The 111,444-nt window shown below is 73.2% G+C and carries 112 protein-coding genes and 1 rRNA gene (1 of these 113 only partly in view); 31 read left to right on the top strand and 82 right to left on the bottom strand.

Annotated features, from left to right (window positions below):
• The 8 genes from pheT to infC form a co-directional block, all read right to left on the bottom strand.
• Window positions 1-195: the start of a phenylalanine--tRNA ligase subunit beta gene (gene pheT / locus CHC11_RS35810; protein ID WP_089316326.1), read on the bottom strand. Its footprint begins 2,283 nt before the window's first position; the window shows 195 of its 2,478 coding nt (coding positions 1-195); the start codon lies at window positions 193-195; the stop codon falls past the left edge of the window.
• The gene (gene pheS / locus CHC11_RS35805; RefSeq protein WP_089316325.1) at window positions 195-1,304 is read right to left on the bottom strand and encodes a phenylalanine--tRNA ligase subunit alpha; all 1,110 of its coding nucleotides are present in this window, start codon (window positions 1,302-1,304) and stop codon (window positions 195-197) included. Before pheS ends, pheT begins: the two co-directional genes overlap by 1 nt.
• A 132-nt stretch (window positions 1,305-1,436) precedes the next feature.
• A complete protein-coding gene (locus tag CHC11_RS35800) occupies window positions 1,437-2,525 on the bottom strand; it encodes a PAS domain-containing sensor histidine kinase (protein WP_281258419.1) in 1,089 nt (362 codons plus the stop codon).
• 188 nt (window positions 2,526-2,713) lie between these two features.
• Window positions 2,714-3,220, bottom strand: a complete 507-nt coding sequence (locus CHC11_RS35795; RefSeq protein ID WP_089316323.1) for an STAS domain-containing protein — start codon at window positions 3,218-3,220, stop codon at window positions 2,714-2,716.
• Window positions 3,221-3,489: 269 nt separating this feature from the next.
• Entirely contained in the window at window positions 3,490-4,329 is an 840-nt protein-coding gene (locus CHC11_RS35790; RefSeq protein ID WP_089316322.1) for a TrmH family RNA methyltransferase, read from the bottom strand.
• Between the two features lie 34 nt (window positions 4,330-4,363).
• Window positions 4,364-4,741, bottom strand: coding sequence for a 50S ribosomal protein L20 (rplT, locus tag CHC11_RS35785; protein ID WP_089316321.1), 378 nt, complete (start codon window positions 4,739-4,741; stop codon window positions 4,364-4,366).
• A gap of 69 nt (window positions 4,742-4,810) precedes the next feature.
• Entirely contained in the window at window positions 4,811-5,005 is a 195-nt protein-coding gene (gene rpmI, locus CHC11_RS35780; RefSeq protein ID WP_067894345.1) for a 50S ribosomal protein L35, read from the bottom strand.
• A gap of 181 nt (window positions 5,006-5,186) precedes the next feature.
• Window positions 5,187-5,717, bottom strand: a complete 531-nt coding sequence (gene infC, locus CHC11_RS35775; RefSeq protein WP_258943360.1) for a translation initiation factor IF-3 — start codon at window positions 5,715-5,717, stop codon at window positions 5,187-5,189.
• Window positions 5,718-6,252: 535 nt separating this feature from the next.
• On the opposite strand from infC, the gene CHC11_RS35770 reads away from it, so the two are divergent.
• Window positions 6,253-6,744: an NUDIX domain-containing protein gene (locus tag CHC11_RS35770; protein ID WP_089316319.1), complete on the top strand. Its 492-nt coding sequence runs from the start codon at window positions 6,253-6,255 to the stop codon at window positions 6,742-6,744.
• A 9-nt stretch (window positions 6,745-6,753) separates the two neighbouring features.
• Window positions 6,754-7,692 carry a carbohydrate kinase family protein gene (locus tag CHC11_RS35765; RefSeq protein ID WP_089316318.1) on the top strand — a complete coding sequence of 313 codons (939 nt, stop codon included), beginning with the start codon at window positions 6,754-6,756 and terminating at the stop codon, window positions 7,690-7,692.
• On the opposite strand, the gene CHC11_RS35760 is transcribed toward CHC11_RS35765, so the two are convergent.
• Window positions 7,668-8,372, bottom strand: a complete 705-nt coding sequence (locus CHC11_RS35760) for an HIT family protein (protein ID WP_089316317.1) — start codon at window positions 8,370-8,372, stop codon at window positions 7,668-7,670. The genes CHC11_RS35765 and CHC11_RS35760 overlap by 25 nt on opposite strands.
• Window positions 8,373-8,524: 152 nt before the next feature.
• On the opposite strand from CHC11_RS35760, the gene CHC11_RS35755 reads away from it, so the two are divergent.
• Window positions 8,525-9,913, top strand: coding sequence for a prenyltransferase/squalene oxidase repeat-containing protein (locus CHC11_RS35755; RefSeq protein ID WP_089316316.1), 1,389 nt, complete (start codon window positions 8,525-8,527; stop codon window positions 9,911-9,913).
• A gap of 6 nt (window positions 9,914-9,919) precedes the next feature.
• Here CHC11_RS35755 and CHC11_RS35750 read toward each other — a convergent pair whose 3' ends face one another.
• The 7 genes from CHC11_RS35750 to CHC11_RS35720 form a co-directional block, all read right to left on the bottom strand.
• Complete coding sequence (locus CHC11_RS35750; RefSeq protein ID WP_089316315.1) at window positions 9,920-10,753, bottom strand: shikimate dehydrogenase; 834 nt, start codon at window positions 10,751-10,753, stop codon at window positions 9,920-9,922.
• Window positions 10,750-11,910, bottom strand: coding sequence for an endolytic transglycosylase MltG (gene mltG, locus CHC11_RS35745; protein WP_089316314.1), 1,161 nt, complete (start codon window positions 11,908-11,910; stop codon window positions 10,750-10,752). Before mltG ends, CHC11_RS35750 begins: the two co-directional genes overlap by 4 nt.
• The gene (gene ruvX / locus CHC11_RS35740) at window positions 11,907-12,365 is read right to left on the bottom strand and encodes a Holliday junction resolvase RuvX (RefSeq protein ID WP_089316313.1); all 459 of its coding nucleotides are present in this window, start codon (window positions 12,363-12,365) and stop codon (window positions 11,907-11,909) included. The genes mltG and ruvX overlap by 4 nt, the downstream gene beginning before the upstream one ends.
• A gap of 58 nt (window positions 12,366-12,423) precedes the next feature.
• Entirely contained in the window at window positions 12,424-15,093 is a 2,670-nt protein-coding gene (alaS, locus tag CHC11_RS35735; protein WP_089316312.1) for an alanine--tRNA ligase, read from the bottom strand.
• Window position 15,094: 1 nt separating this feature from the next.
• A complete protein-coding gene (locus CHC11_RS35730) occupies window positions 15,095-15,415 on the bottom strand; it encodes a hypothetical protein (protein WP_089316311.1) in 321 nt (106 codons plus the stop codon).
• A complete protein-coding gene (locus CHC11_RS35725; protein WP_425427372.1) occupies window positions 15,412-15,795 on the bottom strand; it encodes a DUF948 domain-containing protein in 384 nt (127 codons plus the stop codon). Before CHC11_RS35725 ends, CHC11_RS35730 begins: the two co-directional genes overlap by 4 nt.
• Window positions 15,796-15,933: 138 nt before the next feature.
• A complete protein-coding gene (locus tag CHC11_RS35720; protein WP_245920200.1) occupies window positions 15,934-17,196 on the bottom strand; it encodes a replication-associated recombination protein A in 1,263 nt (420 codons plus the stop codon).
• Between the two features lie 326 nt (window positions 17,197-17,522).
• Between CHC11_RS35720 and CHC11_RS35715 the strand changes: the two genes are divergently transcribed.
• The 4 genes from CHC11_RS35715 to CHC11_RS35700 all read left to right on the top strand — a co-directional run bounded on the left by CHC11_RS35715 (window position 17,523) and on the right by CHC11_RS35700 (window position 19,978).
• Entirely contained in the window at window positions 17,523-17,972 is a 450-nt protein-coding gene (locus tag CHC11_RS35715; RefSeq protein ID WP_143227434.1) for a hypothetical protein, read from the top strand.
• A 103-nt stretch (window positions 17,973-18,075) separates the two neighbouring features.
• Window positions 18,076-18,726: a thioredoxin-like domain-containing protein gene (locus tag CHC11_RS35710; protein ID WP_089316307.1), complete on the top strand. Its 651-nt coding sequence runs from the start codon at window positions 18,076-18,078 to the stop codon at window positions 18,724-18,726.
• Window positions 18,723-19,349: a DUF305 domain-containing protein gene (locus CHC11_RS35705; RefSeq protein WP_089316306.1), complete on the top strand. Its 627-nt coding sequence runs from the start codon at window positions 18,723-18,725 to the stop codon at window positions 19,347-19,349. The genes CHC11_RS35710 and CHC11_RS35705 overlap by 4 nt, the downstream gene beginning before the upstream one ends.
• Window positions 19,350-19,414: 65 nt before the next feature.
• Window positions 19,415-19,978 carry a TIGR03086 family metal-binding protein gene (locus tag CHC11_RS35700; RefSeq protein ID WP_089316305.1) on the top strand — a complete coding sequence of 188 codons (564 nt, stop codon included), beginning with the start codon at window positions 19,415-19,417 and terminating at the stop codon, window positions 19,976-19,978.
• 13 nt (window positions 19,979-19,991) lie between these two features.
• Here the strand turns inward: CHC11_RS35700 and CHC11_RS35695 are convergent, their stop codons facing one another.
• Complete coding sequence (locus CHC11_RS35695; protein WP_089316304.1) at window positions 19,992-21,227, bottom strand: DUF349 domain-containing protein; 1,236 nt, start codon at window positions 21,225-21,227, stop codon at window positions 19,992-19,994.
• Window positions 21,228-21,300: 73 nt separating this feature from the next.
• Window positions 21,301-22,050 (bottom strand): peptidylprolyl isomerase, encoded by a 750-nt coding sequence (locus tag CHC11_RS35690; RefSeq protein ID WP_089316303.1) that lies wholly within the window; start codon window positions 22,048-22,050, stop codon window positions 21,301-21,303.
• 221 nt (window positions 22,051-22,271) lie between these two features.
• Between CHC11_RS35690 and CHC11_RS35685 the strand changes: the two genes are divergently transcribed.
• Genes CHC11_RS35685 through aspS form a run of 3 tightly spaced genes read left to right on the top strand, consistent with a single transcriptional unit; the run spans window position 22,272 to window position 26,061 of the window.
• Window positions 22,272-23,012 (top strand): MBL fold metallo-hydrolase, encoded by a 741-nt coding sequence (locus CHC11_RS35685; protein ID WP_089316302.1) that lies wholly within the window; start codon window positions 22,272-22,274, stop codon window positions 23,010-23,012.
• An 11-nt stretch (window positions 23,013-23,023) separates the two neighbouring features.
• Window positions 23,024-24,304: a histidine--tRNA ligase gene (gene hisS, locus CHC11_RS35680; protein WP_089316301.1), complete on the top strand. Its 1,281-nt coding sequence runs from the start codon at window positions 23,024-23,026 to the stop codon at window positions 24,302-24,304.
• Entirely contained in the window at window positions 24,301-26,061 is a 1,761-nt protein-coding gene (gene aspS, locus CHC11_RS35675) for an aspartate--tRNA ligase (RefSeq protein ID WP_089316300.1), read from the top strand. Before hisS ends, aspS begins: the two co-directional genes overlap by 4 nt.
• Window positions 26,062-26,114: 53 nt before the next feature.
• On the opposite strand, the gene CHC11_RS35670 is transcribed toward aspS, so the two are convergent.
• The 18 genes from CHC11_RS35670 to pgsA form a co-directional block, all read right to left on the bottom strand.
• Window positions 26,115-28,598, bottom strand: coding sequence for a RelA/SpoT family protein (locus CHC11_RS35670; RefSeq protein WP_089316299.1), 2,484 nt, complete (start codon window positions 28,596-28,598; stop codon window positions 26,115-26,117).
• 104 nt (window positions 28,599-28,702) lie between these two features.
• Window positions 28,703-29,227: an adenine phosphoribosyltransferase gene (locus CHC11_RS35665; RefSeq protein WP_089316298.1), complete on the bottom strand. Its 525-nt coding sequence runs from the start codon at window positions 29,225-29,227 to the stop codon at window positions 28,703-28,705.
• Window positions 29,228-29,239: 12 nt separating this feature from the next.
• A complete protein-coding gene (gene secF / locus CHC11_RS35660; RefSeq protein WP_089316297.1) occupies window positions 29,240-30,409 on the bottom strand; it encodes a protein translocase subunit SecF in 1,170 nt (389 codons plus the stop codon).
• Window positions 30,410-30,411: 2 nt separating this feature from the next.
• Window positions 30,412-32,220, bottom strand: a complete 1,809-nt coding sequence (gene secD / locus CHC11_RS35655; RefSeq protein WP_342750032.1) for a protein translocase subunit SecD — start codon at window positions 32,218-32,220, stop codon at window positions 30,412-30,414.
• Between the two features lie 41 nt (window positions 32,221-32,261).
• Window positions 32,262-32,774: a preprotein translocase subunit YajC gene (gene yajC, locus CHC11_RS35650; RefSeq protein WP_179279169.1), complete on the bottom strand. Its 513-nt coding sequence runs from the start codon at window positions 32,772-32,774 to the stop codon at window positions 32,262-32,264.
• A gap of 177 nt (window positions 32,775-32,951) precedes the next feature.
• Window positions 32,952-34,025 (bottom strand): Holliday junction branch migration DNA helicase RuvB, encoded by a 1,074-nt coding sequence (gene ruvB, locus CHC11_RS35645; protein ID WP_089316296.1) that lies wholly within the window; start codon window positions 34,023-34,025, stop codon window positions 32,952-32,954.
• Window positions 34,026-34,168: 143 nt separating this feature from the next.
• A complete protein-coding gene (ruvA, locus tag CHC11_RS35640; protein WP_089316295.1) occupies window positions 34,169-34,777 on the bottom strand; it encodes a Holliday junction branch migration protein RuvA in 609 nt (202 codons plus the stop codon).
• Window positions 34,774-35,367, bottom strand: coding sequence for a crossover junction endodeoxyribonuclease RuvC (gene ruvC, locus CHC11_RS35635; RefSeq protein ID WP_245920190.1), 594 nt, complete (start codon window positions 35,365-35,367; stop codon window positions 34,774-34,776). Before ruvC ends, ruvA begins: the two co-directional genes overlap by 4 nt.
• Before the next feature lie 37 nt (window positions 35,368-35,404).
• The gene (locus CHC11_RS35630; protein ID WP_089316294.1) at window positions 35,405-36,556 is read right to left on the bottom strand and encodes a GNAT family N-acetyltransferase; all 1,152 of its coding nucleotides are present in this window, start codon (window positions 36,554-36,556) and stop codon (window positions 35,405-35,407) included.
• Between the two features lie 79 nt (window positions 36,557-36,635).
• On the bottom strand, window positions 36,636-37,391 hold the full coding sequence (locus CHC11_RS35625) for a YebC/PmpR family DNA-binding transcriptional regulator (protein ID WP_089316293.1): 756 nt from the start codon (window positions 37,389-37,391) through the stop codon (window positions 36,636-36,638).
• Between the two features lie 3 nt (window positions 37,392-37,394).
• Window positions 37,395-38,012: a pyridoxal 5'-phosphate synthase glutaminase subunit PdxT gene (pdxT, locus tag CHC11_RS35620; protein WP_089316292.1), complete on the bottom strand. Its 618-nt coding sequence runs from the start codon at window positions 38,010-38,012 to the stop codon at window positions 37,395-37,397.
• Window positions 38,013-38,191: 179 nt separating this feature from the next.
• Entirely contained in the window at window positions 38,192-38,806 is a 615-nt protein-coding gene (locus CHC11_RS35615) for a DUF6928 family protein (protein ID WP_089316291.1), read from the bottom strand.
• A gap of 140 nt (window positions 38,807-38,946) precedes the next feature.
• A complete protein-coding gene (gene pdxS, locus CHC11_RS35610; protein ID WP_089316290.1) occupies window positions 38,947-39,870 on the bottom strand; it encodes a pyridoxal 5'-phosphate synthase lyase subunit PdxS in 924 nt (307 codons plus the stop codon).
• Window positions 39,871-40,006: 136 nt separating this feature from the next.
• A complete protein-coding gene (locus CHC11_RS35605) occupies window positions 40,007-41,047 on the bottom strand; it encodes a DUF3048 domain-containing protein (RefSeq protein ID WP_245920187.1) in 1,041 nt (346 codons plus the stop codon).
• 122 nt (window positions 41,048-41,169) lie between these two features.
• Window positions 41,170-41,709, bottom strand: coding sequence for a LemA family protein (locus CHC11_RS35600; RefSeq protein WP_089316288.1), 540 nt, complete (start codon window positions 41,707-41,709; stop codon window positions 41,170-41,172).
• 8 nt (window positions 41,710-41,717) lie between these two features.
• A complete protein-coding gene (locus CHC11_RS35595) occupies window positions 41,718-42,881 on the bottom strand; it encodes a glycosyltransferase family 4 protein (protein WP_089316287.1) in 1,164 nt (387 codons plus the stop codon).
• Between the two features lie 10 nt (window positions 42,882-42,891).
• The gene (locus tag CHC11_RS35590) at window positions 42,892-43,833 is read right to left on the bottom strand and encodes a phosphatidylinositol mannoside acyltransferase (protein ID WP_089316286.1); all 942 of its coding nucleotides are present in this window, start codon (window positions 43,831-43,833) and stop codon (window positions 42,892-42,894) included.
• Entirely contained in the window at window positions 43,830-44,486 is a 657-nt protein-coding gene (gene pgsA, locus CHC11_RS35585) for a phosphatidylinositol phosphate synthase (protein WP_089316285.1), read from the bottom strand. The genes CHC11_RS35590 and pgsA overlap by 4 nt, the downstream gene beginning before the upstream one ends.
• 354 nt (window positions 44,487-44,840) lie before the next feature.
• On the opposite strand from pgsA, the gene CHC11_RS35580 reads away from it, so the two are divergent.
• Together CHC11_RS35580 and CHC11_RS35575 are read left to right on the top strand one after the other, a co-directional pair.
• Window positions 44,841-47,006: an elongation factor G-like protein EF-G2 gene (locus CHC11_RS35580; RefSeq protein ID WP_089316284.1), complete on the top strand. Its 2,166-nt coding sequence runs from the start codon at window positions 44,841-44,843 to the stop codon at window positions 47,004-47,006.
• Between the two features lie 193 nt (window positions 47,007-47,199).
• Window positions 47,200-48,057, top strand: a complete 858-nt coding sequence (locus tag CHC11_RS35575; protein ID WP_179279168.1) for a polysaccharide deacetylase family protein — start codon at window positions 47,200-47,202, stop codon at window positions 48,055-48,057.
• Window positions 48,058-48,079: 22 nt separating this feature from the next.
• Here CHC11_RS35575 and CHC11_RS35570 read toward each other — a convergent pair whose 3' ends face one another.
• Window positions 48,080-48,709: an HIT family protein gene (locus tag CHC11_RS35570; RefSeq protein WP_245920185.1), complete on the bottom strand. Its 630-nt coding sequence runs from the start codon at window positions 48,707-48,709 to the stop codon at window positions 48,080-48,082.
• Between the two features lie 365 nt (window positions 48,710-49,074).
• On the opposite strand from CHC11_RS35570, the gene CHC11_RS35565 reads away from it, so the two are divergent.
• Window positions 49,075-49,524 (top strand): Asp23/Gls24 family envelope stress response protein, encoded by a 450-nt coding sequence (locus CHC11_RS35565; RefSeq protein ID WP_179279167.1) that lies wholly within the window; start codon window positions 49,075-49,077, stop codon window positions 49,522-49,524.
• On the opposite strand, the gene CHC11_RS41785 is transcribed toward CHC11_RS35565, so the two are convergent.
• The 6 genes from CHC11_RS41785 to CHC11_RS43995 all read right to left on the bottom strand — a co-directional run bounded on the left by CHC11_RS41785 (window position 49,506) and on the right by CHC11_RS43995 (window position 55,322).
• Window positions 49,506-50,111, bottom strand: a complete 606-nt coding sequence (locus tag CHC11_RS41785) for a hypothetical protein (RefSeq protein WP_089316281.1) — start codon at window positions 50,109-50,111, stop codon at window positions 49,506-49,508. The genes CHC11_RS35565 and CHC11_RS41785 overlap by 19 nt on opposite strands.
• Before the next feature lie 106 nt (window positions 50,112-50,217).
• Window positions 50,218-52,197 carry a threonine--tRNA ligase gene (gene thrS, locus CHC11_RS35555; protein ID WP_089316280.1) on the bottom strand — a complete coding sequence of 660 codons (1,980 nt, stop codon included), beginning with the start codon at window positions 52,195-52,197 and terminating at the stop codon, window positions 50,218-50,220.
• 285 nt (window positions 52,198-52,482) lie between these two features.
• The gene (locus tag CHC11_RS35550) at window positions 52,483-53,946 is read right to left on the bottom strand and encodes a sugar porter family MFS transporter (protein WP_089316279.1); all 1,464 of its coding nucleotides are present in this window, start codon (window positions 53,944-53,946) and stop codon (window positions 52,483-52,485) included.
• A gap of 49 nt (window positions 53,947-53,995) precedes the next feature.
• A complete protein-coding gene (locus CHC11_RS35545; protein WP_089316278.1) occupies window positions 53,996-54,628 on the bottom strand; it encodes a class I SAM-dependent methyltransferase in 633 nt (210 codons plus the stop codon).
• Between the two features lie 61 nt (window positions 54,629-54,689).
• Entirely contained in the window at window positions 54,690-55,193 is a 504-nt protein-coding gene (locus CHC11_RS35540) for a cysteine dioxygenase (RefSeq protein WP_089316277.1), read from the bottom strand.
• Between the two features lie 42 nt (window positions 55,194-55,235).
• On the bottom strand, window positions 55,236-55,322 hold the full coding sequence (locus tag CHC11_RS43995) for a putative leader peptide (protein WP_360616493.1): 87 nt from the start codon (window positions 55,320-55,322) through the stop codon (window positions 55,236-55,238).
• 167 nt (window positions 55,323-55,489) lie between these two features.
• Here CHC11_RS43995 and CHC11_RS35535 point away from each other — a divergent pair, with 167 nt between their 5' ends.
• Complete coding sequence (locus CHC11_RS35535; RefSeq protein ID WP_089316276.1) at window positions 55,490-56,743, top strand: sensor histidine kinase; 1,254 nt, start codon at window positions 55,490-55,492, stop codon at window positions 56,741-56,743.
• Between the two features lie 39 nt (window positions 56,744-56,782).
• Window positions 56,783-57,457: a response regulator gene (locus CHC11_RS35530; protein ID WP_089316275.1), complete on the top strand. Its 675-nt coding sequence runs from the start codon at window positions 56,783-56,785 to the stop codon at window positions 57,455-57,457.
• 14 nt (window positions 57,458-57,471) lie between these two features.
• Here the strand turns inward: CHC11_RS35530 and CHC11_RS35525 are convergent, their stop codons facing one another.
• Both CHC11_RS35525 and CHC11_RS35520 read right to left on the bottom strand, forming a co-directional pair.
• On the bottom strand, window positions 57,472-58,428 hold the full coding sequence (locus tag CHC11_RS35525) for a quinone oxidoreductase family protein (protein WP_089316274.1): 957 nt from the start codon (window positions 58,426-58,428) through the stop codon (window positions 57,472-57,474).
• Window positions 58,429-58,454: 26 nt separating this feature from the next.
• Window positions 58,455-59,201 carry an SDR family oxidoreductase gene (locus CHC11_RS35520; RefSeq protein WP_089316273.1) on the bottom strand — a complete coding sequence of 249 codons (747 nt, stop codon included), beginning with the start codon at window positions 59,199-59,201 and terminating at the stop codon, window positions 58,455-58,457.
• A 45-nt stretch (window positions 59,202-59,246) separates the two neighbouring features.
• Here CHC11_RS35520 and CHC11_RS35515 point away from each other — a divergent pair, with 45 nt between their 5' ends.
• Together CHC11_RS35515 and CHC11_RS35510 are read left to right on the top strand one after the other, a co-directional pair.
• Window positions 59,247-60,470 (top strand): acyl-CoA dehydrogenase family protein, encoded by a 1,224-nt coding sequence (locus CHC11_RS35515; protein ID WP_089316272.1) that lies wholly within the window; start codon window positions 59,247-59,249, stop codon window positions 60,468-60,470.
• Window positions 60,467-61,132, top strand: coding sequence for a TetR/AcrR family transcriptional regulator (locus CHC11_RS35510; protein ID WP_089316271.1), 666 nt, complete (start codon window positions 60,467-60,469; stop codon window positions 61,130-61,132). The genes CHC11_RS35515 and CHC11_RS35510 overlap by 4 nt, the downstream gene beginning before the upstream one ends.
• Before the next feature lie 37 nt (window positions 61,133-61,169).
• On the opposite strand, the gene CHC11_RS35505 is transcribed toward CHC11_RS35510, so the two are convergent.
• Window positions 61,170-62,189: an ROK family transcriptional regulator gene (locus CHC11_RS35505; RefSeq protein WP_218826388.1), complete on the bottom strand. Its 1,020-nt coding sequence runs from the start codon at window positions 62,187-62,189 to the stop codon at window positions 61,170-61,172.
• 76 nt (window positions 62,190-62,265) lie between these two features.
• Here CHC11_RS35505 and CHC11_RS35500 point away from each other — a divergent pair, with 76 nt between their 5' ends.
• Entirely contained in the window at window positions 62,266-63,453 is a 1,188-nt protein-coding gene (locus tag CHC11_RS35500) for an MFS transporter (RefSeq protein WP_089316269.1), read from the top strand.
• 88 nt (window positions 63,454-63,541) lie between these two features.
• Here CHC11_RS35500 and CHC11_RS35495 read toward each other — a convergent pair whose 3' ends face one another.
• The 8 genes from CHC11_RS35495 to CHC11_RS35460 form a co-directional block, all read right to left on the bottom strand.
• Complete coding sequence (locus tag CHC11_RS35495) at window positions 63,542-63,745, bottom strand: cold-shock protein (RefSeq protein WP_067639228.1); 204 nt, start codon at window positions 63,743-63,745, stop codon at window positions 63,542-63,544.
• 193 nt (window positions 63,746-63,938) lie between these two features.
• Window positions 63,939-65,189, bottom strand: a complete 1,251-nt coding sequence (gene kynU / locus CHC11_RS35490) for a kynureninase (protein ID WP_089316268.1) — start codon at window positions 65,187-65,189, stop codon at window positions 63,939-63,941.
• Window positions 65,186-66,232, bottom strand: coding sequence for an amidohydrolase family protein (locus tag CHC11_RS35485; protein ID WP_245920183.1), 1,047 nt, complete (start codon window positions 66,230-66,232; stop codon window positions 65,186-65,188). Before CHC11_RS35485 ends, kynU begins: the two co-directional genes overlap by 4 nt.
• On the bottom strand, window positions 66,225-66,797 hold the full coding sequence (locus CHC11_RS35480; RefSeq protein WP_089316266.1) for a 3-hydroxyanthranilate 3,4-dioxygenase: 573 nt from the start codon (window positions 66,795-66,797) through the stop codon (window positions 66,225-66,227). Before CHC11_RS35480 ends, CHC11_RS35485 begins: the two co-directional genes overlap by 8 nt.
• Window positions 66,794-67,237, bottom strand: coding sequence for a RidA family protein (locus tag CHC11_RS35475; protein ID WP_089316265.1), 444 nt, complete (start codon window positions 67,235-67,237; stop codon window positions 66,794-66,796). Before CHC11_RS35475 ends, CHC11_RS35480 begins: the two co-directional genes overlap by 4 nt.
• The gene (locus CHC11_RS35470) at window positions 67,237-67,980 is read right to left on the bottom strand and encodes a 2-keto-4-pentenoate hydratase (RefSeq protein ID WP_089316264.1); all 744 of its coding nucleotides are present in this window, start codon (window positions 67,978-67,980) and stop codon (window positions 67,237-67,239) included. Before CHC11_RS35470 ends, CHC11_RS35475 begins: the two co-directional genes overlap by 1 nt.
• Complete coding sequence (locus CHC11_RS35465) at window positions 67,980-68,765, bottom strand: 2-keto-4-pentenoate hydratase (RefSeq protein ID WP_281258417.1); 786 nt, start codon at window positions 68,763-68,765, stop codon at window positions 67,980-67,982. Before CHC11_RS35465 ends, CHC11_RS35470 begins: the two co-directional genes overlap by 1 nt.
• 11 nt (window positions 68,766-68,776) lie before the next feature.
• Window positions 68,777-70,213, bottom strand: a complete 1,437-nt coding sequence (locus CHC11_RS35460; protein WP_089316263.1) for a 2-hydroxymuconic semialdehyde dehydrogenase — start codon at window positions 70,211-70,213, stop codon at window positions 68,777-68,779.
• 207 nt (window positions 70,214-70,420) lie between these two features.
• Between CHC11_RS35460 and CHC11_RS35455 the strand changes: the two genes are divergently transcribed.
• On the top strand, window positions 70,421-71,350 hold the full coding sequence (locus tag CHC11_RS35455) for a LysR substrate-binding domain-containing protein (RefSeq protein WP_089316262.1): 930 nt from the start codon (window positions 70,421-70,423) through the stop codon (window positions 71,348-71,350).
• Here the strand turns inward: CHC11_RS35455 and CHC11_RS35450 are convergent, their stop codons facing one another.
• From CHC11_RS35450 to CHC11_RS35425, 6 genes are all read right to left on the bottom strand, one after another.
• The gene (locus CHC11_RS35450; RefSeq protein WP_245920181.1) at window positions 71,351-72,220 is read right to left on the bottom strand and encodes an alpha/beta hydrolase; all 870 of its coding nucleotides are present in this window, start codon (window positions 72,218-72,220) and stop codon (window positions 71,351-71,353) included.
• 132 nt (window positions 72,221-72,352) lie between these two features.
• Window positions 72,353-73,105, bottom strand: a complete 753-nt coding sequence (locus CHC11_RS35445; RefSeq protein WP_089316342.1) for an amino acid ABC transporter ATP-binding protein — start codon at window positions 73,103-73,105, stop codon at window positions 72,353-72,355.
• Between the two features lie 38 nt (window positions 73,106-73,143).
• A complete protein-coding gene (locus CHC11_RS35440) occupies window positions 73,144-74,076 on the bottom strand; it encodes an amino acid ABC transporter permease (RefSeq protein WP_089316341.1) in 933 nt (310 codons plus the stop codon).
• A gap of 13 nt (window positions 74,077-74,089) precedes the next feature.
• Window positions 74,090-75,031, bottom strand: coding sequence for an ABC transporter substrate-binding protein (locus CHC11_RS35435; RefSeq protein WP_089316261.1), 942 nt, complete (start codon window positions 75,029-75,031; stop codon window positions 74,090-74,092).
• Window positions 75,028-75,837 (bottom strand): nitrilase-related carbon-nitrogen hydrolase, encoded by an 810-nt coding sequence (locus CHC11_RS35430; RefSeq protein WP_089316260.1) that lies wholly within the window; start codon window positions 75,835-75,837, stop codon window positions 75,028-75,030. The genes CHC11_RS35435 and CHC11_RS35430 overlap by 4 nt, the downstream gene beginning before the upstream one ends.
• On the bottom strand, window positions 75,834-76,772 hold the full coding sequence (locus CHC11_RS35425) for a periplasmic binding family protein (protein ID WP_089316259.1): 939 nt from the start codon (window positions 76,770-76,772) through the stop codon (window positions 75,834-75,836). The genes CHC11_RS35430 and CHC11_RS35425 overlap by 4 nt, the downstream gene beginning before the upstream one ends.
• A 130-nt stretch (window positions 76,773-76,902) precedes the next feature.
• On the opposite strand from CHC11_RS35425, the gene CHC11_RS35420 reads away from it, so the two are divergent.
• Window positions 76,903-78,237 (top strand): aminotransferase class I/II-fold pyridoxal phosphate-dependent enzyme, encoded by a 1,335-nt coding sequence (locus CHC11_RS35420; RefSeq protein ID WP_218826387.1) that lies wholly within the window; start codon window positions 76,903-76,905, stop codon window positions 78,235-78,237.
• On the opposite strand, the gene CHC11_RS35415 is transcribed toward CHC11_RS35420, so the two are convergent.
• Together CHC11_RS35415 and CHC11_RS35410 are read right to left on the bottom strand one after the other, a co-directional pair.
• A complete protein-coding gene (locus tag CHC11_RS35415) occupies window positions 78,234-78,677 on the bottom strand; it encodes an NUDIX domain-containing protein (RefSeq protein WP_089316257.1) in 444 nt (147 codons plus the stop codon). The genes CHC11_RS35420 and CHC11_RS35415 overlap by 4 nt on opposite strands.
• Entirely contained in the window at window positions 78,674-78,907 is a 234-nt protein-coding gene (locus CHC11_RS35410; RefSeq protein ID WP_245920179.1) for a hypothetical protein, read from the bottom strand. Before CHC11_RS35410 ends, CHC11_RS35415 begins: the two co-directional genes overlap by 4 nt.
• A gap of 512 nt (window positions 78,908-79,419) precedes the next feature.
• Here CHC11_RS35410 and CHC11_RS35405 point away from each other — a divergent pair.
• Together CHC11_RS35405 and CHC11_RS35400 are read left to right on the top strand one after the other, a co-directional pair.
• On the top strand, window positions 79,420-80,259 hold the full coding sequence (locus CHC11_RS35405) for a DUF4253 domain-containing protein (RefSeq protein ID WP_089316256.1): 840 nt from the start codon (window positions 79,420-79,422) through the stop codon (window positions 80,257-80,259).
• Window positions 80,260-80,288: 29 nt separating this feature from the next.
• On the top strand, window positions 80,289-81,428 hold the full coding sequence (locus tag CHC11_RS35400; protein WP_089316340.1) for a VldE C-terminal domain-containing protein: 1,140 nt from the start codon (window positions 80,289-80,291) through the stop codon (window positions 81,426-81,428).
• A 7-nt stretch (window positions 81,429-81,435) separates the two neighbouring features.
• On the opposite strand, the gene CHC11_RS35395 is transcribed toward CHC11_RS35400, so the two are convergent.
• From CHC11_RS35395 to CHC11_RS35360, 8 genes are all read right to left on the bottom strand, one after another.
• The gene (locus CHC11_RS35395) at window positions 81,436-83,403 is read right to left on the bottom strand and encodes an ATP-binding SpoIIE family protein phosphatase (RefSeq protein WP_089316255.1); all 1,968 of its coding nucleotides are present in this window, start codon (window positions 83,401-83,403) and stop codon (window positions 81,436-81,438) included.
• Window positions 83,404-83,496: 93 nt separating this feature from the next.
• A complete protein-coding gene (locus CHC11_RS35390; RefSeq protein WP_089316254.1) occupies window positions 83,497-84,270 on the bottom strand; it encodes an SDR family oxidoreductase in 774 nt (257 codons plus the stop codon).
• A 44-nt stretch (window positions 84,271-84,314) separates the two neighbouring features.
• Window positions 84,315-85,175, bottom strand: coding sequence for a spermidine synthase (locus CHC11_RS35385; RefSeq protein ID WP_089316253.1), 861 nt, complete (start codon window positions 85,173-85,175; stop codon window positions 84,315-84,317).
• A 43-nt stretch (window positions 85,176-85,218) separates the two neighbouring features.
• Window positions 85,219-86,247 (bottom strand): ABC transporter ATP-binding protein, encoded by a 1,029-nt coding sequence (locus CHC11_RS35380; RefSeq protein ID WP_089316252.1) that lies wholly within the window; start codon window positions 86,245-86,247, stop codon window positions 85,219-85,221.
• Window positions 86,231-87,265, bottom strand: coding sequence for an ABC transporter ATP-binding protein (locus tag CHC11_RS35375; RefSeq protein WP_089316251.1), 1,035 nt, complete (start codon window positions 87,263-87,265; stop codon window positions 86,231-86,233). Before CHC11_RS35375 ends, CHC11_RS35380 begins: the two co-directional genes overlap by 17 nt.
• Window positions 87,266-87,273: 8 nt before the next feature.
• Window positions 87,274-88,230 carry an ABC transporter permease gene (locus CHC11_RS35370; protein WP_089316250.1) on the bottom strand — a complete coding sequence of 319 codons (957 nt, stop codon included), beginning with the start codon at window positions 88,228-88,230 and terminating at the stop codon, window positions 87,274-87,276.
• A 7-nt stretch (window positions 88,231-88,237) separates the two neighbouring features.
• A complete protein-coding gene (locus CHC11_RS35365; protein ID WP_089316249.1) occupies window positions 88,238-89,164 on the bottom strand; it encodes an ABC transporter permease in 927 nt (308 codons plus the stop codon).
• 6 nt (window positions 89,165-89,170) lie between these two features.
• Window positions 89,171-90,754 (bottom strand): peptide ABC transporter substrate-binding protein, encoded by a 1,584-nt coding sequence (locus CHC11_RS35360; protein ID WP_179279166.1) that lies wholly within the window; start codon window positions 90,752-90,754, stop codon window positions 89,171-89,173.
• 248 nt (window positions 90,755-91,002) lie between these two features.
• Here CHC11_RS35360 and CHC11_RS35355 point away from each other — a divergent pair, with 248 nt between their 5' ends.
• Entirely contained in the window at window positions 91,003-92,352 is a 1,350-nt protein-coding gene (locus CHC11_RS35355; protein WP_425427373.1) for a M20/M25/M40 family metallo-hydrolase, read from the top strand.
• Window positions 92,353-92,505: 153 nt separating this feature from the next.
• Here CHC11_RS35355 and CHC11_RS35350 read toward each other — a convergent pair whose 3' ends face one another.
• The 3 genes from CHC11_RS35350 to CHC11_RS35340 all read right to left on the bottom strand — a co-directional run bounded on the left by CHC11_RS35350 (window position 92,506) and on the right by CHC11_RS35340 (window position 95,070).
• Entirely contained in the window at window positions 92,506-93,282 is a 777-nt protein-coding gene (locus CHC11_RS35350; RefSeq protein WP_089316247.1) for an ABC transporter permease, read from the bottom strand.
• Window positions 93,279-94,274 carry an ATP-binding cassette domain-containing protein gene (locus CHC11_RS35345; protein ID WP_089316246.1) on the bottom strand — a complete coding sequence of 332 codons (996 nt, stop codon included), beginning with the start codon at window positions 94,272-94,274 and terminating at the stop codon, window positions 93,279-93,281. The genes CHC11_RS35350 and CHC11_RS35345 overlap by 4 nt, the downstream gene beginning before the upstream one ends.
• A gap of 151 nt (window positions 94,275-94,425) precedes the next feature.
• Window positions 94,426-95,070 carry a PadR family transcriptional regulator gene (locus CHC11_RS35340; RefSeq protein WP_089316245.1) on the bottom strand — a complete coding sequence of 215 codons (645 nt, stop codon included), beginning with the start codon at window positions 95,068-95,070 and terminating at the stop codon, window positions 94,426-94,428.
• A gap of 101 nt (window positions 95,071-95,171) precedes the next feature.
• Here CHC11_RS35340 and CHC11_RS35335 point away from each other — a divergent pair, with 101 nt between their 5' ends.
• The 3 genes from CHC11_RS35335 (at window position 95,172) to CHC11_RS35325 (ending at window position 98,125) form a co-directional block, all read left to right on the top strand.
• Window positions 95,172-96,107 carry a hypothetical protein gene (locus CHC11_RS35335; protein WP_089316244.1) on the top strand — a complete coding sequence of 312 codons (936 nt, stop codon included), beginning with the start codon at window positions 95,172-95,174 and terminating at the stop codon, window positions 96,105-96,107.
• A 63-nt stretch (window positions 96,108-96,170) separates the two neighbouring features.
• Entirely contained in the window at window positions 96,171-97,208 is a 1,038-nt protein-coding gene (locus CHC11_RS35330) for an MBL fold metallo-hydrolase (protein WP_089316243.1), read from the top strand.
• A 278-nt stretch (window positions 97,209-97,486) separates the two neighbouring features.
• Window positions 97,487-98,125 (top strand): pyridoxamine 5'-phosphate oxidase family protein, encoded by a 639-nt coding sequence (locus CHC11_RS35325; protein ID WP_089316242.1) that lies wholly within the window; start codon window positions 97,487-97,489, stop codon window positions 98,123-98,125.
• Window positions 98,126-98,303: 178 nt separating this feature from the next.
• Here CHC11_RS35325 and CHC11_RS35320 read toward each other — a convergent pair whose 3' ends face one another.
• The gene (locus tag CHC11_RS35320; protein WP_089316241.1) at window positions 98,304-98,492 is read right to left on the bottom strand and encodes a DUF5302 domain-containing protein; all 189 of its coding nucleotides are present in this window, start codon (window positions 98,490-98,492) and stop codon (window positions 98,304-98,306) included.
• 142 nt (window positions 98,493-98,634) lie between these two features.
• Between CHC11_RS35320 and CHC11_RS35315 the strand changes: the two genes are divergently transcribed.
• Window positions 98,635-100,041, top strand: coding sequence for a cytochrome P450 family protein (locus CHC11_RS35315; RefSeq protein ID WP_089316338.1), 1,407 nt, complete (start codon window positions 98,635-98,637; stop codon window positions 100,039-100,041).
• 16 nt (window positions 100,042-100,057) lie between these two features.
• On the opposite strand, the gene CHC11_RS35310 is transcribed toward CHC11_RS35315, so the two are convergent.
• Entirely contained in the window at window positions 100,058-100,417 is a 360-nt protein-coding gene (locus tag CHC11_RS35310; RefSeq protein ID WP_143227432.1) for a DUF7668 domain-containing protein, read from the bottom strand.
• Between the two features lie 96 nt (window positions 100,418-100,513).
• On the opposite strand from CHC11_RS35310, the gene CHC11_RS35305 reads away from it, so the two are divergent.
• Window positions 100,514-100,921: a DUF2795 domain-containing protein gene (locus CHC11_RS35305; protein WP_089316239.1), complete on the top strand. Its 408-nt coding sequence runs from the start codon at window positions 100,514-100,516 to the stop codon at window positions 100,919-100,921.
• Between the two features lie 148 nt (window positions 100,922-101,069).
• On the opposite strand, the gene CHC11_RS35300 is transcribed toward CHC11_RS35305, so the two are convergent.
• The 3 genes from CHC11_RS35300 to CHC11_RS35290 all read right to left on the bottom strand — a co-directional run bounded on the left by CHC11_RS35300 (window position 101,070) and on the right by CHC11_RS35290 (window position 104,815).
• Window positions 101,070-102,671 (bottom strand): long-chain-fatty-acid--CoA ligase, encoded by a 1,602-nt coding sequence (locus CHC11_RS35300; RefSeq protein WP_089316238.1) that lies wholly within the window; start codon window positions 102,669-102,671, stop codon window positions 101,070-101,072.
• Window positions 102,672-102,747: 76 nt separating this feature from the next.
• Entirely contained in the window at window positions 102,748-103,611 is an 864-nt protein-coding gene (locus CHC11_RS35295) for a hypothetical protein (protein WP_089316237.1), read from the bottom strand.
• 49 nt (window positions 103,612-103,660) lie between these two features.
• A complete protein-coding gene (locus CHC11_RS35290) occupies window positions 103,661-104,815 on the bottom strand; it encodes a cytochrome P450 (RefSeq protein WP_089316236.1) in 1,155 nt (384 codons plus the stop codon).
• A 78-nt stretch (window positions 104,816-104,893) separates the two neighbouring features.
• Here CHC11_RS35290 and CHC11_RS35285 point away from each other — a divergent pair, with 78 nt between their 5' ends.
• Complete coding sequence (locus CHC11_RS35285; RefSeq protein WP_089316235.1) at window positions 104,894-105,433, top strand: hypothetical protein; 540 nt, start codon at window positions 104,894-104,896, stop codon at window positions 105,431-105,433.
• On the opposite strand, the gene murA is transcribed toward CHC11_RS35285, so the two are convergent.
• From murA to CHC11_RS35270, 3 genes are all read right to left on the bottom strand, one after another.
• Complete coding sequence (gene murA / locus CHC11_RS35280) at window positions 105,430-106,731, bottom strand: UDP-N-acetylglucosamine 1-carboxyvinyltransferase (protein WP_089316234.1); 1,302 nt, start codon at window positions 106,729-106,731, stop codon at window positions 105,430-105,432. The genes CHC11_RS35285 and murA overlap by 4 nt on opposite strands.
• A gap of 85 nt (window positions 106,732-106,816) precedes the next feature.
• A complete protein-coding gene (locus tag CHC11_RS35275) occupies window positions 106,817-107,440 on the bottom strand; it encodes a LysE family translocator (RefSeq protein WP_089316233.1) in 624 nt (207 codons plus the stop codon).
• Between the two features lie 56 nt (window positions 107,441-107,496).
• On the bottom strand, window positions 107,497-108,522 hold the full coding sequence (locus CHC11_RS35270) for a M4 family metallopeptidase (protein WP_089316232.1): 1,026 nt from the start codon (window positions 108,520-108,522) through the stop codon (window positions 107,497-107,499).
• A 518-nt stretch (window positions 108,523-109,040) separates the two neighbouring features.
• On the opposite strand from CHC11_RS35270, the gene CHC11_RS35265 reads away from it, so the two are divergent.
• Both CHC11_RS35265 and CHC11_RS35260 read left to right on the top strand, forming a co-directional pair.
• Window positions 109,041-110,309, top strand: a complete 1,269-nt coding sequence (locus tag CHC11_RS35265; protein ID WP_179279165.1) for a cytochrome P450 — start codon at window positions 109,041-109,043, stop codon at window positions 110,307-110,309.
• Window positions 110,310-110,314: 5 nt separating this feature from the next.
• Window positions 110,315-110,818, top strand: a complete 504-nt coding sequence (locus CHC11_RS35260; RefSeq protein ID WP_089316337.1) for a tetratricopeptide repeat protein — start codon at window positions 110,315-110,317, stop codon at window positions 110,816-110,818.
• Window positions 110,819-111,350: 532 nt separating this feature from the next.
• On the opposite strand, the gene rrf is transcribed toward CHC11_RS35260, so the two are convergent.
• Window positions 111,351-111,444: ribosomal RNA gene (gene rrf / locus CHC11_RS35255) — 5S ribosomal RNA — on the bottom strand; the annotation flags it as partial.

Genomic DNA, 111,444 nt, shown 5'->3' with positions numbered 1-111,444 from the left:
CGGCTTCTTGAAGCCGGTCAGCTCCTCGATCTCCAGAACCTCGCCGACCACGAGCGGGCCGGCGATGTCGGCGCCGGCCCGCTCGACCGTCTCGACCTCCAGGCCCGCCGCGATCAGCTCGGCGGCCAGCGCGCGGCCCGTGACGCCGGCCGGGAGCTCGACGTACTCGCGCAGCCAGGAAAGCGGGGCCCGCATCAGATCTCCGTCCCGAACGGGAGGGTGAACCGGACGTCACCCTCCACCATGTCGTACATGTCCTCCACGCCGTGCCGGAACATCAGCGTCCGCTCGACGCCCAGCCCGAACGCCCAGCCGCTGTAGCGGTCCGGGTCGACCCCGCAGGCCACCAGCACCCGCGGGTTGACCATGCCGCAGCCGCCGAGCTCGATCCAGCCCTCCGAGCCGCAGGTGCGGCACGGGTCGCCGCCCGGCTCCGCGGACGCGCCCCGGCACACGAAGCACTGCATGTCCACCTCGGCGGACGGCTCGGTGAACGGGAAGAACGACGGCCTGAACCGCGTCCTCAGCCCCTCGCCGAACATCCCGGTGACGAACGCGTCGATGCCGCCGCGCAGGTCGGCCATCGTCAGGCCCTCGTCGACGGCGAGGCCCTCCAGCTGGTGGAACACCGGGCTGTGCGTGGCGTCCAGCTCGTCGGTGCGGAACGTGCGGCCGGGCGCCACCACGTACACCGGCAGCGGCCGCGACAGCAGCGACCTGATCTGCATCGGCGAGGTGTGGGTGCGCATCACCAGCCCGGAGTCCTCCGACTCGACGAAGAAGGTGTCCTGCATGGTGCGGGCCGGGTGGTCGGGCAGGAAGTTCAGGGCGTCGAAGTTGAACCACTCCGCCTCGACCTCGGGGCCTTCGGAGACCTCGAAGCCCATCGAGACGAAGACGTCGGCCATCCGCTCCTGCATCGTGGTCAGCGGGTGCCGGGCGCCGCGCGGCGCGCGGTCCCACGGGAGGGTGACGTCGACGGTCTCCTCGACGAGGACGCGGCGGTCGCGCTCCTCCTCCAACTCGGCCTGGCGCTCCTTGAGCGCCTTGGCCACCGCGCCCCGGGCGGCGCCGATGCGCTTGCCGGCCTCGGCGCGGGCCGCGGGCGGCAGCGCGCCGATCTCGCGGTTGGCGAGGGCCAGCGGGGAACGGTCGCCGGCGTGCGCCAGCCGGACCTGCTTCAGGGCGTCGAGGTCGGCGGCCGCGGCGATCGCCGCGAGCGCCTCGGTGCGGGCCCGCTCCAGCGCCTCGGGCTGCAGGGCGGACACCTCGACGGGGTCATAGGACTTGTTCGGTGCAGACATGGTGGTGTGATCGACTCCGGTCGGCGTGGGACGCCCGCAGTCTAGTGCGCGGGCGGAGAACATCCGGAAAGCGTGCGCGTGACGCGCTGGCCCGCCCGGGGACCCGTTGCCGTGCCGCGGTGTGGGCCGCGGTCAGCCGGCGTAGTCGGGGGCCCCTGCGGGCACGGTAAATCGGAACTCGGCGCCACCGCCGGGCGCCCGCCGCACGGTGATCACGCCGCCGTGCGCCTCGACCAGCCCCTTGACGATGTAGAGCCCGAGCCCCGTGCCGCCGCGGCGGCTGCCGCCGGGGCCGCGCCAGAACTGCCGGAAGACGCGCGGGACGGCCTCGGGCGGAATGCCCTCGCCCTCGTCGCGTACCGACACGGCCGCCCCCTCCTTGTGCGCGTCCGGCTCCACCACAATGGTGACAGTGCCCGCACCGTGGCGCACCGCGTTTTCGACGAGGTTGCCGAGGATTTGATCCATCTTGTCGGGATCGAGCCACATCTCGGGCAGATCGCCGCGCGTCTCGAAGCGGAAGCGGTCCTCCGGCTCCCCCGCCGCGACCCGGCCCGCGATGACCTTGCGGACCTCCTCGGGAAGGTCGACGACCTGGCGGCGCATCTCCAGCCGGCCCGACTCGATCCGGGACACGTCCAGCAGCTCGGTGATCAGCCGGGTGACGCGGTCGGCGTCGGCGTTGACGGTCTCCAGCATCACCCGCTTCTGGTCGTCGTTGAAGCGGTGCCACTTGGCCAGCAGCGTCGCGGTGAACCCCTTGACGCTGGTGAGCGGGGAGCGCAGCTCGTGGGCGACGGTGGAGACGAGGTCGGCGCGGTCGCGCTCCTGGCGGGCGCGGTGCAGGGCGTCGCGCAGGCACACGGTGAACCGTTCCACACGGCGTTCGGCGTCGCGCCGGTAGGCCGCGGTGACGAGCACCTCGGTGCCGCCGGGCAGGAACAGCACGCGCTCGGGATGACGGGTGCGGGTGGACAGGCCGTCATAGGGGGCCAGGCACTTCCACCAGTCGCGGCCCTCGGCGTCGTGCAGGGGCAGCACGTCGCGGAAGTCGCGGCCCACGGCCGACCCGGCCGTGATCCCGGTGATCCGCGCGGCGGCCGCGTTGAACACGATCACGCGGGCATCCCGGCCGGCGACCATCAGCCCGTCGGGCAGATCGTCCGGGCCGCCCCCCTCGGGGCCCGGCCCGGACCCCGCCTCGGGCCCGCGCGCGGCCACGAGAGGGGATTCCTCTCCGCCCACAGCGGCCTCCAGAACACCGATGGGAACGCGGCCTGTCGGAAAGAGACTCTAGCCGGAGTCGGGCCCCTAACGGGACCCGGAAACCGCCTCGCGGCAAGGCATGTGTAGCCTCCGTGCGGGGTGTCGCCGCCACCCGCGGACGGCCTCATCAGGGGTTCGCGCCCTCATCCGGACCTCGTGGGCGAGTCCTGGCCGGACAGCGCGGCCTCGACATCGCGATGGATCGCGAACAGCCGGTGCAGGCCAGTGATCATCAGCAGCCGCAGCTGGGCGGGCCGCACCCCGGCGAGGGCGATCTCGCCGCCGTCGGCGGAGATCTGGTTGTGCGCGGCGACCAGCGCGCCGAGCCCGGCCGCGTCGCAGAACGGGACGGCGGCGAAGTCGGCCACCAGACGGCGCGGCCCCGCCCCGGGCAGCCGGCCGTGCATCTCGACGAGCCGGTCGCGCAGCGGCCCGGCGGTGCGCAGGTCGATCTCCCCGGCCACCGCGACGACGGCCGTGCCGACCCCGACCCTGGCGGTCTCGATGCGCAGCCCGTCGCAGGCGTGCGCACCGGAGGCGGCGCCCGGAGCGGCGTCCGGGACGGCGGCGGCCTGGACCGCGCCGGCCCGGCACCGCACCTCCGGGGGACGCCGACCCGGCCTTCCCGGCCGCCTGGTCTCCTCGGTCATCACGCTCGCCCCCACTCTGTGCGGCCTGGTCGCCGCCCTGGTCAACCCATTGATCAACACGTTAGGCGCGGTACCGCGACGACGTGATCCCCCGCCGGTCGCGGTTCTCGCTCCTGCCCGCGGACGAGCCCCGCGCGGTGGCAGGCCCCCTGCCCCGCGTCCACGCGGAGACCATCTTCCCAGCTCACCTGTCGCAAGGCGGCGCCAATGGCGACCGCATGCGGCCATTCGATCACGGAATGCAGTGGAACACGCGACCGCACCGTGCCTCACATACGGCTCGGGCGCTCTCCTTGCGAGCCGCGCTGCGCGCGGGCGGACGCATACAGGCATACGGCGGCGGCCGTCGCCAGGTTCAGGCTCTCGGCCCGCCCGTAGATGGGCACGCGGACGACCTCGTCCACATGCCGCAGGATCTCTTCGGGCAGCCCCCACGCCTCGTTCCCGAACACCCAGGCCGTGGGGCGCGCGAGCACCCCCTCGTCGATCGCCTCGTCGAGGGTGCGGTCGCCCGCGCCGTCGGCGGCGAGGACGGTCAGGCCCGCGCCCTTCAACTCCGGGATCAGCGCGTCGAACCGGGGGCCGACGACGACCGGCAGGTGGAACAGGCTTCCCGCGGAAGCGCGGACGCACTTGCCGTTGTAGGGGTCGACGGAGGCGTCGGTGAAGACGACCGTCTCCGACCCCGCGGCGTCGGCGGTGCGCAGGACGGTCCCCGCGTTGCCGGGGTCGCGGACGTGCGCGAGCACGGTCACCAGCCGGGGACCGTTTTCCAGCGCCCTGTCCAGCGGGACGTCGACGAACTCGCAGACCGCCAGCAGCCCCTGCGGGGTGACGGTCTGGGCCAGCTCGGCCATGACCTCGCCGCTGACGCGCAGCACCGGCGCGCCGGCGCGCTCGGCGGCGAGCACCAGCTCGGGGTGGCGTGCCTCCGCCTCGGCCGTGGTGAACAGCTCGGCGAGCCCGCCGGGGATCTCCAGCGCCTCCCGCACCGCCTGCGGCCCCTCGGCGAGGAACCGGTTCTCACGACGCCGGAACGCGCGTTTGGCGAGCCGCCGAGCGGCCTTCACCCGTGGTGATCGGAGAGAGGTCAGCTCGCGGCCCGCCATGTCGCTGTGATCGCCCGTGTGCCGGTCACCCGGCTCAGGCGGCCTCCGAACCCTCGGCCGGCAGCGCGTCCTTGGCGATCGTGACCAGGGCGGCGAACGCCGGGGCGTCGTTGACGGCGAGCTCGGCGAGCATGCGCCGGTCGACCTCGACCTCGGCGGCCTTCAGGCCCTGGATGAACCGGTTGTAGGTGATGCCGTTGGCGCGGGCGGCGGCGTTGATCCGCTGGATCCACAGCCGGCGGAACTGGCCCTTGCGGTCCTTGCGGTCCCGGAAGGCGTAGGTCATCGAGTGGAGCTGCTGCTCCTTGGCCTTGCGGTACAGGCGCGAACGCTGCCCGCGGTAGCCGCTCGACCGCTCCAGGACGACCCGACGCTTCTTGGCGGCGTTGACCGCCCGCTTCACGCGTGCCACGTGCTGACTCCTTCGTGGGGGCCGGGGCCATGCTGGCCTCGGCCGGTCGGCGATGTTCCCGGTCGAGCGCTACTTGCGCAGCAGCTTCTTGATGTTCTTGGCGTCGGCGTCGGCCACCACGGCGGGGCCGTCGAGGCGCCGGGTCCGCTTGGACGGCTTGTGCTCGAGCAGGTGGTTGCGGTTGGCGCGGCGGCGCATCACCTTGCCGGTGCCGGTCAGCTTGAAGCGCTTCTTGGCACCGCTGTGGGTCTTGGTCTTCGGCATGGTCGCCGTCGTCTCCCTCTTTCCCGGCCTTCGTGCCGACCGGCACGAAGGCGCGCCTGATCGGCGCATCGCACGGCGTTCCGTGGACGCGCCAGGTCAGGCTTCAATGTACGTACGCCGCAACTTCACTCGGCCGCGAGGTCGCGATGGGGACCGCCGCGAGGCCGGTCCGGAACGGCCGTCAGACGGTGGTCTCCGACTCCTGCCCGCGGGCCGTCTTCTTCTTGTGCGGACCGAGCACCATGATCATGTTTCGGCCGTCCTGCTTGGGCCGCGACTCGACGAAGCCGAGCTCCTCGACGTCGTCGGCGAGCCGCTGCAGCAGCCGGAAACCGAGCTCGGGACGGGACTGCTCACGACCACGGAACATGATCGTGACCTTCACCTTGTCCCCGGCCTTCAGGAACCGCACCACGTGACCCTTCTTGGTCTCGTAGTCGTGCGGGTCGATCTTCGGGCGGAGCTTGATCTCCTTGATGACCGTGTGCGCCTGGTTCTTCCGCGCCTCACGCGCCTTCATCGCGGACTCGTACTTGAACTTGCCGTAGTCCATGAGCTTCGCGACGGGCGGACGCGCGGTGGGCGCCACCTCGACGAGGTCGAGGTCCGACTCACGCGCGAGTTCGAGGGCCTTGGCGATGGGCACTATGCCCACCTGTTCGCCGTTCGGGCCGACGAGCCGGACCTCGGGCACGCGAATGCGGTCGTTGATACGCGGTTCGGCGCTGATGGGACCTCCTTGGGGCCGTTCTCAGGTTCGTTGGACCGGTCGTACCCCGAGGCTTCCACGAGAAAAGCCCCGTACGACTCACGCACGGGGCCACCTTCGGTCTCCCGGAACGGCATGCCGCCCGGGAACGACGGCGGGACGGGCCGAACGCCCGTTCGCCGGACCGAGACCCACCGGCTCTGCAGCCGGTCAGGTGGGAGGTGGCCTCCGCTTGAGCGCCCGGCACGCGCCACCATCAGGTCGCACGCACAAGGCCGGTCGACCACCAAGAATACCACCCGGTGGGACTTGGTGCGCCATGCCGGACGGCTCGCAGGGCTCTTGCCGTACGAGCGTCCGGATGAGGTACGCCGTCACGTACAACAGGCCGTCCCGCGGCGCCATTCCCGGGGCCCGCGCGCCCCACCGCGAAGTGAGAGTGTTCTGACCCGGCGGGCGTCTCGGCGAGCGGACCGCGGGATTGTTACGGTGGAGCCGAGACGGCCCGGTGGGGCCGGCACCAGGGAGGTTCCTCGCGATGCCCTCGGTCGACGCCGGCGCCGCCGGCCCCCTCACCGCCGTGCCGCCCGTCCGGCTCCAGTTCGCGCAGAAGGCATTCATCGTTTCCGGCGGGCGGCTGCTGCTCGTCCGCAAGGCGGCCTCCGACCCGTTCCACCCGGGCCGCTGGGAGGTGCCCGGCGGGCGGCTGGAGGAGGCGGCCGACCTCGATCTGGACGACCACGTCCGCCGCGAGGTCTGGGAGGAGGTCGGCCTGAAGATCGATCCGGGTCCTCCGTTCCACCTGTGGCAGTGGTTCATGCCCGACCAGGGCACTCCCGGCGGGCAGATCCGGGTGGTGGCGGCGGCGCGCCGCTGCCGGCCCGTCACCCTGGACGCCACCCTGGAGAACCAGGACGTCAGCGACCATCTCGACCGGTGCGCCTGGGTGCCGCTGCGCGAGGCGGGTGGATACGACCTCATCCCGAGCCTGCGCCCGGTGATGCGGGCCTTCCTGCCTCCGGCCGGCTGAGTCCGGGACATGGCGCCGTTCCGATCGCCCCTCGACTGGCCGGGCCTCGACGGCGCCGCCGTGCGCCGCTTCGCACTCTTCGTCATCGGGGACGCGGGGATCGAGGTGCGCGCGAGCCTGCCGGGCGTCCGGTTCGCCGAACTCGACGCCGACCGGCTCTGCTACGCCCCCGCACGTGTGCTGGCCGCGGGGACGGCGGTGAACCTCGCCCGCAGCGCGGTGGGCTACTTCCGCCGGGTCGGCGTGCTGGCCAAGGTCGGCGACGACGACTACACGGAGGTGATCCGCCGCGAGCTCTGCCGGATCGGCGCGGCCCACCGCCTCGTCGTCGAGCCCGGCGTCCCGAACGGCGTGTCGGTGATGCTGCGCGACGGCGCGGACGGCGGCGGACCCGGCGTCCGGCTGCTGGTCGTCCAGGACGAGCCGCCCGCCCGGCGGCTCACCGCGGCGGACGTGCGCGCGGCGGCGGCCGGGATCGAGGACGCCGACGTGCTGGCCGTGGACGGATACTCGCTGCTGGCCCCCGGCTCCCGGGAGGCGCTCCACGAGGCGGTGCGCGCGGCGCGGGCGGCGGGCACGCGGGTGGCGTTCGACGTCGTCCCCCACGACATCGACGCGCGGCTTCCGGCGTCCTGCGTGATGCCGGTCCTGGAGCGGGCGGACCTCGTCGTCTCCGAGGCGCACACCCTCGCGCGCCTGCTCGGGCATCCGCCGCCGGGCGGCGGCCGGGAACCGCGGGATCTGCTGCCGGTCCTCGACCGCGCCGTTCGCGGCGGTCCGCTGTGGCTGCTGCGGTTCGGCCCGACGTCCCTGGAACGGGTGCTCGCCCACCAGCGGGGACGGTCGCCGGTGGCGTACTCCACCGGCTACGCCGCCGGTGCGCCGCGGGCGGGGTTCGGGGACCGGCTGACCTCGTGCGAGCTCTACTGGTGGCTGTCGGGAGGCTGATCCGTGCCCGGCAGGGCGGCCGCCGCCGCCCGCATCGTCCGCAGCGTGCGCAGGAAGCGCCGCCTGCTGGCGGGCAGCCCGAAGCTCTCCTGCCAGCGCCAGGTCCGGCTCGGGCCGGCCGCCGCCACGGCCCAGCGCAGGAGCTGGCTCCGCACACCGTCGCCCGGGTGGACGGTCGCGGCGCCTTCCTCCTCGATCAGCAGGTAGGAGCGGCCGGCGCGGTAGAAGGCCCGCAGGGTCGCGTGGTCCGCCGGGACGCCTGGGCGCCCCTCCATCTCCACGACCGCCCGCACGCCGGTCGTGCCGGGGAGGAAGTGCCAGTGCGCATGGTCGATGCACGCGCCGCCGGCCTGGTTGCTCGCCGATCCGTGCTCGAACAGCAGCAGGCCGCCGGGTCCGTACGCCTCCCGGTAGAGGCGGGCCACGCGGTCGCGCCACCGCAGCGCGCGCTCCCACATCGGCCCGGGAAAGTCTCCGGCGCACTGGTGGTGCTGGTGCGTCACCAGCAGGAGGTGCCCCTCGGCGAGCGGCGCGACGTCCGGGATCAGGAAGAAGTCGCGGTCGCCGGCGATCACGCCCGACTCGCCGGGCAGTCCGGCCATGCCGTTGAAGCGGAACCGCAGCGGGGGGCACAGGACGCAGTCGTGATCAGGCTCGTCCCGGACGGTCGGTTCGGCCAAGCCACCTCCAGCATCGCGGAACGTGGGAGCGGTCTGCCTCCAGCGTGCCCGGTGCCGCGTGCCCGCGCTCGGTGCGGCGGCGGATACAGACGCGGAACACGCGAGGTACAAACCCTGGCCCGCCGGGAATAACAAGAGCAGAAGGCAAGAACGTGAACCAGACACCCCCGCTCCCGTCCCGTGCGCCCCGCGCGCCCCGCGTCGCCCGCTCCGCCGCCTGGCGCCGCGGCGCCGACGACCCGGTCATCGACCTGGCCGTCCTCGACGCCCGGCTGAACGAGTCATTGGACGTCCTGCGCGACACCTACTCCCCCGCGCTCGGCGCCGGCGGAGGCTGGTACCACGAGCTCGCGCGGCCGGAACCCGGCACCACCGCCACCGCTCTCGGGCTGATGGCGTTCGCCGAGGCGGGGCGGGCGTTCGAGCACTTCGACGACGGCCTGGAACTCCTCGCCGCCCGGCAGACCCGGTCCGACGACCCGCTGCGCGACGGCGGCTGGGCCACCAGGACCAGCCTCGGCATGCCGGTGGTCGAGGCGACCGGCTGGATCGCGCGCTTCCTCGGCCGCGCGCGCTGCGACCTGCGCGAGGACGCCCCCGACCTGGAGCGTGCCTACCGGTGGCTGCTGTACAACCAGAACCCCGACGGCGGATGGGGCTCACTGCACGGCTGCCCGTCCCGGGTGTGGCTGACGTGCCTGGCGCTCCGCGCGCTCAGCCAGCTCAACCCCTACGACCCCGCCGTCGACCGCGGCGTGGAGTGGCTGACGGCGGACCGGACCGCGCGCCGTCCCGCCTGGGGCCCGACGCAGGCGTCCAGGCCCACCGTCACGCACACCGCGTTCGCGCTGGCGACTCTGGCCGAGGCGCGCCCGGACCTGAGGACCGAGCGGCTGGTGGACGCCTACGACTGGCTGCTGGAGCACTTCGACCCCGACGACGACCACACGTGGATCGAGACCTACGGCGTCTCGCCGCCCACCGTCGCGGAACGCGGCACCGGGCCGGAGCCGGTGTGGCGGCTCGCCCTGTGGCACTACGGGCTGCCGATCGCGCTCACCGCGCTGCTGCGGGACCCGCGCGGACCCCACGGGCCGACCGTCGCCCGCGCGTTCCGGACGCTGGTGCGCGGGGAGGTCGCCGACCCGCGCTGGAACGGCTACCCGGGCAGCGGCCGCACGTCGCTGTGGACCCTGTGGTGGCGGCTGGAGACGCTGGTCGCCCTCTCCCGGACCCCGCTCGCCGGGAACGCCGACGTCCTGCACTGGCTGCCGGACGCGATGGTCGTGCAGCGCGCCCACGCACGGGAGCGCCCGCTGGCCGACCTCCTCCCGCACCGCCGCCTCGTCGACCCGGTCGGGCTGGCCCGGCGGCACTGGGCGGCGTTCCTGCTGAGCCTCGTGTGCGCCGGCAGCGCGCTCGGCGTCGCCGCGGGCATGTGGGGCTGGAAGGACTTCTGGCTCAGCGTGATCCTGCCCATCCTCCTCACCAGCATCGACGAGTCGGTGAAGCGGCGCCGTGCCCAGCGCGCCCCGCCCTGAGGCGGGTCAGGCGCGGCGGGCCAGCTCCGCCTCGCCCGCGGCGCGCATCGCCTCCACCGGCACGTCGTCACGGCCGGTCATCAGGGCCACCTGCCGGACGGCCTGGTGCAGGAGCATCGCGAAACCGCCGACGGCCGTGCCGCCCGCGCGGTCGACGGCCGCCGCGAGCGCCGTGGGCCACGGCGCGTAGACGACGTCGAACAGGGCCGCGCCGGACTCGGCGACCGGCTCGGCGAACACGTCGGCGGCCCCTCCGGGAAGGGTCGAGACGACGAGCTCCGCGGGCAGGTGCGCGGGCGCCTCACCGAGCGGCACGACCCGGACCGCGAGCCCGAACCGCTCCCCCACCCCGGCCGCGCCTGCGGCGCGCTCCGGCGTCCGCACCGCGAGGACGGCCTCGCGCGTGCCGAGCCCGGCGAGGGCGGCCAGCGCGGACGCGGCCGTCGCACCGCCGCCCAGCACCAGCGCCTCGGCCGGGGCCTTCAGCCCCGCCTCGGCGAGCGCCGCCTCGATGCCGTACACGTCGGTGTTGTCCCCGTGCCGCCGCCCGTCCCGCAGGACGATCGTGTTCGCGCCGCCGACCTTCGCCGCGAGGTCCGAGACCGTGTCGACGAGGCCGAGCGCGACGCGTTTGAGCGGCATGGTCAGCGACAGGCCCGCCCACTCGGGCCCGAGCCCGTCCAGCAGCACGGCCAGACCGCCCTCGCCGCACTCGACCGCGTCGTAGGACCAGTCGTCCAGCCCCATCGCCGCGTACGCCGCCCGGTGCAGCACCGGCGAGAGCGAATGCGCGATCGGCGACCCCAGCACCGCCGCGCGGCGGCCCGTCCCGTCGGTCACTGGCCCGGGTGCGCCTTCTGCCAGGCCCGGAACTCCTTCTCGATCGCCAGCCGCTCCTGCTCCGTCGTGGCGAACTTGGTGACCTTGTTCGTCGGGTCGGTGGCGATGAAGTACAGCCAGGTCCCCTCCGCCGGGGCCAGCGCCGCCTCGATCGCGTCCGGCCCGGGGTTGGAGATCGGGCCGGGCGGCAGGCCCACGTGCAGGTAGGTGTTGTAGGGCGATTCGGTCTGCAAGTCCTTCTCGGTGACGGTGAGCCGCCGCTCGTTCAGCGCGTACAGCACCGTGGTGTCGAACTGCAGCTTCATCCCCTTGTCCACCCGGTTGTAGATGACCCGGGAGATCTTCGGCAGGTCGCTGGGCTTGCCGCCCTCGGCCTGGACCAGGCTGGCGAGCGTGATGACCGTCGCCGGGTTCAGGTGCGCCTTGCGCGCCTCGGCGACGAGGTCGACGCTTCCGGCCTCCTTGTTGAACCGCCCCACCATCTCCTTGAGGATCTGCTCCGCCGAGCCGTTCGGGTCCAGGTCGTAGCGTCCCGGGTACAGGTACCCCTCGACCTTGCCCCGCGCGTAGGCGGGCAGCCCGAGGTCCTTCGGCCGCTTCGCCACCGCCTGGAACTCCTTGACGGAGATCCCGGTCTTCTTCGCCAGCAGTTCGAACACCTCGACGGCGCGCCGGCCCTCGGGGATCGTGACCTGGTTCCCGGCCCGCGACTTCGGGTCCAGCAGCAGCGCCATCGCCGCGGCCGAGGACATCTGCAGCCGCATCTGGTAGAAGCCCGGCTGGATGCTGGAGGCGCGGGTCTCCTTGTTGTAGGTCTTCACGAACGCCTGCGAGCTCTTGACGACCTTGTGCTGCTGCAGCGTCGTCCCGATCACCGACCCGGTCGCGCCGTCGCTGATCTGGACGGTGACCTTGCCGGAGCCCTCGCCCTCGTAGTCCGGCGGGTGCCACTTGTTGTCGAGCCACGCGAACCCGAGGACGCCGCCGGTGCCGAACACGGCCACGAGGAACGCCATCGCGAACAGCGCCGCGGCGCGCCCGCTGCGCCTGCGGCGCTTCTGGCGCTTGCGCCGGCGCCGCTGGTCCCGCCGGCCGCGGGTCTCCTCGGGCGGGGGCCCGTCGCCGTACGGGTCGGAGAAGAGGTCCAAGTCGTTCATGAGCTCCCCTGGACGATCTCGCCCGGGGGGCGTCCGGTCAACCGTTCGGCGTCGAGGGCCGCCTGGAGCAGGACCGCCGCGGCGGCCTGGTCGACGACCTTGCGCCGCGCCTGGCCGTGCACGCCGCCGGCCCGCAGGCCGTTCTCGGCGGTCACGGTGGTGAGCCGCTCGTCGTACAGCCGGACCGTCTCCGCAGGAAGCCGGCTGGCGAGCCTGGCCGCGAACGTGCGCGCCGACCGCGCCGCCGGCCCCTCCCGGCCCGACAGCGAGGTGGGCAGCCCGACGACGACCTCGATCGCCTCGTGCTCGGCGACCAGGTCCACGAGCCGGTCGACGTCGCCCTTGCCGCTCTTCACCGTCTCCAGGGGAGAGGCGAGGATCCCGCCGGGATCGCACCGCGCGACCCCGACCCGCACGCTTCCCGCATCGACCCCGAGCCTGACGCCGCGCCTCATGGCCGCGCCTCCGCCCGGCGGTGGCGCGGCTCGCTTCTCCTGCCCCGTCGTGCCGGGCTCACGCGGCCCCTGCTGCCTGCTCGACGGCGGCGAGGGCATCGCCGATCGCGGCGGGGTCGGCGCCGCCCCCCTGGGCCAGGTCGTCCTTGCCGCCGCCGCCTCCGCCGAGCGCCTTGGCGGCCAGGCCGACGAGCGCGCCCGCCTTGAGGCCGCGGTCGCGCGCGCCCGGGGTGACGGCGATGACCACGACGGGACGGTCCTTCGGGACGCCGGCGACCATCACGACCGCGGGGCGCGCGGTGAGGCGGCCGCGGATGTCGACGGCGAGCTTGCGCAGGTCGTCGGCGCCGGTGCCGTCGGGGGCGCGGTGCCCCACGAACGCCGTGCCGCCCACGTCCTTGGCGCCCTCGGCGAGGGATCCGGCGATCGCGAGGACCTGCTGCGAGCGCAGCTTCTCCAGCTCCTTCTCGGCGTCCCGGAGCCGGGTGACCACGCCGGAGACGCGTTCGGGCAGCTCCTCCTTGCGGGTCTTCAGCTGCTCGGCGAGCTGCGCCACGAGGACGCTCTCGCGGGCCAGGAAGCGGAAGGCGTCGATGCCGACGAGCGCCTCGACGCGCCGGACACCGGCGCCGATGGACGCCTCGCCCAGCACCTTGACCAGGCCGAGCTGCCCGCTGCGGGCGACGTGGGTGCCGCCGCACAGCTCGCGGGAGTAGTCGCCGACCTCGACGACGCGGACCTCGTCGCCGTACTTCTCGCCGAACAGCGCGAGCGCGCCCATCGCGCGGGCCTCGTCGATCGAGGTGTGGAAGGCGCGCACGTCCAGGTCGCCGACCAGGACCTCGTTGACCTCGTCCTCGACGTCGCGCAGCACGCTCGCGGGGACGGCGCCGGACGCGGTGAAGTCGAACCGGAACCGGCCGGGCGAGTTCTCCGACCCGGCCTGCGCGGCGGACTCGCCGAGCGCGCGGCGGAACCCGGCGTGCACCATGTGGGTCGCGGTGTGCGAGCGGGAGATCGCCCGGCGCCGCTCCACGTCGACCTCGGCGTGGGCGGAGTCGCCGGCCTGCGCCTCGCCGCTGCGGACCCGCCCGCGGTGCACGATGAGCCCCGCGAGGGGCGCCTGCACGTCGGTCACCTCGACCACGGCGCCGTTGCCGAACCGGATCAGGCCGTGGTCGGCGAGCTGGCCGCCGCCCTCGGCGTAGAACGGGGTGCGGTCGAGGACGACCTCGACCTCGGTGCCCTCCCCGGCGGCGGGCGCGTTGGCGCCGTTCACCAGCAGCCCCACGAGGCGGGCGTCGCCGGCCAGGCTGCCGTAGCCGGTGAAGTCGACCCTGCCGCCGGCGCCGGTGAGCAGCTCGTCCAGGACGGACACGTCGAGGTTGCCGGTCTTCTTGTCGCGGGCGTCCTTCTTCGCGCGGTCCCGCTGCTCCTTCATGAGCCGGCGGAAGCCCTCCTCGTCCACCTGGAGGCCCTGCTCGGACGCCATCTCCAGGGTGAGGTCGATCGGGAAGCCGTAGGTGTCGTGCAGCTTGAACGCCTGGTCGCCCGCCAGGGTCGCGCCGCCGGAGCGCCTGGTGTCCTCGACGGCGGTGTCGAAGATCGCGGTGCCGGTGCGCAGCGTCTGGAGGAAGGAGTCCTCCTCGGCGTCGATGACGGTGTGGATGTTCGCGGCGGTGCGCACCAGCTCCGGGTACTGCTCGCCCATCGCCTGGATCGCGACGGAGGTCAGCTCGTGCATGAGCCCGGCGTCCTGCCCGCCGAGCAGGCGCAGGTTGCGGATGGAGCGGCGCAGGATGCGGCGCAGCACGTAGCCGCGGCCCTCGTTGCCGGGGCGGATGCCGTCGGCGACCATCATCGTGCCGCTGCGGACGTGGTCGGCGACGACGCGCAGCGACACGTCCGCGCGGTGGTCGCGGCCGTAGGAGGTGCCGGTCAGCCCGGCGGCGCGGTCGAGGACCCGCCAGAGGGTGTCGGTCTCGTAGATGTTGTCGACGCCCTGCAGGATCGCCGCCATGCGCTCCAGGCCCATGCCGGTGTCGATGTTCTTGGCCGGCAGGTCGCCGAGGATCGGGAAGTCGGTCTTGCTCTCCCCGGGGCCCCGCTCGAACTGCATGAAGACGAGGTTCCAGACCTCCAGGTAGCGGTCCTCGTCGGCGACCGGTCCGCCCTCGCGGCCGTACTCGGGGCCGCGGTCGTAGTAGATCTCCGAGCAGGGGCCGCACGGGCCGGGCACGCCCATCGACCAGAAGTTGTCCTCCATGCCGCGCCGCTGGATGCGTTCGAGGGGGACGCCGACCTTGTCGTGCCAGATGTTCTGGGCCTCGTCGTCGTCCTCGAAGACGGTGACCCACAGCTTGTCCTCGGGGAACCCGAAGCCGCCGTCGTCCCGCGACCGGGTCAGCAGCTCCCAGGCGAACGGGATCGCCTGCTCCTTGAAGTAGTCGCCGATGGAGAAGTTGCCCAGCATCTGGAAGAAGGTGGCGTGCCGGGTGGTCCTGCCGACCTCCTCGATGTCGGGCGTGCGCACGCACTTCTGCGCGCTCGTCATCCGCTGGGACGGAGGGGTGCGCTGGCCGAGGAAGTACGGCTTGAAGGGGACCATGCCGGCGTTGACCAGAAGCAGGGTCGGGTCCTCGGCGACCAGGCTGGCCGAGGGCACCACCGTGTGCCCGCGCTCCTCGAAGAATCCGAGGAAGCGGCGTGCGACCTCTGCCGACTCCATATCAGTGGCCATCCTTGTCGTTCTCGATGATCGTGTATCTCGCCTTGAGCACGCGGCGGGCCTGCGGCCCCCCGCCGTCCGGCGGGGCCTGGTCCATGCGGACGGCCTCGCGCAGCTCCTCCTCACGGGCCCGCATCTCGGTACGGACGTCGGAGGCGAAAAGCCTCAACCGTTCGCCGGCGCCCTGCCCCGTCGACACCGCCCGTGCCGCGACGCCCTCGGGCGACCAGGCGCGCGCGAAACGCTCCACGCGCCGCTTGACGCGGTGCGTGGCGTAGACGCCGGCGCCTGCGCCGACGGAGAGCCAGAACAGCCGCCTCATCTGCGTCCCCTCCCCGGGGAACGGGCCGGCAGCTCCGGACGTCCGGACGCGGCGCGCTCCTCGCCGTCGCGGTTGCCGAGGGCCTTGCGGACGCCGTAGGAGAAGGCGGCGGCCTTCACCAGCGGCCCGCCGACCACCGAGGTCATCACGGTGGTGACGGCCGAGACGTTCTGGGTGACGCCGGCGACCTGCCTGGTGATGACGTCGGTGCGGCCGAGCTGCTCGTTGGCGCGCTTCACCGTCCGGGTCATGTCCTCCATCAGCGGGCCGGCCTGCTCGCCGATGTCGCGGACGAGCTCGCTGGCCTCGCCGAGCAGCCTGGAGAGCCTCAGCAGGGTGAGCGCGACGAACGAGACGAGCACCGCCCAGAACACGGCCACGATGAGGCCTGCTAGCTGTCCACCAGTAAGCATCAGGGCTTTCCGTTCACGTGAGGTCGGCACGGGGCCGGGCATGGCCTGACAGACCTTACCGGTCCACCAGGCCGCATGGCGGGAGCACCGGCCGGCGAAGAACGATCACCGCCGGTCCGCGGCGCCGCGCAGGACGGAGCGGATCCGCGCGAGCACCTCGGTGAACCGGGCTTCCGCGCCGTGCCTGGTCGGGCGATAGTACTCCCGTCCGTGGACCGCGTCGGGCGCGTACTGCTGGCGGACCACGCCGCCGGGGTGGTCGTGCGCGTACTTGTAGCCCTGCCCGTGCCCGATCTTCGCGGCGCCCTTGTAGTGGGCGTCGCGCAGGTGCCCCGGGACGGGGCCGGCGAGCCCCTTGCGGACGTCGCCGAGCGCGCCGTCCACCGCCGTGATCACCGCGTTGGACTTCGGCGCGAGGGAGAGGTGGATCACCGCCTGGGCCAGGTTGATGCGGGCTTCGGGCAGGCCGACGAACTCCACCGCCTGCGCGGCGGCGACCGCGGTCTGCAGCGCGGTCGGGTCGGCCATGCCGACGTCCTCGCTGGCGTGCACGATCAGCCGCCGGGCGATGAACCGGGCGTCCTCGCCCGCCTCGATCATGCGGGCGAGGTAGTGCAGCGCCGCGTCGACGTCGCTGCCGCGGATGCTCTTGATGAACGCGCTGATGACGTCGTAGTGCTGGTCGCCCTCGCGGTCGTAGCGGACGGCGGCCCGGTCGACGGCCTTCTCCAGCACGTCCGCGTCGATCGCCCCGCCGTCGTCGACGACGAGCGCGGCGGCCTCCAGGTAGGTGAGGGTGCGGCGGGCGTCGCCGCCGGCCAGCCGGATGAGGTGGTCCTCGGCGGCGGGGTCGAGGGTGACCGCCCCGTTCAGCCCGCGCTCCTCGGCGAGGGCGCGGCGGACCACCTCGCGCAGGTCGTCCTCGCCGAGCGGCTCCAGGGTGAGCAGCAGCGAGCGCGACAGCAGCGGACTGATGACGGAGAAGAACGGGTTCTCGGTGGTGGCGCCGATGAAGGACACCCAGCGGTTCTCCACGGCGGGCAGCAGGGCGTCCTGCTGGGCCTTGTTGAAGCGGTGCACCTCGTCGACGAACAGGACCGTCTGCCGGCCCGTCATGCCGAGTTCCCGGCGCGCGAGGTCGATCTCGGCGCGGACGCGCTTGACTCCGTCGCTGACCGCGGAGACCTCCACGAAGCGGCGGGAGGTGGCGTGGCTGACGACGGTGGCGAGGGTGGTCTTGCCCGTGCCCGGCGGCCCCCACAGCACGAGCGACATCGGCACGTCCCGGTCGACGAGCTGCCGGATCGGCGTGCCCGGCCCGAGCAGGTGGCCCTGCCCGACGACCTCGTCCAGGGCGCGGGGGCGCATGCGGACGGCGAGGGGCTGCTCCGCGCCGCCCCGGGCGGGCGCCGCCGGCGGCTCCGCCCGTACGTCCGCCGGGGCCGCCCCGTCCCGGTCCGGAGCGTCGAAAAGGCCCTCCGGCTCGCCCGATTCCGCCCTGCTGGTCACGCTCCGACACTATCTCGCGGCGCGGACGGTCCCGGACGGTCCCGCAGGTCCGCGCGGGCGGCTCCACAGTCCCCGCACGCGCAGTCCCCGCAAGCACAGTCCCCGCACGCGCATCCGGCGGGCGGGAACCCCGAGGACGGCTGCGGCGTTGGAACAGCCCGGAAGACGCGACCAGGAGCGTGACGGTGTCCGGTACGGCCCCCCGTCGACGCCACGGGCTGGCAGGGCTGCTCGTGGCGCTGTTCGTCGTGGGCGGGCTGGTGTTCAGCTACGGGCTGGGCCACGCGCCCCCGCCGCGCGTGTGCACCCAGCACGCCGTGAGCGTCCCCGTCGGCGCCGTCTCGGCGTCCACCGGCCACGAGAAGCCGACTACCGGAGCCACGCCGCTCCGCGGCTTTCACGGCCCCGCACAGGGCGTGCCGGCCGTCTCCCCGATGAAGGTGCCCGCTCCCGTCCCCGTGGACGGGTGCCTGTGCGTGGCCGTCCTTTTCACCCTCGTCCTGCTGGGCTTGGCCGCCGTGCTGCGCCGGCCCGTCTCGCGCCTGCCCGCCCGTCTCGGCTGGATGTTCGCCCCGCCGCCCGGGGCCCGGCTCGTACCCGCGTCCTCGCCCTCCCTCCAGGTTCTCCGGCTGTAGACGGACCGGCCCTTCGGCCGTTCGCACAGCCCGCATCACGCCATTGCCCGATGCGGCGCTGCCCTGTCCGTTCTGACCTACAGCACCCGGAGAGGCCGCCGGCATGTCCAAGAGCGCCCGTAACAAGCACGCGCGTAACCAGAACCCGAGTAACCAGAACGCGCGTGGCAAGACCGCCAAGAAGAACGCGCTGACACAGCGCGAGGTCCCGTGGGGAGGCATCGCGTTCTTCGCCGTGATCGGCCTGGTGGCCGTCGTCGCCATCGGCTTCACGTTCATGCAGACCAGGTCGTCGTCCGCCGACGGCTCCTCCTCCGTCAGCGGCCTGGTGACCAAGGACGGCCTCGGCCGCGGCCACGTCGGCGGCAGCGTCGAGTACGACACCGATCCGCCGATGGGCGGCGACCACAACCCCGTCTGGCAGAACTGCGACGGCCGCGTCTACGAAGCGCCGCTGCTGAACGAGCACGCCGTCCACTCGCTGGAGCACGGCGCCGTCTGGATCACCTACCGGCCCACCCTCCCCGCGGACCAGCTCGACGTGCTCAAGGGCAAGGTCGCCGCGACCGACTACACGCTGCTCAGCCCCTACCCGGACCAGGACTCGCCGGTCACGCTCACCGCATGGGGCCGGCAGGTGAAGCTCCAGCAGGCCACCGATCCGCGGGTGGACCGGTTCCTGCGGGCCTTCGTGAAGGGCCCGCAGACCCCCGAGCCGGGCGCGGCCTGCACCGGCGGCAAGGACACCCCGTGAGCGAAAGCCCCGCGGCGCCGCGGGGGCGGCGTGCCAGCGTCACCCTCGCGGCCCTGGTCCTGCTGGCCGGCGCCGTCCTGGTCGCACTCGCCGTCTCCCGCTCGGAACGGCCCGGCACGGACGGCCCCGAGGCCGGGTTCGCCCGCGACATGAGCGTGCACCACGCCCAGTCGGTGCAGATGTCCTTCATCGTCAGGGACCGCACGGACGATCCCGAGACCCGGCTGCTGGCCTACGACATCATCAACACCCAGTCCGCCCAGATCGGCATGATGACGGCCTGGCTGGACGAGTGGGGCGTGCCGAAGGCCGATCCGTCCGGCCGCATGCGCTGGATGACCGGGCACGGCGGCCACCGCGGCGGCGGTGCCGCGATGCCGGGCATGGCGACGCGCGGGCGGCTCGCCGATCTGGAGAAGGCCTCCGGCCGCGCCGCCGAGGTGCTGTTCCTGAAGTTGATGATCGCGCACCACCGCGGCGGCGCGGGCATGGCGCGGGCGGCGCTGGAGCGCACGGGGCACGACCGGGTGCGGCGGCTGGCCCGCACGATGGTGGAAGGGCAGCAGGCTGAGATCACGCAGATGAACGCGATGCTCCGGCAGCGCGGCTCCCCCGCCGCGTGAGCCGGTCCCCGCGAGGTTCGCGATAGCGCTTGACAGCGCCGCCGGATCGCGCGTCACTGACCACCATGGCTCACAACCTCAGCGGCTACCACCGGGCCCTCGACCTCTTCGAGGGCCTGGTGGCCGGCGTCCCCCGCGACGGGTGGGACGCGCCGTCGCCCTGCGCGGGATGGACCGCCCGGGAGGTCGCCGGCCACGTGACCGGCGGCCAGTTCCTGGTCCGGGCACTGGCCTCGGGACAGCCCGAGCCGGACGTCACCACCGACCCCGCGCGGTTCGTCGCGGGCGACGTCATGATGAGCTGGCGGACGGCCCGCAAGGAGTGCGCGGCGGCCCTCACCCCCGACGCGCTCGGCCGCCCCATCCCGTTCGACGGGCTGGGCGAGCTGCCGCTGGGCGACTTCCTGGAGGCCTACATCCTGGAGCCGCTGGTGCACGCCTGGGACCTGGCCCGGGCGACGGGCCAGCCGTCGCGCCTCGACCCGGACCTCGTCCACCACGCGTTCGCCACGGCCCAGGTGGTCGCCGGCTCACTGCGGGCCGAGGGCCGTCTGGCGCCGCCCCTGCCCGCCCCGCGCGGCGCGGACGAGCAGACGCGCATGCTCGCCTTCCTTGGCCGGACGGCCTGAGGGCGGCGGGCGGTCAGGAGAACTCGGCGAGGGTGCGCTCGGCCTCTTCGAGCCAGGCGCGACGGGCGCTGAGGGCCTCCTCGGCCTCCTTGACGTCCTTCTGACGGCCCGCCTCACGGGCCTTGCCGAGCCGCTTCTCCAGCTGCTCGATGGAGCTGCGCAGCTGGCCCACCGTGGCCTCGGCGCGGGCGCGGGCCTCGGGGTTGGTGCGGCGCCACTCGTTCTCCTCGGCGGAGCGGACGGCCTCCTCGATCTTGCGGAGCCGCCCTTCGAGGCGATCGCGCTGGTCGCGCGGCACCATCCCGGCGGCCTCCCAGCGCTCCTGGATCGTGCGCAGGGACTGGCGGGCCTGCCGGACGTCCCGCACCGGGAGCAGCCGCTCGGCCTCGGCGAGGATCTTCTCCTTCTCCTCGGCGTTGCCGCGGAACTCGGCGTCGCGCTCGGCGAACACCGCGCTGCGGGCCTGGAAGAAGGCGTCCTGGGCGCCCTTGAAGCGGGCCCACAGGTCCTCCTCGGCGTCCCGGGAGGCGCGCCCGGCGAGCTTCCAGCGGCGCATCAGGTCGCGGTAGGCGGCGGCGGTGTCGCCCCAGTCGGTGGAGCCCGACATCGCCTCGGCCTCGGCGACGAGGCGCTCCTTCTCCCGCCGGGCCTCCTCGCGCTGGTCGTCGAGGGTGGCGAAGTAGGCCTTGCGGCGCTTGGTGAAGGCGTTGCGGGCGGCCGACAGCCGCTTCCACAGCGCGGTCTCGGTGGGGCGGTCGATGCGGTCGGCCGCCTTCCACTCCTCGACCAGGAGGCGCAGGCGCTCGCCGCCGTTCTTCCAGTGCGTCTCCTCGACGGCGATGCGCTCGGCCTCGGCGACGATCCGCTCCTTGACCTCGCGGGCCTCGTGCCGGTGCTGCTCGCGCTGGGCCTTGACCTCCTCGCGGCGCCGCCCGACCTGCTCCGACAGGCCGTCCAGGCGGCGCAGGAGGGAGCCGAGGTCACCGACGGCGTGCGCCTCGGCGACGGCCTCGCGCAGCCGGTCGATGCCCTGCTGGGCCTGGGCCGGCTGCAGGTCGGTGGTGCGGACCCGCTGCTCGAGCAGGCCGATCTCGGTGGCGAGCGCGTCGTACTTGCGCTTGAAGTAGGCCAGGGCCTCCTCGGGCGCGCCCGCCTGCCAGGAGCCGACGATCCGCTCGCCGTCGGCCGTCCTGACATAGACGGTGCCGTCCTCGTCCACCCGGCCCCAGGGATCGGTCGCGCTGGACACCCTTGCCTCCTGAATCGCGGGTCCGGACGCGCTCACGGCGACCGGACCCTCCACACCTTAGTATCCCGTTCGCCTATTTCCCGGCGATCGTGACGTCCTGGATCTCTACCTTCTTCTTGGGCTTGCCGTCGCCCTTCGGGTCCGAGCCCGCGTCCGCGATCTTCTTCAGCACGTCCAGCCCCTTGGTGATCTTCCCGAACACCGTGTAGTCCGGCGGGAGCTGCGAATCCTTGTAGACCATGAAGAACTGGCTGCCGTTGGAGTCCGGAAGGCTGCTGTGCGCCATGGCGAGCGTGCCCTCGGTGTACATGGCGCCATTGGTGTTCTCGTTGGCGAACTGGTAGCCCGGCCCGCCGGTGCCCTTCGCGGTGGGGTCGCCGCACTGCAGGACGTTGAGCCCGCCGCTCGTCATCCGGTGGCACGAGGTCTTGTCGAAGAAGTTCTTCTGCGCCAGGTACGTGAAGGAGTTGACCGTGCACGGCGCCTTGCCGCCGTACAGCTGCATCTCCACGTCGCCCTGGTTGGTCTTCATCGTCGTCTGGACGATGTCGGTGTAGGCGGGCTTGCCCGCGGGGGTGCCGATGCCCTTGGGCGCACCGTCCTGCTGGGCCGCCTTGTAGGTGCACTTGGGCCCGGCGGCGGTGGACTCGTCGTCCTTGGTGAGCACCATGAACGCGGCGCCGCCGACGACGATGACCGCCACCACCGCCGCGGCGGTGATGATCTTGAGTCGGCGCGCCCGCGCCGCCTCCTGCGCCTGCCGCTGCCGCTGGCGCTCGTAGCGCTGCCGCGCGAGCTGCTTCTTGCGGTCCTTCGCCGCCACTTACCTCGCCTCTCCGGTGTGATCAGGTGAACGTGCAGCGCATAGTAGCGGTACCCGGGAGTAAAAGCGCCTCCGCGTTCAGGGAGCGCTCCCCCGCCCGGCCGCGCCCTGGCGGGCCGCGCCCCGCGACACGTCGGCCGCGCCATCTCGTTCGCGGTGGCCGTGGCCGCGCCGGTACCCTCGAACACGCCCACCCGAGATGGTTCTAAGGAAGGACGACCGTGCTCGTCGCCGGGTTCCCCGCTGGATCGTTCGCCGCGAACTGCTACGTCGTGGCGCCCGCCGCCGGTGAGGAGTGCGTGATCATCGATCCCGGCCAGGACGCCGAGGACGGGATCGAGGAGATCCTGCGCGAGCACCGGCTGAAGCCGGTCGCCGTGCTGCTGACGCACGGCCATCTCGATCACGTCTGGTCGGTGGCCCCGGTCTGCGGCGCGAAGGACGTCCCGGCCTACATCCACCCCGACGACCGCGAACTGCTGACCGATCCGGCCAAGGGCCTGTCCCTGGGCACCGGGCAGCAGCTGTTCGGCGGGCTGGAGCTGTCCGAGCCGGACGACGTGCGCGAACTGGCCGACGGGGCGGTGCTGGAGCTGGCCGGCCTGAGCCTCACGGTCGACCACGCGCCGGGCCATACGCCCGGGTCGGTGACGTTCCGGACGCCGAAGGCGCAGCAGATCCCGGACGTGATGTTCACCGGCGACCTGCTGTTCGCCGGCTCCATCGGGCGCACCGACCTGCCGGGCGGATCGTACGAGCAGATCCTCGCCAGCCTGTCCCGGGTGTGCCTCACGATGCCCGACGAGACGGCCGTCCTGCCCGGCCACGGCGAGCAGACCACAATCGGCCGCGAGCGCGCGACCAACCCGTTCCTGACCGAGGTTTCGCCGGGGGGTCCAGGGGGGTCGTCCCCCCTGGGGAACCGGGCGGTCCCCGCGGACGGACCTGACAAGGGATTCTGATCTAAAAGACCATGAGTTCGAGCTTCCGGGCCCCGAAGGGGGTCAGCGAATACGTCCCGCCGCGTGCGGATCTCTTCTACGCCATCCGGGAGGCGTTCGCCGAGCAGGCGAGGCTGGCCGGATACGGCTATCTGGAACTGGCGGTGTTCGAGGACACCAACCTGTTCCGGCGCGGCGTCGGCGAGTCCACCGACGTGGTGTCCAAGGAGATGTACACCTTCGAGGACAGGGGGGGCCGGTCACTGACGCTGCGCCCCGAGTTCACCGCGTCGGTGCTGCGCTCCGTCCTGGAGAACAACCTGCACAAGGGCTCACTGCCGGTGAAGGTGTGGACGACCGGGGCCGCGTTCCGGGCCGAGCGCCCGCAGCAGGGCCGCTACCGGCAGTTCTACCAGCTCGACCTGGAGGCGATCGGCAGCGAGGATCCGCAGGTCGACGCCGAGACGGTCGCGATCGCGTGGAACTGGTACCGGTCCCTCGGCCTGACCCGGGTGCGGCTGCTGCTGAACTCGCTCGGCTGCAAGGAGTGCCGCCCCGCCTACCGGGCCCTGCTGCAGGACTTCCTGCGCGCCCTGGACCTGGACGAGGACACCCGCGCCCGCGTCGAGATCAACCCGCTGCGGGTGCTGGACGACAAGCGTCCCAAGGTCCGCGAGCAGCTCGCGGGCGCCCCGCTGATGGCCGACCACCTGTGCCCGGCGTGCAAGGCGCACCACGACCGCGTCCGGGAGCTGCTCGCCGACCTCGGCATCACGTGGGAGGACACCCCCACCCTCGTCCGCGGCCTGGACTACTACACCCGCACCACCTACGAGTTCGACCACCCGCTGCTCGGAGCCCAGTCCGGCATCGGCGGCGGCGGCCGCTACGACGGGCTGTCGGAGGACATCGGCGGCCCCCCGCTGCCCGGCATCGGGTTCGGGCTCGGCCTGGACCGCACGATCCTCGCCCTGGAGGCCGAGTCGTCGGAAGGAGCGGGCCCCGCGTTCGCCGCCGAGCCGCGCTGCGAGGCGTTCGGCGTGGCGCTCGGCGGCACCGCCGAGCGGCGCCTGTTCGCGCTCGTCGCCGAGCTGCGCCGCGCCGGGATCGCCGCCGACATGGCGTTCGGCGGCAAGAAGCTGAAGGGCGCCATGAAGGACGCGGACCGCTCGGGCGCCCGGTACGCCGTGATCCTCGGGGAGCGAGATATCGCGGACGGCGTCGCCCAGGTCAAGGACCTGGCCGAGGGCGAGCAGACCGCCGTCCCGCTCACCGACCTCACCACGACGTTGAAGGAAAGGCTCTCGAAATGATCCGCACCCACGAGGCGGGGACGCTCCGCGAGGAGCACGCCGGGCAGCAGGTAACGCTGGCCGGCTGGGTCGGCCGCCGCCGCGACCACGGCGGCGTCACGTTCATCGACCTGCGCGACGCCTCCGGAACCGCGCAGGTCGTCTTCCGCGAGGAGGACACCGCTCACGACCTGCGCGCCGAGTACTGCGTCAAGGTCGTCGGCGAGGTCCGCGTCCGGCCGGAGGGCAACGAGAACCCCGAACTGCCCACCGGCGGGGTCGAGGTCGCCGCCGCCCACATCGAGGTGCTCTCCGACGCGGCGCCGCTGCCGTTCCCCATCGAGGGCGACGTCAACGTCAACGAGGAGATCCGCCTCAAGTACCGCTACCTCGACCTGCGCCGCGAGGGCGTCGCGCGGGCGATGAAGGTCCGCTCCGAGGCCTCGTTCCTGACGCACGAGGTGATGCGCGCGCACGGCTTCGTGAACGTGGAGACGCCCACCCTCACCCGGTCCACCCCGGAGGGCGCCCGCGACTTCCTCGTCCCCGTCCGGCTCCAGCCGGGCCACTGGTACGCGCTCCCGCAGTCGCCGCAGCTGTTCAAGCAGCTCCTCATGGTCGGCGGCCTCGAACGCTACTACCAGATCGCCCGCTGCTACCGCGACGAGGACTTCCGCGCCGACCGGCAGCCCGAGTTCACCCAGATCGACATCGAGATGTCGTTCGCCGAGCAGGACGACGTCCTGTCGGTCGGCGAGGACCTCGTGGCGCGCCTGTGGAAAGAGATCGCCGGGTACGAGATCCCCCGCCCGATCCCCCACATCACCTACGCCGACGCGCTGGCCCGCTACGGCTCCGACAAGCCCGACCTGCGGTTCGGCAACGAGCTGACCGACATGACCGAGTACTTCGCCGGCACGTCGTTCCGCGTGTTCCAGGCCCCGTACGTCGGTGCGGTAGTCATGCCCGGCGGCGCGTCCCAGACCCGCAGGGAACTGGACGGCTGGCAGGACTGGGCGAAGGCCCGCGGCGCCCGCGGCCTCGCCTACGTGCTCCTCCAGGAGGACGGCACCCTCGGCGGCCCGGTCGCCAAGAACCTCTCCGACGCCGAGAAGGAGGGCCTCGCCGCCAAGACGGGCGCCTCCCCCGGCGACGCGGTCTTCTTCGGCGCCGGCAAGCGGCATTCCACCCAGGAGCTCCTCGGCGCCGCGCGCCTGGAGATCGGCCGCCGCCGCGACCTGATCGACGAGTCCGCCTGGAAGTTCGTCTGGGTCGTGGACGCTCCGATCTTCGAGCCCGTCGAGGACGACAAGGGCGAGCAGATCGGCTGGACGTCGGTGCACCACCCGTTCACCGCGCCCAAGCCCGAGTACGCCGACACCTTCCAGGAGGACCCGGGCACCGCCCTCGCCGACGCCTACGACCTCGTCCTGAACGGCAACGAGATCGGCGGCGGCTCCATCCGTATCCACCGCGCCGAGATGCAGCAGCGCGTCTTCGACGTGCTGGGCCTGTCCAAGCAGGAGGCGGAGTCCAAGTTCGGCTTCCTGCTGGAGGCGTTCAAGTTCGGCCCGCCGCCGCACGGCGGCATCGCGTTCGGCTGGGACCGGGTGGTCATGCTCCTCGCCCGCCAGGAGTCGATCCGCGATGTGATCGCCTTCCCGAAGGCCGCCTCCGGCCACGACCCCCTGACCGCCGCGCCGACCCCCATCACCCCGGAGCAGCGCGCGGAGGCCGGCGTCGACGTCATCCCCGAGGACGAGCCCACCGACAACTGACCCGCACGCGAAAGGGCGGCCGCGCCCGCGGCCGCCCTTTCGCGTGCGGGCTCCTACTTGGTGGCGCCGCTGGTCACCCGGTAGACGTCGTAGACGCCGTCGATGGAGCGGACGGCCTTCAGGACGTGGCCGAGGTGCTTCGGGTCGCCCATCTCGAAGGTGAAGCGGCTGACGGCGACGCGGTCGCGGGTCGTGGTGACCGACGCCGACAGGATGTTGACGTGCTGGTCGGACAGGACGCGGGTCACGTCCGACAGCAGGCGGGGGCGGTCGAGCGCCTCCACCTGGATCGCGACGAGGAACACCGAGTCCTCGCCCGGGGACCACTTGACGTCGATCAGTCGGTCCGGCTGCGACCTCAGGCTCTCGACGTTGGCGCAGTCGGACCGGTGGACGGAGACGCCGTGGCCGCGGGTCACGAAGCCGACGATGTCGTCGCCGGGGACCGGGGTACAGCAGCGCGACAGCCGAACCCACACATCGGGGTCGTCGGCGACGACGACGCCCGGGTCGCCCGCGGGCCGGCTGCGCTTGCGGCGGGTCGGCAGCGCGATCTCGGCGAGATCCTCTTCGGCGCTCTCCACCCCGCCGAGGGCGTCCACCAGGCGCTGCACGACGTGCTGCGCGGAGACCTGGCTCTCGCCCACGGCCGCGTACAGGGACGACACGTCCGGGTAGCGCATGTCGCGGGCGAGGGCGAGGAGGGCCTCGCCGGACATCATCCGCTGCAACGGCATGTTCTGCTTGCGCATCGCACGGGCGATCGCGTCCTTGCCGGACTCGATCGCGGTGTCGCGGCGCTCCTTGGAGAACCAGTGCTTGATCTTGTTGCGGGCGCGGGCGCTCTTGACGAAGCCGAGCCAGTCGCGGCTCGGGCCCGCGTCCTGCGACTTGGAGGTGAAGACCTCGACCGTGTCGCCGTTGTCGAGGGTCGATTCGAGGGGGACGAGGCGGCCGTTGACGCGGGCGCCGATACATCGGTGCCCGACCTCGGTGTGGATCGCGTACGCGAAGTCGACGGGGGTGGCGCCCTGCGGCAGCGCGATCACGTCGCCCTTCGGCGTGAACACGAAGACCTCGGAGACCGACAGGTCGAAGCGCAGCGACTCCAGGAACTCGGCCGGGTCGGCGGTCTCCTTCTGCCAGTCGAGGAGCTGGCGCAGCCACTGCATGTCACCGGCCTTGCGGCCGCCGACCGTCTCCTCCTTGTACTTCCAGTGCGCGGCGACGCCGTACTCGGCGCGGCGGTGCATGCCCCAGGTGCGGATCTGCAGCTCGACGGGCTTGCCCTCCGGGCCGATCACCGTCGTGTGCAGCGACTGGTACATGTTGAACTTCGGCATCGCGATGTAGTCCTTGAACCGGCCGGGGACCGGGTTCCACCGCGCGTGGATCGAGCCGAGGGCGGCGTAGCAGTCGCGGACGCTGTCGACGAGGACCCGGATGCCGACCAGGTCGTAGATGTCGTCGAAGCTGACGTCCCGCGCGATCATCTTCTGGTAGATCGAGTAGTAGTGCTTCGGCCGGCCCGTCACGGTGGCCTTGATCCGGGCCTCGCGCAGGTCGGTGGAGACGTTCTCGATCACTTCCTGCAGGTAGACGTCGCGGCGCGGGGCGCGCTCGAACACCAGGCGGGCGATCTCGTCGAACCGCTTGGGGTACAGCGTGGCGAACGCGAGGTCCTCCAGCTCCCACTTCAGCGTGTTCATCCCGAGGCGGTGCGCGAGCGGCGCGAACACCTCCAGGGTCTCGCGGGCCTTCTTCTCCTGCTTGTGCCGCGGCATGTAGCGCAGCGTGCGCATGTTGTGCAGCCGGTCGCCGAGCTTGATCACCAGGACGCGGATGTCGCGGGACATCGCCACGACCATCTTGCGGACGGTCTCGGCCTCCGCGGCCTCCCCGTACTTGACCTTGTCGAGCTTGGTGACCCCGTCGACCAGGGCGGCGATCTCGTCTCCGAACTCGGCGCTCAGCTGGTCGAGGGTGTAGGGGGTGTCCTCGACGGTGTCGTGCAGCAGCGCCGCGCAGAGCGTCTCGGTGTTCATGCCGAGCTCGGCGAGGATGGTGGCCACCGCGAGCGGATGGGTGATGTACGGGTCGCCGCTCTTGCGCTTCTGGTGCCGGTGGTAGTGCGCGGCCACGTCGTAGGCGCGCTCGATGAGCCGGAGGTCCGCCTTCGGGTGCGTGTTGCGGACCGTTTTGATCAGTGGTTCGAGTACCGGATTCATAGTGGGGCCGCGCTGGGCGCCCAACCTGGCGAGCCTACGGCGCACCCGGGCGGCGGACGGCGGGATCGTGGCCTGCGTAGGCCTGGACGGGACGGCGGGCTCGGACGCGTCGTCATCGTCCGGGGCGGCGCCAGGGCCTGGGGCTGGGGCGACATCAGATCTCGGCGAGGGCTGGACGGGCGGGGCGGACGCGGGCGTCCGCGCGGCGGGTTCGTCGGGCTCGGGCGGCCGGACGTCGGGCGGTGGGGGCGCGCGCCGCTCTTCGGCGGCGGTGTTCACCGCGTCGGTCGATACCACCTCACCTGGCACCCAGCCTCCCTAGTCCATCCCGGGCGCCGCACCCGTCGTCGTGCGGGCCGCGCCCGTTCCGACCGGACCCTGATGGCGTCAGTGTATCCGGCCGCTATTTCGTACTAGACCGTAACCAGGGAGTGAACGTCCAGATTCCCCAGCTTGTCGCGTCCGTGCAGGAACGACAGCTCAAGGAGGACCGACAGCCCGACGACCTCTCCGCCGCCCCGCCGCACGAGTTCGGCGGTGGCCCTGGCCGTCCCTCCGGTGGCCAGGACGTCGTCGACGATCAGCACCCGGTCGCCGGGCTCGAAGGCGTCGAGGTGGATCTCGATCGTCTCGCTCCCGTACTCGAGATCATAGGTCTCCGCGTCCGTCGCCGAGGGCAGTTTCCCCTTCTTCCGCACCGGGACGAAGCCCGCCCCGAAGTGGTAGGCGACGGGCGCGGCGAGGATGAACCCGCGGGCCTCGATGCCGACGATCTTGTCGATGGTGCCGCGGCCGTGGTGGTTGACCACGGCGTCGACCACCCCGGCGAACGCCACATGGTCGGCCAGCAGAGGGGTGATGTCCTTGAACATCACCCCCTGCTTGGGATAGTCGGGGATGTCGCGGATCCGCTCCTGGATCAGCTTGCCGAGGTCCACTCCGTCCCCGCCCTACTTGCCGCCGCGGCGCTGCTGCCGCGAGCCGCGCTTCGGCTGCTGCCGCGACCCGCTCTGCACGACCTTCCGCACGGTGACCGTGCTGCGGATCTCTGGGGGGTCGTTGTCGCCGGGCTCGCCGGTGTCCTCGCCCGACGGGTCGTCGGCCGGCGCGGCGGCGGAGGCGCCGGCACCGGCCCTGACCCTGGTCTTCGACGCCCGCTTGGTGCTCTGCTCGCGCCGGGCGATGTTCTGGCGAATCTGCTTGTACTTCGGCTCGCGCTCCTTGAACTGGACGAGCAGCGGCGTGGCCACGCAGATCGAGGAGTACGTGCCGACGATCATGCCGACGAACAGGGCGAGCGACAGGTCCTTCAGCGTGCCGGCGCCGAACAGCGTCGTCCCGATGAACAGGATCGCGCCGACCGGCAGGATCGCCACCAGGGAGGTGTTCAGCGACCGGACCAGGGTGTTGCTGAGCGCCTCGTTGGCGGCCTCGCTGTAGGTCGTCCTGGAGGTCGGTCCGAGCGGCTTGGTGACCTCCTTGATCATGTCGAAGACGACGACCGCGTCGTACAGCGAGTAGCCGAGGATCGTCAGGAAGCCGAGCAGCGTGGCCGGGGTGACCTCGAAGCCGGACCAGGCGTAGACGCCCGCCGTGATCACCAGGTCGTGGATGAGCGCGACCACCGCGGCCACGGCCATCCGCCACTCGAACGCCACCGACAGGTAGGCGATGATCAAGATCATGAAGACGAGCAGCGCCTGCCATGCCTTCTTCTGGATCTCACCGCCCCACGAGGCGCCGACGACCTGCGTGCTGACCTTGTCGGCGGGGACGGTCAGCTCCTTGGCGACGCTCGACTTGACCTCGGTGACCTGGTCGGAGGACAGGCTCTCGGTCGTGACCCGCCAGTCGCCGCCCGCCTTCTGCACGATCACCTGGTGGGCGCCGCCGTCGCCGACGGCGCCGCGCACCTGCTCGATCGACGCGCTCGGCGCCTTGAAGGTGAAGACGGAGCCGCCCTTGAACTCCACACCGAAGTTGAGGCCCTGCACCAGCAGGCCCGCGATCGACAGCGCCAGCAGCAGCCCGGAGATCGTGTACCAGATCTTCGGCCGGCCGACGATGTCCGCGCTGATCTCGCCCCGGTAGATCCGGGAGATGGCCGCACGCGTTCCCATGCTCAGGCCTCCTGGCTCGTCGTGCGGGCGGCTGGGGCGGAGGTGTCCTGCGCCTTGTGCAGGCGCCTCGGATCGAGACCGGACATCGGATGCCCGCGGCCGAAGAAGCTCGTGCGCGCCAGCAGCGCGACCAGCGGCTTGGTGAAGAAGAACACCACGACCACGTCGATGAGCGTCGTGAGACCCATCGCGAACGCGAACCCGGCCACTCCGCCGACCGCGAGGAAGTACAGCACCAGCGCCGCGAGGAACGTGACCGCGTCGGCGACGAGGATGGTGCGCCGCGCCCGCTTCCAGGCGTTCTCCACCGACGAGCGCAGCTTGCGCCCGGCCCGCAGCTCGTCCCTCAGCCGCTCGAAGTAGACGATGAACGAGTCGGCGGTGATGCCGATGGACACGATCAGGCCGATGATGTGCGGCAGGGAGAGCCGGAAGCCCATCCCCTCACCGAGGATCACCACCGCCTCGTAGGTGATGACCGACGCCACGACCAGGCTGGACACCGCCACCAGGCCGAGGCCCCGGTAGTAGAACAGGCAGTAGAGCAGCACCAGGCCGAGCCCGATCGCGCCGGCGATCAGCCCCCCGGTCAGCTGGTCGGAGCCCAGCGTGGACGACACCTCGTCGATGGAGCTCTGCTTGAACTCCAGCGGCAGCGCCCCGTACTTGAGCACGTTGGCGAGGTCGGTGGCGTACTGCTGGTTGAAGCTGTCGGGCGGGCCGTCGATGCTGGCGGTGCCGCCGGTGATGGCGCCCTCGCGGATGCTGGGCGCGGAGACGACCTGTCCGTCCAGGACGATCGCGACCTGCGCCTGCGGGGAGGACGGGTTCTGCTGGTAGGCCTGGGACGCGGCGGTGGTGACCTCGCCGAACTGGCGGGCGCCCGTGCCGTCGAACTTCAGCGAGACCGACCAGCTGGCCTGGCCGTTCTGGGCGTTCGGCGGCATCGCGCTCGCCGAGGAGACGTTCTCGCCCAGCACCCGGACGGGGCCGAGGATGTACTTGGCGGCCTGGCCGCTCTCCTCGTCCTGGTCGCAGGAGGCGACGAACTTGCGGTTCGGGTCGTTGGACCCCGGGGCCCGCCGGTCGCCGGTGTAGCAGTTCAGCGCCTCGAACTGGCTGATCACGGCCTTGTCGGTGACGCCCGGGTAGTCCTGCGTGGGGGCCGTGGGCTGCCCCGACGGCTGGCCCAGCGGCGACGACGCCGACGGCGCGGACGACGGGGCGGCGGACCCGGACGGCTTGGGCGTCGGGGCCGTCAGCGCCCCCGAAAGGGCCCGGCCGCGCGGAGTGGACGACGCCGACGGCGACGCGCCCCCCGAGGGGGACGCCGACGCGGACGGCGACGGGCTCTTGCCCCCGTCCTTCTTCTCCCCCGTGCCCTTCGAGGGGCTGGGGGACGGGGCGGGCACCGCCCCGCTCGACGGCTTCCCGTCGGCCACCGCGAACACCTGGCGGAACTGCAGCTTGGCCGTCGTCCCGATCAGGTTGACGACGCGGCCCTGCCCCTCACCGGGGACGTTCACCACGATGTTGTTGCTGCCCTGCTTGGCGACCTCGGCGTCGGACACCCCCAGACCATTGACGCGCTTCGTCATGATCTTGACGGCCTGGTTCATCTGGTTCGCCGGGGGATTCTTGCCGTTCGCGGTCTTGGCCGTGAGCGTCACGGTCGTCCCGCCGGCGAGGTCCAGGCCCAGCTTGGGCTTCGTCTGCCCCTGCCAGACCGCCAGACCGGCCATGACCACCATGATCGCGAAGAGCGCGAGGAGCGTGCGCCCGGGCTTGGGAGCATTCTTGGGCGGAGCCACTTGTCGTCGTACTTCCCGTCGTATCGTCGCCGTGAGGAGGGTCAGGCGGGCTTGTCGCCCGCCTCGACCTTCGCCTTCCCCTTCGGCTTGGACTCGCGCTCGCCGTCCTCGCCCGCGGCGTCCGCGGCCTCGTCGTCCCCGTCCTTGGACAGGTCGACCTCGGAGCCGTCCTTGGACAGGTCGACGCGGTCGCCGTCCTCGTCGCGCTCCTCGTCCTCGACGTCCTCGTCGTGCTCGTCGTCGAGCTCCTCGGGCTCGTCGTCCTTGAGGACCTGCATGACGGCCTGCTTGACGAAGCGGACCTCGACGCCATCGGCGATCTCCAGCACGAGGCCGTCGTCGTCGACCGACACGACGGTCGCACGCATACCGCTGGTCGTCAGGACGCGAGCGCCCGGTTCCATGGCGTTCTGCATCTGCATCTGATCTTTACGGCGCTTGCTCTGCGGCCGGATGAGCAGGAAGTAGAAGACCAGTGGCACGGCGAGCAGCAGGAGCAGGTTGAAGCCCCCGCTACCGCCCGAGCCCGCCGCAAGAATAATGTCGCTGCCCATTACTGGGGCACCCTTCCGAAGTTGATTGCCCAGCCTGTGACCGGATCGGTCAAGTACAACGGACCGCCGGCTGGAGACGGTGAACCAAGTCCCGGAGTCTAGAGAGTACGCGAGACCCCGGCAACGAGGCGACGATCGGCGACGCCTGGAAGTTCCCAACCCGTTATCAGATGATCACTATTCCGCCCGGCCGGCGTCCCTGTCCAGGTCGAACAGGGCACCCGCCATCGGCGCCGTCGGGGGCGGGGAAAGCCCCAGGTGCGCCCACGCGGCGGCCGTGGCGACCCTTCCGCGCGGCGTCCTGGCGAGCAGCCCCTGCCGGACGAGGAACGGCTCCGCGACGACCTCGACGGTCTCGGGCTCCTCCCCCACCGACACGGCCAGCGTCGACAGGCCCACCGGCCCGCCGCCGAACTTGCGCATCAGCGACTCCAGGACGGAACGGTCGAGACGGTCCAGGCCCCGTTCGTCCACCTCGTACAACGCCAGGGCGGCGCGGGCCGATTCCCGCGTGACCACGCCGTCGGCGCGCACCTCGGCGTAGTCGCGGACGCGGCGCAGCAGCCGGTTGGCGATGCGGGGCGTGCCGCGCGAGCGCCCGGCGACCTCGGCGGCGGCGTCCTCGGCGATCTCCACGTCCAGCAGCCGGGCGGACCGGCGGACGATGATCTCCAACTCGGCGGGCTCGTAGAAGTCCATGTGCGCGACGAAGCCGAACCGGTCGCGCAGCGGACCGGGCAGCATGCCCGCCCGCGTGGTGGCCCCCACCAGCGTGAAGGGGGCGATGTCCAGCGGGATCGCCGTCGCACCGGGGCCCTTGCCCACGACGACGTCGACGCGGAAGTCCTCCATCGCCATGTAGAGCATCTCCTCGGCGGGCCGCGCCAGCCGGTGGATCTCGTCCAGGAACAGCACCTCGCCCTCGGCGAGGGTCGACAGCACCGCCGCGAGATCGCCGGCCCGCTCGATCGCCGGCCCCGAGGAGATCCGCAGCGGCTGCCCCAGCTCCGCCGCGATGATCATGGCGAGGGTGGTCTTGCCGAGCCCGGGCCCGCCCGACAGCAGCACGTGGTCGGGAGTCCCGCCGCGTCCCAGCGCGCCGTGCAGCACCAGCGAGAGCTGCTCGCGGACCCGCTCCTGCCCGACGAAGTCGGCCAGCTTCTTCGGCCGCAGCGCGGCCTCGATCTGCTGCTCATCGACCCCGCCGGCGTCCGCGGACACCAGCCGATCGGTCTCCTCGGCCCCGCCCATCCCCGCTCCCTGCGCCTCCCCCGGTCCGCTGCCGCTCATCCGTGTCTCCTGTGGAGGGCGACCCCCCACACCCCCCGGTTCGCTGCCGCTCATCCGTGTCTCCTGTGGGGGGCGACCCCCCACACCCCCCGGTTCGCTGCCGCTCATGGTTTGCTGAGCTTCTTCAAGGCCGACCTCAGCAAGGCCGCGACCGGGGGCGTCTCGCCGCCGTCGAGGTCCGCCGCCACGGCGTCCACCGCGGCGTCGGCGTCCCTGGCCGACCAGCCGAGGTTGACCAGGCCCATCTGCACCTGGTCGCGCCACGGCTCGGCGCGGGCCGGCGCGCGCAGGTCGCCACCCTCGTCGCCGACCGGGTCGCCGAGACGGTCCCGCAGTTCCAGGACGATGCGCTGCGCGCCCTTCTTGCCGATGCCGGGCACCTTGGTGAGCGCCGTCACGTCCTCGGTGGACACGGCGCGGCGCAGCGCGTTCGGCGAGTGGACCGCCAGCATCGCCAGGGCGAGGCGCGGCCCGACGCCGCCGGCGGTCTGGAGCAGCTCGAAGACGGTGCGCTCGTCGTCGTCGGCGAACCCGAACAGCGTGAGGGAGTCCTCGCGGACGACGAGGGAGGTCGGCACCTGCGCCGGCTCCCCGACCCGCAGGCCGGCCAGCGTGGCGGGGGTGCACTGCACCGAGAGGCCGACGCCGTGCACGTCGATCACCGCCCCGTCGGGGCCCGCTGCGGCCACCCGGCCGCTGACGAAGGCGATCACTGGACGCTTCCTCCTCTGCTCCGGGCGGCGAGCCGTTCCCGTTCGGCCCTGGCCGCCTCCTCGATCCGCGACCGCTGCGCGTGCACGAGCCGCCGCTGCGCTCCCCCGCGCCACACATGGCAGATGGCCAGGGCGAGCGCGTCCGCGGCGTCCGCCGGCTTCGGCGCCGTCTCCAGGGACAGCAGCCGGGTCACCATCCTGGTCACCTGCGCCTTGTCGGCGCGGCCGTTCCCGGTGACGGCGGCCTTGGCCTCGCTGGGGGTGTGCAGAGCGACGGGCAGGCCGCGCCGGGCGGCCAGCAGCATGGCGATCCCGGCGGCCTGGGCCGTGCCCATCACGGTCCGCACGTTGTGCTGGGAGAACACGCGCTCGACGGCGACGGCGTCGGGGCGCAGTTCGTCCATGACGGCCGCGATGCCCGTCTCGATGCCCAGCAGGCGCAGGGCGTGGTCCTCGTCGGGGGCGGTCCGCACGACCGACACGTGCACCAGGTGCAGCCGCTTGCCCGGGACGCCCTCGACGACCCCGACCCCGCACCGGGTGAGCCCGGGGTCCACCCCCATCACCCGCACGGCCGCTCCTTCGATCATCTGTTCGGCCGCCAACGCTATCAATCCGCGTGGCCGGTCAGAAGTAATCCAGCGAGAACGGCGTGGCCGCGAACGCGGGCGCGAGCGCGTCCGCGTCCCCGCCCTGGAGGAGGCCGACGCGCCGGAGCGTCGACACCGGGATCCCGCAGTAGAGGGCCGACAGGCCGCGCGGGCCGAGGCGCACGGCGCCGGCATCGGCGTCGGAGCGCTCCAGCCGCCCCTCCCCGTCCTTGATCTCCAGACGCCAGTGGCCCGAGTTCGCCGGACGCTGCGGATCGTCGATCTCCAGCGGGACGTCGGCGGCGACCCCTGCCGGGTAGCCGCGCGCCGCGATCGCCGCGGGCGCGTCGACGACCCGCAGCATCCACTGGGAGCGCTGGACGACCTCGTTCTCGCGCTCGCGCGGCAGCCACAGCACCGGGTCCATCGGCGACACGCAGGCCCGCACCGACTCGGCCGTGGACGAGCCGGACCCGACGATGGCCCAAAGCGCCCTCAGCGTCCGCTCGGAGGAGGCGACGAGCCGGACGACCTCCAGCCCGGTGTTGCCAGCCGCCCACCGGTAGGAGAGGAACCCGTCCTCGGCCAGGTAGTGGTAGGCGTCCGGGCCGCCCAGATGCTCGCGCCACCTCGCCTCCGGCCAACCGACCGGACCGCAGTCGCGCGCCGTCCGGTGCGCGCGGCCGACCACGGCGGCCACCTCGGCGGCGTCGCCGGGCCCGGCCCTGCGGACGGGGACCCTCGCGGCCGCGATCGTGCGCAGTGCCTCGGTGGAAAGGTCGACGTGGTGCCAGGCCCCCGCGTGCTCCCAGCCGAGCGACCGGTAGAGCCGCGTCGTGGCCGGATAGAGCATGGCGAGCGGGTGGCCGAGATCGGCGCACCGCTCCAGCAGGTCGGACATCAGGCGGCGGCCGAGCCCGCGCCCGCGTTCCTCGGGGGCGACCGTGATCGCGCTGACACCGGCCGTGGACACCGCCCGCCCGTGCCACCACTGCGTCATGTCGAGCAGGGTCCCCGTGGCGACGACCGCGCCGCCGTCGAGGCCGGCGAACAGCCTCCCCGCCACCGCGGACTGCCGGACCAGCCGGGACCGCCGCGCCCACACCTCGTCGGGCAGCGGCCCGAAGGCGCGGGCCCGGATGTCGCGGACGGCGTCCACCTCGTCGGGTCCGAGAGCGCGAATCTCCATGATCCAGACCGTATGCGACGGCGCCGACGCGAACGCCGCCGCACCCGGCGGGCGGCGGCGTTCGCGGGGCGACGGCGCGTCAGGCGTCGATGGAGGCCATGACCTCGTCGCTCACGTCGAAGTTGGCGTAGACCTCTTGGACGTCGTCGGAGTCCTCCAGGGCGTCCAGGAGGCGGAACACCTTCTTGGCGTTGTCCTCGTCGAGCGGGACGGTGACGCTCGGCAGGAACTTGCTCTCCGCCGACTCGTAGTCGATGCCCGCGTCCACCAGGGCCGAGCGGACCGCGACCAGGTCGCCGGCCTCGCTCACGACCTCGAAGTTCTCGTCGTCGAGGTCGTTGACCTCCTCGGCCCCGGCGTCCAGGACGGCCATCATCACGTCGTCCTCGCTGGTGCCCGCCTTGGGGACGATCACGACGCCCTTGCGGTTGAACATGTAGGAGACCGAGCCCGGGTCGGCGAGGGAGCCGCCGTTGCGGGTCAGGGCGACGCGGACCTCGGAGGCGGCCCGGTTGCGGTTGTCGGTCAGGCACTCGATGAGCACGGCGACACCGCCCGGGGCGTAGCCCTCGTAGGTGATGTTCTGCCAGTCGGCGCCCCCGGCCTCCTCACCGGCGCCCCGCTTGCGGGCCCGCTCGATGTTGTCGTTCGGGACCGAGTTCTTCTTCGCCTTGTAGATGGCGTCGTAGAGCGTGGGGTTCGCGTCGGCGTCGCCGCCGCCCGTCCGGGCCGCCACCTCGATGTTCTTGATCAGCTTGGCGAAGAGCTTGCCCCGCTTGGCGTCGAGGGCCGCCTTCTTGTGCTTGGTCGTCGCCCACTTGGAATGGCCGGACATCTGTCAATCCTCCTCTGTCGTCCGGCGCACCAGATCGGCGAAGTAGTGGTGCACGCGGAAATCGCCCGTCAACTCCGGATGGAACGCGGTCGCCATGAGGCGCCCCTGGCGGACGGCGACGATCCTACCGGCGTTCGGGCCGCCCTCCGCGCGTCCGAGGATCTCGACGGCGTCGCCGACGGACTCCACCCACGGTGCGCGGATGAAAACGGCGTGGTACGGCGTGTCACCCATACCGGTCAGCGGGACGGCGGCCTCGAACGAGTCGACCTGCCGGCCGAACGCGTTGCGCCGCACGGTCATGTCGATCCCCCCGACGGTCTCCTGGCCCGCCACTCCGCCCCGGATCCGGTCCGCCAGCATGATCATGCCGGCGCAGGAGCCGTAGGCGGGCATGCCCGCCTCGATCCGCTTGCGCAGCGGGTCGAGCAGCTCGAACGAGCGCGCCAGCCGCCACATGGTGGTGGACTCCCCGCCGGGCAGGACCAGCCCGTCGACCCGTTCCAGCTCGTCGGGACGGCGCACCCTCACGGTGCGCGCCCCGGCCTCCTCCAACGCGCGCGCGTGCTCGCGCACGTCACCCTGCAGGGCGAGGACACCGATCGTGGGCACAGCAGTCACGTGAAAACCTTCCGGGGCGCAGGAGTCGTCTCAACCCTAGACGTTCCTTACAACACCCCACGACCTGGCCGATCTTCCCAGCGATACCCGCCGGTCCACCGTGAGGGACGACCCCCACACCCCCGAAAGAGAAGCCCGACCGACACCCTCCGCTCCGCAGGCTCCGCTCCGGGCGCCGGTCAGGCGTGCCGGAAGCGGCGGACCGGGAGCTCCAGGGGGAGGAAGTCGTCCTTGCCTCGGTCGGCGATGCCGCGGCCGAACATGTACTCCCGGGCGAGGGCGAGGCCGAACTCCTCGGGGTCGAACGGGAGCGGCACGTCCGGGGCGCCCTCGTCGACGGCGCGCCAGAACGGGCGCTCGGCGGGCAGCCGCTCGCCCTGGTCGACGACCACGCCGTCCTCGGCGGTGACGTACACGTCGCGGAGCAGCATGCCCGACTCGTACCAGCGGAACCAGCAGCTGCGGATCACGTTGTGCAGGACGAGGACGCCGCAGCGGGAGCCGGGGAGCGCCGCCGCGGCGGTGTCGGCGATGCGGCGGGCGTCGTCGTCGAGGCAGAACAGGCGCCGGTCGCACAGCAGCAGCGCCCGATCGAAGGTGCCGACGAACAGCTCGTCCTCGTACGGCCAGAGCGCGAAGTCCAGGACCGTGTCGCCGGTCTCGGTGAGGGCGGCCGCCGGGTACAGGCGGCGCGCGATCTTCGCGGCGGCGTCCGGATCGGGCACCAGGCCCGGCCGGAACACGTCGGTGGGTTCACCCGCGCTCGCGCACGCCAGCGCGACCGACCAAGCCATGCTCTTCCCTCCCGCGGCCGGGCGCCGGCCAGGGCTCGCCCCCTCCGGCCGCGCCGTCAGCGTAAACCCTCCAGGCGGCCCGTGTGGAGGGGGTACCCACCGATCCGCCCGGCCACCCGGGCCGGGCGGACGCACCTGCGCTACCAGCCGCGGCCGGCGAACTTCTGGTCCTCGCCGAGGGAGGCGGCGTTGATGCCGACCATGGCCTCGCCGAGGCCGCGGGACACCTTCGCGATCACGTCGGGGTCGTCGTGGAAGGTGGTGGCCTTCACGATCGCCTCGGCGCGCTGGGCGGGGTTGCCGGACTTGAAGATCCCGGAGCCGACGAAGACGCCCTCGGCGCCGAGCTGCATCATCATCGCGGCGTCGGCGGGGGTCGCGATGCCGCCCGCGGTGAACAGCACGACGGGCAGCCTGCCCGCCCGGGCGACCTCCTTGACCAGCTCGTACGGGGCCTGGAGTTCCTTGGCCGCGACGAAGAGCTCGTCCTCGGGCAGGGACTGCAGGCGGCGGATCTCCTGCCGGATCTGGCGCATGTGCGTCGTGGCGTTGGAGACGTCGCCGGTGCCGGCCTCACCCTTGGAGCGGATCATCGCCGCGCCCTCGGTGATGCGGCGGAGCGCCTCGCCCAGGCTGGTGGCCCCGCAGACGAACGGGACGGTGAACGCCCACTTGTCGATGTGGTTGTCGTAGTCGGCGGGCGTGAGCACCTCGGACTCGTCGATGTAGTCGACGCCGAGGGCCTGCAGCACCTGCGCCTCGACGAAGTGGCCGATGCGGGCCTTGGCCATGACGGGGATGGAGACCGCGGCGATGATCCCGTCGATCATGTCGGGGTCGCTCATCCGGGAGATGCCGCCCTCGGTGCGGATGTCGGCGGGCACCCGTTCCAGGGCCATGACGGCGACCGCGCCCGCATCTTCGGCGATCTTCGCCTGCTCGGGCGTGACGACGTCCATGATCACGCCGCCCTTGAGCATCTCCGCCATGCCGCGCTTGACGCGGGCGGTCCCGGTCTCGGGCGCGGCGTTGTCAGGGGCGGGAGTGGAAGTGGACACGGGCATTCCTCACGTGGACGGACGACAAGTCTTTTCCCCATGATATTGCCTGCTCGTACGACCTCTCGACCCGGCAGAGTGTCAGCGGGGGGCACCGCCCGCTTACGGAGTGACGGGGGCCCGGGTCGCCGGGTGCGTCCGGCTAGGGCGTGTAGGGCTTGCCGTCGTTCACGAGCACGACCCAGACCTGGCCGCGGGCGAAGTTCATCGGCTTGCCGTCGGCGGTGGTGTAGGTGGTGCCCTCGCCCTCGGACGAGCGCGACCACTTGGCGCCGAAGGCCTTGCCGTCGCGCAGGACGACCGCGCGCCCGGTCCCGGTGGTGTGGATCAGCGGCGTGTAGCTGCCGAGGAAGTCGTGGAACTTCGAGCGGGTCGTCTTGGCGTACTGGACGACGACGGTCCTGCCGCCGAGGAGCCCGCCCTCGGCGGCGCGGTCGGGGCTGCCGCCCCAGCTGGCGAGCCACCTCTTCTGTTTCGCCGACCACGTGAACCCCATGGTGGCGGCGGGCCACCGTGCGGTGAACGACCTGATGGGTCTGCCGCCGTCGGGGGCGTCTCCGAAACGGAAGCCGATGTCGCGCGGCTTCGCGGCCTTCGGCGCCTGCTTCAGCAGGTTCTCGGGATCGGCGTAGAGGTTGTAGGGGATCCGCCTCTCGCCCGAGCGGAAGTACGCGCCCCCCGCGTTCTCCTGTGAGATGTCGTACACCGGCGCCTTGCGGATGTACTTCTTCATCTTGCTCTGGACGCCGGAGAAGGCGAAGGCGGGACGCCCGAACTGCGGCAGGATGTGCAGGTCGGAGATGCGGGCGCTGCGGACGGGCCCGACCTTCTTCGGCAGCTTGGAGGAGTAGACCGCCATCAGGCGGGTCTCGCCGCCCTCGACCTGCTCGACGTAGACGATGTCGGCGGCCGAGACGCCGCTCTGCGGGAGCGCGGGCCGCGTGTTCTCGATCTTGACCGCGAGGACGGGGTTGGCCAGTCCCTTGGCGCCGCCGGTGAACGGATGCGTCGCGGGAGCCGGCGTCCCGGCGGCCTGGGGCGCGCCCGTGCCGCTCGGCGGCGGTGGCGGCGCCGACTTCACGCCGTCCGAGCCCGAGCAGGCCGACAGCGCGGCGCCGAGGACGACAACGCCCATCCCCGCGGCCGTACGCCCCCGGACGGTGGTGTCCCAGACAGATCGCACGATCTACCCCTCCTTTGGACGATCTGCCAGAGGGTAGCGAACGTGATCTGATGCGCTCGCCCGTCCGGTGGTACGGCCGCGCGGGGCTCTCCCGATCAACGCGGCCCCGCCGATCGCGGTCGTCAGATCCCGGGCGGGTCGTCGTCGATCTCGAAGAAGTCCGGGAGCGGGGCCCGCCCGGCGAGCGGCAGGACGCGGATCAGCAGCTTGCGGCGCGCGATCCGGGCCTGGGAGACGGCGTCGTTGTAGAAGCGGCGGGCGTAGGCGACCTTGGCGGCGGCGGACGACAGCTCGTCCAGGACCGCCCTGCCGTCGCCGCCGCGGGCGTCGAGGGTGTCGACGAACCCGGGCTGGTCGACGGCGGCGCGCAGCGCCCGCGACAGGTCGCTCTCGGCGAACTCGCGGCCCTCGGCGTCGGCGGTGCGGGCCTCGTGGGCGGCGGTGGCCAGCACCAGGCTGGTGGCGGGGTCAAGGAACCGGGACGCCGCCAGCTCCAGCGTGGCGGCGGCCCGCCTGACGAGGGCGGCGTCGAGCGCGGCGCGGGCCGTCTCGACCCGCACGTGCAGCCGGTCGAGGCGGGTGGCGCGCCACGACACGTACACCACCACCAGGAAGACGACGGCGACCCAGAACAGCACGTCGATGACCCAGTCGTAGGACACGCCGCCCCCTACGCGCCGAGCCCGGACTCGACCACGCCGGCGCGGCCGCCGGTGACGGTCTCGTACACCCGCAGCACGTCGCGGGCCACCGACGACCAGTCGTAGGTCCGCACGGCCGCGCGGGCCTCCGCCGACAGCTGCTTGCGGCGGGCCGGGTCGTCGAGCAGCTCCCCGGCCGCCGCGGCGAGCGCCTCGTGGTCGCCGGCCGGGAACAGCGCCCCGGCCCGGCCCCCGCGCAGGACGCGGTCGAACGCCTCGATGTCGCTGGCGAGGATGGGCGCGCCCGCGGCCATGGCCTCGGCGAGGACGATGCCGAAGCTCTCGCCGCCGAGGTTGGGCGCGACGAACACGTCCACCGAGTGGTAGGCGCGGACCTTGTCGTCCTCGCTCACCATGCCGAGCACGACGACGCGGTCGCGGAGGTCGGCCGGGACCCGGGCCAGCACGTCGCCGGCGTCGCCGGGGCCGGCGATCAGCAGCCGCAGCCCGGGGCGCCGGCGGCCGAGGATCTCGAAGGCGCGCAGCAGCACCTGCAGGCCCTTGCGAGGCTCGTCCATCCGGCCGAGGAACCCCAGCGCTCCCCCGTCGCCGCCGTCGGGCGGCGTGTCCGTGCGGCCGCGCCAGCTGGGCAGCGGCTCCGCCATCGCGTAGCGCTCGGTCGCGACGCCGTTCGGGATCAGCACGGCGTCGCCGCCGAGGTGCTCGACGAGGGTGGTGCGGGCGGCCTCCGACACCGCGATCCGGCCGGTGATCTTCTCCAGGGCGCTCTGCAGGATCGGCGCGGTGACCGACAGCGCCCGCGACCTCTCGTAGGACGCGTGGAACGTGCCCACGATGGGCCCGTCGGCCGCCCAGCAGGCGAGCAGCCCCAGCGAGGGCGCGGCCGGCTCGTGGACGTGCAGGACGTCGAACCCGCCCTCGCGGATCCAGCGCCGGACCCGGCCGGCCGACAGGAACCCGAAGGCCAGCCGCGCGACCGAGCCGTTGTAGGGGACGGGGACGGCGCGCCCGGCCGACGCGACGTAGGGCGGCAGGTCGGCGTCGTCGTCGGCGGGCGTGATGACCGACACCTCGTGGCCGAGGGCGATCAGCGCCTCGGCGAGGTCGCCGATGTGCTGCTGGACGCCGCCCGGCACGTCCCAGGTGTAGGGGCAGACGAGTCCCACCTTCATCGGCCGGCCCTCATCTTCGGCCGCCCGCGGGGCCGTCCGTGAGGTCGTCCACCCAGACCTTCTGCAGCATGTGCCAGTCCTCGGGGTGGGCGGCGATGCCCTCCTCGAAGGCGCCCGCGAGGTCCTGGGTCATGGCCTGGATCTTCTCCTGTCTGCCGCCCTCGTCCGGCACGGGGATCTCCTCGTGGACCCGCGCCGCCCAGTACTCGCCCTCATACCAGAGTGTCACGGGAATGAGGGCGGCGCCCGTCTGGACGGCCAGCGCGGCCGACACGGCGGGCATCCGGGCGGTGGCGCCGAAGAACCGCACGTCGATGCCGCTCTCGGTCAGGTCGCGGTCGACGACCAGGCACACCGGCCGCCCTGCGCGCAGCCGCTGCGCCATCCGCCCGTAGGCGGAGGCGCCCTTGTGCGCGAGGACCTCCATCCCGAGGCTTTCGCGGAACTCGACGAACCGGTCGAACAGCGACGCGGGTTCGAGCCGCTCGGCGACGGTGGTGAAAGGGTGGCCGCAGTGCACCAGCCACGCGCCGGCGTGCTCGTAGTTGCCCATGTGGGGCAGCGCCAGGATGACGCCGCGCCCGGAGTCGAGGTTGCTGAAGATCTTTTTCTCGCCGGTGATCCGCATCCGGCCGAGGATCCGCGCCCGGTCGTACTCGGGCAGCCGGAAGACCTCCAGCCAGTAGCGGAAGTAGGAGCGGAGCACCTTCTTGCTGAGGATGCGGACCTCGTCGTCGACGGCGTCCTTGCCGAGGACGCGGCACAGGTTCTTCTCCAGTTGCCGCACGCCGCCGCCGCAGCGGTGCCAGGTGCGGTCGGCGAGCGCGGTGAACACCAGGCGCGCCGCGCTCTCCGGCATCTTGCGGACGACCGTCCAGCCCAGGGCGTAGGCGGCGTCGGTCACCTCGTCGCGAAGCGACGGCGGCGCCTCTCCGCGGCGGGGCGTGGTCATGGACGCGGCTCCGGCGTCTTCTCGGCCCCGTTCCGTACGCCGTTCCCGGCCCCGGCGCCCGGCCTCGCCTGGGCGTACACCGCGGCGAACCGCTGCCCGACCGTGACGGTGCTGAGCACGGCGAGGCCCCACAGGGCGACCGCGAGGATGTAGGGGACGCCGAGCCCGTCGAACCCGGCCGCTACGAGGACGACGATGAGGCGCTCGGCGCGCTCGGCGATGCCGACGTCGCAGGTGTAGCCGAGGCCCTCGGCGCGGGCCTTGGCGTAGGACACCACGACCCCCGAGACCAGGCAGTACAGGGCGACCCCGGCGAGGGGCTCCTGGTCGCCCCGGTACAGCCCGATCATCAGCCCGGCGAAGATCGCGGCGTCGGCGACGCGGTCCATGGTGGAGTCCAGGAACGCGCCGAACGCGGAGATCTTCCCGGTGACCCGGGCGACCGCGCCGTCGAGCATGTCGAACAGGACGAACGCGGTGATGACCATCGTCCCCCAGAAGAACTCGCCGCGGGGGAACAGCACGAGCGCGCCGGCGGCGACGCCGACCGTCCCGATGACGGTGATGGCGTTGGGCGAGACCCCGGTCCGCGCGACCGCCTGTCCGACGGGGGTGAGGACTCGCCCCAGCGCGGGCCTGATCTTGTTGAGCATCGACGTCCGTTCTCGTGGTCACCGGGAGTCGCGGCCACCGGGAGTCGTGCTCACCGGGAGCGGCCCCGCCGCGGGCGACCGGCGCTCGCGCGGCGCGCCCATCGTAGTGCGCGCGCCGCGGGTGCGCGGCCGGTCGCGGGACCCGCGGCCCAGCGGCCCCGACGGATCGCGCTTGTTTGCCGTTCACCCCTTGTGATCCCGGCCATCACGGGAAAGGCTGTTGACACGGGTGTGACGTCGGTCACGCGCGATGGACGAGGTCGGACGCCGCACTCGGACGTCAGGGCCGGGCCCGCCGGGCCGGGCCCCAGCCGCACGCGGGCCTCCGCGAGAGGCCCGTCCGAGGAGGTAGTCATGGCGGACAAGGGAGGCCACCCGGGAGCCCCCGGCAGGGCACCGGAGGCCGACGGGTGCGACAGGGTGCGCAATGTCGCGCTGGTCGGCCATTCGGGGGCCGGCAAGACCACGCTCGTCGAGGCGCTGCTCGCCGCCACGGGCACGCTGCAGCGGGCGGGGAAGGTCGAGGACGGCACCACCGTCAGCGACTTCGACGACGTGGAGGTGCGCCAGCAGCGCTCGGTCAACCTCGCGCTCGCACCGCTGAAGCACGGCGACGTCAAGGTCAATCTCATCGACACCCCCGGCTACGCCGACTTCGTCGGCGACCTGCGGGCCGGGCTGCGGGCCGCCGACGCGGCGCTGTTCGTGATCTCGGCGGTGGACGGCATCGACGGGCTCACCCGGATGATCTGGGAGGAGTGCGCGGCGGTGCGGATGCCCCGCGCGGTCGTCATCACCAAGGTCGACCAGCAGCGCGGCGACTACGACGACGTGGTCATGGCCTGCCAGGACGTCTTCGGCGAGGGCGTCGCGCCGCTGTACTTCCCGGCCCGGGGCGACGACGGCCTCCAGGGCCTGATCGGGCTGCTGTCGCAGCGCTGCCTCGACTACTCGACCGGGCGGCGCACCGAGTGCGACCCCGATCCCCGGTACCTGGACCAGATCTCCGAGCAGCGCGCCTCGCTCATCGAGGGGATCATCCAGGAGAGCGAGGACGAGACCCTCATGGACCGCTACCTGTCCGGTGAGGAGATCGACGTGAAGGCGCTCATCGAGGACCTGGAGACCGCGGTGGCGCGCGGCAGCTTCTACCCCGTCCTCGCGACGTCGGTCCCGCATGGCGACCACCCCGGCCCGGTCGTCGGCATGCTGGAACTGCTGGAGGTCGTCACCCAGGCGTTCCCCTCCCCCCTCGAACACGGCATCCCGCCCGTGACCCCGGTGGCGGGCGGACCCCCGAAAGAGCTCACCTGCGATCCGGAGGGGCCGCTGGTCGCCGAGGTCGTCAAGACCACGTCCGACCCCTACGTCGGGCGGATCTCGCTGGTCCGCGTCTTCTCCGGGACGCTGCGCCCCGACACGACCGTGCACGTCTCCGGGCACGGCATGGAGGACCGCGGCCACGAGGACCACGACGTCGACGAGCGCGTCGGCGCGCTGACCTCCCCGCTGGGCAAGACGCAGCGCACCGTGGCGTCCTGCGGGGCGGGCGACATCTGCGCGGTGGCGAAGCTCGGCCGCGCCGAGACCGGCGACACGCTGTCGGATCCGGGCGCTCCCGTGGTGATGGCCCCCTGGTCCATGCCGGACCCGCTGCTGCCGGTCGCGATCCGCGCGAAGTCCAAGGCCGACGAGGACAAGCTGAGCCAGGCGCTCGGCCGGCTCGTCGCCGAGGACCCGACGCTGCGGCTGGAGAACAATGCCGAGACCCGGCAGCTGGTGCTGTGGTGCATGGGCGAGGCCCACGCCGACGTGCTGATCGACCGGCTGCGCGCCCGGTACGGCGTCGAGGTGGAGCGGGTGGACCTGCGCGTGCCGCTGCGGGAGACCTTCGGCGGGACGGCGAAGGGCCTCGGCCGGCACGTCAAGCAGAGCGGCGGGCACGGCCAGTACGGCATCTGCCACATCGACGTCGAGCCGCTCCCCTCCGGCGAGGGCTTCGAGTTCGTCGACAAGATCGTCGGCGGGGTCGTCCCGCGGCAGTTCATCCCGTCGGTCGAAAAGGGCGTCCGGCAGCAGATGGAGCGCGGCGTTTCCGCCGGTTATCCGATGGTCGACGTCAAGGTCACGCTGCACGACGGCAAGGCGCACTCGGTCGACTCCTCCGACATGGCGTTCCAGGCCGCCGGCGCGCTCGCGCTGAAGGACGCGGCGGGCCAGGTGCCGATCCTGCTGCTGGAACCCGTCGACGAGGTGGAGGTGCTGATCGCCGACGAGTACGTGGGCCAGATCATGTCCGACCTCACCTCGCGGCGCGGCCGGGTGCTCGGCTCCCAGGCGGTGCCCGGCGGACGCACGATGATCAAGGCCGAGGTGCCGCAACTGGAGATCGTCCGGTACGCGATCGACCTGCGGTCGATGTCGCAGGGCACCGGCACCTTCACCCGCCGCTTCCTGCGCTACGAGCCGCTCCCCTCGCACCTCGCCGACAAGGTCGCCGCCGGCTCCAGGGACGGCTGACCGCGCACGCCCGCGGGCGGGGTCCGGCGCGAGCCGGGCCCCGCCCCGCCCCCTCCGCCGCGGTGACCCCCGGCGCCCGCGGACGCGACCTCGGGGGGAGCCGGGCTCATCCCGCAGGGTGACCCGCGATTCGGCCGCAGGGCCGATGATCAGGGCGGGTCCGCGATGGCATCGTTGTCGCACAATGGAAAACGTGGACGACCCCCGGAGCCCGGCCGCCCCCGGACGCCGGGCGTTCATCAAGGGGTTCGGTCTGGCGGCCGCCGGAGCGGTCACGCTGGGCGCGGGGGCGGAGGCGGTCGGCGCCGTGGTCGGTTCCGGGAACCCGCCCTCGTCGGCGATGGCGGTCCCCATCGCCGGTCCGTGGCGGGCCGGGAACGCGCATGTCGACGTGGTCTGGGGCGTCGACACCGCCCAGAAGCTCGTCGCCCTCACCTTCGACGACGGGCCGATGCCCGACTGGACGCCGATGGTGCACGACATCCTGGACGCCGAGCGGGTCAAGGCCACGTTCTTCCTCGTCGGGGAGCGGCTCGTCCGGCACGCCCGGCTCGTGCACGGGCGGATGGACCGGCACGAGGCCGGCAACCACACCTGGCAGCACCAGGACCTGTCGCGCCTCTCCGACGAGCGGGCCCTGGAACAGCTGCGGCGCGCCCACAACGCCATCGGGCGGATTCTCGGCAAGGAGCCCCGGTTCCTGCGGCCCCCGTTCGGCCATCTGGGCGGGACCACGCTGAGCGCCGCGTGCCGGTTCGAGTACGACATCGCACTGTGGTCGATCAAGATGCTGGAGAAGACCTACGAGGACGACCCGCCTGCGCTGGTGGACTACATCGTCGGCAACACCGGGCCCGGCGCGATCCTGCTCGCCCATGACACCGGCCACCACGACCGCCTGGTCGCGCTGCGCAACCTCGTCCCGATGATCCGCGGCCTGCGCGCCAAGGGCTTCGAGTTCGTCACGGTCTCGGAGCTGATGAGCGCCTCGCAGGCCCCGCCCCGCGTGCCGGCCGACGGTGGCCTGCGGCGCGCCGTGCCGCCCGCCTGAGGCCGGCGGCCCGCCCGGGCCGTCAGGCGAAGTGCGGCCAGGCGTCGGCGAGCATCTGGCGGGTGTCGCGCAGTAGCTGCGGCAGCACCTTGGTGTGCCCGACGACCGGCATGAAGTTCGTGTCGCCTCCCCACCGCGGGACGACGTGCTGGTGCAGGTGGGACGCGATTCCGGCGCCGGCGACGAGACCGAGGTTCATGCCGACGTTGAAGCCCTGCGCGCCGCTCGCCTTGCGCAGCGCCGTCAGGGACCGCTGCGTGAACGTCGCCAGCTCCGCGTACTCCGGCTCTTCGAGGTCGGCGTAGTCGGCGACGTGCCGGTACGGGACGACCATCAGGTGCCCGGAGTTGTAGGGGTAGAGGTTCAGCACCGTGAACACCGACTCGCCGCGGGCCACGATGAGCCCCTCCTCGTCGGTCATCTTCGGGATCTCGCAGAACGGGCAGCCGTCGCCCGATCCCCCGCCCGTGGGCTTGTTCTCGCCCTTGATGTAGGCCATCCGGTGCGGGGTCCAGAGCCGCTGGAAGTTGTCGGGCGTGCCCGCGCCGCCCCTCTCCTCCTCGAAGCGGGGCGTGCGCTCGTTCCCGGCGCCGGCCCCGGGCGCGTCCTCGCGCCCCTGCTGCACCACGGACTCCTCCGGCTCTGCGCTCAAGGCGGCGGTCTCCTTTTGTTCACGGCCTGACCAGCAGCATAGAGAGAGACGCCCTCGGGGCTGTAGCCGGGATCCCCTAGCATGGCCCGTCGGCGCGTCTTCGGACGCGCCCGCGATCCGGTGCCTGCGTGACGTTCCGCGCGTCGCTCCGACACCATGGTCACCCGACCGAACCGCAGGGAGCGATCATGACCGGGCTCGACAAGCGCCAGACCGGGAACGCCGAGCAGGGGCCGGGGGCCGGACCCGGACCGCGGTTCCCCGGGGCGCCCACCGGCCGCCCGGAGACGGAGCCCCCCACTGGCATGCCGCCGCAGGGTACGCATTCCCCGGGCACGCCCTCCCAGGGCGCACCGTTGCCGGGAATGCCGCAGGGAGCGCCGCTGTCCGCGCCTCCCGCGACCGCGGCACCGCAGTCGGTCCCGCCCCCGCGGGGCGTGCTGTCGTCGGGGCCGAACGCGGTGCCGATGACGATGCACGGCTCGTCCGGCGACCTCAGCGCGCCGGTGGAGGGCCGCATCACGATCGGCAACGCGGTGATCGGGAAGATCGCCGCGTTCGCCGCGCTGGAGGTGGAGGGCGTCGCCGGCCTCACCGTCCGGGACGAGCCCGCCGCGACGGGCGTGCGCGTCGTCCAGAACGACGACGAGGTCACGCTGGACGTCGCCATCGCCGTCGAGTACGGCCTCGTGATCAAGGACGTGGCGACGAGGGTGAAGGCGAACGTGGCGCGGGTGGCGGGCATGATGCTGGGGACGCGGGTCGCCGCCGTCAACGTGTCCGTCGAGGACGTCCGTCAGGCGGCACGGGCGTAGCAGTTCTGCATGCCGCCCCCCACCGAGATCGTGGTGACCTTGACCCGCTCGACCAGCTGCGGCGCGACGCCCGTGAAGTGGAACGTCTGCGGGCCGCCGCTGCGCACGGTGGTCTGCTGGGCCTTGGGCTCCTGCCCCCGCAGCGACAGCTCCGCCCGGATCGCGCCGCTCGCGGAGACCGCGATGACGACGTCCACGCCCGTGGGCGTGGCTCGGTAGTAGGCCGTCCCCTTCGGGCAGGCGCCGACGCCGCCCGAGCCGTTCTGGGGAGGTATCTGCGGACCGCCGCCCTGGCCGCCGGGCCCGCCGCCTCCACCGCCCGGATAGGGCTGGCCGCTCCCGTTCTGCTGCGGAGCGGGGTTGGTGGGGGTCACGGGCAGGCCCCCGCCTCCGGGAAGGCCCGTCCGGCCGCCCGGCGCGGACGGGCTCGCCGTGCCTCCGGCGCCGGCCGCGCCCTTCGTGCCGTCGTCCGCCAGGGGCATGAGGAGCACGACCACGGCGGCCGCGACGAGCGCCAGGGTGCCGGTGTAGCCGGCGATCCGGAGCCAGAGCGACCGCCCCCGCCGCCCCGGCCTCCTGGACTTCATCTCCGCTGTCTCCCCGGTCCTCGCACGTGGTCGATGAGGCTACCAACTCCGGGCGCGCGCCACTTCCGGGTCGCGCTCGCGCGGGGCGGGCACGACCCGGCCGGGCTCAGATCTGCACGCGGGTCCGCACGGCCTGGACGATCTCCTCGACCGCCTCGTCGATCGGGACCCCGTTCTTCTGCTCGCCGCTGCGGTACCGGAACGACACCGCGTCCTTGGCGACGTCGTCGTCGCCCGCGAGCACCATGTACGGGACCTTCTGCTTCTGCGCGTTGCGGATCTTCTTCTGCATCCGGTCGGAGGAGGCGTCGACCTCGACGCGCAGGCCGTGCTCGCGCAGCCGCGCGGCCACCTTCTCCAGGTGCGGGACGTGGGCGTCGCCGATCGGGATGCCGACCGCCTGCACCGGCGCCAGCCACGGCGGCATCGCGCCCGCGTAGTGCTCCAGCAGCACGCCGAAGAACCGCTCGATCGACCCGAACAGCGCCCGGTGCAGCATCATGGGCCGCTGCCGGGTGCCGTCGGCCGCCTGGTACTCCAGGCCGAACCGCTCGGGCTGGTTGGGGTCGACCTGGATGGTCGACAGCTGCCAGGTGCGCCCGATCGCGTCCTTGGCCTGCACGGAGATCTTGGGGCCGTAGAACGCCGCGCCGCCCGGGTCGGGGACGAGGTCGAGCCCGGTGGCCTCGGCGGCGTCGCGGAGGGCGGCGGTGGCCTTCTCCCACATCTCGTCCGAGCCGATGAACTTGTCGGACTCGTCGCGGGTGGACAGCTCCAGGTAGAACTCGTTCAGACCGTAGTCGCGCAGGAGGCCGAGGACGAAGTCGAGGAGGCGCTTGATCTCCTCGCCCATCTGGTCCTCGGTGCAGTAGATGTGCGCGTCGTCCTGGGTCATGCCCCGCACGCGGGTGAGGCCGTGCACGACGCCCGACTTCTCGTACCGGTAGACCGACCCGAACTCGAACAGCCGCAGCGGCAGCTCCCGGTAGGAGCGGCCGCGCGCGCGGAAGATCAGGTTGTGCATCGGGCAGTTCATCGGCTTGAGGTAGTAGTCGCCGCCGTCGACCTCCATGGCGGGGAACATGTCGTCCTTGTACCAGCCGAGGTGCCCGGAGGTCTCGAACAGGTGGCCCTTGGTGATGTGCGGGGTGTTGACGAACTCGTACCCCTCCTCCTCGTGCCGGCGGCGCGAGTAGTCCTCCATCACCTTGCGGACGGCGCCGCCCTTCGGGTGGAAGACGGCGAGGCCGCTGCCGATCTCGTTCGGGAAGGAGAACAGGTCGAGCTCGGCGCCGAGGCGGCGGTGGTCGCGCTTCTCGGCCTCCTCCAGGAACCTCAGGTACTCGTCCTGCTTCTCGCGGGACTCCCAGGCGGTGCCGTAGATCCGCTGCAGCTGCGGGTTCTTCTCGCTGCCGCGCCAGTAGGCGCCGCCCGAGCGCATCAGCTTGAAGGCGGGGACGACCCGGGTGGACGGCACGTGCGGGCCGCGGCACAGGTCCTTCCAGCGCAGCTCGCCGGACTTGGCGTCCAGGTTGTCGTAGATGGTCAGCTCGCCGCCGCCCACCTCGACCTCGGCGCCGTCGGCCGCCTCCGGCCCGGCCCCCTTCAACCCGATCAGCTCCAGCTTGTAGGGCTCGGCGGCCAGCTCGGCGCGCGCGTCCTCGTCGGAGACGGGCCGGCGGGAGAACCGCTGCCCCTGCTTGACGATCTCGCGCATCCGCTTCTCGATGCGCTTGAGGTCGTCGGGGGTGAACGGCTCGGGGACGTCGAAGTCGTAGTAGAAGCCGTTCTCCACCGGCGGGCCGATGCCCAGCCTCGCCTCGGGGAACAGCTCCTGGACGGCCTGCGCCATCACGTGCGCGGCGGAGTGCCGCATGATCGCCCGGCCGTCGTCCGAGCCGATCTCGACCGGCTCGACGGCGTCGCCGTCGCGCAGCTCGCCGGCGAGGTCGCGCAGCTCGCCGTTGACGCGGGCGGCGATCACGGTGCGGCCGTCGGCCTCCAGTGCCTGGCCCGCGGTGGTGCCCGCCGGCACCGCCCGCTCGCTCCCGTCGAGGGTGATGCGCAGCTCAGACACGGTGGACACGGGTACTCCTCGCGATGATGGGTCGGGGTCAACGGGGTTCGATGCTATCGACTCGGGGTGTCCCCCGGACGCATCCGGTTCCATCGGCCGCTCCTCTGGGTCGGTGGAGGGCCCGCGGCGTCCCCGGACGGCGGAAGGGCCCCGGGGGAACGCTCCCGGGGCCCTTCCGCGTGCAATGTCAGGACATGCCGCCGTCGCGCCGGGAGTGACCCGGCGTCGTCGTCTCTGCGAGCGCGTGCGGCATGGCTCCACTGTAACCGATGGGCGGGCGCGGGGCCCGGCCTTTCACGCGCGGGCCCGCGGGGCGGCGAGGTCGTCCATGTCCTCCAGTTCGCGTCCCCTGGTCTCGGGGACGGCGCGCAGCACGAACAGGAACGCCAGGACCGAGAACAGCGTGTAGAGGCCGTAGGCCAGGCCGAGGGAGAAGCCGGAGATGCCGGGGAACGTCGTGGTGATCACCCAGTTGGCGAGCCACTGCGCGGCGGCGGAGACAGCCAGGGCGGACGCCCGGATGAAGTTGTTGAACATCTCGCCGAGCATCACCCACACCACGGGCCCCCACGTCGCGGCGAAGGAGGCGACGAACACGTTGGCCGCGACGAGCGCCACGGGACCTGCGACGCCGCCGAGGTCCGGTTTGCCGTCCACCACCGGGGCGGTCGCGAAGCAGACCGTGAGGGTGCCGAGGGAGGCCGCCATGCCGGCGGCACCGGCCAGCAGCAGCGGGCGCCGCCCGATCCGGTCGATGAGCGCGATCGCGACCAGCGTGAACGCGACGTTGACGACCGAGTTGATCACCGAGGTGAGCATCGCGTTGTTCTCGGAGAACCCGACGGCCTGCCACAGCGAGGAGGAGTAGTAGAAGATCACATTGATGCCGACGAACTGCTGGAACACCGACAGCAGGATCCCGGCCCACACGATCGGCATCAGGCCGAGCCGCTCGCCGCGCAGGTCCCCGAGCCTGACGGGCCGGTCCACGGCGATGGACCGCACGATCTCGGTGATCTTCACGTCCACGTCGCCGCGGCCCATCACGCGCCGCAGCACCTGCCGCGCGCGGGCCGTCTCGTGCTTCTTGACCAGGTAGCGGGGCGACTCGGGGATCGTGGTGGCGATCACGCCGTACATCACGGCCGGGACGGCGGCGCTGGCGAACATCCACCGCCACGCGCCGCCGCCCCAGGGGAACGTTCCGGTCGCGCCGCCGTCGGACACCCGCGCGATGACGTAGTCGACCACGAGGGCGGCGAAGATGCCGAGCACGATCGCCATCTGCTGCAGCGAGCCGAGCCGGCCGCGCAGCTCGGCCGGGGCGATCTCGGCGATGTAGGCGGGCGCGATCACCGACGCGGCACCGATGGCGAGGCCGCCGACCAGCCGCCAGACGGTCAGGTCGACCGCGCTGAAGGCCAGCGCGGAGCCGAGCGAGCTGACCAGGAACAGCCCGGCGGCGATGAGCATCACCCGCACCCGGCCGATCCGGTCGCTCAGCGGCCCCGCGAACCAGGCGCCGACGGCGCAGCCGAGCAGCGCGGCGGACACCACGAAGCCGACCGCGAAGCCGCCGAGGCCGAACTCCTCCTTGAGCGCGTCGACCGTCCCGTTGATCACCGAGGAGTCGTAGCCGAACAGGAACCCGCCGAGGGCGGCGGCTCCCGCCAGCAGCGCGGCCACCGCCGCGGAGTGCGACGTCCCGTCCCCGCGGTGCTCGTCCGCCTGCCCCGGTCCGCTGCCCGCTGCCGTCATGGAGCCCGATCTTCCCCGGGAGCCGGACCTTATGCGGGCGCCATCTCTGTCAGTCGCGGACGGCGATCCCGAGCACGTGCGGCGAGGCCGGGTTGGCCCGGCTCGGCTCGGGGAACTCGAACCGCCGCTCGCCCCGCACGGTGAACCCGCTGCCGGCGATCCACTCGCTCGTCGGGCGGGTGAGGTGGCAGCCGGCGGCGAAGAACGGCCACAGCACGTCGGCGTAGCGCTGGAACCGCACCTTGCCGGGGGTGCCGCCCCGCACGTGCTCGTAGTAGCGCAGCTCGCCGCCCGGCTTGAGCACGCGCCGCAGCTCGGCCAGCGCCCGGACGGGGTCGCGGACCGAGCACAGGACGAGCGAGGCCACCGCCACGTCGAACGACGCGTCGTCGAGGTCGAGGTCCTCGGCGAGCCCGGGGCGCACCGTGATCGGGACCGGCGCGCGTCCCGCGGCGTGTTCGGCCTTCGCGCGCAGCCGCGGCTCGGGTTCGACGGCGACGACCTCGGTGACCTCGGACGGGTAGTGGCGGAAGTTGGCCCCGTATCCGGCGCCCACCTCCACCACGCGGCCGGACGCTCCGGCCAGCAGCTCCGCGCGGCACGCGTCGCCGCCCGCCTTGGCGCAGCCGGCGTCCAGCCGCGGATAGAGGCGGGCGAAGATCGGATGGCTCAGGTCGGTCATTCCCGCAGTGTCCGCCGCCCCGGCGATCACCGCAAGATCGGCGCACCCGGGCGGCCGTGCCTCACCAGTCGGCGGCGGACTCGTCGGCGAGCCGGACCAGGCCGCCGCCCGCGTCCACGTCGTACCGGCGCATCGCGCTGAGCGGCGGCGAGTAGACGTGGACGCTCACGGCGGGCGCGTCCGAGGTGTTGCGCACGTCGTGGACGTAGCCGGGTCCGAAGGAGCGGGCCTGCCCGGCGCCGATGCCGTGCGCGGTCCCGACCCGGCGCGCGGCGGTGACGCGCTGCTCCTCCAGGGCCCCGAGGGCGACCGCGAACGCGCCCGCGGAGTCGCCGTGGTCGTGGAGGCCGGTGGACTGGCCGGGCAGCCAGCTGATCAGCCATATCTCGTGGTCGGCGTCCTGGTGGACGCGCTCGTACCAGCGTCCACGCGGGTCGAGCCGGACCCGGAGCAGCCACTCCCCCGGGTCGGTGGCGAGGCCGCGCGCCCGCTCGGCGAGGCGCCGGGGCGTGAAGGGGGCGCCTTCGGGCGCGGGCACGGTGAGGCCGGTCGTGGTGACGGTCATGCGGTCGCTCTCCTAGCGGTGTGCTGCCATTCCTCGTCGCGCTCAGCGGGACGGGCGGCGACACAGCGCGCTGGCCTGGCGGCGAAGGTCGACGTGCAGGCGCTCGTAGCGAAGTCCGGAGATCGGCACGGGAACCAGCGTGGCGCAGCTTCCCTATAAAGTCAATCGGAAATGCCGTTTACTGCCCCTCCGCGCCCGGGGAGGGCGCTGCCAGGGCTGATACCCAGGGGCTGGATCGGATCTCCCTCCCCGGGGTCAGGCCGCCGGGGCGCCGGGCGTTCTAGGCTCGCAGCCAAATGAACGATCCAGACCGCCCCGCGCCCCCGGGCCGCACCCGGCTGGCCGCCGGCGTCCGCGCCGCCCTCGTGCCGGGCCGTGACGAGCCGGCCGTCACCCTGCTGCCCGCCCACCCCGCGCTGCGCATCCCCATCCTGTTCGTCCTGACGATGCTGGCCCTCGGCTTCACCGCCGGGGCCATCGCCATCTCCATCACGCAGTACCGGGTCAACGCCCAACTGGCCTGGCCTCTCGGCGCGCTGCAGGCGATGCCGCTGCTGTTCGCGGCCCGCTGGCCGCTGGCCGCCTGGCGGGTCGCGGCGGCAGGCCTGCTGCTGACCGTCTTCGTGCGGCACGGCGAGGGCTTCATGCCGTGGCCGGTGACGGCGATCCTCGCCCTGGTCGTCGTCCTGTTCTTCGTCGGCGTCGGCGCCGCCCGGCAGACCACCGTCGGCGTCGGCGCGGTGACCATCGTCGGCGTGCTGGTGCCGGCCGTGCTGTTCGGCATGCCCGGCTGGTTCGGGATGATCCTCGCCGCGATCGCGGCGATCACGCTCACCTTCGGCGACGCGGTCGGCGGGCGGCACTCGGCCATGGAGGAGCTGGGCCGGCGCGAGGAGCAGCACCGGCGCGACCTCGCCCGGCAGGCGGTGCTGGAGGAGCGGGCCCGCATCGCCCGCGAGCTGCACGATGTCGTCGCCCACCACATGTCGGTGATCGCGATGCAGGCGGAGGCCGCCCCCTACAAGATCCCCGAGCTCCCGGACGCGGCGCGGCAGACGTTCGAGGTCGTCCGGGACGCGGCCCGCGAGGCCCTCACCGAGACGCGCCGGGTCGTCGGGCTGCTGCGCGCCGACGACGAGGGCGCCGAGCGCGCCCCGCAACCCGGTCTGGAACGGCTGGACGACCTGGTCGGCGCGGCTCGCCGCTCGGGGCTGGCGGTGGCGAGCGCCGTCGTCGGGATGCCGCGCCCCCTGCACGCCGGGGTCGACCTGTCGGCGTACCGGATCGTGCAGGAGTCGCTGAGCAACGCCGCCCGGTACGCGCCGGGCTCTCGGGTGCACGTCGAGGTGCGGTACGGCGCCGAGACGCTGACGGTGTCGGTCACCGACGACGGCGCCCGCAGCACCCCCGAGGAGTCGCACGGCGGCGGCCACGGCCTGGTCGGCATGCGCGAGCGCGTCGCGATGCTCGACGGCAGCCTCGACGCCGGTCCGCGCGAGGGCGCCGGCTGGCTGGTCGTCGCCGAACTGCCCTACGGCGATCCGGACTAGTTCGGGGCGAGCCGATCACCTGGCCCGTAGGCTTGTGCCGTGACAATTCGGGTGCTGATCGCCGATGACCAGGCGATGATCCGCGACGGGCTCGCGGCGCTGCTGTCCTCCGATCCGGGGATCGAGGTGATCGGGCAGGCGGGAAACGGCCGCGAGGCCGTGGAGATGGCCCGCCGGCTCGACCCGGACGTGGTCGTGATGGACATCCGGATGCCGGAGATGGACGGCCTGGCCGCCACCGCCGAGCTGGCCGGAGACCCCGATCCGAACGGCGACCCGACCGACGCGCGGCCCAAGGTGCTCATGCTCACGACCTTCGACCTGGACGAGTACGTCTACGAGGCGCTCGGCGCGGGGGCCAGCGGCTTCCTGCTCAAGGACGCCTCGGCGGCCGACCTCGTGAACGGCGTGCGGGTCGTGGCGGCGGGCGACGCGCTGCTCGCCCCGTCCATCACCCGCCGGCTGATCGGCGACTTCGCGCGCCGGCGCCGGCACCAGCGGCCGAGCCCGAAGGCGACCGCGGGCCTGACGCCGCGCGAGCTGGACGTGCTGCGGCTCATGGCGCGCGGCCTGTCCAACGCCGAGATCGCCGCCGAGCTGGTGCTGGCCGAGCAGACGGTCAAGACGCACGTCGGGCACGTGCTGACCAAGCTCGGGCTGCGCGACCGCACCCAGGCCGTCGTCTACGCCTACGAGAACGGGCTCGTCGGCTAGCGGCCGGCCGCGGCTCAGCGCGAGGGATCGAGGACGAGCTTGCCGGTGGTCCGGCGGGCGCGCAGGTCCTCGTGGGCCCGCCCCGCCTCGGTGAGCCCGTACTCGCCGCCCGCGACGACGCGGATCCCGCCGTTCGCGGCGAGGGCGAAGAGCTCGTCCAGCGCCTGGCGCATCACGTTGCCGGGGAGCTGGAAGACGTGCGCCAGCCACATGCCGGAGATCGCGGTGGAGTGCGACATCAGGGTGGCGGGCCGGACGGGCGAGGGCTCCGTGCGCGACGCCATGCCGTAGAAGGCGAGGCGGCCGAACGGGGCCAGGGCGCGCAGGCTCTGGTCCGTCACCGTGCCACCGGTCATCTCCAGCACGGTGTCGACGCGCCTGCCCTCGTTGGCGTCGATCAGCGCCCGGGTGAGGTCGGGCACGCCCGCGTCGATCGCGACGTCGGCCCCGAGGTCGAGGGCGAGCCGGCGCTTGTGCTCCGACGAGGCGGTGGCGATGACCCGGCCGGCGCCCCAGGCCTTGGCGAGCTGCACGGCGATCGTCCCCACCCCGCCCGCGGCGGCGTGCACGACGACGGACTCGCCGGGCTCCAGGTGGACGCTGCGGCGCAGCAGCACCCACGCCGACGCCCCCTGGACGATCATGCCGAGGGCGGTGACGTCGTCGATCACGTCCGGGACGTCCCAGGCCAGCGCCTCGGGCGCGACGGCCTTCTCCGCGTAGCCGCCGGTGCCGACGAGCGCGACGACGCGGCGTCCGTCCGGCGTGGTGCCCACGACCTCGCCGCCCGGCACCATCGGCAGAGTCGACTCCGAGAGGTAGCTGTTCTCGGCCTGGTGGGTGTCGGCGTAGTTGACGCCGGCCCGCGAGACGTCGATGAGCAGGTGCCCCGGCCCGGCGGCCGGCTCGGGAAGCTCGGCGACGGTCAGGACCTCGGGCCCGCCGAACTCGGTGATCTGTATCGCGCGCATGACTCTCCTCAGAAGCTCTCGGATGCTCAGCGGGGCCCGGGGACGCCGCGGAAGCGGAACGGCTCGGACGGGCGGCCCGGCACCACGTACCAGGCCTCGCCGGCGCCGTCGGCGTCCAGGATCCGCATGAACGCCTCGACGACGTCCCCCACCTCCAGGATCGGGAAACCGGTCTCCTGGAGGTGCCCCTTCATCGGGGTCAGGATGTCGGTGTCGGCGAAGGACGGGCACAGCGCGTTCACGCGGACGCCCTCCTCGGCGAGCGTGGGGCCGAGGGCGCGGACGAGCCCGACCACGGCCGCCTTGTTGGCGCCGTAGACCGGGTCGAACGGCGTCGCGGTGAGCGCGGCCATGCTCGCGGTGGCGACGATGTCGCCGCCGCCCCGGGCGCGCAGCGCGGGCAGCGCGGCGTGCGCGCCGAACACGACGCCGTCGAGGTTGATCCCCATGGCCCGCCGGTACGCGGCGAGGTCGAAGTCGTCGCCGACGCCGCCGCCCCCCGCCACCCCGGCGTTGAGGAACGCCACGTCCAGGCCGCCGAAGCGGTCGACGGCGGCCGCGACGGCGGCCGCGCTGTCGGCGGGGTCGCGCACGTCGCAGCGGACGAACGCGCCGTCCAGCTCCTTCGCGAGCGCGTCCCCTGCCGCCACGTCGACGTCGGCGAGCACGACGCGCGCGCCCTCGCGGGCCAGGCGGCGCGCCACCGCGGCCCCGATGCCGTTGCCTCCGCCCGTGATCAGCGCGACCTTGCCGGTGCCGTCGAAGGGTGCCATGGGGACTCCTCCCGAAGTAACTGACTCGTCAGTTACTCTAGCGGAATGGACTTCGGTTTGAGCGAGCGGGCCCGGGACCACCTCGGCCGCCTCCAGGACTTCATGGACGCCCACGTCTACCCGGCCGAGCCGGTCTACGCGGCCCAGCGGGCCGAGCTGCGCGCGGCGGGCCGCGAGCACCACGTCCCCCAGGTCGTCGAGGAACTCAAGGTGGAGGCCCGCGAACGCGGCCTCTGGAACCTGTTCCTTCCCGACTGCGAGGATCCCGCACACGGCCTCTCGGTCACCGACTACGCGTCCCTCGCCGAGGTGACGGGCCGCTCCCCCGGCCTGGCGCCCGAGGCCACCAACTGCGCGGCGCCCGACACCGGCAACATGGAGGTCCTGCACCTGTTCGGGACGCCCGAGCAGAAGGAGCGCTGGCTCACGCCGCTGCTGAACGGCGAGATCCGCAGCGCGTTCGCCATGACCGAGCCCGACGTGGCGAGCTCGGACGCCACCAACATCGCCACCCGCATCGAGCGGGACGGCGACCACTACGTCGTCAACGGCCGCAAGTGGTGGATCAGCGGCTCCGCCGACCCGCGCTGCAAGATCATGATCGTGATGGGCAAGACGGACCCCGAGGGACACCCGTACCGGCAGCAGTCGATGGTGCTCGTGCCGCTCGACGCCCCGGGGGTGGAGGTCGTCCGGCCGCTGCCCGTGTTCGGCTACCAGGACCAGCACGGCCACTGCGAGATCACCTTCACCGACGTCCGCGTCCCGGTGGAGAACCTGGTCGGCGAGGAGGGCGGCGGCTTCGCCATCGCGCAGGCCCGCCTCGGTCCCGGCCGCATCCACCACTGCATGCGCGCGATCGGGATGGCCGAGCGGGCGCTGGAGCTGATGTGCGAGCGCGCGGTGTCGCGCGTCGCCTTCGGCGGGCCGCTGGCCAGGCAGGGCGTGGTGCGCCAGCAGATCGCCGAGTCGCGGATGGCGATCGAGCAGGCCCGGCTGCTCACCCTCAAGACCGCCTGGCTGATCGACAAGCAGGGCGTGCAGGCCGCCCGGTCCGAGGTCGCGGCGATCAAGGTGATCGCGCCGCGCGTCGCGCTGGACGTGGTCGACCGGGCGATCCAGGTGCACGGCGGCGCCGGCGTCAGCGACGACACCCCGCTCGCCGCGATGTGGGCCGGGCTGCGCACGCTGCGCCTCGCGGACGGCCCGGACGAGGTCCACGTGCGGAGCGTGGCCCGCGCCGAGCTCGGCAGGTACCTCGGCACATGACCGGCGGCACGGGGGAGGCGGCGCCGGGCGCGCGGCGGCGCATGCCGCACGCCCGGCGCCGCGAGCAACTGCTCCAGGCGGCGCTGGGGGAGTTCGGCCGGCGCGGGTACCACCTGACCCAGATGGAGCACGTGGCGTCGGGGGCGCAGGTGTCCAAGGCGCTGCTGTACCAGCACTTCACCTCCAAGGAGGAGCTGTTCGCCGAGGTCACCGAGGCGATCGTGGCCGAGATCACCGGCAGGCTGAACCGGGCCGTGCTCGCCGCGCACGGCTCGGCGGACGGCATCCGGGCGATGATCCGGGTGCTGTTCGACTACGCCACCGAGGAGCCGGACGCCTGGGCCCTCGTGGTCCGGCATCTCGACAAGCCCGAGGTGGGCCTGGAGCTGCGGGAGCTGCGCGACCGGCTCGGCACCGCGTTCGCCGACCTGCTGCTGCGCCGCCGCCGCGCCGACCCGGCACTGTCGCCGGCGGCGCTCGCGGTGAACGAGCAGCGGGCGCGGCTGCTCGTCCCGCTGATGTACGGGTCGATGCTGTCGATGGTGTCGTGGTGGCTGGAGCATCCCGACACGCCGCGCGAGCGGGCCGAGCAGATGGCCGTGGAGTTCATCTGGCTCGGCCTGGACCGGCTCCGGGCGGGCGAGCGCCTGCCGAAGGCGTGAGGAGCCCGCGGCCGGGCGGCTCCCCGCCGGGGAGCCGCTAGCCGAAGACGTCGTCGCGGACCAGGTCGAGGGCGGTCAGCACCGCGCCGCGCAGCACGGCGTCGCCCTCGACGCGGCCGGGCCGGACCTCGGTGGCGGCCGGGCTGAGGAGGCCGAGGTGCGCGGCGACCAGGCCCGCGAGCCGGTCGCCGCCCGCGCGGCCGAGCGACCCGCCGAGCACGACGAGCCCGGGGTCCAGGACGGCGACGAGCACGAACACCGCCTCGGCGATGCGCCCGGCGACCGCCTCGTCGCCGAGGCCCGCGACGGCCGCCCCGTCGAGCAGGGCGCAGAAGTCCGTGCCGCCGACCTTCAGCAGGCCCACCTCGCCCGCGCCGCCGGACGCGCCGCGCCGCAGCCGGCCGTCCAGGACGAGCGCCCCGCCGACGCCGTCGTCCAGCCAGAGCAGCGCGAAGTCGTCGCGGCCCGCCGCCGCGCCCTCCCGGTGCTCGGCGATGGCACCGAGGTTGACCTCGTTCTCCACCCGCACCGGCGCGCCCAGCCGGTCGCGCAGGGCCGTGCCGAGGTCGGGCCGGCCGCCGGGGACGCCGCTGTCGGTCGCGCGCCCGGTGCGCGGGTCGATCAGCCCGGGGGTACCGAGCACCACCGTGTGCAGGGCGCGGCCGCCCGCCGCCTCGGTCACCGCATCGGCGACGAGGGCGCAGAGGTCGGGGGACGGGGGCAGCGGCCGGGACGCCGACCCCGCCGGGTTCCCCGCGATGTCGGCGACGCTGACGTGCACGGCGTCGCGGCGCAGGTCGACCCCGGCCACGTGGGCGCGGTCCGCGACCAGCCCGTAGAGGCGGGCGTTCGGCCCCCGCCGGTCGGCGCCGGTCTCCCCCGCCGCCTCGATCAGCCCGCCGGCCCGCAGCCGCTCGATCAGGTCGGACACCGTCGGCCGTGACAGCCCGGTCAGCGTCCGCAGCTGCGGCGCGGTCAGCGGCCCGCGCTCCAGCAGCAGGTCGAGGGCCAGCCGGTCGTTGATCGCTCGGGCCATCGTCGGGTCGGCGGTCTTCACGCCCCCCATGGTAGTAGGCAGGGAACCTGCCTGAAACGCTTTTCATCAGGAAGGCTGCCTGTTAGTTTTTGGGACCATGAACTCCCCCCACCGCGCCCTCGCGGTCGTGTTCGCTCTGCACGGCGCCGTCGCCGGCACCCTCGCCACCCGCATCCCCTGGATCCAGGACCGGCTCGACCTGTCCCCCACCGTGCTCGGCGCGGCGCTGCTCTGCCCGTCCATCGGCGCGTTCGTCGGCATGCCGACCGCGAGCCGCATCGCGCACCGGATCGGCGAGCGCCGGGCCACCCGCCTGCTGATCGCGGCCTGGTGCGCCGCCGGGGCGCTGCCCGCGCTCGCCCCGGCGCCCGCCTTCCTGTTCGCGGCGATGCTGCTGTTCGGGGCCACCGCCGGCATGTCCGACGTGGTGATCAACGCGCACGCGGTCTCGGTGGAGCGGCATCTGGGCCGGCCGGTGATGTCCGGCCTGCACGGCCTGTGGTGCGTGGGCAGCCTCGTCGCGGGCGGCGCCGGCATTCTGGCCGCGCACGCGGGGATCGACGCCCGGCTGCACCTCGGTCTGGTCGCGGCCGTGCTGCTGGCGGCGGGCGTGCCGGCGGGCCGCGGGCTGCTGCACGTCCGCCCGTCCCCGGGGGGCCCGGCGCCGCGCCGCTTCGCGCTGCCGACCCGGGCCGTCCTGGCCATCGGCGTCGTCGGCTTCTGCGCCACGTTCGCCGAGGGCGCCAGCGCCGACTGGACGGCCGTCTACCTGACCGAGGTGGCGGACGCGGGCCCCGGCCTGGCCGCCGCCGCCTACACGGTCTTCATGTCGTGCATGGCGGGGACCCGGCTGCTCGGCGACCGGCTGGTGCGGCGGCTCGGCCCGGCCCGGGTGGTCCGGTGCGGGGGCGTGGTGGCGGTCCTCGGCGGCGCGCTGGTCGTGGCGTCCCGCGCACCCTGGCCGGCCATCGCCGGGTTCGCTCTGCTCGGCGCCGGCGTGGCGACGGTCGTGCCGCTGGTGTTCGCGGCGGCGGGCGCCGCCGGCACCACCCCGGGCGAGGGCGTGGCGGGCGTGGCGACGATCACCTACCTCTCCGGGCTGACCGCGCCCGCCGTCATCGGCTGGACGGCCGGGGCGCTGTCCTACCCGGCCGCGTTCGCGCTCATCACGTGCGTGGTGGCGGTGATGACCGTGACGGCCGGGGCACTGGACACGCGCGGCGGCGGCGCGGCCCCGCGACCCGCGGCCGAGCCCGCGGGCCGTGCCGAGGAGGCGGTCACCTAGAGCGGACCCGCAGGGCGCCGTCCAGGGGGCATGCGAAAGGCCGGGAACGCGGAGGCGTTCCCGGCCTCAGGCCAGATCCGGCGGGACCTTAGAGCGGGTAGACGCCCTCGGCCTGGGGGCCCTTCTGGCCCTGGGTGATCTCGAACCCGACGCGCTGGTTCTCGTCGAGGCTGCGGTAGCCGTTGGTGGTGATCGCCGAGTAGTGGACGAACACGTCGGGGCCGCCGCCGTCGGGCGCGATGAACCCGAAGCCCTTCTCAGCGTTGAACCACTTCACGGTGCCTTCGGCCATGGTCTTTCCCTTCCGGGTCAAACGTCTCCGGCCCGCCGGTCGGCGGGCTGGGCTGCAAGCGGACTCACTCACGCCCGCCGGTCACCCGGAGAAAACGCTTCGAGACTGCTTGGCGCCGGCCGGCCGGGCCTGGCGCCATCGTGCAACGCAGACGAACTTACCCGATGCCGGGCGGGCCCATGCACCGACACACCTAAAGAAGATCTGCCAGGGCGGCGGCGGCACGGTGGCAGTCGTGGAACGTGCAGTACAGCGGGACGGGAGCGAGCCGGACGACATCGGGCTCACGCGCGTCGGCGATGACGCCGCGCGCCTCGGCCAGCCGCCGGACGAGCCCGCCCGCGTCCGCCACCCGCACCGACAGCTGGCTGCCGCGCGCCGCCGGGTCGGCCGGCGTGACGACCTCGGCGCCGGTCTCGGCGAGCCGGTCCGCCAGGTAGCCGGTGAGGCGCTCGCTCTTGGCGCGCAGCGCGTCCATCCCCACCCGGTCGAAGATCTCCAGGGAGGCCAGCACCGGGGCGAGCGCCATGATCGGCGGGTTGGACAGCTGCCAGGCGTCGGCGGAGGCGGGCGGCGCGATGTCCGGGTCCATCCGGAACCGGACGGCGGGGTCGGTGCCCCACCACCCCGCCAGCTTCGGCACGGAGGCGTCCCGGACGTGCCGCTCGTGGACGAAGCACCCCGCGACGGCGCCAGGACCGCCGTTGAGGTACTTGTAGGTGCACCAGGCGGCGAAGTCCACGTCCCAGTCGTGCAGGCGCAGGGGGACGTTTCCGGCGGCGTGGGCGAGGTCCCACCCGACGACGGCGCCGGCGGCCCGGCCCGCCTTGGTGATCGCCGCCATGTCCATGAGCTGGCCGGTCAGGTAGTTGACCCCGCCGAGCAGGACGAGCGCGACCGTGCCGCCCTCGCGGTCGAGGAACGCGAGGACGTCCTCGGTGTGCAGGGTGTGCTCGCCGTCGCGCGGCCTGAGCCGCACGACCGTCCCGGCCGGGTCGAGCCCGTGGTGGACGGCCTGGCTGGCAACCGCGTAGGAGTCGGACGGGAACGCCGCGTCCTCGATGACGATGCGGGTGCGCGTCCCGGCGGGGCGGTAGAAGCTCGCCATCATCAGGTGCAGGTTGACCGTCAGCGAGTTCATCGCGACGACCTCGTGCGGTAGCGCGCCCACGAGGCGGGCGGCGGGTCCGCGGAGCAGCTCGTGGTAGTCCACCCAGGGGCGGCCGCCCCGCGTGTGCGCCTCGACGGCGAGCCGCGCCCAGTCGTCCAGCTCCTCGCGGAGCCGCCCGGCCACGCTCTTCGGCTGGAGCCCGAGGGAGTTGCCCGCGAAGTAGGCGGCCTCCGCGCAGGGCCCGCCGGGCGCGGGCGGGATGAGGAACTCCCCGCGCAGCGTGGGCAGCGGATCGGTCTCGTCGAGGCGCCTCGCCTCGTCCTCCTGGTTCACTGCGTCATTCCTTCGGTGGTCACCAGTTCATGGGCGGGCGCGAAGAACGCCTCCGCGTTGCCGCCGAGCAGCAGGGCGCGCTCGGCGTCGTCCAGGCCGGGGCACGCCCGGATCGTCGCGCCCGGATCCTTCTCGCCGAGCGGGAACGGGTAGTCGGTGCCGAGCATGACCCGGTCGGTGCCCATCACGTCCACGAGCAGCCTGAGCGCGCGCGGGTCGAACACGGCCGAGTCGACGTGGAACCGGCCGACGTACTCCGACGGGGGGCGCGGCGAGTCGGCGCGCACGATGTCGCGGCGGTGCCAGGCGTTGTCGGCCCGCCCGAGCAGGAAGGCGAAGCTGCCGCCGCCGTGGCAGAAGCACAGCCGGAGGGACTCCGGGAGCCGTTCGAACGCGCCCGACAGCATCAGCCCGAGGATGCTCAGCTGCGTCTCGGCGGGCATGCCCGACAGCCACGGCAGCATGTGGCCGCGCATCCGGTCGGCGCCGAGCATGTCCCACGGGTGCGCCAGGACCGGCAGGCCGAGTTCCGCGCAGCGGGCGAGGAACGCCGTGATGCCCTCGTCGTCGAGGTTGCGTTCGCCGACGTGGTTGCCGATGTGGACCCCGCGGTGCCCCGCGGCCGCCGCCCGCCCGGCGACCTCGCAGGCGAGCCCGGGATCCTGGAGCGGGACCTGGCAGAGCGGCAGGAGCCGGTCGGGGGCGTCCGCGCAGAACGCCAGGATGCGGTCGTTGACGAAGTCGCACCAGTCGGCGGCGCGGGACGGCTCGGCCGCGTACCCGAACATCAGCGGCGTCGACGAGACGGCCTGCCGGTCGACGCCGGCGGCGTCCATGTCGGCCACGCGGCGCGCGGCGTCCCAGAGCGCCTCCCCGACGGGGCGGTACTCCGCGTCGCCGCACATCATCATGCCGGCGCCGCCGCCGTCGACGCGCAGCCACGGCTGGTCCTCGTCGGCGAGGATCCGCCCCTCGTCGGGACCGATCACCGGGAAGACGTGCGTGTGGACGTCGAAGACCGTCACCGGGGCCCCGTCAGACACGGGGCGCCGTCGTCGGGGCCATGGACCGCGGCCACTGCCGGCCCGGGTGCACCGCGCCGCAGTTCGGGCACTTCCGGTCGCCGCCGTAGAAGCCCTCGAAGGCGGGCGGCAGGTCGTCCACGATCGAGCGGACCTGGAGCTCGGCGCGGTGGACGAGGTGGTGGCACTCGGTGCAGTACCACTCGAACGCCTCCGTGCGGCCCTCGGGGCGCGGGATCTCCACGACGAGGCCGATCGACCCGGGCTCGGGCCGCTGCGGCGAGTGCCGGACGTGCGGCGGCAGCAGGAAGACGTCGCCCTCGTTGATCTGCAGGTCGGTAGGCGGGCGGCCCTCCTCCTGCATGACGCGCAGCACCATGTTGCCCTTGAGCTGGTAGAAGAACTCCTCGGTCGGGTCGTCGTGGAAGTCGGTGCGCTGGTTGGGGCCGCCGACCACCATGACGATCAGACCGGCGTCGTCGAAGACCTGCACGTTGCCGACCGGGGGCTTCAGCAGGTCCCGGTGCTCCTCGATCCAGGCGTCGAAGTTGAACGGCCGTCCGAACGACAGCTGGGGCAGGGTCATGCTCCGCCCTCCTTTCCGGTCCGCGTCGCCCGGGGGATGTGCGCGACGCACGAGATCTCGATGAGCAGGTGCGGGTGCGGGAGCTGGTGGACGGCGACGGTCGTGCGGGCGGGCCCGGTCTCGTCGAAGTACTCCCCGTAGACCTCGTTGTAGCCGCCGAAGTCGTTCATGCTCACCAGATAGGTGGTGACGCTGACGACGTCGGACAGCCCGCCGCCGGCCGCCTCCAGCAGGTCGCGGATGTTCTCGACGACGGCGCGGGTCTGCTCCCGGATGTCGAGGTCGGTGACGCCCATCGCGTCGGCGCTCGCCCCGGCGAACGTCCCGTCCGGGCGGCGCGAGCTCGTCCCGGACACGAACACCAGGTCGCCGGCCCGCCGCAGGTGCGGGAACCGGCCGCGCGGCCGGGCCTTTCCCTCGACGAGGATCGCGTCGTCCATCAGGTCGTCACCTCCACGGCGCCGAGGCCCGCGCCGACGACCCGGACGTGGGCGTCCTTCGGCAGCGGGACCGCGGCCGTCGCGGCGCCGGCGAGGACGATCCAGCCCGGCTCCAGCGTCATCCCGGCGCCGAGCGCGAGCCGGGCCGCCGCCCGCAGCGACCGCGCCGGGTCCCCGAGGATCGCGGCGGACGAGCCCGTCTGCACCGGGCGCCCGTCGATCTCCAGCAGCAGCCCGGCGTTCGACAGGTCGCGGGGCGCGTGCCAGGCGCCGACGCCGAACCGGGCCGCCGAGGCGTTGTCGGCGATGACGTCCGGGAGCGTGAACGCGAAGTCCTCGTAGCGGGAGTCGAGCACCTCGAACCCGACGGCGACGCCGGCCACGGCGGACTCGACCTCGGCGGCGGAGCGGACCTCCCGCCCGATCAGGTAGGCGATCTCGGGCTCGATCCGCGGGTGGACGAGGCGGGACACGTCCACGGTCGACCCGGCCGCCATACCGTCGGTCAGCAGGCCCCAGATGACGTCGTCCACGCCCATCTGGACCATCTTGGCCCGGCTGGTGAATCCCATCTTCACCCCGGCGAGCCGCTCGCCCCTGCGGCGTCGCCGCTCGATCCCGGCGCGCTGCACCTCGTACGCCGTCGCGACGTCCAGCGGCGTCCGCGCGGTCAGCTTGGGGATCGCCCGGACGTCCCGGGCGGCCTCGTCGAGCGCCGCCGCGAGCGCGTGCACGTCCGCCATCAGGACTCCTCCCTGCCGAACGCGACGCGGACGTCGCCGAGTCCGTCGATGCGCGCCTCGAACACCTCGCCCGGGCCGGCCGGGACCACCGGGCCGAGCGCGCCGGTCAGGACGGTGTCGCCGGCGCGCAGCGGGCGGCCGACGCGGACGAGGGTGTCGGCGAGCCAGAGCGCGGCGTTCAGCGGGTGCCCGAGGCAGGCGGCGCCGTTGCCGGTCGAGACCTGCTCGCCGCGCCGCTCCATCACCATCCCGCACAGGCGCAGGTCGACGTCGGCGAGCGGGACGGGGCGGTTGCCCAGCGCGTACATGCCGGCGGAGGCGTTGTCGGCGACCGTGTCGGCGAGCGTGATGTCCCAGTCGCGGACGCGGCTGCCGACCACCTCGATGGCGGGCAGCGCGAACGCCGTCGCGCGGATCACGTCGGCGGCGGTGTGCCGCTCGTGGGTCAGGTCGCGCTCCAGCACGAGGGCGATCTCCGCCTCGGCGCGCGGCTGCAGCACGGCGCCGGCGGGGATCTCCTCCCCGTCCGGGACGGCCATGTCGGCGAACAGCATCCCGAAGTCGGGGCTGTCCACCCCGATCTGCGCCTGGACGGCGCGCGACGTCAGGCCGATCTTGCGGCCGGCGAGGCGGCGCCCCTCCCCCAGCCAGCGGTCGGTCAGCCGGTCCTGGACGGCGTAGGCGTCGTCCGCCGTGGTGATCAGGTCGCGGACGGGCGCGCACGGCGTGCCGCCGGCGTAGGCGCCGAGGAGCCGCTCGGCGGCGGCCTCGATGTTCGTGGTCACTGGGCTCGCTCTCAGATCTGGACGCAGACGTTGACGGGTTCGGAGAAGAAGTCCAGGGAGTACTCTCCCCCCTCCCTGCCGATCCCGGACGCCTTGACGCCGCCGAACGGGGTGCGCAGGTCGCGCAGGTTCCAGCAGTTCACCCAGACGATCCCGGTCTCGACGCGCGGCGCGACCCGGTGCGCCCGCGACAGGTCCCGCGTCCACACCGTGGCGGCGAGCCCGTAGGGGCTGTCGTTGGCGAGCGCGAGGGCCTCGTCCTCGGTGTCGAACGGCGCGACATGGCAGACCGGCCCGAAGATCTCCTCCCGCACGGTACGGGCGGTCTCGGGGAGCCCGGTGAGGACGGTCGGCTCGACGTGGAAGCCGCCGTCCCGCGCGTCCCCGAACCGCGGGGCGCCGCCGCCGGCGACGACCGTGGCGCCCTCCTGCCGGGCGAGGCGGAAGTACGACAGGACCTTGTCGCGGTGCCCGGCCGAGATCATCGGCCCGTAGCCGTCCAGCGCGCGGGCCCGCTCGCCGAGCCTCGCGACGAACTCCTCGAAGACGGGGCGCTCCACGTAGACGCGCTCGGTGCACAGGCAGATCTGCCCGGAGTGGGTGAAGGAGGAGCGGACCGTCCCGTCCACGGCGTCGTCCAGGTCGGCGTCGGCGAAGACGAGCGCGGGGTTCTTGCCGCCCAGCTCGAAGGAGACGGGGGTGACGTGGTCGGCGGCGTTGCGCATGATCGCGGCGCCGGTGGCCGACTCGCCGGTGAACGCGATCGCGTCCACCCCGGGGTGCCCGGTGAGGAACTCCCCGGCCGCGCCGGGGCCGTGCCCGTGCACCAGGTTGAACACCCCGCCGGGGAGGCCCGCGTCGTCGATCACCCGGGCGAGCAGCGTCGCGGTGGAGGGCGTCTCCTCCGACGGCTTGGCCACCACGGTGTTCCCGCACGCGAGCGCGGGCGCGATCTTCCAGGTCGACAGCAGCAGCGGGAGGTTCCACGGCGAGACGACCGCCACCACCCCGAGCGGCCGGCGCACCGTGTAGTTGAGCGCCTCACCCGTCCCGGAGCTCCACCCCGGGACCCGCGTGGTGTAGGCGCGTTCCGGGCGCCCGTACAGCAGGTCGGCGTAGGCGCGGAAGTTGCCGACGGCGCGCGGCACGTCGACGGTCTCGGCGAACGCGCGGGGCCTGCCGGTGTCGGCGACCTCGGCGTCCACGAACTCCTCGGACCGCGCCTGGATGCCGTCGGCGACGCGCCGCAGCGCCGTGGCCCGCTCCTCGGCGCTCATCGCGCCCCAGGGACCCTTCAACGCGGAACGGGCCGCGGCCACGGCGTCGTCGACGACCTCCCGCGTGGCCTCGGGGACGGCGCCCAGCTCGGTGCCGTCCACAGGCGCGACGAGGGGGAAGGCCGGGCCGTCCGAACGGAACACCCCGCCGACGTAGTGCTCAGCCTTCATCCGTCCCCTCCCGCGTGGCTCGACACCCCCGATAGTCGCCCGCGAAGCTATGCCTGGCAAATACCGAATCCCTCGGCGGCTATGACGGAACGGCTATGCCGCACACCCCGCCCCGCGAGCACGAACCGGAGCGGGCGATCCGGCCGCCATACCCGGACGGTGACCCCGGGTCCACCGGATATGACCGAACTGTGATACCAAGTCGGCATGCGCGCGATCGACCTGCTCAACGGACGGCTCAAGCTGCGGCACCTGGTGCTCGTCGTCGCCGTCGCCGACCACGGCAGCGTCCTGCGGGCCGCCGAGCACCTGCACCTCGCGCAGCCCGCGGTGACGCGCAGCCTGCGCGAGGTGGAGGGCGTCCTCGGCGTCGAGCTGTTCACCCGCGGCCCGCGCGGCATGACCCCGACCATGTTCGGCGACGCGTTCGTCGAGCACGCCCGCGCCGTCCTGGCCGAACTCCGCCGCGCCGGAGAGCGCATCAGCGGCCTGGCCGACGGCGAGGTCGGCACGGTCACGATCGGCACCCTGCTCGCCGGCTCCAGCGTCCTGCTCCCCCGCGCGATCGCGGCGCTGAAGCGGGACCGCCCCGGGGTCACCGTGATCGTCCAGGAGGCCACCTTCGACGCGCAGGTCCCCCGCCTGCTGGACGGCGAGATCGACCTGATCCTCGGCCGCCTCAACCCGATCGAGGACCTGCGCGGCCTGCGGCAGATCACCCTGTACGGCGAACCCGTCCGCCTCGTCGCCCGCCGCGACCATCCCGCGCGCTCCGTGCCGGACCTCGGCCTGGCCGACCTGCTCGCCTACCCCTGGGTGCTGCCCCTGGAGCAGACGGCGCTGCGGTCGGAGCTGGAGCAGGTCTTCCGCGCCGACGGCCTGGACCCGCCCGGCAACCTGGTCGAGTGCACGTCGGTACTGACCGTCCGCACCCTCGTCCGCGACACCGACATGATCGCCGCCCTTCCCGAACTGGTCGCGCGGACCGACGCCGACATCGCGCCGCTCCCGGTGCCGCTGGAGACCGTCCGCCGCCAGGTGGGCGTCACGCTCCCCGCGCACCGCGCCCCGACCCCGTCCGCCCGGCTGATGCTGGACCACCTCCGCCGCGCGGCCGCCGAGATCACCGCCGGCTGATCACACCGCGCGGACCAGGTCGAGGAGCGCACGGCCGGGCGGGGAGTCCGGATCCGCCAGGTCCAGGACCACGTCGAAGTGGTCGCGGCCCGGCACGATCATCAGGTCCCCGGCGTCCCAGCGCGGATGGAACATCCGGGACTGCGCCAGGAAGCCGTCCCCGTCGTCCTGCCCGGCGACGAGGACGGCCGGGCAGCGGTACCGCGCCGGCAGCAGCGCCGGGCTGAGCGCCGCGGCCCGCGCCAGGTCCAGCCGCACGGCCGCGTTGACGTAGACGCGGGTGATCGGGCGGATGTCGAACAGCCCGCTGAACGGCATCGCGGCCTTGACGACGTCGGCGGGCAGCCCGAGCGGCTCCTGCCAGCCGCCGACCATCGTCATCCCGGTCAGGTGCCCGCCCGCCGAACTGCCCCCCACCACGATCCGCTCGGGGTCGAGACCGTGCTCGCGCCCGTGCCGGTACACCCAGGCCACGGCCGCCCGCACCTGCCGGACGATCTCCTCCAGCGTCGCCTGCGGCGCCAGCGTGTAGTCGGGCACCACGGTCGCGACGCCCTGCTCGTGCAGCATCCCGGCCATGAACGACGAGACGTCCCGCGACAGCGCCATCCAGTAGCCGCCGTGCAGGAAGACGAACACCGGCCGCAGCCCCTCGCCGGTGCCCCAGACGTCGAGCCGCTCACCGCTCGCCTCGTCGTAGACGATCCCCGGGCGCCCCGGCAGCCCCTCGACGGCCGCCTCCGACATGGCCCGGTACCGGGCCATGTGCCGGTCGAACAGCTCGGGCCCGGCCTTCCTGCGCACGTTGTAGGCGACGTCCAACTCCTCGTCGCTCAGCTCGCTGCCCGGCCAGTCGTCCAGATCGTCCACGAACGCACCTCGCCTCCGGGGCAAGCCTCGCGCCCGCCCGGGACCCGATCAAATACCCGTCCCGGCATCCCGGTATGACGCCTTCGCCATACCCGGCCGGCGGCCCCCGCGGCGCCGGCCGGGGGCGGGCCGTCAGAGCACCTTGCTGAGGAAGGCCTTCGTGCGCTCGTTCCTCGGGCGGTCCAGGACCTCGGAGGGACTGCCGGACTCCACGATCACACCGTCGTCCATGAAGACGACCCGGTCGGCGACCTCGCGCGCGAAGCCGATCTCGTGCGTGACGACGATCATGGTGAGGCCCTCCTCGGCGAGGGTCTTCATGGTGTCCAGCACGTCCCCGACCAGCTCGGGGTCCAGCGCGGAGGTCGGCTCGTCGAACAGCATCAGCTTCGGCCGCATCGCCAGCGCGCGGGCGATCGCGACGCGCTGCTGCTGCCCGCCGGACAGGTGGCGGGGGTAGCCGCCCGCCTTGTCGGCGAGGCCGACCTTGGCCAGCAGCTCGCCGGCCCGCGCCCGGGCCTCGGCGCGGGACTCGCCGCGCACACCGGTCGGCGCCTCGATCACGTTCTGCAGGACGGTGAGGTGCGGGAACAGGTTGAACTGCTGGAACACCATGCCGATCTCACGGCGCTGCCGCGTGATCTCGCGCCTGCGCAGGTGCCGCACCTTCCCGCCGGACGCGCTGAAGCCGATCAGCTCTCCGTCCACGTGGACGGAGCCGCCGTCGATGGCCTCCAGGTGGTTCACGCACCGCAGGAACGTCGACTTGCCCGACCCGGACGGCCCGAGCACCACGACGACCTCGCCGGGGCCCACGTCCAGGTCGACGCCCTTCAGCACCTCCAGATGGCCGAACCGCTTGCGGACGCCGCGCGCCCGCACCATCGGGACGGCGGCCGTCGGCGCGTCCTTCTCCAGCGTGGTCACGGCGACACCTCCGGGACGGGACGGCGGCGCCGCATCAGGACGAAGTCCCAGAAGCCCTGCCGGGCGTTGCGGGTGGCACCGCGCGAGTAGTGGTGCTCGATGAACGACTGCCCGACGTACAGGACCGAGGTGATCACCAGGTACCAGAGGCAGGCGACGAGCAGCAGCGGGATGGTCTGGAACGTCCGGTTGTAGATGGACTGGACGGTGTAGAGGAGGTCTGCGAGAGCGATCACGCTCACCAGCGAGGTGGCCTTCAGCATGTTGATGACCTGGCTGCCGGTCGGCGGGACGATGAACCGCATCGCCTGCGGCAGCACGATCCGCCGGAAGGTGCGGGCGCCGCCCATGCCGAGCGCCTGCGCGGCCTCGGTCTGGCCGGGGTCCACGGCGAGCAGCCCGCCGCGGATGATCTCCGCCATGTAGGCGGCCTCGTTCAGGCCGAGCCCGAGGATGGCGGCGATCAGCGGGGTGATGAGCTGGTTGGTGTCGCCGTGCAGGAACTCCGTCCCGAACGGGACGCCGACCGACAGCCGCGGCAGCAGCGCCGACAGGTTGTACCAGAGCACGAGCTGCACCAGCACGGGCACGCCGCGGAAGAACCACACGTACAGGCCGCAGGCCGTGCGCAGCAGCGGGTTGTCCGACAGCCGCCCCACCGCGAGCATGACGCCGCCCGCGATGCCGACCGCCATCGCGATGACGGTCAGCTCGAGCGTGATGGCGATCCCGTCTCCGATGATGGAGGCGTTCATGTAGCGGCCGACGACGTCCCAGCGGAAGTTGTCGTTGGTCCACAGCAGATGCGCGAACTGGGCGGCCAGCACGAGCACGACGACCGAGGCGACCCACCGCAGCGGGTGCCGCACGCGCGCCGCGCCCGCCACGTCGACGTCGCCGAGTGTGCCGCGCGGATGCTCCTTGGTCATGGTCACCGCCGCCTCACCCCTTCCTGGGCGCCAGGTTCACACCCGGCTTGTCGAGCATGTTGGCGGTCAGGCCCCACTTGGTCATGACCTTCTTGTACGTGCCGTTCTCGATCAGCTTCCGGAACCCGTCGAGCAGGACGCCCCGCAGCGGCGAGTCCTTGGCGACGACCGAGCCCTGGTAGAGGTCGTCGAACCCGTTGGACTTGCCCGTCCCGGCGAGCTCCAGGTCGTCGCCCGACTGCTTCACGAAGTAGTCGAGCGGCGCCTGCGAGGAGAAGAAGCCGTCGGCCCGGTGGGAACGGACCGCGAGGATCGCGGTCGGCTGGTCCTTGTAGGACTGCACCTGCACGGCGGGCTTGCCCTGCTGGACGCACGCGGCCGACTGGGTCTTGACGACGTCCTCGGCGGAGCCGCCCGCCATCACCGAGATCTTCGTCCCGCAGGTGTCGGCGATGGAGCCGATGTGCTTGGGGTTGCCCTTGGGGACGGCGAAGACGACGAACTCGCGGACCCAGTCGACGAAGTCGTTGGCGGCCTCGCGCTCGGGGAAGTCGCCGACCGGTCCCATCGCGAAGTCGTACCGGTCGGCCTTGATGCCGGTGAGCAGGCTGGGCAGCCCGTCCACGGTGACGTGCTCGATCTTGACCCCGAGCAGCTGGCTGAGCGCGGTGGACAGGTCGGCGGAGGCGCCGCTCAATGACCGCCCGTCCGAGCCCGCGATCTCGTAGGGCGGGAACGAGCCGTTGTTGGCCGAGATCAGCTTGCCGGACGCCTTGTTCCTGGCGGGCAGCCGGTCGTGCAGCCCGTGGTCGAGCGTCTGGCGGAGGTCGGCGGCGCCGACGCCCTGCGAGGACTCGCCGTTGAGGATCCCCTCGGCCTCGGGCGGGTTCGCCCCGCACGCGGCGGTCCCCGCGAGCAGGGCCGCCGCCGACAGGGCGGCGATGGCGCGTCTCATGCGGTCTCCTTCCGAGGGCGGATGGACGGGTCGACGCGGAACCGGCGGTCGGCGAGCACGGGCAGCGCGCGGCGGGCCTCGGCCAGCTCCTCCCGGTCGGCGATGGCCCACAGGAGGCCGGGCCTGCCGCCCAGCCGGTCGCGGACGGTGCCGAGCGGGTCGACGACCATGCTCGATCCGATGTTGCGGCGGCCGCACTCCCCCGACGCCGCGACGTAGCAGGTGTTCTCCAGCGCGCGGGCGGTCACCATGACCTCCCAGTGCCGCTCCTTCGCGGGACCGCGCACCCAGGCGGCCGGCACCGCGATCACGTCGGCGCCCGCGTCGACCAGCAGCCTGGCCATTTCCGGAAATCTTACGTCGTAGCAGGTCATGAGGCCGACCCGCCAGCCGTCGCAGCCGACGACCACGGGCTCGCCGTCACCGGGTGCCACCCGGTCCGACTCCCGGGCACCGAACGCGTCGTAGAGGTGGACCTTGCGGTAGGCGGCGACGAGCTCGCCGTCGCGGACGGCGACGAGGGTGTTGTGGACCTTGCCGTCCGCGGCCGGTTCGTGGACGCCCGCGACGACCGTCGTGCGCGAACCCTTGCTGTGGGCGCGCAGGCCGGTGACGAAGGGGCCGTCCAGCGGTTGCGCCGCGCCGGCGATCCGGGCGGGCTCGTCGATGAACAGCGCGAGGGAGTCCTCGGGCAGCACCAGCAGGCCGGCGCCGCCCCCGACGGCCTCGTCGATCAGCGTCATGCAGGTCTTGAGGTTGGTCTGCCAGTCCTCGGTGGAGGCGAACTGGCCCACGGCGATCTTCATCCGAAGAGCTCCTCGGCCTTGATCGGGCGGGGCGCGATGCCCTGCTCGTACAGCTCCGCGCAGAACGCGGCGGTCATGGCGGCGTTGGCCCCGGACCCGTAGGGCATCCAGTCGGGTCCGAAGATCCTTGCCTGCCCCTCCAGCTCGTCCAGCAGCCAGGGCGTGGTGTCGGCGAGCAGCCGGCGGCGCTCCAGCCAGAGGCGCTTGGACGCCTCGAAGGCGTCCTGGACGGCCACGGGGAGCCAGGGGTGGGCGTCCACGACCTCGCGCTTGAGGGCGAGGAGGTGGATGCCGGGGACGAACCCGGTCCGGGCGTAGTAGGCGGTCTCGGCCGCGCGGTAGTCGCCGTAGAGGTGGCGGAAGCGGCCGCGGGCGGTGAACATCTCCGGCGGCATGAACGGCGTGAAGACCGCGTCGAGGCTCCCGTCGGCGAGCCCTTCGACAAGGGGCGTGCCCGTGACCCGCACGTTGCCGGGCAGCGGGCGGGCGCCGACGCGGTCCTTGCCGGTCTCACCGGCCGCGAGGGACCCGACGCGCCACTGGATGCCGGACAGGTCGACGCCCTCGGCCCGCAGCAGCGCCCGCGTCCAGGTGTTGCCGGAGTCGGGCCAGCCGGTGAGCCCGATCGTGGCGCCCGCGAGGTCCCGCGGGGAGGAGAGGCCGCTGCTCCAGCGGACGAGCACGCAGCGGTGCCGGAAGCCGCGCATCAGGAACACCGGCAGGCCCACGAGCCGGTCGTCGCCGCCCGCCCGCGCGAGGGCGTAGCGGCTGAAGGACGTCTCGCCGCCGTCCAGGTCCGGCTCGGCGAGGACGTCGGGGGTGGTGTCCCGGGTCTCGACCTCCAGGGCCGCCCCGCGGGCGCCGGCCCGGCCGGTCAGCAGGGGGACGAGATGGTCCCAGTCCCGCACCGCCAGACGAATCCGTGGAATCGGCACAACACTCCATTTCCGCATGTAGATGGGGGTTTGCGCGCACATCGGGGCGCGATGGGACCCGACTTTAGGGTCTGTTTGTAGCCAGTACAATGGGCGTTTTGTTACTGCACATAACTTGTCCGGAGGTACCGTGACCGACGCGGCGTGGCTGGCCGAGCGCATCGGCGACCGCACGGCCCGGGGCATCGCCGCCGCGATGACGAGCCTGATCCGCAGCGGGGAGATCCCGGCGGGAACCCGGCTGCCGACCGTCCGGGGCCTCGCGGCGGAGCTCGGGGTGAGCCCCGGCACCGTCGCCGACGCCTGGGCGACGCTGCGCCGGCACCGCGTCGTCAGCGCCCAGCGCCGGCGCGGCACCGTGGTGATCGGCCCGCCGAACGTCCCGCACCCGGCGCGGTACGAGCGGATCGGGGAGTTCGGCACCCGGCTCGCGATCGACCTCGCCGTCGCCGCGCCCGATCCGGCGCTGCTGCCGCCCCTGGACGCCGCGCTCGCGGCCGGCGCGCGGACCCCGCACCTGAACGACTACACCCGCGAGACGATCACGCCCGCGCTGCGCGCCGCCGTCGAGCCGGGCTGGCCGTTCCCCGCCGCCGGCCTGCTCACCGCGGGCGGCGGCTACGAGGGCGTCCAGCTCGTCTGCCAGACCGTCGCCGTCCCCGGCGACCGCATCGCCGTGGAGGACCCGACCGGCGCCCGGCTGCTGGACATCCTGGAGGCGCAGGGCGTGGAGATCGTCCCGGTGTCCTGCGACGCCGAGGGCCCGGAACCGGACTCCTTGGCCGAGGCCCTCGCGGCGGGGCCGGCCGCGTTCGTGTACCAGCCGCGCGCCCACACGCCCCGCGGGCACGCGCTCACCCCCGCGCGCGCCGCCGCGCTCGCCGCGCTCCTCGCGCCGGTCGGCACGCTCGTGGTCGAGGACGACGGCACCGGCGAGGCGTCCGCCTCACCGGCCGTCAGCGTCGGGACCCATCTTCCGGACCGCACCGTCCTCGTGCGCTCCTACTCCAAGTCGCACGGCCCGGATCTGCGCATCGCGGTGATCGGCGGCGCGGCCGAGCCGGTGGAGCGGGTCCGGGTCCTGCGCAGCTTCGGCACCGGCTGGACGAGCCGCGTCCTGCAGGACGCCCTGGCGCACCTGCTGACCGACCCCGCCACCGGCGACCTCGTGGCGCGGGCGCGCCTGGCCTACGCCGAGCGCCGCGACGGGCTGGCCGCCGCGCTCGCCGAGCGGGGCGTGCCGACGGGCAACCGCGACGGCCTGATGCTGTGGGTCCCGGTCGCCGACGAGTCCGGCGCCCTGGTCACGCTGGCCGCGCACGGCGTCGCCGCCGCGCCCGGCAGCCGCTACCAGATCGTCCCGTCCGGCCCGCACCTGCGGATCGCGACGAGCCGCCTGAACGACACCCCGTTCCCGCTCCCGGAACTGGCCGACCTGATCGCGCTGGCCGCACGGCCGCGCTAGGGAACGAGCCCGGGGAGGTCGCCGGCGTGATCGCGCAGGTAGGCGGCGAGCATCTCGGGGACGAGGTCCAGGGGCTCCAGGCCGGCGGGCGTGCACGGGACGAGGTCCACGTCGTAGCGTCCCTTGGCGGGGTCGTCGAACTCGGGACCGTGCCGGCGCGAGAGGTCCATCGTCACCAGGCGGCAGACGTAGAAGGTGTTGAGGCGGTACAGGTCGGGGCTCTGCTCGCCGCACGCGAAGACCTGCCGGACGGGCCCGGCGGTCGCGCCGAGCTCCTCGTCCAGCTCCCGGCGCAGCGCGGCCTCCCAGGAGGCGTCGGTGGGCTCGATCTCGCCGCCCGGGGTGGTCCAGTAGACGGAACGGCCGGGCACGGTGCGGCGCAGCAGGACGAGTGCGTCGCCGTCCAGCAGGAGGGCGCGGGCGGCCCGGCGGACCCTCACGAGTTCGGGTGGGCCAGGACGGCGAGCACCCGGCGGTGCCCGCTGGCGGTGGGCGGGAGTTCGAGCTCGACGGACACGGCGCCGATGTGCTCGCTCACCGACCGCTCGGTGACGACGAACTCGTCGACGCGGCCGACCCGGTCCTCGGGCAGGTAGCCGACGCCCCCGGCGCCCCCGGCGAGCAGCTCGGCGGCGTAGATCTGCTCGACGTCCTGCGACAGGACCAGCACCGGCGGGCCCGGCAGCCGCCCGCGTCCAGCAGCATGGCGAGGCCCTCGCGGAGCGGGACGCCGTCCTCCGCGATCACGATCCGCCCGGCAACTCCACCTGAAGCGTCATCCCTTCCCTGTCGGGGCTGTCGAGGCGGGTCGTCCCGTCGGGCGCCGCCACCCGGCGGCGGATGCCCGCCAGGCCACTGCCCCGGTCCGGGTCCGCCCTTGCCATCATCCCGCACGGTCATCGTGAGGCGGGCGGATTCGCGGGGCCGGGGTGGCCCTCCCGGACGCCTTCCAGGCGGGCCGCTCGCAGGAGATCGGGCTCCAGCATTTTCGACGGCCCGCTGGTGGTCGCCGCGATCACGGGGCTCATCCTCACTGATCGACCTGCGGCTCCGCGGCCGCCGCGAGCCCTGAGCCCGACGGGGCCGTCCGGCCGGACGACCGAACCGCACGGCTCGTCCCCCGGGCGGCCCCGACCGCCGTTACGATCGCCACTGGCATGCTCTGTACCGGAACGGCGTGAAATGGATGATGTGGAGGTCCGGCACCTGCCGGGCGACCTGCCGCAGCTGTTCGACGGCGGCGCCGGGGACGGCGCGCCCGTCCGGACGCTGTCGGTTCCGCTGCCCGACGGGGATCTGGTCTGGCCGGACCCCGGGTACCCGCAACGGCAGCTCCTCCTGCGGCCCGCGTTCTGGCTGAGCGACGAGCCCGCCGGCGGCGAGCTGTGGGCCCGGCTCCGCGCCGAGCACGCCCGGTCGGGGCTGTGGCCGCTGCTCATGGACGAGTCCGACCAGCCGTGGGCGGCCGGCCAGATCGCCCCCGAACCGGTCGCCGAGATCGGCAACTACCACCCCCACGCGTTCATGTACGAGGTGTGGGCGGACTGGGCCGAGCAGGCCGCCGACGGCGACCAGGACGACCTCGCCCCCTACGGGCGGCACTGCCCCGGCCCCGCGCCCGCCGGCGTCCCGCTCGACGACCCCGGCGCCATGGCCGACCGGCACGCACGCGCCCTGGCCGCGCGCGGCCTGTCGCTCGGCCTGGTCGCGGTGGACCGCGGCGCCGACGCGCTCGCCGCCGTCGGATGGCAGGGCGCGCTGAACCACAACGAGTGGACGGCGCCGCTCGCGGCCGTCCTGCGCAGCTGGGAGGAGCGCTTCGGCGCCCGCGTCGTCGCGCTCGGCTTCAACACCCTGGAGCTCAGCGTCGCCGCGCCGCCCGTGAGCACCCGGCACGCCGTGCACGTCGCCGCCGAGCACTGGGCGTTCTGCCCCGACATCCTGTTCCAGGGGCCCGGCACCCTCGCCGGGTACGCCGAGGAGATCCGCGGCAAGACCAACTGGTCGTTCTGGTGGGACTGACCGGCGACGGAGACGGGAGGCGGGCACGGATGCGACGCAGCGGCAGGGCACTCTCCGCGGTCATCGCGGCCGGGATCGTCCTCACCCTCGCGGCCGACGTCACCGTGCTCGCGCGGGACCGGACGGGCCGCGAGCCCCGCCGGACGGGGAACCTCGTGTCGGTCGCCGACGCACCGCGGACGCCGACCGTCGCGCCGCTGACCCGCCGCTACACCCCGAACCTGCTGGTCGCGGGAACGTCCTCGCTGCCGCCCCGGGCCGTCGAGCGGGCGAAGCGGCTCAAGGGCGTCGCCGGGGTCACGGTCGTGGACGCCGCGCAGGCCAGGGTCGGCGGCCGGCGCATGGGCCTGCTCGGGGTCGACCCCTCGGGGTTCCGCGCGTTCGCGCCCGAGCCCACCGCCGGTTCGGACCAGCTGTGGCAGACCGTCGCGTCCGGCGGCCTGGCGGTGTCGTTCGAGCAGGGCCGCGACGGGGCGCTGCCGCTCGGAGCGGTGGTCCCGGCGGGCCGCAGCGCGAATCCGGCGCGGGTCCGCGTCGGCGCCTACGCCTCGATGGGCATCGGCGCCGTCGACGCCGTCGTGTCCCGCGGGCAGGCCCGCGCGCTGGGGCTGCCGGCCGGGAACGGCCTCGTCATCAGCGCTCCGAAGGCCGACACCGCGGCGCTGGTGAAACACCTGAGAAGGATTCTCCCGCGCGGCACGAGAGTGGCGACGCTATCGGCGCCGAAGAGCACCGGCGGCACGCGGCGCAAGAACGCCCCGCGGGTGACCGGGCGGCCGGACGGGGCGTCCGGCGACCGCTCCCCCATCACCGGCAACGCGATGACACCCGCGATGCGGACCGTCCTGCTGGAGATCGCCGGGATGTTCGGCCCCTTCCCCGTGATCGGCTGCCACCGCTCCACCGGCGACCCGCAGGACCACGGCGACGGCCGCGCCTGCGACTTCATGGAGAGCACCGGCGGCCGGACGCCGAGCGCCGGTGCCCAGCGGCACGGCGACGAGGTCGCCCGGTACGCCGTCGCGAACGCGCGGCGGCTCGGGATCTCCTACGTCATCTGGAGGCAGCGCATCTGGAACGTGCGCGGCGGCGGCTGGCGGCCGATGGAGGACCGGGGAAGCATCACCCAGAACCACTACGACCACGTCCACATCTCGGTGCTGCGCTAGCGGCCCTTCAGGGAAGCGGCTGCTCGCACCACACCACCTTGCCGTCCTTGGTGCGGCGCACGCCCCAACGCTGCGCCAGCCGCCCCACGACGTGCAGGCCCCGGCCCGACTCGCTCGCCTCTTCCTCGTCGTCGTGGTGGCGGATCCGGGGGCGCCCGTCGGAGGAGTCGAACACCTCGCAGACCAGCCCGCCCTCCCGCACCAGCCGCAGCCCGATGCGGCCGCCCGCGTGCCGGATGGCGTTGGTGACCAGCTCGGACGCCAGCAGGGTGGTGGTGTGGGCCATCTCCTCCAGGCCCCAGTGGGCGAGCCGGTCGCGGATGAGGCCGCGCGCCCGGCGCACGGCGGCCGGCTCGGCGGGCAGGTCCCAGGAGGCGTGCCGGTCGGCCGGGATCCGCGCCAGCCGAGCCACGAGCATGGCGATGTCGTCGCGGTGCTGGTCGTCGTAGACGCCGTCGAGGGCCGCCTGGCACAGGTCCTCCAGGGGGCGGGCGGCTGCGCCGGGCCCGAAGGTGGCGCGCAGCCGGGCCAGGCCGTCGTCGATGTCACGGGCCCGGTTCTCCACCAGGCCGTCGGTGTACAGGAACAGCAGCGTCCCGTCCTCGACGGTGAACTCGCGGCTGACGATGGGGCCCTGGCCGCCGACGCCGAGCGGCGGCGCGGGCGGCACCGGCAGGTACTCCGAGGCCGTGCCGGGCGGGACCAGCAGCGGCGGCAGGTGCCCGGCGCTGGCCACCTCGCACCGGCCGCTGACCGCGTCGTAGACGACGTACGCGCAGGTGGCGAAGTGGGGTTCGCGCTCGCCGAGCGTCCGCATCAGGGAGTCGAGGCGCTCCAGCGCCTCGGCGGGCGGCAGTTCCAGCCCGGCGAGGGTGTGGATGGCGGTGCGGAGCCGCCCCATCGTGACGGCGGCCTTCACGCCGTGCCCGGCCACGTCCCCGACCACCAGCGCGACCCGCGCCCCCGGCAGCGCGATCGACTCGTACCAGTCGCCGCCGACCTCGATGAGCCGGCTGCCCGGCAGGTACCGGTGGTGCACCTCCACCGGCGACGGCGCCGACAGCCCGGTCGGCAGGAGGCTGCGCTGCAGGGTCAGCGCGGTCGCCCGCTCCCGCGAGTACTGCCGGGCGCTCTCGACGAAGATGGCCGCCCGGCTGGCAAACTCCATCCCGATCTCGACGTCGTAGGCGTCGAAGGGGCGGTGCGCGACGTTGCGCGTGCAGATGAAGAAGCCGAGGACGCCCGCTGCCGAGGTGATCGGCAGCAGCAGCATCGACGCGCCCTTGAGCAGTTCGGCGACCGGCGGGCGGCGCCACGAGGAGGCGAGTTTCGCCGCGCCCTCCCCGCCGAGCGCCCGCAGTACCGGCTCCCCGGACTCCAGGCACAGCGCGTGCGGCGTCCCCTCCGGGTAGACGAGGGACTCCCCGGTCGGGAACGTCGCGTCCCAGGCCGGGTCCTGGTCGTCGAACCCGATCGCCATCCGGCGCAACTGCGGGCCGTCGGGGCCCTGCGGGCCCTCGTCCGCGTCGATGTGGCTCTCCAGCAGCATCAGCGCGCCGGAATTGCAGAAGTGCGGGACGAGCACGTCCATCAGTCCGCGCGCCAGCAATTCCAGGTCGAGCGTGGAGCCGATCCGCGGGAGCGCGTCGTCCAGCAGGGCGCGGCGGATGACGGCCGGGTCGACGAACCGGTCCGCGAGCGGCACCGGCACCTTCACCACGGCCAGCGCCGCGATCTCGGGCACGCCGCCGGTCATCGGGTGGACGGTCACGACCGCGTCCAGCATGCCGCCGACCGGGCTCTCCACGGCGAGCATGGCGGTGCGCTCCCGCCCGGCCCTCAGCGCCTCCAGCAGCGGCCTGTGCGCGCCAGGGATCACCTCGTCCAACCGGGCGCCCAGCAGGGCGCCCCCATTCGGGCACAGAACCGCAGCGGCGTTGCGGTCGAACTGGAGAATTCTCCCCGACGAATCCATGCCGAGAATGAGAATTCGGGTGGACGACTCCATCGCTCGATTATGGGACATGGCGGAGCCCGATGAGACCGATACGCGCGGGGAATCCGTCCCTTACCGATGCGTATGGGTCTCGGCCAGGAACTGACGCCAGGTCCGCTTCCCCACGGCGCCGTCCGGAGCCAGGTGACGGCCTTCGCGGAAGCCCCGCGCGGCGCGTCCGGGGAGCGGCACCGGCACCCGGACGGGACGGCGCAACCCCCGCGCCTCCAGGTAGTCCCGCATCATCTCCTCGACCGTGAGCACCTCCGGACCGCCCATGTCCTCGACCCGCCGCGCGGGCCCGGCGGCCAGGGCAAGTTCGGCGAGCCGCCCGGCGACCTCGCCGACGTCGACGGGCTGGTCGCGAAGCCCTCTCGGCAGCAGCATCAGGCCGGGCACTTTGGTGAGCGCCCTGAAGACCGCGTCCGGCAGGGTGTGGAACTGCGTGGCCCGCTGGATCGTGTACGGCAGGCCCGAATCCTCGATCGCACGCTCCACCGCGTACTTGATCCGGTAATACCTGTAAGGGATCTTGTCGACGCCGACGATGGAGATATAGACCAGGTGCGGTGCGCCCTGCCGGCGCGCGGCCTCGATCAGCGTCCGCGCGGCGGGCAGGTCCCGCTTGGCGTGGAGCGGGTCGCTGGCGCAGTGCACGATCGTCTCGACCCCGGCGAGGGCGTCCTCGACCCCTTCGCCGGTGACCAGATCGCCCTTGCACCAGGTCACTCCGGCCTCCGGTTCCCTGGCGCGGCGGCTGAGCGCGCGCACGTCCGCGCCGGCCTCGGCCAGCAGGCGGGTGAGGGGCCGGCCGAGCGTGCCGCTCGCCCCGGTCACGAGGATCATGGGTGCTCCCTGTCGTCGGATGCGGGCGGCCGCGCCGCCCTCGGTCAGGACTTCCCGAACACCTGCGGCGGCGGGACGGGCGCGACGATCTCCTCGCCGTCGCGCAGCGGCGCGGCGCCGGCGCAGAACGCCGCGAGGTCGCCGCCCTCCAGCAGGCGGGCGCGCACGGCACCGCCCGCGGCGCGGCGCGTCAACTCGGCCGCCGGGAGCGGCTCCCGGGACGCGGCCACGATCAGGTTCCCGAAGCGGCGGCCCCGCAGCACGCCCGGATCGCCCATCAGCAGCGTGTGCCGGAACACCGACCGGACCGTCGCGGTCACCCGGCGGGCGAACGGCAGCCGGAAGCCGTCGGCGACGTTGACGAGGTAGACCCCTCCGGGCCGCAGCACCCGCGCGGCCTCCAGGACGAACTCGCGGGTCGCGAGCTCCGGCGGCATCGACGCCCCGGCGAAGGCGTCCATCACGACCAGGTCGTCGGCCTCGTCCGCCAGCGCCGCGATCCCCGAGCGCCCGTCGGTGATCCGGATCCGCAGGCCGGGGACGCCCTTGACCGGCAGCTGCTCCCGGACGACCTGCACCAGTTCCGCGTCCGGTTCCAGGACGACCTGCCGCGAGCCCGGCCGCGTCGCGGCGATGTAGCGGGGCAGCGTGCACCCGGCGCCGCCGACGTGGACCGCGTCGAACGCCTCCCCGGCCGGGCCGAGCGAGTCGACCACGTCGCCCATCAGGCGCATGTACTCGAAGTCGAGGTAGGTGGGGTCGGACAGGTTCACGTACGACTGGGGGACGCCGTCGACGAGCAGCATCCAGCCGCCGTCGCGGTCGGCGTCGCGCAGCAGCTCGGCCTCCCCGCCGGCGATCTCGTAGGTTCGCGGACGGGGGCCGTGTCTGCCCTTGCGTGCCATGGCCCCCACCCTACGGACCGCGGCCCGCGACGCCCGCGACGCCTCAGCTCTGCTCCGTCAGGTCCGTCAGGGCGGCCTCCGCCGCGAAGTGGCAGGCACTGGGGTGGGCCGAGCCGTCCCGCTCCTCCAGGGCGGGCACCTGCTCCGCGCAGACGTCGCGCGCCTTCCAGCAGCGGGTGCGGAACCGGCAGCCGGACGGGGGGTCCAGCGGCGACGGCGGCTCGCCCTCCAGCCGGATCTGCTCCGCCCAGCCGGGCGCGTCCGGGTCGGGCACCGGGACGGCCGACAGCAGCGCCTGCGTGTAAGGGTGGGTGGGGTGCTCGTAGATCTGGGCCTCGTCGCCGGTCTCGACGACCTTGCCCAGGTACATCACGGCGATCCGGTCGGAGATGTGGCGGACGGCGGCCAGGTCGTGCGCGATGAACACGTACGCCAGGCCGAGCTCGCGCTGCAGCTCGGCGAGCAGGTTCATCACCTGTGCCTGGACGGACACGTCCAGCGCCGACACCGGCTCGTCGCACACGACGACGTCGGGCCGCAGCGCCAGCGCGCGGGCGATGCCGACGCGCTGGCGCTGCCCGCCGGAGAACTGGTGCGGGTACCGGTTGACGTGCGCGGGGTCGAGGCCGACGAGCTCCAGCAGCTCCTGCACGCGCCCGCGCCGCTCGCCCTTCGGCGCGACCTCGGGGTGGACGGCGAACGGCTCCCCCACGATGTCGCCGACCGTCATCCGCGGGTTGAGCGAGGAGTAGGGGTCCTGCATCACCATCTGCACGCGGCGGCGCAGCGCCCGCAGCTCCGGCTTCGGCAGCGCGAAGATGTCGCGGCCGTCGAAGCGGACCGTCCCGGCGGTGGGGCGCTCGGCGGCGAGCAGCAGCTTGGCCAGCGTCGACTTCCCGCACCCGGACTCGCCGACGACCCCGAGCGTCTCGCCGCGCCGCAGCTCCAGGTCCACCCCGTCCACGGCCTTGATCTGCCCGACCGCGCGCTTGACCACGACGCCGCGGGTCACGGGGTAGTGCTTGACGAGCCCCTCCACCCGCAGGATCGGGTCCTCACTCGGCTCCGGCACGGTGCACCTCCTCGGCGAAGTGGCAGGCGGCCTCGTGCCCTGGGGCGACGGTGACGAGCGGCGGCCGCTCCGCCGCGCAGAGCGCCTCGGCACGGGGGCAGCGCGGCTGGAACGGGCAGCCCGGCGGGAGCGCGGCCGGGTTCGGCGGCGCCCCCTTGATCGGGACGAGCGGGCCGCCCCGCCGGTCGAGCCGCGGCACCGAGGCCAGCAGGCCCCGGGTGTAGGGGTGGGCGGGCCGCGCGTACAGCTCCCGGGCGGGCGCCTGCTCGGCGACCGACCCCGCGTACATGACGACGATCCGGTCGGCGACGCCGGCGACGACGCCGAGGTCGTGGGTGATCAGCACCATGCCCATGCGCAGCTCGTCCTGCAGCCCCGCCAGCAGCCGCATGATCTGCGCCTGCACGGTCACGTCGAGCGCGGTGGTCGGCTCGTCGGCGATCAGCACGTCCGGCTCCAGCGCCAGCGCCATCGCGATCATGATGCGCTGGCGCATGCCGCCGGAGAACTGGTGCGGGTAGTCGCCCAGCCGCTTGGCGGCCGAGGGGATCCGCACCCGCTCCATCAGCTCGACGGCCCTCGCCGTGGCCTCCCGGCGGCCGAGCCCCCGGTGCACCCGGAACATCTCGCGGAGCTGGTCGCCGACCGTGAAGACCGGGTTCAGCGCGCTCAGCGCGTCCTGGAAGATCATCGAGATGCGGTCGCCGCGGTAGGCGCGGCGCCGCCGCTCGGGCAGGCCGAGCAGCTCCTCGCCGCGCAGCCGGACCGAGCCGCGCTCGACGCGGGCGGGCGGGACGTCCAGGATGCCCATCACGGCCTGCGCCGCGACGCTCTTGCCCGACCCCGACTCGCCGAGGATCGCGAGCGTCTCCCCCTCGGCGAGTGTGTACGACAGCCCGTTCACCGCGTGCACGTCCTGGTTCCGCACGCGGAACCGGACGTGCAGGTCCTCGACGCTCAGGAGCGGCGCCTCCGGTTCCGGGGCGGGAACCGGGTCGTCCTTCAGGTCCGTGGTCATGTCTCGGCTCACCGCAGCTTGGGGTCGAGGGCGTCGCGGACGGCGTCGCCGAGCATCAGGAAGCTCAGCACCGTCGCCGACAGGAACACCGCGGGGAAGATCAGCAGGTGCGGGTGGTCGACGAAGGAGTCCTTCGCCTGGTTGAGCTGGAGGCCCCAGGAGACCTCCGGGTACTGCAGGCCGACGCCGAGGAAGTCCAGCGTCGCCTCGCCCACGATCACGTGCCCCACGTTGAGGGTGGCCACCACGATCACCGGGGCGATCGCGTTCGGCAGGATGTGCCGGATCATGATCCGCCGGTCGGACGCGCCGAGCAGCCGCGCCGCCTGCACGTAGTCGGCGTCCCGGACGGAGATGACCTGCCCCCGCATGATGCGGATCATCGTCGTCCAGCCGAGCAGGACCAGCACCAGCGTCATCGCCCACACGCCGTGCGAGGGGAACGCGACCAGGATCACGGTGGCGCCGAGCACGAACGGCAGGCCGAAGAAGACGTCGGTCAGCCGGGCGATCAGCGCGTCGACGATCCCGCCGTAGTAGCCGGCGAGCAGCCCGAACAGCAGTGCGATCAGCAGCGCGAACACCGTGACGGAGACGCCGATCAGCAGCGTCGGGCGGGCGCCGTGCACGACGTGCGCGTAGTAGTCGCAGCCCGCGAGGTCGGTGCCGAACCAGTGGCCGCCTGACGGCCCGAGCTTGGCGTCGTTGGGGTCGCAGCCCTCGTTGACGGCCCTGGCGGTGAACAGCCGCGGCACCACGGCCATGACCGTCACGAGCGCGAGGACCGCCACCGACCCCCAGAAGACCCAGCGGCGCCGCAGCTCGTGCCACGCGTCGTCCCACAGCGAGGCCCGGCCGATCGACCCGCCGGCGGCGGCGACCGCGGCGGCGCTCGTCCCCGGGGCCCCGGCGCCCGGCGCCGGCTCCGTGCCCGGCGGCCCCGCGTCCGGCTGCTTGATGGTCATGCGCTCCTCACTCGTACCTGATCCGCGGGTCGAGCACCCCGTACAGCAGGTCCACGACCAGGTTGACCAGCAGGAAGATCAGCACCAGCAGGGTGACCGCGCCGACCACGACCGGGCCCTCCTTCAGCTGGATCGACTGGAACACCTGCTCACCGATGCCCGGCAGGTTGAAGATGCCCTCCGTCACGATCGCGCCGGCCATCATGTTCCCGAAGTCGACGCCGAGATAGGTCACCACCGGGATCAGCGAGTTGCGCAGGGCGTGCCGGCCGACCACCCGCGTCCGCGACAGCCCCTTGGCGTTCGCCGTCCGCACGTAGTCGGCCCGCAGGTTCTCCGACAGGCTCGTCCGGGTCAGCCGCGCCACGTACGACAGGCCGAGGGAGCCGAGCACCATCCCGGGGAGCAGGTAGGACATCGGCCAGCCGTCGTCCGTCCCGGCCGTGGGGAAGATCTGCCAGTGCAGCCCGAACAGGAGCTGCGCGGTGTAGCCGAGCACGAACACCGGCACCGCGATCACCAGCGTGGTCCCGCTCAGGACGAGGGTGTCGGCGAACCTCCCGCGGCGCAGCCCCGCCCAGATGCCGAGCAGGATTCCGACGACCAGCTCGAAGACCCAGGCGGTGACGGCGAGCTGCGCCGTCACCACCCAGCGCCCGCTGAGCATCTCCGACACGCTCTGGCCGGTGTAGTTCTCGCCCAGGTCGCCCTGGAAGAGGCCCCACATGTACTTCGCGTACTGCACCAGCAGAGGGTCGTTCAGGTTGTAGCGGTCCCGGAGGGTCTCCAGGACGTTCTCGGGGACCGGCTTGTCCCCGGCGAGCGCCTGGATCGGATCGCCCGGAAGCGCGAACACCATCGCGTAGATGAGCAGCGTGGTGCCGATGAAGACGGGGATCGCCTGCAGGAGCCGCCGGAGGACGTAGCGCCACATCGCCGGCTACTTCACCGTCACTTCGGTGGCGATCAGGCCCGTCGAGAACGGGGTGATCGTGACGTTGCCCACCCGCTTCGACCGGCCGCCCTCGCCCGCCCACGTCCACAGCGGGATCATCGGCATCTCGCGGACGGCGACGTCCTCGGCCTGGTTGTAGAGCGCGTTGGCCTGCTGCTGGTCCGACGTCTTGTTGGCCTTGGCGATGAGGTCGTCGAACTCCTTGCTCTCCCAGCCCATGCGGTTGCCCGCCGAGCCCCACATGTTCTCCAGGTAGTTCTGCGGGCTCGGGTAGTCGGCCTCCCAGTTCTGCCGGTAGGGGCCCTTCTCCTTGCGGTCGCTCAGCAGGGAGAAGTAGTCGGACGCGGGGACCTGCCGGAACTGGATGTCCTTGATGCCGAGGTTGTCGCGCAGGGAGTTGGCGACGATCCGCATCCACTGGGCGTAGGTCGGCTGCGCGTTGGAGAAGTACAGCTCCAGCGTCCCGGAGAACCCGCCGGCCTTGTCGAACAACTGCCGGGCCTTGGCGGGGTCGAAGGTGCACAGCTCGCCGCAGGCGTTGGCGCGGTGGCCGGGGATGATCGACGGGATCAGCGAGTCGGCGGGGAAGTAGTCGCCGTTGAAGACCGCCTTGTTGATGCCCTGGCGGTCGATGGCCATCGAGATGGCCTTGCGCAGGTCGGGGTTGGCGAACCGCTTGTCGAACACCGGGAGGCCGAGGTAGTCGGTCGTGCTCATCTTGCGGGCCAGGAACCGGTCGCCGAGGAGCCGCTTGGCCTCGGGGACCTTGGCGGACGGGATGGTCTGCAGCACGTCGATCCGGCCGGCCCGCAGGTCGGTGTAGGCGGTGTCGGCGCTGGAGTAGCTCTTCCAGGTCACGCCCTTGTTCTTCGGCTTGCGCGTCCCGGTGTAGCCGGGGAACGCGACGAGCTTGACCTGCTTGTTGCGCTCCCAGTTCCCGTCCATCATGTACGGGCCGTTGCCGATCGGGTGGTCGTCGAACGCCTTGGGGTCCTTGAGCCCGGCCTTCGGCATCGGCGCGTACGCCGGGTAGGTCAGCAGCAGCGGGAACTGGCTGAACGGGTCGTTGAGCGTGACCTTGAGCGTGTTCTGGTCGACGACCTCGATCCCGGAGAGCTTGTCGGCCTTCGGCTTGGCCTTCTCGTCCTCGGGGTTCATGTCCTCGTACCCCTTGATGTACGAGAAGTAGGAGTTCGCGCCCATCGCGTTCGGCCCGTAGGCGGCGTTGTTCCACGCGTCGGCGAAGCTCTGCGCCGCCACCGGCTCCCCGTTGTGGAACTTCTGGCCGGGCCTGACCTTGATCGTCCAGACCTTCTGGTCGTCGGAGGTGACCGACTCGGCCGCCAGCGGGACGGCCTTGCCGTCCTTGGTCAGGTCCATCAGGTTGTCGAACAGCTCGGTGATCACATCGAAGGCGTAGCTGCCGGTCGTGTTGGCGGGCAGCAGGTGGTCCGGCTCGGAGTGGCCCACGGTGAACGTACCGTCGCTCGCCTTGGCGTCGTCCCCGCCGCAGGCCGAAAGGCCGAGCGACGCGGCCAGCGCCACCGCCGCGAGACCCGCGGCGTTCAAGCGGAGACCCCTTCCGGCATCCCTCAGGCTGGTCATGCTCCTCCTCGGCCCTGTCATTCGGCGCACGGGCGTTGGCCGCCCGCCGTCCCTGGAACGCTCGCAGCGTCGTACTCAGCGTGGCAGTTTGGGTACGGCGCTGACGGAGTCGAAACCGGATCGAGACGTACTTGATCATTCGTTGACACTGGTCAGCAAGGGAGCAAAATGAAGCCTCGTTGCGGAAGGGGAGCAAGGGGGCAGTGGTGCGCATCGATCAGGGGACGGCCGGCGGGACGGTGGACGGAACGGTGGACGGGACGGGTGGCGTGGCCGGCGCCGAGGCGGCGGTGATCTGCGCCGACCTCATCAGGTTCGCCACCGTGAACCGGGGCGAGGGGGTGGCCGAGCCGGAGCGTCCGGCCGCCGAGCACGTCGCCGGCCTGCTCGCCGAGGTGGGCGTCGAGGCGACGATCGTGGAGTCGGCGCCGGGCCGCGCGAGCGTGCTCGCCCGCGTCCCCGGCACCGACCCGTCCCATCCGGCGTTCCTGGTCCACGGGCACCTGGACGTGGTGCCCGCGGACCCGGCGGACTGGACGGTCCCGCCGTTCTCCGGCGAGGTGCGGGACGGGTGCGTCTGGGGCCGCGGCGCCGTCGACATGAAGGGCAGCCTCGCGATGACGCTCGCGACCGTGCGGGCGCGGCTGCGCGAGGGGCGGCGCACCCGCGGGGACCTGGTGCTGGCGTTCCTGGCCGACGAGGAGTGCACCGGCGAGTACGGCTCCCGGTACGTGGCGCGCGAGCACCGCGGTCTCTTCGAGGGCTGCACGGAGGCGATCAGCGAGTCCGGCGGGTTCAGCGTGGACGCCGGCGGGGCGCGGATCTACCCGATCGCGACCGGCGAGCGCGGCACGACCTGGATGCGGCTGACGGCGCGCGGGACCGCGGGGCACGGGTCCAAGCCGGCACCCGACAACGCGGTCGCCGAGATCGCGCACGCGGTCTCCCGGCTGGCCGCCCACGCGTGGCCGGTCCGGCTGACGCCGGGCGTGCGGGCACTGCTGGACGGGCTCGCGGACGCCCTCGGCACGTCCATCGACCACGACCGCCTCGACGCGGAGGCCGCCCGGCTCGGCCGCGCCGGGCAGCTGTTCGCCGGAACGATCCGCAACTCGGCGAACCCGACCCGGCTCGACGCCGGCTACAAGGTCAACGTGGTGCCGGGCACGGCGACGGCGCAGGTCGACGGCCGCTACCTGCCCGGCACGGGCGAGGAGTTCCTCGCCACGATCGACCGGCTGCTCGGCCCGAAGGTGACCCGCGAGTTCATCAACTTCGAGGAGGCCCCCGCGGCCGACCCGGCGGGTCCGACGTTCGCCGCGCTCGCGGGCGCGCTCCGCGCCGAGGACCCGCTCGCGCGTCCCGTCCCGTACGTGATGGCCGGCGGGACCGACGCGAAGGCGTTCCACCGGATCGGCATCACGAGTTTCGGTTTCGCGCCGCTGCTGCTCGGCCCCGGCCTCGACTACTTCGGGATGTTCCACGGCGTGGACGAGCGGGTCCCGCTGGACGGCCTCGCCTTCGGGACCCGCGTGCTGGACCGCTTCCTCGACACCCGCTAGGAACCCGCTGGACAAGTGCCCAGCAGACAGATCCGTCTCACAGTCGCCGCCGATCACGCCACCGGTCAGCGTGACCGTCTGTAGTTCACCGGACTCCTGGGCAGGGGGTTCCGGTGCGTCCAGCCACCGGAACCCCCGCGGGCCTCTCCCCCGTCACTGGGATTTCTGGTAGCTCCCGAGCGAGTGGACCGCGAGCCCGACCGCGGCCGCGGTCAGCGCGAGCAGCCATCCCCCGTGCGTCGCGACCGTCCCCCAGCCGGCATCGTCGGCGAGCGCGCCGCGCGACGCGTCCAGGGCCCAGCTCACCGGGTTGCCGGCCGCCACGTGCCGCATCCAGGACGGCATCAGGCCCTTGGCCATGAACGCCGACGACAGGAACGTCAGCGGCAGCAGCAGCATCACGTTCAGGCCGATGATCGTGTTGCGGTCGCGCACGAGCAGCGCGAGCGTGTTGGACAGCGCGGCGAGGAAAACGCCGATCAGCACCGACGCGGCGACCAGCACCGCCAGGCCCGCGGGGCCGCCCGGGTAGTGCGCGCCCGCCGCACGGCCCAGCGCGATGATCACGATCGACTGGAACGCCGTGCTGAGGGCCTGCTCGACGACGCCGGCGTTCGCGATCGCGCCGCGCCGCACCGGCGTGACGAGGAACCGGTCGAGGGTGCCGCGCTCGATCTCGTCCATGGTCGCCATCCCGGCGAAGGAGTTCAGCGACACCGCGTTCATGACGACCACGCCGGGGACGATGTAGTCCAGGTAGGACTGCGCGCCGAACCCCGGCAGCTCGACCACCTTCCTGAACAGCTCGCCGAACAGGAACAGCCAGACCATCGGCTGCGCCAGCGTCATGACGAGGACGGCGGGGCTGCGCACCAGCGCGGTCAGCCGCCGGTGCGTCATCCACCAGGTCGCGGTGGCGAGCGCGGTCATCGGGCACCTCCGGCGGCGGCGGTCTCGGCGTGGTCGGGGGCGTCGGCCCGCGCGAACCGGCGTCCGGCGTAGCGCAGGTACACATCGTCCAGGGACGGCCGCGCGACGGTCGCCGCCGAGGCGGGGACGCCCGCCCGGTCGAGGGCGGCGAGGACGGCGGGCACGGCCGACGCGCCGTCGTCGGCGCGGGCGCTGAGGCGCGGCCCGTCCAGGACGACCTCGCGCACGCCGGGCAGGCGGCCGAGCGCCTCCCGCACCGGCGGCTCGGGCGGCGCCTCCCGCCACTCCACGTGGACGGCGTCGCCGCGCAGCTCCCCCTTGAGGGAGTCGGGGGTGCCCTCCACCACGACGCGGCCCCGGTCGACGATCGCCAGCCGCCGCGCGAGCCGGTCGGCCTCCTCCAGGTAGTGGGTGGTCAGCAGGATCGCGAGCGCGTCGTCGCCCGCCAGCCGCGCGATCTCGGCCCACATCGACGCGCGGGCCTCCGGGTCCAGGCCGGTGGTGGGCTCGTCGAGGAACAGCACCTGCGGCCGGTGGACGAGGCCGAGCGCGACGTCGAGCCGCCGCCGCATCCCGCCGGAGTAGGTCTTCACCGGCCTGCCCGCCGCGTCCTCCAGCCCGAACCGGGCGAGCAGCTCGGCCGCGCGGCTCCGCACCCGCGCCCCGCCCATGCCGTAGAGGCGCCCCTGCAGGACGAGGTTGTCGCGGCCGCTCGCCTCGGGGTCGGCGCCGGACCGCTGCGACACCACGCCGATGACGCGGCGGACCCGGTCGGGCCTGCGCAGCACGTCGTGCCCGGCCACGGCCGCGGCGCCCGCGTCCGGCCGGATCAGCGTGGTGAGGATCTTGACGGTGGTGGACTTGCCCGCGCCGTTGGGGCCGAGCAGGCCGAGGATCTCACCTGGCCCGACCGTGACCGACAGGCCGTCCAGGGCCCGGACGTCGCCGGGGTAGTTCTTCACGAGGCCCTCGGCCTCGATGGCATGCGCCATGTTCTCCTCCGTGCCAGGAAACGTGCCGCACGAAGGGCCCCGGATAGGCTGGTGTCGCGTCACGCCGCCAGGGCCCGCCTCGCGCGGGTTCTCGGTGGTGGGTCCCGGCCCGGCGGCGGTGTTGCAGCACCTCCGCCGGGCCTTCCGCTCGCTAGTCCTCAGGGGCTCCCCTCTGCGCCAGTTCGGCGATCTCGGGCGGCATCTCGCCGGTCGCGTGGAAGGAGCGCCACAGGTCGAGGTGCGGCAGCGTGCCGTCCTCGATCTCGGCGAGGAGGCCGCGCACCCAGGCGGCCTCGGCGCGCCGCATCGCGATGTCGTACTCGGCCTCCAGCAGGAAGAGGCGCGGCACCTCCTTCTCGCCCTCCAGGGCGGCCAGGTCGGCGGCGATCTCCCGCTCCATCGCGTCGAGACGGCCGCGCAGCAGCGCCGCCACCTCGTCGGGGCCGAGCGCGCCGAGGACCGAGAGCCCCGCCTCGAACCGCGGCCGTTCGCGCTCGGGCACGCCGATCAGCTCCCGGACCCAGTCGGCCAGCTCGTCGCGCCCCGCGTCGGTGATGCCGTAGACGGTGCGCTCGGGCCGCGCGCCTTCCCGGGCGCTCCCCTCGACGGCCAGGAACCCGTGCTTCTCCAGGTTGCCGACCACGGTGTAGAGCGAGCCCCACTTGATGTCCATGTCGCGGTCCTTGCCGCGGGCGCGCATCAGGGACGCCATCTCGTACGGGTGCATCGGCTTGGCGGTGACGGTCGACAGCACGGCGAGCCCCAGCAGGTTGCCCACCTTGCGCCGCTTGGCCATCTCCGCCTCCTCGTGTACGAGTATTCGCGGACGAGTATGACAGTCGCGTCCACCTCCGTCCACCCCGATGCACGCGCATCCGGTGCGGGTAGAGATCGGTCGTGGACTTCTCCAGTGCGGCCGACGATCTGTACGGCGTCCGGCCCGCCGACTTCGTGGAGACCCGCAAGCGCCTGGCCCAGGAGGCGAGGAGTGCGGGCGACGCCGCGCTCGCGAAGCGGATCGGGGCACTGCGGCGCCCCACGCTCTCGGCGTGGGCGGTGAACCTTCTGGCGCGCTCGGCCGCGGACGAGCTCGCCGGGCTGCTGAACGTCGGGGAGGAGATGCGGGCGGCCTGGGGGTCGGGCCGCGGCCTCGGGAACCTGGAGCAGCGCCGTGCCCGGCTCGTCGGGTCGCTCGTGCGGAACGCCGGCGAACTCGCCGCGGACGCGGGCGGCGCGCTGCGCGAGCAGGCCGTCCGCGAGGTGGAGGACACCCTCCAGGCCGCCACGGTGGACGCCGGGGTCGCCGAGGAGGTCCGCGAAGGACGGCTGTGGCAGCCTCGCAGCCATTCCGGCTTCGTCCCCGCCGGGTTCCCGACGGCGCCCGCGGATCGGGAGGAACACGCGGAACCGAAGCCCGAGGAGCAGCCCGGCAAGCAGAGGCCCGCCGAGAAAGAGCCACCGCCCGAGAAGAAGCCGGAGCCGGCGAGATCGAACGTCACGCCCACGAGCGCCGCCCGCGCCAAGCGTGCGGAGACTCTGCGCAAGCGCGCCGAGCAGGCAGAGGACAGACTGGCCGAACGCGAGGAGAGCGCAGAAGCGGCCCGGCGCGAGATGCAGGAGGCGTCGGCCAAGGTGGGGCGGCTCCGGCACGAACTGGAACGGGCTGTCGCCGAGCGGGACGCCGCGTCCAGAAGAGCGGACCGCGCCGAGGAGAACCGCGCCCGCGCGGAGGAGGCCGCGCGCGAGGCCCGCAAGGCCGCCACCGAGGCCCGCCGCGCCGCCGCCCGCGACCCCCGCCCTGGTCGACCCTCGACCAGGGCGGGGCGGGGATAAAGAGGATGTCCGGGATGAAGTAGGTTCTTCCCGAACGTGATTCGACAATCAAGGGGGCGCGCGGTGGCGGCACCGGTCGTGGAGCAGCCGACTGACTGGACCGAGCCGGGTGCTCATCCGGTGGCGCCCGGGGTGCACCGGGTCCCCCTCGCGCTGCCGATCCCGTCGCTGCACGCCGTCAACGTGTACGTCATCGAGGACGCCGAGGGCCTCGTGGTCGTGGACTCCGGCTGGGCCATGCCCGACACGAAGGCCTCGCTCGAAGGCGCCCTCGCCGTCCTCGGGCACCGGCTGGACGACGTGGCGCAGTTCCTCGTCACCCATGCCCACTGGGACCACTACTCGCAGGCCCTGGCGCTGCGCGAGTCGTTCGGGACGCGGGTGCGGATCGGGCGGGGCGAGCGGCCGTCGATCGAGGCGTTCGACGCCCGCCGGGGGCTGCACCCCCGGCAGGTGGAACTGCTGCGCCGGTGCGGCGCGGGCCAGGTGGCCGACGAGATCGCGGGTCGGCCCGTGGAGCGTTCCGAGCAGGGCGTCCAGCACACGATGCCCGACGCGTGGCTGGACGACGGGGAGCACGTCGCCCTGACGGAACGGGGCCTGGACGTGTTCGCCACCCCGGGGCACACGCGCGGCCACATCGTCCTGCGCGACGCGGCGGCCGGCCTGCTGTTCGCGGGCGACCACATCCTGCCGCACATCTCGCCGTCGATCGGGCTGGAGACCGAGCCGGAGCCCAAGCCGCTGCGCAGCTACCTGGAGTCGCTGCGGCTGGTCCGCGACATGCCGGACACCGTGCTGCTGCCCGCGCACGGACCCGTGCGGCCGAGCGTGCACATCCGGATCGACGAGCTGCTGGAGCACCACGCCGAGCGGCTGGACGCCGCCGCCGCCCAGGTCCGCGCCGGGCGCGCCACGGCGTTCGAGGTGGCGGCCGCGATGCCGTGGACGCGCCGCAGGCGCAGCCTCGACGACCTGGACGCGTTCAGCCGGATGCTGGCAGTGCTGGAGATCGAGGCGCATCTGGACGTCCTCGCCGACCGGGCCGTGCTGGACGCCCACGAGGAGGGCGGCGTCCGCCGCTACGCCGCACGGCGCTGACCCGCCCGGGCGATCGGGGTCCAGCGCGGGCGATGGCTGTCGGCGCGCCCTTGAGTCCGCATGGGGGGCCCGTGCAGACCGGAGGACCAGGTACGGCGCTTCCGGATGTCGCCTCCCGCGGGGAGCGGCCGGCGGCCCGGCGGCCGGCCGGCCGTGTGGCGGCGTCGGACGAACGGGCCGCGACACGGCCGCCGGTACTCGGGCGGCCCCTGCCGCCGGGCGCCCGAAACCGCCCGGGTTACGCTGATCTTCGGATTCTCCCGGCGGAAGGAGCGGCGATGACGGTCGCCCCCGAGTTCACTGCGATCACCTCAGCGGCGGAGCTGCGCGAGCTTCTCGGCACGCCGATGCGGCGGGCGATCGACAAGGAGCGGGTCGCGCTGCACGACTGGGACCGTGAGTGGCTCGCCCGGTCCCCGTTCTGCCTGATCGCCACCAGCGACGCCGCCGGGAACTGCGACGTCTCCCCCAAGGGCGACCCCCCGGGGTTCGTGCACGTCATCGACGACACGACGATCGCCGTCCCGGACCGTCCCGGCAACCGCCGCGCGGACGGGTTCATGAACGTGCTGAGCAACCCGCGCGTCGGTCTGGTCTTCCTCGTGCCGGGGCGCGCCGAGACACTGCGGATCAACGGCCGGGCCACGCTGGTCCGGGACGCGCCGTTCTTCGACGAGATGGTCGTCAAGGGGCACCGGCCGGCCCTCGCGCTCGTCGTGGACATCGAGCAAATCTTCTTCCACTGCGCGAAGGCGCTCATGCGCTCGAAGCTGTGGAAGCCGGAGTCGTGGAATCCGGAGGCGCTGCCGCCGCACGCCAGGATCGTCAAGGACGTCCAGTACACCGAGGAGAGCGTCGAGGAGCTCCGGGAGTACTACAGCGAGGCGAACTACAGCAAGAAGCTCTACCAGGGCTGATGCGGCCTGTGGCCGAGCCCGGGTACCGGCCGGGTCCGCCACCGGGGGTCAGGCTGCCCATCTCGGCGGAACGGGAGGCCCGCCCCGGTCGGGCCCGTGATCGCCGCGGGGTGCCGCCGGAAGGACGGGACGACCCCCGCGCCTTCCGCGCGGGGGCCTGCCGATCGGTGCGGCCCGGTCAGCCGCTCTTGCGCCGGAACTGCCGCTGATGGTCGGCGCGCTCGTGGGTGCCGCGCACCTTCGAACCGCTCCGGCCGCCGGCGCCTCCGTTCTTTCCCTCCGCGCCGCGCTTGCGCTCCAAGGCCTCCCGGAACCTGCGCTTCACCTTGTCCTCGCCGTTTTCGGGCGCTTCTGCGGAGTCGGCCATGCGGACCTCCAGCTCGTGTATGGGCACTCCTAGCGTCACACACCCCGCGATGGCCGCGGGCCCGTGCACGCCGAAAGATCGCCGTGGGAAGTTCCAGCATAAACCGGCCGTCGACAAACGTTCTCTCCTAGGGTTTGTGCACGTGGAGCCCCAGACGCCGCAGGCCGAGCCCGCCCCCGCCCATCCGCCGCTGGAGGCGCTCGCCGTCCAGCCGCTGCTGGATCCCGACCACGAGTCCCGTCCCTCGGTGTTCTACGAGCGGCTGCGGGAGGAGTACGGGCCCGTCGCGCCGGTGGACGTCCTCGGGGTGCCGGCCTGGCTCGTCATCGGCTACGCCCAGACGCTCGACATCCTGCGCGACGCGCGCGGGAACTGGAGCCGGAGGGTCGGCACCTGGCGCGCGTACCGGGAGGGCGCGGTCCCGGCCGACTGGCCGATGCTGCCGGTGGTCGAGTCGGACAACAGCGGGTTCCGCGACGGCGCCGACTCCACCCGGCTGCGCGGCGCCTGGAGCGAGGGGCTGCGGCCGTTCCAGGACCGGAGCCGGCCGGAGGCGAAGGCCCTGGAGCAGGCCGTCCGGCGGTACGCCGACGAGCTGCTCACGGTGATCTGCGAGAGCGGCGGCCGGTCCGGGTCGGCGGACCTGTCGGCGCAGTACGCGCGGCCGCTGCCGCTGATGGTGATCGGTCGGCTGCTCGGCTCCGGGGGCGACGACGGCGACGGCGACGGGCTGATCACCGACCTGTGGCGGGTGATGGACGCGGGCCCGGACGCCCAGGAGGCGTCCGCCCGGCTGCTCGCCCGGGTCGCGGACCTGTGCGCGGCGCGGGTCGCGGCCCCCGGCGAGGACCTGCCGTCCTTCATGCTCGCCGCCGTGCCCGACCTGACCGCCGAGGAGCTGACCGCCGAGATGGCGATGATGACCGGCCTCGTCGGCGACGTGACCGCAACGCTGATCGGCAACACCGTCACCGAGGTGCTCGCCGGCGAGGCCGGCGCCCGCGACAGCCTGTCGGCCGGGATGCTCCAGGAGGCGATCAACCGGGCCGCGGCCGCGAACCCGCCGATGGCGAACCTGGCGTTCCGGTGGGCCAAGGCCGACGTGCGCCTCGGCCGGTTCCAGATCGCGGCGGGCGACCCGGTCATGGTCTCGCCCGCCGCCGCGCACCGGGACCCGGCGTTCGCGGCGGGCGGCGGGCCCGACTCGATCTACAGCTCGCGCGCCCATCTGGCGTGGAGCGCCGGTCCGCACGCCTGCCTCGGCCGCGACCTCGCCACCGGCATCACGGCGATCGCGGTGGAGCGGCTGTTCGACCGGTTCTCCGGGCTGCGGCTCGCGCTGCCCGCCGACGAGCTCGCGTGGCGCTCGTCCCCGCTGATGCGCGGCCTGCGGTCGCTGCCGGTCACCTACGAGCTGGCCGGTGACCCGCCGGAGCCGCAGCCCTCCCCCGCCGCCGAGGAGGCGGCCGAGCCGGAGGCCCCGGGCGCGGGTGGGCAGAACTCGCTGGTGCGGCGCGTCCTGCGGATGATGCGGCTGTCGCAGTCCTGACCGGCCGCCGCCCGGCTCAGCCGGCGGCCGCCTCCCCGATGCCGTCCACCTCGACGGTCCACACGCCGTCCATGACCTCGGTCAGGGTGAGCCGCAGCGCCAGCGAGGAGAGTCCTTCCTGCGCGGTCCACAGCGGGAGCGCCACGCGGAAGGCGCGCTCCCCGCCCGAGACCTGCTCGATCCCCGCCACCTCCAGGTCGGCGAAGGCGTCGTCGGGCGGGCTGATCAGGTCGCGCCCTGACGCGGTCACCGCGCCGGCCATCTCCGCGGCGCTCAGCCTGCGTCCCTCGGTGAGGGTCTCGAGCTCCTCGTAGTCGCCGCGCACCAGCAGCCCGACCACGACCCGGACCGCGTTCACGCCCTCTTCCGGCAGCATGCGCCACACCGTACCGCGCCGCCGCGGCGAGATCGCCCGCATGTTCGGACACGCGCCTGGGAACGTTCCATCTGGTAGCCGCGCAGGGAGGATGAGATGCCAGACAAGAGCGACAAGCACGGCGCGAGGCTGGACGAGGAGCTCGGCCGCGAGACCCAGGGCATGGTCAGCGGCGGCCATCCCACGCGCGCCGAGGAGTTCAAGGAGACCGAGCCGTTCTCCAACGACTACCCCGCCGACCCGGCGGCGGCCACCGCCGGTGATCGGGAAGGGTCCCCGCCCGGGATGAGCGCGCAGGACGTGGAGGGCCGCAGCGCCCTGGCCCGGATGCTCAGCGGCGCCCGCTACCCGGCCCGCCCGAACGAGCTGGTCCGGCACGCGGCCGAGGGCGGAGCCCCGGACCAGGCGCTCGACCAGCTGCGGACGCTGCCGAAGCGCGAGTACGAAAACGTCGCCGACGTGGCCGAGCAGCTCGGTTACGGGCGCGAGGAGCGGCGCTACTGATCGGCGCTGCGCCCGCATCACCGGCCGCCGGTAGGCGGCGCCATGCTCCCCCCTCCCTCGCACCCGGCGGCCCGGGTGCCCGGCGCAGAAGACCGTTCCGCGAACCGCCGCGCCTCACACGGCGGGAGGTCCCGCGGCGGCGGGGTCCTCAGCCCTGGACGCGGCGGTCGTGCCCCGCCCACTCCCGCTCGCGGAGCTGGAACTTCTGGATCTTCCCGGTGGACGTCTTGGGCAGCTCGGCGACGAACTCCACCGCGTCGGGCGCCTTGTACCGGGCGATGCTCGCCCGGACGTGCTCGACCAGCTCGGCCTCGGTGGCGGCGCGCCCGTCGCGCAGCACCACGAACGCCTTGGGGCGTTCGCCCCACCTGTCGTCCGGCACCGCGACGACCGCGACCTCCAGCACGGCGGGATGCGAGTCGATCGCCCGCTCGACCTCGACCGTGGAGATGTTCTCCCCGCCGGAGACGATGATGTCCTTGGAGCGGTCCCGCAGCTCGACGTAGCCGTCGGGGTGCCGGACGCCGAGGTCGCCGGAGTGGAACCAGCCCCCGCGGAACGCGTGCGCGGTGGTCTCCTCGTCCCGGTGGTAGCCCTTCATGACGTTGTTGCCGCGCATGACGATCTCGCCGAGCGTCGTCCCGTCGGCCGGGACGTCGTTCATGTCGCCGTCGACGACCCGCAGCCCGTCGGTCTGGATCATGCCGACGCCCTGCCTGGCCAGCAGCCGGGCCCGGTCCCCGGCGGGCAGCCCCGCCCAGCCGGGCTGCGGCTCGCACACCGAGTACGGACCGTAGGTCTCCGTCAGCCCGTACACGTGCACGATGTCCGCCCCGAGACCCTCCATCTGGCCGATGATCGTCGGGCTCGGCGGCGCGCCCGCCGTCGTGACGGTCAGCGGCCGCTCCAGCGGGTGCGCCTCCGCCGCGTTCGCGATCGTCACGAGGACCGTCGGGGCACCGTTGAGGTGGGTGACGCCCTCGGTGTCGATGAGCCGCCAGATCTCCGCGGCGGCGACGGCGCGCAGGCACACCTGCGTCCCGCCGATCGCGGCGAGCGCCCACGGCGTGCACCAGCCGTTGCAGTGGAACATCGGCAGCGTCCACAGGTAGACGCTCTCGGACGTGTGCCGCGAGTGCACGACCTCGCCGAGCGCGTTGAGGTAGGCGCCGCGGTGCGTGTAGACGACGCCCTTCGGCCGTCCCGTGGTGCCGGACGTGTAGTTGATCGAGATGGCGGCGTTCTCGTCCGGGACGGCCCAGGGCAGCGGGTCGTCCGAGCCGCGCGCCATCAGCTCCTCGTAGCCGATGCCGCCGACCGCCGGGTCGGGCTCGGCGCCGGACGCGGCAATGGTGACCGTCAGGGGCAGGCCGTCCGCGATCGGCGCCACGGACGGATGCAGCCCCGCGTCCACGACCACCGCCTTCGCGCCCGAGTGGTCGAGGATGTAGCGGATCTCGTCCGGCGCCAGCCGCGTGTTGACCGCGACGAGCACGGCCCCGGCGAGCGGCACCGCGAAGTGCGCGACGAGAAGCTCGGGGATGTTGGGCGCCAGGTAGGCGACCCGGTCTCCGGGCTCGACACCCGAGGCGCGCAGCGCGTTCGCCAGCCGGGTCGTCTCGGCGGCGAACTCGGCGTAGCCGGCGCGCCGGTCCCCGAAGGCGTAGGCGGTCTTGCCGGGGAACATCTGCGCCGACCGTTCGAGGAACGCGAGCGGGGTGAGCGCCGTGTGACCCGGGCCGTTGTCCATCGGGAGCCTCCGGTGCCGTCGGATGTGGCCTGCGTCCCCAGGATCCCACGCGCTCCCGCCCGCACCCGGACGGCGGCTAGCGGACGGCGTTGCGGATCAGGATGGAGACGGCCCTGACGGTGGCGTACCCGCGCCACTCCAGTTCGGCGGCGGGCGAGTAGGACGCGAAGTCGACGCGCCATCCGCCGTCGTCCTCCTGCATGCCGTCGAGCCGCCGAAGCTCGGCCGCCACGACACCGGGCTCGAAGAGGGACCGGGCCGGGCTGCCCGGGAAGGGCGCGAAGTCGAGCGGGCGCAGCACCTCGTCCTCCAGGCCGCCCTCCACGTGGAGGAGGCCGCCGTCCGGGATGTGCTCGCCGAGCAGGGCGATGGCCTCGGCGTCGTCGACGGCGTCGGCCAGCCACGTGGCGAACTCCACCTCCAGGGCGTGCATCGTGTCCGCGGCGCGGAGGGCGTCGAGGCAGTAGCGGGTGGCGCGGTCGAGCCAGGGGTGCCCCGCGACCGCCGGGTCGTGGGCGGCGACGCGCTGCGCCATGGCGGCGACAGCAGCGGTGCTCTGCAGCGAGGACGTCCCGGGGTCGGCCTGCGCCCAGAACGGCGCGCAGCCGGCGGGGTCGGGGACGTGCAGGCCGAACGGCAGGCCGCCGTCGGGCAGGGTGACCGAGTCCAGCCAGTCGCAGAGCGCGACCGCCTCCGGGGCGGTCGCCGGCGCGAGCTCCTCGAAGACCTCGAACGCGTGCAGCGCGGGGCCCGGCTGGCTCGTCCGCGACCGCAGGTCGGGCTCGAGGCCGTGGCCGTACCCGCCGTCGGGGTTCCGGTGGGCGTTGAGCGCGGCGAGCAGCGCGGCCCGGTCGCCCTCCCCGGTCAGCAGTTCGAAGCGGCGGCGGTCCAGCGGACGCGCGTGCATGGCCATGAAGTCGGATGCCCTGGTCAGGTCCATGCCTCCAGCGTGGCCGCCGCGGGCGCGCCCGTCTTGTAGGTTTCGGCCATCACCAGGTAAGGAACAGCTCCTCGGGCGAGCGGTGGATCAGGCTCGGCAGCATCTCCACCGGCTCCTCGACGCGCAGGCCCGGCAGCCGCGCGGTCAGCTCCTCCAGCGTGACGCGGACCTGCGCGCGGGCGAGCTGCGAGCCCGGGCAGGCATGGACGCCGTGCCCGAACGCCAGGTGCCGCGCCGGCTCGCGGGTGATGTCGAACTCGTCGGGACGGTCCTGGGCCCCCGGATCGCGCCCGGCGGCCGCGAAGGCCACGAAGACCTCGGCACCCGCGGGCAGGTCGGTGCCCGCCACCCGCACCGGCCGGGTCGTGACCCGGCGGAGCCCCTGGATCGCCGTGTCGTAGCGCGCGGCCTCCTCGACGGCCGCCGGTACCAGCTCGGGCCGGTCGCACAGCAGCTCCCACTGCTCCCGGTTCCGCAGCAGGTGCAGCACCGCCGTCCCGATGAGCGCCGTCGTCGTCAGGTGCCCGGCCAGCAGGATGTTCTGCAGGTTGGAGATGAGCGTGCCGTGCGGCTCGATCGCGCGCGCCATCTCGCCGCACAGGTCCTGCCCCGGCTCCCGGTCCCGCACGTGGGCGTCCAGCACCCGCTTCATGCCCGCGACCCGCTCGGCGGCTGCGACCTGCTCGTCCGTGCTCATCGGCCGGAAGACGAGGTCCTCCGCCCGGTAGCTGCCCTCGATGAGGGCGGGCACCTCATCGGGGTCGACGCCGAGCATGTGCCCGATCACCTCGCCCGGAAGGACGCGCGCGTACCGTCCCATCAGCTCGACGCGGTGGTCGCCGGCGAAGGAGGCGACCAGTTCCCGGGCCCGGCGTGTGATGAACGGGAGGGCCGCGGCGACCCGCTTCGACGACAGCCCGCGCGTCAGCGGCTCGCGCACCCTCCGGTGGTCGTCGCCGTCCGCCGTGAGCACGACGGGGCGGCCCTGCGGCACCGACTGCAGCACTGCCAGGGCCTCGGGCCCCGGCATCACGTCCGGCCGCATCGCGTTCGCCGAGGAAAAGGTCTCCGGATCGCGCAGCACCGCCCGCGCGTCGGCGTGCCGGGCGACGAGCCAGGCGTCCAGCTCGGGGACGAAGGTCAGCCCTTGGGCCTCGCGCGCCCGAGCGTAGAACGGGTACGGATCGGTCCGGTCGAACTCCACGGCGCCCCCTCGAACGTCCGATCACCACCGTAGGAAAAGGGAATGCGGCGCGGGAAGGCTTCGGCCTAGCCTGGCCGCATGGACGTGAGTTTCGAGCGGACGGGTGAACGCCGGTACGCCACCGTCGTCAGGCACCCGGGCCGGCAGCCGCGCCGGATGGACCCGGCCCCCGGTTACGACGACCACATCCCGCATGATCTCGTCCACTACCTGGCCGAAGCGGAGACGGGCCTCACGTCCGGCGTGTTCGGACGGGCCGCGGCGGGCGGCGGCGACTTCACCGAGACGGACGAAACGCCCGGCGATCCGCGGCGGCGGGCCAGGGAGCGGCGCCGGCTGAAGAAGCGGGAGGCGTTCCTCAGCCGGTCCGACCGCGGCGACATGGAGAGGTCCGAATACCTGGCGGGCCTGTGCGACATCGCCTGGCGCCGCCGCGCCGGGGCGCAGACCCCCGCCTGGGCCGAGCGCCGGCCGATCCCGGCCGGGGACAGGCCAGCGGTGGACCGCGTCCTGGCGAGGCTGGACGAGCTGGCGCCGCTCTGGCACGACCTGCCCGTCGGCGGGTCGCTCACCTTCACCTGGCCCCGGACGATTCCGGCCTCCGGCCGTCCGTCCTAGCCCGCCCGCAGCGACAGGCCCAGCGTCCGGAACTGCTCGACGGGATGGTGGTAGCCGCGCTCGATGTGGTGCACGCCCCGGAGCGTGGACGGTCCTTCCGCGACCGCCGCCGCAAGGACCGCCGAGAACCCGGCCCGGATGTCGGGCATGGTCACGTCGCCGCCGCGGAGCTTGGACACCCCGCGCACCACCGCCGAGTGCAGCGCCGCCGTGTCGTGGTACCGGCAGGCGGGACCGCCCAGGCACGTGTCGTAGACCTCGATCTCCGCGCCCATGCTCTGCAGCGCCGGGACGTAGGCGAGCCGGTTCTCGTACACGGTCTCGTGCAGCACCGACATGCCGTCCGCCTGGGTGAACAGCACCATCAGCGGCGTCTGCCAGTCGGTCGCGAACCCGGGGTGGGTGTCGGTCTGCACCGCCGCGGGGCGCAGGCCGTGGGGCGCGGACGCCATGATCCAGTCGTCGGTGATCTTGAACTCGGCGCCCATCCTGGTCAGCGTCGTGATGGCGGTGACCAGCCGGTCCTGCGGGCACCCGTGCACCCGCACCTCGCCCCCCGTCACCAGACCCGCGACCAGGTAGGAGAACGCCTCGATCCGGTCGCCGCCCAGCCGCGTCTGCGCGCCGCTCAGCCGCTCGACGCCCTCCACGACGATGCGCCGGTCGGGGGCGAAGGAGATCCGCGCGCCCATCCGCTGCAGGAACAGCGCCAGCTCGGTGATCTCCGGCTCGGTCGCCGCGTTGCGGATGACGGTCTTCCCCTCGGCGCGCACCGCCGCCAGCAGCACCGTCTCGGTGGCGCCGACGCTCGGGTACGGCAGTTCGATGCGCGTCCCGACCAGGCGCGTGGCGTGCGCGTGGATCCCGTCGGACGCGTGCGACACCTCGGCCCCGAACGCCCGCAGCGCCTCCACGTGGAAGTCGACCGGCCGCCGCCCGATCGGGTCGCCCCCGACCAGCGGCACGAACGCCTCACCGGCCAGGTGCAGCAGCGGGCCCAGCATCAGGATCGGGATGCGGTTCAGGCCGGTGAACGCCTTGCCGACGCTCGGGTCCGACACCGGTCCCGGCACGACCGTCACATCGCCGCCGGACCGCTCCACGGTCATCCCGACGTGCTCCAGCATGCCCGCCGTGATGCCGACCTCACCGACGTCCGGCGCGTTGCCGATCGTGCTCGGCCCGTCCCCGAGCATCGCCGCGACCATGTGCTTGCTGACCGCGTTCTTCGCCCCGCGCACGGTGACGTCCCCGCGAAGCGGCCCCGACGGCTCGATGTGCCACAGCTTCTCAGTCACCCGAGCAGCCTACGGCGTCCGGGACGGCGGCCCACCGATTTCGCCGCAACCCCGGCACCCCGACCCGGTGACGACGATCACCCGGTCAGGGCCGGTCGGCCAGCAGGTGCGCGGCGAAGCCGAGGAAGGCGACCCCGCTGAGCCGCTCCATCCGCCGCCGGAAAGACGGGCGCCGCAGCCGCTCCCCCAGGGCTGCGGCCGCGCCCGACACGATCCAGAACCAGAGAGCCAGCTCGGCCACGTCGATCGCGGTGAACAGGACCGTCGTGCCGAACACCGGCGCCCCGTGCGGCATGAACTGCGGCACGAGGCTCATGTAGAAGACGCCCGCCTTGGGGTTGAGCAGGTTGGTCCCGACCCCGGCGCGGAAGGCCGCACGCCGTCCCGCGTCCACGACGGGCTCCGGAGGTTCGGCCTCGGTCTTCCTCCTGACACGCCAGAGCGCCGTCGCCCCGAGCCACACCAGGTAGGCGGCGCCGCAGACGCGCACCGCGGTGTACGCGGCGTGCGACGCGGTCAGCAGAGCGGTCAGCCCGGCCGCCGTGGCGAGCCCCCACACCGCGCATCCGGCCATGACGCCGAGCGCCGCGGCCAGCCCGCAGCCGCGTCCCCGCGTGACCGAGGTCCGCAGCACCAGGAACGTGTCGAGCCCCGGCACCACGTTGACGATCATCGCTGCGAGGGCGAAGGCGAGTGCGGCCGCGATCATGAGCGAATGCTACGACGCCCGTCCCGGCCGCACCACGCCCCCTGACGATCACGCGGTCACAGGATGCCCCGAGCGGCGAACGCCTCCCGCGCGGCCCGCGCGGCCGTCGCGCCGTAGAGGCGCTGCGCCGCGGCGGCGGTCGCCTCGGCGGCGGCCTTGAACGAGGTGTCCGGCGCGAACGCGAACTGCGCCTCGACGATCAGCGTGCTCGCCCGGGCGTCGCCGAGCGCCTGCCGGATGTCCCACAGGGCCCGCGACCAGATCTCGCCGTCGGCGTGGACCTCGCCGGCCATGTCCTCGGGGTATTGCTTCGTCCCGTCCAGCCTCCGCAGGCAGTGCGCGGGCCCGGACGTGTAGGACACCGAGTCCCAGTCGGCGACGCACGGCTCCGGGGTCCTGGACGGCGTACCGGTCGCCCAACCGGTGACCGCCACCGCCAGGTAGTCGCCGAACGCCTCCCCGATCGCGCCCGACTCCAGGTTCGTCCCGAACCCGGCGACCTGGCCGTCCTGCACGGAGTGGCCGTACTCGTGGACGATCACCTCGGCGTCCTCGGCGTCGTCCACACCGCCCTTGCCGAGCGTGATGTTCGCCTTGTCGCCGCGGAAGAAGGAGTTGTCACCGCCGTACTGGTTGATCCGCAGCTCGATCTGCCGCTGGTTCACGGGGCGCAGACCGGACCCGAACCCGAGGTGCTGCAAGTACCGCTGCGCGGCCGTCACCCAGTAGTAGCCCATCACCTGCTCGAACTGGTCAGAGTCGCGGTGGTAGGCGGGCAGCGCGCCGGCGTCGATCCGGGCGGCCTTGCCGGTCTCGCTCTTCACCCGCACGTACCGCCCGGTGAGCGAGCCGGACCCGTCGAGGTCGGTGAGGGTCACCTGCCGGTAGGCGGGCGCGAGGGCCGCGTAGTCGGCGTCCTTCGCGTCGGTCAGGGACTGGTCGCCGAGCTGCTGGACGGGGTTGGGGTGGAAGACAGTCCCGGCGGCGGTCGCGCCAAAGTCCGCGGCGGACGCCGCCGGCAGGGCGGCCATGAGGGGAAACGCGGCCACGGCCGCCAGGGCGAAACGTCGTCTGCTACGCATGGGCGGACGTTATGACCCGGTCTTGCCAGGGAACAGGTCCAATCCGCGCCGGGGCCAAGTCTGTCTGGCATCGCCTGTTCACACCGCCGAACGCTGGCGACGTCTGCGCTGGCGCCCGCGCCGATGGCAGGAGTAGCACGGCCACGGGCCAACCGGGCCCGGCACGCTCCGGCTTCCTGCAGAGCCTGCGCACCGGGGCCTCGGAACCCTTCAGACTTGCCGGAGCGCCGCGACGCCCGACGAACGACTCGGCGCCGCCGAGGACCGTGCAGCCGACGTCTGATCTGCGAGCCGGCGGCCGCGCCGGTGCGAGATGTGTGGGTTGGCACCGGCGCGACCATGATCCCGACCGTGGCCGGGAGGTCCAATCCTGCCGCATCCCACGCTGCGCGCGGGTTGCGCCGACCCCATGTGTCGCCGACGCCACATCGAACTCGTCCGGGTTGACAGGCGCAGGGGTGCCGCCGACTTTCGAGGCAGACAGATCAAACGCCTCGGCGAGAGCCGCGAGGAGCGATGTGACAGCGACCGATCTTCCGCGCTACCCGTTCCCCTGTCAGGACGTTCCGGTCGACGGGCACCGGCCCACCGACCCGATGGGGTTGTCCGCCCTCTACAACGGGCTCGCACCCGTCACCCGTGTCCGGCTTCCAGAAGGGCATGAGGCGTTCCTCGTCACCGGGCACGCGGACTGCCTGCGCGTCCTGCGCGAACACGACACGTTCCGCCGCGCGGGGGCCGACGCGATCCCGCCCTATCCGCGCACGTCCCCGACGATGCTGGCACGGGACGGCCGGGAGCACCGCGTGCACCGCGACCTGGTCGCCAACGCCTTCGCGCCCGCCCGCATCGACCGGTACCGGCCCTCGGTCGAGCGCCTCACCTCCCGGCTGCTCGACGCGCTCGTCCAGGCGGGCGATCCGATCGAGGTCAACGAGCAACTCGCCATGCCCCTCACGCTCGGCGTCATCGGCGGCGCCATGGGGTTACCGGAAGACGACCTGCCGCTGTTCAGGACGTGGGGCGACATGTTCCTCTCCACGGGCGCCGACCACGCCGCCGAGAACGAGCGCGCCATGCTGGAGATGAGCGCCTACATGGCCGGACGCCTCGGCGGACTCATGGCGGACGCGGAACCCGGCCCTGAGGAAGCCGACCTCCTCGCCGTGATCGCCGGAAACGCCGTCCGCCGGCAGACCGGCCTGGAGGAGGCGGCGCTCCTGGCCGCCAGTGTCGTCATCGCGGGCTGGGAGACCACCGCCGCCGCGATCGCGGGCCACCTGTTCCGGCTGCTCACCACCAGAGAAGACGGCGGCGACACCCTCTACCGGCTTCTTGCGGCACATCCCCACCACATTCCCCGTGCGGTCGAGGAACTGCTGCGCACCACTCCCGGCACCGTCTTCGAATCCGCACAGCCGCGCCGGGCCGTCCGCGAGGTGGAACTCGGAGGCGTTCGACTGCGGGAGGGCGACCTGGTGATTCCGGCGATCGAACGCGCCAACCGCGACCCGGACGTGTTCGAGGATCCCGAGCACATCGACTTCCGGCGCGCCCAGAACTCCCACCTCGCCTTCGGAAGCGGCCCACATGTCTGCCTGGGCGCCCCGCTGGCCCGGCTGGAGCTGGCCGTCGTCCTGCGGGAGCTCACCCGCCGTTTCCCGGCGGCCCGGCTGCATCACGCACCGCACGACGTCGTCTGGAACACCGGCACGTCGATCCGGCATCCGGCCGCGCTCTGCCTCGACCTCGCCGCCCCGGAACGGGGACCGGTGACCGTATCATGACGATCATGATCAACCCCGCGCCCGGCTGGGAGCAGCGCATGGGCGACCTCTGGGACGCCTTCGACGACCACGACCCCGGAGACTTCCTCGGGAAGGTCGAAGCCCTGACCGCCGAGCTTCCGCCCGGCGACGCCGTCGGCGAGTACGAGCTGGCGTCCGCGCACGACTCGATCGGCAACGAGGCGAAGGCCGCCGACCACTACCGGCGGGCCTTCGCCGCGGGGCTCCCCGAAGCGCGGCGCAGGCAGGCCACGATCCAGTACGCCAGCACGCTCCGCAATCTCGGCCGCGCCGAAGAGAGCGTCACCCTCCTGAGCGCGGAACGCGAGGCCGGCTCGGACGAACTCGACGACGCCGTCACCGCGTTCCTCGCGCTCGCGCTCACCGACGTCGGACGCGAACGCGAGGCGGCCGGCCTCGCACTGGGCGCCCTGTCCCGCCATCTCCCCCGCTACAACCGCTCGCTCTCCAACTACGCGAAGGTCCTGACTGACGCCCCCGCCGGCTAGCTGTAGCGCCCTCCGTTCGGCGGCTCGTCGCGCTTCGCGCGGACATCCCGCCGGGCCCGCGGAAACAGCCGGCCCCCGCCGCGCACCTTCGGCAGCGTCGCCACCAGGGCCTCGTCCTGCTGGCAAGCGGCAGCCACCCAGCGCGACTGATCTTGCCGGGGAGCCCGAAGGGGGAGACCCGGCACCAAAGACGCATGAGACCTGGCGGCCCAGCAGACATGCACGACCAGCGCCAGGCACCTATCATCGACCGGCTCATCGCACGTCCACTTGGCGATCGGCGCGCGAGGCCAGGTCGAACCAAGGCCGATCTGTCGTGCCCCGGGCCGTGCCGACGGCTGAACCTTCACAACGAAGTCACGTCAGACCAGCAGCACGCCGTCGTATGGCCGGCCTCCGTGCCTCGCGGTCCGTCGTACCGATTCGCTGATCATCGAGCCTGGAGACGACGACCACGACCATTCTTCGCCGAGACGCTCCGGCAAAATGAGAAAGGCCCCGCCGGTAACGGCGGGGCCTTTCTGCAATATGAGTCCGGCGGTGTCCTACTCTCCCACACGGTCTCCCATGCAGTACCATCGGCGCTGAAGGGCTTAACTTCCGGGTTCGGGATGGGACCGGGTGTT

Source organism: Actinomadura mexicana (assembly GCF_900188105.1).
In the GTDB taxonomy this organism is placed as follows: Bacteria; Actinomycetota; Actinomycetes; order Streptosporangiales; family Streptosporangiaceae; genus Spirillospora; species Spirillospora mexicana.
The sequence above is the reverse complement of the archived record's forward strand: the minus strand, read 5'-3'. Positions and strand labels throughout refer to the sequence as shown.

What these genes read in the sequence shown, in the direction of transcription:
- CHC11_RS35500 (WP_089316269.1), top strand. Translation starts at nt 62,266, where the DNA reads ATGAACTCCCCCCACCGCGCCCTCGCGGTCGTGTTCGCTCTGCACGGC.
- CHC11_RS35375 (WP_089316251.1), bottom strand. Translation starts at nt 87,265, where the DNA reads ATGACCACGGACCTGAAGGACGACCCGGTTCCCGCCCCGGAACCGGAG.
- pgsA (WP_089316285.1), bottom strand. Translation starts at nt 44,486, where the DNA reads ATGCTCAACAAGATCAGGCCCGCGCTGGGGCGAGTCCTCACCCCCGTC.
- ruvX (WP_089316313.1), bottom strand. Translation starts at nt 12,365, where the DNA reads ATGAGGCGCGGCGTCAGGCTCGGGGTCGATGCGGGAAGCGTGCGGGTC.
- secF (WP_089316297.1), bottom strand. Translation starts at nt 30,409, where the DNA reads ATGGGAACGCGTGCGGCCATCTCCCGGATCTACCGGGGCGAGATCAGC.
- CHC11_RS35440 (WP_089316341.1), bottom strand. Translation starts at nt 74,076, where the DNA reads ATGACCAAGGAGCATCCGCGCGGCACACTCGGCGACGTCGACGTGGCG.
- CHC11_RS35770 (WP_089316319.1), top strand. Translation starts at nt 6,253, where the DNA reads ATGCCCTCGGTCGACGCCGGCGCCGCCGGCCCCCTCACCGCCGTGCCG.
- CHC11_RS35495 (WP_067639228.1), bottom strand. Translation starts at nt 63,745, where the DNA reads ATGGCCGAAGGCACCGTGAAGTGGTTCAACGCTGAGAAGGGCTTCGGG.
- alaS (WP_089316312.1), bottom strand. Translation starts at nt 15,093, where the DNA reads ATGGAGTCGGCAGAGGTCGCACGCCGCTTCCTCGGATTCTTCGAGGAG.
- aspS (WP_089316300.1), top strand. Translation starts at nt 24,301, where the DNA reads ATGATCCGCACCCACGAGGCGGGGACGCTCCGCGAGGAGCACGCCGGG.
- CHC11_RS41785 (WP_089316281.1), bottom strand. Translation starts at nt 50,111, where the DNA reads ATGAAGTCCAGGAGGCCGGGGCGGCGGGGGCGGTCGCTCTGGCTCCGG.
- CHC11_RS35580 (WP_089316284.1), top strand. Translation starts at nt 44,841, where the DNA reads ATGGCGGACAAGGGAGGCCACCCGGGAGCCCCCGGCAGGGCACCGGAG.
- CHC11_RS35430 (WP_089316260.1), bottom strand. Translation starts at nt 75,837, where the DNA reads ATGAAGATCGCCGTGGGCCAGTTCGCCTCCACCGAGGACTGGCAGACC.
- CHC11_RS35270 (WP_089316232.1), bottom strand. Translation starts at nt 108,522, where the DNA reads ATGCGTAGCAGACGACGTTTCGCCCTGGCGGCCGTGGCCGCGTTTCCC.
- CHC11_RS35515 (WP_089316272.1), top strand. Translation starts at nt 59,247, where the DNA reads ATGGACTTCGGTTTGAGCGAGCGGGCCCGGGACCACCTCGGCCGCCTC.
- CHC11_RS35285 (WP_089316235.1), top strand. Translation starts at nt 104,894, where the DNA reads ATGGACGTGAGTTTCGAGCGGACGGGTGAACGCCGGTACGCCACCGTC.
- ruvB (WP_089316296.1), bottom strand. Translation starts at nt 34,025, where the DNA reads ATGGGCGGGGCCGAGGAGACCGATCGGCTGGTGTCCGCGGACGCCGGC.
- CHC11_RS35795 (WP_089316323.1), bottom strand. Translation starts at nt 3,220, where the DNA reads ATGACCGAGGAGACCAGGCGGCCGGGAAGGCCGGGTCGGCGTCCCCCG.
- mltG (WP_089316314.1), bottom strand. Translation starts at nt 11,910, where the DNA reads ATGAACGACTTGGACCTCTTCTCCGACCCGTACGGCGACGGGCCCCCG.
- CHC11_RS35325 (WP_089316242.1), top strand. Translation starts at nt 97,487, where the DNA reads ATGACGGTCGCCCCCGAGTTCACTGCGATCACCTCAGCGGCGGAGCTG.
- pdxS (WP_089316290.1), bottom strand. Translation starts at nt 39,870, where the DNA reads ATGCCCGTGTCCACTTCCACTCCCGCCCCTGACAACGCCGCGCCCGAG.
- CHC11_RS35295 (WP_089316237.1), bottom strand. Translation starts at nt 103,611, where the DNA reads ATGGACCTGACCAGGGCATCCGACTTCATGGCCATGCACGCGCGTCCG.
- CHC11_RS35520 (WP_089316273.1), bottom strand. Translation starts at nt 59,201, where the DNA reads ATGGCACCCTTCGACGGCACCGGCAAGGTCGCGCTGATCACGGGCGGA.
- CHC11_RS35305 (WP_089316239.1), top strand. Translation starts at nt 100,514, where the DNA reads ATGCCAGACAAGAGCGACAAGCACGGCGCGAGGCTGGACGAGGAGCTC.
- CHC11_RS35730 (WP_089316311.1), bottom strand. Translation starts at nt 15,415, where the DNA reads ATGAGGCGGCTGTTCTGGCTCTCCGTCGGCGCAGGCGCCGGCGTCTAC.
- CHC11_RS35435 (WP_089316261.1), bottom strand. Translation starts at nt 75,031, where the DNA reads ATGAGACGCGCCATCGCCGCCCTGTCGGCGGCGGCCCTGCTCGCGGGG.
- CHC11_RS35405 (WP_089316256.1), top strand. Translation starts at nt 79,420, where the DNA reads ATGGATGATGTGGAGGTCCGGCACCTGCCGGGCGACCTGCCGCAGCTG.
- CHC11_RS35445 (WP_089316342.1), bottom strand. Translation starts at nt 73,105, where the DNA reads ATGGTGCGGGCGCGCGGCGTCCGCAAGCGGTTCGGCCATCTGGAGGTG.
- CHC11_RS35595 (WP_089316287.1), bottom strand. Translation starts at nt 42,881, where the DNA reads ATGAAGGTGGGACTCGTCTGCCCCTACACCTGGGACGTGCCGGGCGGC.
- pheS (WP_089316325.1), bottom strand. Translation starts at nt 1,304, where the DNA reads ATGTCTGCACCGAACAAGTCCTATGACCCCGTCGAGGTGTCCGCCCTG.
- CHC11_RS35710 (WP_089316307.1), top strand. Translation starts at nt 18,076, where the DNA reads ATGTCCAAGAGCGCCCGTAACAAGCACGCGCGTAACCAGAACCCGAGT.
- CHC11_RS35625 (WP_089316293.1), bottom strand. Translation starts at nt 37,391, where the DNA reads ATGTCCGGCCATTCCAAGTGGGCGACGACCAAGCACAAGAAGGCGGCC.
- ruvC (WP_245920190.1), bottom strand. Translation starts at nt 35,367, where the DNA reads ATGATCGAAGGAGCGGCCGTGCGGGTGATGGGGGTGGACCCCGGGCTC.
- CHC11_RS35545 (WP_089316278.1), bottom strand. Translation starts at nt 54,628, where the DNA reads ATGACCGACCTGAGCCATCCGATCTTCGCCCGCCTCTATCCGCGGCTG.
- CHC11_RS35590 (WP_089316286.1), bottom strand. Translation starts at nt 43,833, where the DNA reads ATGACCACGCCCCGCCGCGGAGAGGCGCCGCCGTCGCTTCGCGACGAG.
- CHC11_RS35700 (WP_089316305.1), top strand. Translation starts at nt 19,415, where the DNA reads ATGGCTCACAACCTCAGCGGCTACCACCGGGCCCTCGACCTCTTCGAG.
- CHC11_RS35550 (WP_089316279.1), bottom strand. Translation starts at nt 53,946, where the DNA reads ATGACGGCAGCGGGCAGCGGACCGGGGCAGGCGGACGAGCACCGCGGG.
- CHC11_RS35400 (WP_089316340.1), top strand. Translation starts at nt 80,289, where the DNA reads ATGCGACGCAGCGGCAGGGCACTCTCCGCGGTCATCGCGGCCGGGATC.
- CHC11_RS35310 (WP_143227432.1), bottom strand. Translation starts at nt 100,417, where the DNA reads ATGCTGCCGGAAGAGGGCGTGAACGCGGTCCGGGTCGTGGTCGGGCTG.
- CHC11_RS35370 (WP_089316250.1), bottom strand. Translation starts at nt 88,230, where the DNA reads ATGACCATCAAGCAGCCGGACGCGGGGCCGCCGGGCACGGAGCCGGCG.
- CHC11_RS35275 (WP_089316233.1), bottom strand. Translation starts at nt 107,440, where the DNA reads ATGATCGCGGCCGCACTCGCCTTCGCCCTCGCAGCGATGATCGTCAAC.
- CHC11_RS35395 (WP_089316255.1), bottom strand. Translation starts at nt 83,403, where the DNA reads ATGGATTCGTCGGGGAGAATTCTCCAGTTCGACCGCAACGCCGCTGCG.
- CHC11_RS35340 (WP_089316245.1), bottom strand. Translation starts at nt 95,070, where the DNA reads ATGGCCAAGCGGCGCAAGGTGGGCAACCTGCTGGGGCTCGCCGTGCTG.
- rpmI (WP_067894345.1), bottom strand. Translation starts at nt 5,005, where the DNA reads ATGCCGAAGACCAAGACCCACAGCGGTGCCAAGAAGCGCTTCAAGCTG.
- CHC11_RS35765 (WP_089316318.1), top strand. Translation starts at nt 6,754, where the DNA reads ATGGCGCCGTTCCGATCGCCCCTCGACTGGCCGGGCCTCGACGGCGCC.
- CHC11_RS35390 (WP_089316254.1), bottom strand. Translation starts at nt 84,270, where the DNA reads ATGATCCTCGTGACCGGGGCGAGCGGCACGCTCGGCCGGCCCCTCACC.
- CHC11_RS35540 (WP_089316277.1), bottom strand. Translation starts at nt 55,193, where the DNA reads ATGACCGTCACCACGACCGGCCTCACCGTGCCCGCGCCCGAAGGCGCC.
- CHC11_RS35460 (WP_089316263.1), bottom strand. Translation starts at nt 70,213, where the DNA reads ATGAAGGCTGAGCACTACGTCGGCGGGGTGTTCCGTTCGGACGGCCCG.
- CHC11_RS35345 (WP_089316246.1), bottom strand. Translation starts at nt 94,274, where the DNA reads ATGGCGCATGCCATCGAGGCCGAGGGCCTCGTGAAGAACTACCCCGGC.
- hisS (WP_089316301.1), top strand. Translation starts at nt 23,024, where the DNA reads ATGAGTTCGAGCTTCCGGGCCCCGAAGGGGGTCAGCGAATACGTCCCG.
- CHC11_RS35790 (WP_089316322.1), bottom strand. Translation starts at nt 4,329, where the DNA reads ATGGCGGGCCGCGAGCTGACCTCTCTCCGATCACCACGGGTGAAGGCC.
- CHC11_RS35475 (WP_089316265.1), bottom strand. Translation starts at nt 67,237, where the DNA reads ATGGACGACGCGATCCTCGTCGAGGGAAAGGCCCGGCCGCGCGGCCGG.
- CHC11_RS35630 (WP_089316294.1), bottom strand. Translation starts at nt 36,556, where the DNA reads ATGGAGATTCGCGCTCTCGGACCCGACGAGGTGGACGCCGTCCGCGAC.
- yajC (WP_179279169.1), bottom strand. Translation starts at nt 32,774, where the DNA reads ATGGGCAGCGACATTATTCTTGCGGCGGGCTCGGGCGGTAGCGGGGGC.
- CHC11_RS35525 (WP_089316274.1), bottom strand. Translation starts at nt 58,428, where the DNA reads ATGCGCGCGATACAGATCACCGAGTTCGGCGGGCCCGAGGTCCTGACC.
- CHC11_RS35720 (WP_245920200.1), bottom strand. Translation starts at nt 17,196, where the DNA reads ATGCGCCCCCGCGCCCTGGACGAGGTCGTCGGGCAGGGCCACCTGCTC.
- CHC11_RS35385 (WP_089316253.1), bottom strand. Translation starts at nt 85,175, where the DNA reads ATGGCACGCAAGGGCAGACACGGCCCCCGTCCGCGAACCTACGAGATC.
- CHC11_RS35615 (WP_089316291.1), bottom strand. Translation starts at nt 38,806, where the DNA reads ATGGCTTGGTCGGTCGCGCTGGCGTGCGCGAGCGCGGGTGAACCCACC.
- CHC11_RS35470 (WP_089316264.1), bottom strand. Translation starts at nt 67,980, where the DNA reads ATGGCGGACGTGCACGCGCTCGCGGCGGCGCTCGACGAGGCCGCCCGG.
- CHC11_RS35510 (WP_089316271.1), top strand. Translation starts at nt 60,467, where the DNA reads ATGACCGGCGGCACGGGGGAGGCGGCGCCGGGCGCGCGGCGGCGCATG.
- CHC11_RS35260 (WP_089316337.1), top strand. Translation starts at nt 110,315, where the DNA reads ATGATCAACCCCGCGCCCGGCTGGGAGCAGCGCATGGGCGACCTCTGG.
- CHC11_RS35455 (WP_089316262.1), top strand. Translation starts at nt 70,421, where the DNA reads ATGCGCGCGATCGACCTGCTCAACGGACGGCTCAAGCTGCGGCACCTG.
- CHC11_RS35480 (WP_089316266.1), bottom strand. Translation starts at nt 66,797, where the DNA reads ATGACCCTGCCCCAGCTGTCGTTCGGACGGCCGTTCAACTTCGACGCC.
- CHC11_RS35365 (WP_089316249.1), bottom strand. Translation starts at nt 89,164, where the DNA reads ATGTGGCGCTACGTCCTCCGGCGGCTCCTGCAGGCGATCCCCGTCTTC.
- CHC11_RS35320 (WP_089316241.1), bottom strand. Translation starts at nt 98,492, where the DNA reads ATGGCCGACTCCGCAGAAGCGCCCGAAAACGGCGAGGACAAGGTGAAG.
- CHC11_RS35300 (WP_089316238.1), bottom strand. Translation starts at nt 102,671, where the DNA reads ATGGACAACGGCCCGGGTCACACGGCGCTCACCCCGCTCGCGTTCCTC.
- CHC11_RS35565 (WP_179279167.1), top strand. Translation starts at nt 49,075, where the DNA reads ATGCCGCAGGGAGCGCCGCTGTCCGCGCCTCCCGCGACCGCGGCACCG.
- CHC11_RS35350 (WP_089316247.1), bottom strand. Translation starts at nt 93,282, where the DNA reads ATGACCGCGCTCGCCACCGCGACCTGGTGGATGACGCACCGGCGGCTG.
- CHC11_RS35535 (WP_089316276.1), top strand. Translation starts at nt 55,490, where the DNA reads ATGAACGATCCAGACCGCCCCGCGCCCCCGGGCCGCACCCGGCTGGCC.